The sequence below is a fragment of the Fertoeibacter niger genome, from assembly GCF_009380135.2.
In the GTDB taxonomy this organism is placed as follows: Bacteria; Pseudomonadota; Alphaproteobacteria; order Rhodobacterales; family Rhodobacteraceae; genus Fertoeibacter; species Fertoeibacter niger.
On sequence record NZ_WHUT02000001.1, the window covers coordinates 448465 to 560382 of the forward strand.

A 111918-nucleotide genomic window follows, 5' to 3' on the forward strand; every position below is an offset into this window, starting at 1 on the left:
GTTTCGTCAGCTTCGTGAAAAACCCCGCCTGGTGGGGCAAGGATCTGCCCTTCAACCGCGGCCAGCACAATCTGGACGAGGTGCGCTATGAATATTTCGGCGATGGCGGCGTGGTGTTCGAGGCATTCAAGGGCGGCACGATCACCAGCTACCGCGAAACCAACGCGGCAAAATGGGCCAGCAACTACAACTTCCCCGCCGTGCAGGCGGGCGACATCACGCTGTCGGAAATACCGCATGCCCGCCCGTCCGGCATGCAGGGGCTGGTGTTCAACACCCGCCGCCCGATGTTTGCCGACTGGCGCGTGCGCGAGGCGCTGATCCAGGCCTTCAATTTCGAGTTGATCAACACCACACTGACCGGCGGGGCCGAACCGCGCATCACATCGTATTTCTCGAACTCCTCGCTGGGGTTCGTGCCGGGCACGCCCGCCACGGGCCGCGTGGCCGAACTTCTGGCCCCGTTCACCGCCGAACTGCTGCCCGGCGCGCTGGAGGGTTACGCCCTGCCCGTGTCCGACGGGTCAGAGGCCAACCGCAAAGGCATCCGCGAGGCGACGCGGCTTCTGGCCGAGGCGGGCTGGACCATCGACGCGGGCGTGCTGAAGAACGCGGCGGGAGAGCCGTTCCGGTTCGAGATCCTGCTGACCAACGGGCAGGATGAGATGATCTCCATCGCCAACATCTATATCGAGGCGCTGAAACGGCTGGGCATCGCCGGGCGCATCACCACGGTGGATTCCGCGCAATACAAGGAACGCGCGACGGCGTTTGATTTCGACATGACCCATTTTATCCGCTCCATGTCGCTCAGCCCCGGCAACGAGCAGATCCTCTACTGGGCCGCTGCCAATGCCGATGAGCCCGGCTCGCGCAACACCATGGGCGCGAAATCGCCCGCCGCCGAGGCGATGATTTCCACCATGCTGGGCGCAAATGACCCTGCGGAATTTGCAGCGGCGACACAGGCGCTGGACCGTGTGCTGACAACGGGTAGATATGTGATCCCGTTCTGGTATTCTAAGGTTTCACGACTGGCGCATGCGAACCACCTGAAATACCCCGCGCGACTGTCGATCTATGGGGACTGGCCGGGATTCCAGCCAGAAGTCTGGTGGCACGAGGACTGAGAGCAGAAAGAGAAACGCATGAAACTACTGATGGTTCTGGCAGCACTTGCCGCACTGTCAGCCTGCAACACGGTGGATGGCGTCGGACAGGATATTTCCGGCGGCGCAAACATGGTGGCCAACTGGTTCTGACCTCCGGGCAGGCTGAAAGGGGGCCGGGCCGGAACAACGGCCCGGCCCTTTGCATTGGCCATGGCACAAGGAAAGGAAACGAAGCATGCGCTGGCGCACTGTATCGCAGAACTGGGAGGCGTTTCACGGCCTGATGCTGGAAACCTGGCCCGATCTGGATGAAAACGCCCTGATCGCGCTGGATGGCGACCGGGCGGGGCTGGTGGAACTGCTGGCCGAAACGCGCGGCTTGACCAGTGACGATGCGGCAAACGAGGTGGCCGAATGGCTGGAAGGTGCCGTGCCCGCCGATGTCCATATGGACGAGCACCACGACAATGCGGGCATCACCGAAAGCCGCCGCTATGTGCCCCCGGGCGAGGATCCGTCCGATGACGATGCCCGCTTTGGCGATGACGCCACCGCGGAACGGCAGGGCTGACGCGCAGCGGCAGGCGTGGCGGCGTGCATACCGCCGCTGCGCCGCCCGTTCTCGGCGCAGGATCACGCCGATGTGGCCCCTTCCTCGCCTTGCACACAGGCACGGGCAGGCGTAGCACGGGCTGCGGCTGCGCCCGATGCGCGCCGTGCTGCCGCTTCCGGCGGCAATGTGAATGAATGCTTTGCTACCTGCGCCCGCGCCGATGCGGAGGGCGCGGGACACGGCCTGAAAGGGAACATCTTGATCCGCCTCGACATATTCTCTGATCCGGTTTGCCCCTGGTGCTATATCGGCAAGGCGCTGCTGGACCGCGCGCTGGAAAGCCGGCCCGATCATCCCTTCGTGCTGGAATGGCACCCCTTTCAGCTGAATCCCGACATGCCACGTGAAGGTGCCGACCGGCGCAGCTATCTGGAGACCAAATTCGGCGGCAAGGCGCAGGCGGTGGCCGTCTATGCCCGGGTGGAAGAGGCGGCACAGGCGGCGGGGCTGGAGATCGACTTTGCCGCCATCCAGCGCACCCCCAACACGCTGGATGCCCACCGGCTGATCCATTGGGCGGGGCTGGAGGGGCGGCAATCGGCCATGGTCGCAACCCTGTTCCGCGCCTATTTCCGCGAAGGGCGCGACATCGGCGATGCCGCAACGCTGGCCGAACTTGCAGGCGTGGCGGGCATGGATGCGGCGCTGACCGCGCGGCTGCTGGCCACCGATGCCGACCGCGCCGATCTGGCCGCCCGCGATGCCGATGCCCGCCAGAAGGGCGTGAACGCCGTGCCCACCTTTCTGATCGACCGCCGCTATGTGCTTTCGGGTGCGCAGCCGGTGGCGCTGTGGCAGCAAGTGGCGGATGAAATCGTGGACAAGCTGGCGGCGGATCGGGCTGAAAATGGCTGAGGCACCCCCCAAAGCCCTGCACCAGACCGAATTCATCGCGCTGATCGCCATGCTGTTCGCCACCATCGCCTTTTCCATCGACGCGATGCTGCCCGCCCTGCCCCGCATCGCCGCCGAACTGTCGCCCGGCAGCCCCAACACCGCGCAGCTGATCATCACCAGTTTCGTGCTGGGCATGGGGCTGGGCACCTTCGTCGCCGGGCCATTGTCGGATGCCTTCGGGCGGCGCACGGTGATCGTGGGCGGGGCCGCGCTGTATTCGCTGGCCGCACTGGTGGCCTGGGTCGCGCCAAGCCTGGAAACACTGCTGCTGGCCCGGGTGGTGCAGGGGCTGGGGGCGGCAGGCCCACGCGTGGTGACGCTGGCGCTGGTGCGCGACCTTTATCAGGGGCGGCAGATGGCGCGGGTAGTGTCGTTTGCCATGATGATATTCACCATCGTGCCCGCCGCAGCCCCGCTGCTGGGCACCTTCATCATCGCGGATTTCGGCTGGCGCGGCATCTTTCTGGCCTTCGTGCTGTTTTCCGGCCTGTCGATGCTGTGGTTCCTGCTGCGCCAGCCCGAAACGCTGCTGCCCGCCGACCGCAGGCCCCTGCGGCTGGCCGCGCTGTGGGACGCGCTGCGCGAGGTCTTGGCGCACCGTGTCATTCAGATCTCCATCGCCGTGCAGACGCTGGTGTTTGCGGCGCTGTTTGCCATGATCTCGTCCACCCAGCAGATTTTTGACGTGACTTACGGTCGGGATGCCAGCTTTCCCTACTGGTTTGCCGCCATCGCGCTGCTGGCAGGGTCAGCCAGCCTGGTAAACGCGGCCATCGTGGTGCGGCTGGGCATGCGGCGCATCGTGACGGCCACGATGGCGCTGCAGATCGCGCTGTCAGGCGGCATGGCGCTGATGACGGGGTTTGGTCTTTGGCCTGAGGCGCTGGCCTTTCCGGCCTATCTGGTCTGGACGACGGGCGTGTTCTTCATGGCCGGGCTGACGCTGGGCAATTTGAACGCGCTGGCGCTGGAACCCGTGGGCCATATCGCCGGCATGGCGGCCTCGGTCACGGGAGCGATTGCGACGGTGGGCTCGGTAGCGCTGGCAGCCCCGCTGGGGCTGGCCTTTGACGGCACGCCGGTGCCGCTGGCCATGGGCATCGCTGTGCTGTCGGTGCTGGGCTATGTGCTGATGCGGGCGATGCCGGGGCGGTGAGGGATTGCTGGCGGCGCCGGACAGGTCTTGGCCGCCGGGGAGGGTTTCACACCCTCCCCGGACCCCTCCCGTGGGATATTTGTGGACAGAAAATGAAGAAAGGACATGGGCGCATGTGGGCATGAACCTGCGGCCTCAGCCCTTGGGCTTCACCACTTTCTCGGCCAGATCGCGGGCTATCGCAAAGGCGCCCTTGATCCGTTCGCCTTCGGTCGACCAGTCGCTGAGGAGCACGATCTTGTTGCCCGCGATCCGCGCGCCGGGCTGGGTCTTGATGAAATCCACCAGACCCGCCGGGTTGGCGAACTTGTCTTGATGGAACTGCACTGTCACGCCCTTTGGCCCGGCATCCAGCTTGGCGATGCCCGCGCGTTTGCACATCGCCTTGATCCGCACCACCAAAAGCAGGGTGTTCACCTCGCGCGGCAGTTCGCCGAAACGGTCGATCAGTTCGGCGGCGAAACCCTCCAGCTCCACCTTTGTGGTCAGGCCCGAGAGGCGCCGGTAGAGGCCAAGGCGCACGTCCAGATCGGGCACAAAGGCCTCGGGGATCAGCACCGGCACGCCAAGGTTGATCTGCGGTGCCCACTGGTCATCGGCGGCGGTCAGCCCGCCAATCTCGCCTGACCTGAGCTTGGCGATCGTTTCCTCCAGCATGGCCTGGTAAAGCTCGTAGCCGACCTCCTTGATATGGCCCGACTGTTCCTCGCCCAGAAGGTTGCCCGCGCCGCGCAGGTCAAGGTCATGGCTGGCCAGGTTGAACCCCGCGCCAAGGCTGTCGAGTGAGCCCAGCAGGCGAAGCCGCTTGGTGGCCTGCGGGGTCAGCGGGCTGCGGGGTTTGGTGGTGAGGTAGGCATAGGCGCGGGTTTTCGCCCGGCCCACCCGGCCCCGGATCTGGTAGAGCTGCGACAGGCCGAACATGTCGGCGCGGTGGATGATCATCGTGTTGGCGGTGGGGATGTCGAGCCCCGATTCCACGATGGTCGTGGCCAGCAGAACGTCATACTTGCCGTCATAGAACTGGTTCATCCGGTCATCCAGATCACCCGCCGCCAACTGTCCGTGGCCGATCACATAGCTGACCTCGGGCACATGGGTTTTCAGGAAATCCTCGATTTCCGGCAGGTCGCTGATGCGCGGCACCACATAGAACGACTGCCCGCCCCGGAAGCGTTCGCGCAGCAAGGCCTCGCGGATCGTCACCGTGTCGAATTCCGACACATAGGTGCGGATCGCCAGCCGGTCCACCGGCGGGGTGGCGATGATCGACAGATCCCGCACCCCGGTGAGGCTGAGTTGCAGCGTGCGCGGAATGGGCGTGGCGGTCAGCGTCAGCACATGCACCTCGGACCGCATTTCCTTCAGCCGTTCCTTGTGGGCCACGCCGAAATGCTGTTCCTCGTCGATCACCAAGAGGCTGAGGTTCTTGAATTTTATCCCCTTGGCCAGCAGTGCATGGGTGCCGATGCAGATATCCACCGTGCCATCGGCCAGACCGGCGCGGGTGGCATTCGCCTCTTTCAGCGGAACGAAACGCGAGAGTTGCCGCACCTGCATGGGAAAGCCCCGGAACCGCTCGGCAAAGCTGCGGAAATGCTGGCGGGCAAGCAGCGTCGTGGGGCAGATCACCGCCACCTGCATGCCCGCCATGGCTGCGACAAAGGCGGCGCGGATGGCCACTTCGGTCTTACCAAAGCCCACATCGCCCACAACCAGCCGGTCCATCGGGCGGCCCGCCTCAAGATCGGCCACCACATCGGCGATGGCCGACAATTGGTCATCGGTTTCCTGATAGGGGAAGCGGGCGGCAAACGCCTCCCACATCTGATGCGGGGCTTCCAGAACGGGGGCATGGCGCAACTGCCGTTCGGCGGCGATGCGCATCAACCGGTCGGCAATCTCGCGGATGCGTTCCTTGAGCTTGGCCTTTTTCGCCTGCCAGGCCCCACCGCCCAGCCGGTCAAGTAGGCCCTCCTCATGGCCATAACGGCTGAGAAGCTCGATATTCTCCACCGGCAGATAGAGTTTCGCCTCCTCGGCATAGTGGATCAGCAGGTAATCATGTGGCGGGCCGGGCTTGTTCGACGGCATCTGCGGCACGCGCAGCGTCTCCAGCCCCATGTAGCGGCCCACGCCATGTTCGACATGCACCACCAGATCGCCGGGTGACAGCGTGTCAACCTCGCGCAGGAAATTCTCGGCCTTGCGGCGTTTCTTGGGTTTGCTGACCAGCCGGTCGCCCAGCACGTCCTGTTCGGAAATCACCGCCAGCCCGGGGGCGACGAACCCCTGTTCCAGCGCCCAGACCAGCAGATAAAGCCCGCCACGGCCCGTGCCATTCTCAAGGCCGGGCACCTCGCGCAGATCGCGGATCGGGGTGGCGCCCAGCACGCCCTGATCCTCCATCAGCCCTTTCAGCCGTTCGCGGGCACCCTCGGACCAGCTTGCAATCACCACCTGCCGGTCGTCGCGCAACGCCTTCAGATGATCGGCCAAGGCCCCGAACAGGCTGATGTTTTCCTGCTGGCGTTCGGCGGCAAAGCTGCGGCCCATGCGCCCGCCCGCATCCAGCACCCCCGGCCCGGGCGATTGTGGGTTGGGCGATAGTTGCACGGTGCGGTGCACGGACAGTGCCGCCTCCCACGCAGCGTCATCCAGATACAAAAGATCCGGGGCCACGGGTTTATAGACCGTATCCAGCCGCCCCTTGGCCGTCAGCGCCTCGCGCCTTGCATCATACTGGTCGGCGATGCCTTCCCAGCGCGACAGGCGGGCGGCGGTCACCTGATCGTCCAGCATCACCGCCGCTTCGGGCAGGAAATCGAACAGCGTTTCCAGCCGGGCGTGGAAGAAGGGCAGCCAATGCTCCATCCCCTGATGCTTGCGGCCTGCCGTCACCGCCTCATACAAGGGGTCATCGGTGCCCGCCGTGCCGAATTCCACGCGGTAGTTCTGGCGAAACCGGCTGATCGCGGCCTCGTCCAGTATCACCTCGGACACCGGGGCAAGTTCGACCACTGTCAGCTTTTCGGTGGTGCGCTGGGTTTCGGGGTCGAACCGGCGCGCGCCGTCCAGCACGTCGCCAAAGAAATCCAGCCGCACCGGCCCACCCCGCCCCGGCGGATAAATGTCGATGATCCCGCCACGAATGGCGAAATCGCCGGGCTCCGTCACCGTGGTGACAGGCGAAAACCCCATCCGCGCCAGATAGTTGCGTAACACGCCCTCGTTCACCCGGTCACCCACGCGGGCGCTGAACGACGCCGCGCGCAACACCTCGCGCGCAGGCAGGCGCTGGGTGGCGGCATTCAGCGTGGTCAGCAGGATGAACGGCCCCGGCACGCCATGCGCCAGTGCCGCCAGCGTGGCCATGCGGCGCGCGCAGATGTCGGGGTTGGGCGAGATGCGGTCATAGGGCAGGCAATCCCAGGCCGGCAGTTCCAGCACCACCGCGCCGGGGGCCATCACCGCCAGGGCGGCGCGCATCGCCTCCAGCCGCTTGTCGTCGCGGGCCACATGCACCACCGGCACACCGCGTGCCAGTTCGCGGGCCAGAAGCCGTGCATCAAAGCCCTCGGGCGCGCCGCCCAGAATGATCCGCGAAACCTGTGTCATGCCGCCTGACTTATCCGACGCTGCGCCCGCGTCAACCCGGGCCACCGCTACAGCGCACTGACCGACAGGTTCTGATACATGCCCCAGAGCGCGGTAAAGAAGATCGCCACCATGCCGATGCCCTGCGTGGTCAGCCGGTGGTGCAACAGCAAGCGGTGCATGTCGGCCCCTTCGGGGCGCAACGCCTCTACCCGGGCAGCGGCGCGCAGCGTAAGGCCGCCCACCAGCGTCATCGGGGCCATCAGACAGAACACCGCCTGCGCGAATTCCTGCCCATAGACAAAGCCCAAGAGGAACAGCGCCGACACCAGCATGGCCACCAGCCCCACCAGCCACATTCCCGCCCGCCGCACGATATACAGCATCCGGTCAGCGTTGATGCGCACCATGCTTTCCATATCGGCCTGCACCCGCCCGCCGCTGCGTTTGGCGCGCAGGATCAGGTCATAGGGCACGCCCAGCACCCAGTGGCTTGCCGTGGACCACAACACCGCCAGCGCGATCCAGAACCACATGTTCGAGAACGACCGCGTGTCAATGAACTCGAATACCGTTTCATACCATTCCAACGCGGCCCTGCCCCTGTTTCACCGGCACCTTTGCCCCCCGGCAGCGCCTTCCCGGCATTCCTACTCTTGAGCCACGCGCTTTTCCATGGCAGGCAGGAAATATTCGCGTCCGGGCGCAGGTCTGCCACGCGGTTGCCCAACCCCGCGCCACATCTTGCGCCAGATCGACCGATCCGCCAGCCGAAAGTCCGCCATGCGCCCGATCCAAGCCGCCTATCCCGCCGCCCGTTTCCGCCGTGTCCGCCGCACCGATGCGCTGCGGCGGCTGACGCAGGAAAACCTGCTGGCCCCCGGCGATCTGATCTGGCCGCTGTTCGTGCGCGACGGGGTGGATGTGGTGGAACCCATCGCCTCCATGCCCGGGGTGGCGCGGCTGTCGGTTGACCGGGTGGTGCGCGCGGCGGAAGAGGCGGCGGAACTGGGCATTCCCGCCGTCTGCCTGTTTCCCTACACCGCCGCGGATTTGCGGACCGAGGATTGCGCCGAGGCCTGGAACCCCGACAACCTGGCCAACCGCGCCATCCGCGCCATCAAATCCGCCGTGCCACAGATTGCCGTGATGACCGATGTGGCGCTGGACCCCTACAACATCAACGGCCATGACGGGCTGGTGCGCGATGGCATCATCCTGAACGATGAAACGGTGGAGGCGCTGGTGAAGATGGCGCTGGCGCAGGCCGAGGCGGGGGCCGACATCCTTGGCCCGTCTGACATGATGGATGGCCGCATCGGCGCGATGCGTTGGGCGCTGGAGGGGGCGGGCCACAAGGATGTGGCGATCCTCAGCTATGCCGCCAAATATGCCAGCGCCTTCTACGGCCCGTTCCGCGATGCGGTGGGGGCATCCGGGCGTCTGGTGGGTGACAAGAAAACCTATCAGATGAACCCCGCCAACAGCGACGAGGCCCTGCGCCTGATCGAGCGTGACCTGATGGAAGGCGCCGACATGGTGATGGTGAAACCCGGGATGCCCTATCTCGATATCTGCCGCCGGGTGAAGGACACGTTCGGCGTGCCGACCTATGCCTATCAGGTGTCGGGCGAATATGCGATGATCCGGGGTGCGGCCGAGCGTGGCTGGATCAACGGCGAGGCCGCGATGATGGAAAGCCTGATGGGCTTCAAACGCGCGGGCTGCGACGGGATCCTCAGCTATTTTGCCCCTGCCGCCGCGCGGCTTTTGAGCGGCCTTACCTGAACGCAGGGGCAAACTCTTGCCCAGCCTGCGGCATTTTGCCGATCTCGCCGATGACAGGCGCGGCAAACTGCGGTAACATGCGCGCCAAGGGGCACAAGACCCCGGAACCGGACCGGGGCAGGCGTGTCCACCCCGGCCAGAGGCGGTAAAGGGTAGTGATATGACAGTCAACAGACGCATTCTTCTGGGCGGCATCGGGGCGTCGCTGGCGCTGGCAGCCTGCGGCAACGGCGTGGGCGGCAACGGCGCGCAGACCATCGACGCGCGGGTCGATACCACGCGCGATTTCCTGTTCAGCCGCTATCCCGGCACGCAGGAACTGTCGCGTCAGGCATTCGGCGTGCTGTATATGCCGCTGGTCACAGAGGCGGGATTCGGCATCGGCGGGGCCTATGGGCGCGGCGCGTTGCGCATCAATGACGTGACGGTGGATTATTATTCCACCACCCGCGCCACCATCGGGTTCCAGATCGGCGCACAGCAATATGCCCATGCGCTGTTCTTCATGACCGAAGGCGCGCTGGGTGATTTCCGCCGTGGCAGCGGCTGGGCCGCCGGGGCCGACGTGCGCTATGCCACGCCGGAACAGGGTGCGAGCCTTGGCAAGGAAACCACCGAGATCGAGCCGGTGATCGCGCTGGTGTTTGGCCAGTCGGGCCTGATCGCAGGGGCCACGCTGGCCGGTGTGAAATACACGCGGATCATTCCGTAAGGCTGTGCGTCAGGCCCGGGGGGTGATGTTCATCGACATCACCTTTTCGCCTTCCTCCCAGCGCCCGGTCCAGCGAAAGCCCAGGCTTTCATAAAACCCCTGCGCGCTGTGCGGCACATCGCTCACGCCGCAGGTCAGGCGCGGGCAGCCCCAGTCCTGCGCCACGGCAACAGCCATGCCGATGGCCGTCCGGCCATGGCCGTGGCCCTGATGTTCGGCGGCGATCATCAGACGCCAAAGATAGGCCGCGTCATGATCGTCATCCGGTTTGTGGAACGGGTATTCGCGGGGATGGACCATGGCCATCAGCCCGACCGGCACCGCACCCAGCCACAGCCCCCAGACCCGCGACCCCGGCTCGAACGGGGCCTCGGCAAAGGTTTTCATGTTGGACGACACAAGGTCGCGCTGGCCGGGATGAACCGACAGGTGCATCAGCGCAAACAGGGTGTCGCGAGTGACGATGCGCCGTTCCAGCACCACCGCCTCAGCGCGTCAGCCGCTTGATCAGCGACGAAGTATCCCAGCGCCCGCCGCCCATCTGCTGCACGTCCTTGTAGAACTGGTCGATCAGCGCGGTAATGGGCAGGCTTGCCCCGATGTCATCCGCCGTTGCAAGGCAAATGCCCAGATCCTTTCGCATCCAGTCCACCGCGAAACCATAGTCGAACTTGCCGTCCAGCATGGTGGCGTGGCGGTTCTGCATCTGCCAGCTGCCAGCCGCCCCCTGCGAAATCACCTCGACCACGGCGCGGCCATCAAGCCCCGCCTTCTGGCCGAAGGCCAGCGCCTCGGCCAGACCCTGCACCAGCCCGGCGATGCAGATCTGGTTCATCATCTTGGCCAGTTGGCCCGCGCCACTGTCGCCCAGACGGCGGCAGATGCGGGCGTAAGCGGCGATCACCGGCTCGGCAGCGGCATAGCTGGCCTCCGCGCCGCCGCACATCACCGAAAGCACGCCGTTTTCCGCCCCCGCCTGCCCGCCCGATACCGGCGCATCGACAAAGCCAAGGCCCAGGCCTGCCGCTTCTGCCGCCAGTTCGCGCGTCACCTGCGCCGACACGGTGGTGTGATCGACCAGCACCGCGCCCGGCGCCATGCCTGCAAAGGCCCCCTCCGGCCCGCGACAGACCGCGCGCAGGTCGTCGTCATTGCCCACGCAGGTCATCACGAATTCCGCCCCCGCCGCCGCACCGGCTGGCGTCGCCTGTGACGTGCCCCCGTGCCGGGCCACCCATTCCGCCGCCCGGGCCGGGTTGCGGTTGTAGACCGTCACCTGATGCCCCTTGGCCACCAGATGCCCCGCCATGGGAAAGCCCATGACCCCCAGCCCGATGAATGCAACTTTCGCCATTCCGCCGCCCCTGCAATTGCCCCTTGGTCCGGGATCGACTAGGTAACGATCTGTCCTTCGCCGTCAAGAACAGGCCCCACACCATGATGCTCATCTTCCGTTGGCTGTTGCGTCTGTTTTCGGGGCTGGTGGTGCTGGGCCTGCTGGCGCTGATGTTCAGCTATTACTTCCTGTCACGGTCCCTGCCCGATTATTCCGAGGATTTCGCGCTGCCGGGCATCACCGCCCCGGTGGAGATCGTGCGCAACAACGCCAATGTGCCGCATATCTTTGGCGCGAACGATGCCGATGTGTTCTATGCGCTGGGGTTCGCCCATGCGCAGGACAGGCTGTGGCAGATGACCATGCTGCGCCGCACCGCGCAGGGGCGGCTGTCAGAGGTGTTTGGTGAGCGCACGGTGAAGATCGACGAACTGCTGCGGCGGTTCGACATCTACAATCTGGCGATCCGGTCACTGGATGCGCAGGATGCGGCCACCCGCACCGCGCTGGAGGCCTATGCCAATGGCGTGAACGCCTGGATCGGCCAGGTGAATGCCGATGCGCGGGGCCGTGGTGCGCCGGAGTTCTTTTTGTTTTCCAACGAGATCGCGGTCTGGCAGCCGGCGGATTCGCTGGCGATCATCAAGCTGATGGCGCTGCAACTGTCGTCGCATCTGGAATCCGAGGTGCTGCGCGCCCGGATGTCGCTGCTGCTGCCCGACACACGGCTGCGCGACATCCTGCCGGATGATCCGGGCACTGGCGTGACCACCCTGCCCGATTACGCCAGCCTTGTGCCGGGCGTCAGGCCCAGCTTTGAACCCCTGCGCATGGCCGAAGACCCGCTGTCGCCGTTTCACCGCCGGGCCTTTGCCGGGGCGTCGAATTCCTGGGCTGCGGCCCCCACGCGGTCGGCGGCGGGCGGCACTTTGCTGGCCAATGACCCGCATCTGGGCTTTACCGCGCCGACGCTGTGGTATCTGGCGCGGCTGGAACTGCAATCGGGCGGGGTGATCGGGGCCACCATCCCCGGGATGCCGGTGGTGCTTGCGGGACGGTCCGAGGATCTTGGCTGGGCGCTGACCTCCAGCTATCTCGACGATCAGGATCTGTATATCGAAGAGGTCAACCCCGCCAACACCGAGGAATACCGCACCCCCGATGGCTGGAAGGCGTTCGAAACCCGGCGTTCCATCATCACGGTGAAGGATGCAGAACCCGTCACCATCACCCTGCGCTGGACCGACAACGGCCCGGTGCTGCCGGGTTCCCACTATGATCTGGCCTCGGTCACGCCGCCCGGCCATGTGGCGTCGCTGGCCTGGACGGCCTTCAGCCCCGCCGACACCTCGATGACCTCGGCGATGCGGCTGATGGCGGCCAAGACCACCGATCAGGCGATTGCGGCGGGCGAATTGTTCGTGGCCCCGTCGCAGAACCTGATGCTGGCCGACCGGGGCGGGATCGCGTTCCAGATGATCGGGCAGATGCCCGCGCGTGACGCCGCGCACCAGTCGCAGGGCCGCCTGCCCAGCCCCGGCTGGATTGCGGCGAACCGCTGGCAAGGCACCCTGCCCTACACCGACAACCCGCGGGTTCAGGCCCCCGAAACCGGCATTCTGGGCAACACCAACAACAAGACGGTGGATCGCCCCTTCCCGCAGCATGTGTCGTTTGACTGGGGCGATACGCAGCGCATCCAGCGCTGGCTGGGCCTGATGAAAACCCGCGAGGTGCATACCCGCGAAAGCTTCATCGAGGCGCAGCTGGATACCGTCAGCGTCATGGCGCGCGGCTTGTTGCCGCTGATCGCCGCTGATCTGTGGTTCACCGGCGAGGCGGCACCCGATGGCACACCCGAACGCCTGCGCCAGCGCGCGCTGGAGATCCTGGCAGAATGGAACGGCGAGATGAACGAACATCTGCCCGAACCCTTGATCACGATGGCCTGGCTGCGCGCGGTGCAGGACCGGCTGATCCGGGATGAACTGGGCCCGATGGCCGATGAATTCACCCATGTGGAGCCCGTGTTCATCGACCGGGTGTTCCGCAACACTGATGGCGCGGCGGTGTGGTGCGACATCATCCAGTCATCGCCGGTGGAAACCTGCACCGAGATTGCCCGGCTGGCGCTGGATGACGCGCTGCTGGCGCTGACCGAACGCTATGGCCCGAACATCGAAAGCTGGCGCTGGGGCGACGCGCATCAGGCGACCCACGACCATCCGGTTCTGGGCGAGGTGCCCCTGCTGCGCTATTTCGTCAACATCCGCCAATCCACCAGCGGCGGCGACGACACGCTGATGCGCGGTCGCACCAAGGGCAGTCTGCCAGACCCGTTCCTGAACGTGCATGGCGGCGGCTATCGCGGGGTCTATGATTTCGCCGACCCCGACAGTTCGGTGTTCATCAGCGCCACCGGCCAGTCAGGCCACCCGCTGTCGCGCTATTACGACAATCTGGGCGAGCTGTGGCGGCGCGGCGAATACATTCCCATGTCGCTGGACCCGGAGCTTGCGCGCGCGGCGGCGGTGGGCATCACCCGGCTGTCCCCTGAATGATCCTGCTGACGCCTCGATTGATGCTGCGCCGCGCAAGGCCCGATGATCTGGCGGCGCTGCACCGCGTGCTGTCGCACCCTGCCGCCATGCGCTATTGGTCCACGCCCGAACATGAGACTCTGGCGCAGACCCAGGCGTTTCTGGCCGACACGATCGCTGCGGGGGCAGCGGGCCAGTCGGATGAATTCCTGCTGGAATATGACGGCACGGTGATCGGCAAGGCCGGCGCCTGGCGGCTGCCCGAGATCGGCTACATCCTGCACCCCGACCACTGGCGCAAAGGGCTGATGGATGAGGCTTTGCGCGCCGTCATTCCGCATCTGTTCGCCCGGCACACCATGGACGCGCTGACAGCCGAGGCTGATCCGCGCAACGCCGCGTCACAGAAACTGCTGGCAAAGATGGGGTTCCATGAAACCCGCCGCGCCGAACGCACGCTGCAATGGCGCGACGAATGGTGCGATTCGGTGTATTTCGCCCTGCCGCGCACCGCTTACAGCGCGCGGTAGCGGCCTTCCTGCCGTTCTGTCCAGCGCACGGTCAGGGCATAGCCCTCATCGCCCTGCACCTCGTCCTGCACCACACCTTCGGCATGCAGCCAGGCGCGGCGGCGGCCATCGGCAAAGCCAAGGATCAGGGTTTCGTCGCGGGTCACTTCCTCGAACACGGTGGAAATGGCGGACAACAGCCCGTCCAGCCCCTCGCCCGTCAGCGCGGAAATCGCAAATATCCGGTCAGATTTCGCGGCCTGCGCCACCAGCGCGTCGCGCATCACGCCCTGCACCAGATCCAGCTTGTTCCAGATCTCGAACTGCGGCGTCGCAGCCTTCACCCCCAGCGAGGTGAGAATATCCATCACATCCGCCGCCTGTTCCGCCGATTCCGGGTGGGCGATGTCGCGCACATGCAGGATCAGGTCGGCCTCCAGAACTTCCTCCAGCGTGGCGCGAAACGCCGCAACCAGTTGCGTCGGCAGGTCGGAAATGAACCCCACGGTATCGGATGCGATGATCTTGCGGCCCGCAGCCCCATCCCTGCCCGGCAGCGTCACGCCCCGCATCGTGGGGTCCAGCGTGGCGAAAAGCATGTCCTTGGCCAGCACGTCGGCCCCGGTCATCCGGTTGAACAGCGTGGATTTTCCGGCGTTGGTGTAACCCACCAGCGCCACCAGCGGAAACGGCACCTTGCGGCGCGCCGCGCGGTGCAATTCGCGCGTCTTGCCCACCTTGTCCAGCTGCCGCTTGATGCGCAGCACCTGATCGTCAATCGCCCGCCGGTCGGATTCGATCTGGGTTTCCCCCGGCCCGCCGACAAAGCCGAAACCGCCGCGCTGGCGCTCAAGGTGGGTCCAGGCCCGCACCAGCCGCGTGCGCTGATAGCTGAGGGCAGCCAATTCCACCTGCAACACACCCTCGCGTGTGCGGGCGCGATCGGCAAAAATCTCCAGTATCAGCCCGGTCCGGTCGAGGAGTTTCACCCCCCATTCCTTTTCCAGGTTGCGCTGCTGCACCGGGCTGACCGGGCCGTCAACCAGCACCAGCCCCGCATCCAGCGCCGCCATCCGCGCTTTCAGCTCCTCCACCTTGCCCGAACCGAACAGCATGCCGGGCGTCGGTTTGCCCAGCCGCACCACCTCGGCCCCCACCACGTCCATGTCGGGCAGGGCGGCGGCCAAAGACACGGCCTCGGCCAGCCCATGTTCGGGCAGGCGGCGCGAGCGGTCGGATTTCAGATCGGGATGCAGCACATAGGCGCGCATCGGCTCCGCCTTGGTGGAGCCGTCGAATTTGTCGAACAGGGCCGCGAGTGCCCCGTCGTCACCGTCCTCGGGATCGGTCAATGTCAGTCTTCACCTTCATAAAGGTTGATCGGCGCGCCCGGCATGATGGTGGATATCGCATGCTTGTAGACCAGCTGCGACTGGCCATCCCGGCGCAAGAGCACGCAGAAATTGTCAAACCAGGTGATCACGCCCTGCAACTTCACCCCGTTGATCAGAAATATCGTCACCGGAACTTTCGCTTTTCTGACATGATTCAGAAAGGCGTCCTGCAAATTCTGTTTATCGGCAGCCATTGTTTTTTTGCCTTTTTTTGGTCCCGCGTCCTTTACCCCGTTTTTCCGGCTGTCATCCGACGGTGCAGAACCAAGTATGAAACGCAACTGCGGGAGATTCCAGCCCAAAAAACAGCCCGTTAACAGGGCTTACACCCGCGTGTCATTTGCGCCAGCCGTCGGGCGCCAGCAGCGCAAGGATGGCCAGCGTCTCCATCCGGCCCAGCACCATCGCGGCGGCCAGCACCGCCTTGGCCCATGGCCCGAGGTCCGCCCAGGCAATCGGCACTTCGGCGGCCATGTTGGCAAGCTGCCCCGTGGTGGTCAGCGCGGCAATGGCCAGCACCAGCGCGGGTTCGAAACCGATGCCCGCCAGCGCCAGTGCCGCCGTGACAATGGCGATGGAAAAGGCGAACAGCATGAAGAATATCCAGGCCACATAGGCGCCCTGCCCGCGCAGCCGCCGCGCGGTCGCCCCCTCGCCGCCGATGGAATTGGGGTGCACGATACGCTCCAGTTCCCGCTCGGCATGGCGGAACAGCGCATAGACCCGCAGCAGCTTCACCCCGCCCGCCGTGGTGGCCACCCCGCCACCCACCAACGCCAGCCCCAAAAGTATCAGCCCCGGCGTGTTCAGCCCCGACCAGCTGCGCGCGGCATCCCAGTCGGCGCTTTCATATCCGGTGGTGGTCAGGAACGACAGGGTGGTGAACAAGGCCCCCCACAGCGCGCGGCCCGCCGCCGCCAGATTCTGCACCTCTTCCGTCTCGATGGCGCCCAGCCAGTGCCGCAGGAACAGCACCAGCGGCACCGCCACCAGAAAGAATGCGGCCATCCGCACCTCGGGGTCGCGGCGGAACGGGGTCGAACGGTCTACCATCACCGCGCCGGGAAAGGCGCGGCGGCTGACGGCCACGATCAGGAACAGGAAGATCAGCGTCTCGCCCGCCAGCCCGGAGGTAGACCCGCCCGGCCCCTGCACCGGCGATATGCCACTGGTCGAAAGCGTGCCCATGGCATGACAAAGCGCGGTCAGCCCATCCTCGCCCGCCACCAGCAGCAACACCCACAAGGCCAGCGTCAATCCGCCATAGGCGGGAAACAGTGCCAGCGTATAGCGCGTGATGCGTTCCGACGGGTCGGCGATGCGGGTGATCTGGCTGGTGCCGACCGCGCCGCGCCCCGGGGCCTGCCCGGTGATCACCTCAATCCCGCCCAGGCTCATCGGGGCCAGCACCGCCACCGCCGTCACCAGCACGAAAAACCCGCCCAGCCAGCCCGCCAGCGCCCGCCACAGATGCACCGAGGGCGGCAGCCGCCCCGGGGTGTCATAAAGCGTGGCCCCGGTGGTGGTGAAGGACGACATCATCTCGAACCAGGCGTTCAGCAGCGACGTGTCGGGGACCGCCTGATGAAACGGCAGCGCCATCATTACCGGCAGCACCAGATAGGCCCCCAGCAGCGCCCCCAGATGGCTGCGCGCCACGTTGCGCGGGTGGTAATTCGCGGTGGCGATGCCGATCATCGCGGTAAAGATCAGCAGCACCGCGCCGCCGTAAAAGAACGGCCGCGCCACGGCATGCGTGCCCAGCACCAGCGCATGTGCGGCGGGCACGAACATGGCCAGCGCCGCAATCCCCATCAGGATCACCAAAAGCGGCAGATCGAGAATGCGCTGCAACACCTTGTCCGCCTTCAGAAAAAGTCGATGGAGACCTGCAACAGCCGCTCCACCTCGGGCACGTCCTTGGCCATGCTGAACAGCGCGATGATGTCACCCTCCTCGACCCGCAGGTCGCCGGTGGGTTTCAGCACCTTGTCGCCCTTCATCACCGCGCCCACCAGCACGCCTTCGGGAAATTCGATGTCGCGGATATGCCGCCCGGCCAGCGGCGAGGTGCCCAGCACCTGCGCCTCGATCACCTCGGCCTCGGCATCGCCGATGGAATAGATCTCGCGCACCCGGCCATGCCGGATATGCCGCAGGATCGAACTGACGGTGGTGGCACGCGGGTTGATATAGGCGTCGATGTCCAAAGGCCCCATCAGCGGCACAAGGGTGGGGTCGTTCACCAGCGCGATGGCCATCGGGCAGCCCGCCGATTTGGCCCGCACCGCCACCAGCAGGTTGGTCTTGTCGTCATCCGTCACCACCAGCACCGCATCGGCACGGTCGATGTTGGCCTCCATCAGCAGGTCCATGTCCATGCCGTCGCCATGCAGCACGATGGTGCGTTCCAGCGCATCGGCGGCACGTTCGGCGGTGGCGCGGTCTTTCTCGATGATCTTGGCGCGCACCCGGTCGGTGCGGGCCTCCAGCGCGCGGGCTACGCCCAGACCCACGTTGCCGCCGCCGATGATGACGATGCGTTCCTGCTTTTTCGTCGCCTTGCCAAAGATATCCAGCGTGCGGTTGATGTCTTCGGAATGGGCAAAGACATAGACCTGATCATGGGCGAACAACTGATCCGCCGAGTCGGGCACGAACAGCCGTTCCTCGCGCCGCACCCCCACCACGATGGCCCGCAGGGTGGAAAATATGTCGTTCAATTGCCGCAGTGACGTATTCAGCACCGGGCAATCGGCATCCAGTGCGATGCCCAGAAGCTGCGCCTTGCCGCCCATGAAACTTTCGGTGTCAAAGGTGGCCGGTGCCGCCAGACGTTGCAATGCCGCCTCGGCCACCTCTTTTTCCGGGCTGATCACCACGTCGATGGGCAGATGGTCGCGCCGGTAAAGATCGGCATAGATCGCGTCCAGATAGCTTTGGCTGCGCAGGCGGGCGATTTTGCGGGTGATGCCGAACACCGAATGCGCCACCTGACAGGTGACCATGTTCACCTCGTCGGAATGGGTGGCGGCGATGATCATGTCGGCATCGCGCGCGCCCGCCCGGGCCAGCACATCGGGATAGCTGGCAAAGCCCACGATGCCCTGCACATCCAGCGTATCCGTCGCCCGGCGCACCAGATCGGCGTTGTAATCCACCACCGTCACATCGTTGCGTTCCCCCGACAGGTGCCGGGCAATCTGCCAGCCCACTTGCCCCGCGCCGCAGATGATCACCTTCATGTCAGCGTCTCCGATGCCCTGTGCTGGCCTTCATTGGCAGATGCATGGGGTGGGGTCAACGCGGGGCGCGGTCACTCCTCCTCCTCGTCATCCTCCAGCCTTGCCATGCGCCCGCCCGCCTTGGCCGTTGTCACCACACCCAAGGATTTCAGCTTGCGGTGCAGGGCGCTGCGTTCCATGCCCACAAAGCTGGCGGTGCGGCTGATATTGCCGCCGAAACGGTTGATCTGCGTCAGCAGATATTCCCGTTCGAACAATTCGCGCGCCTCGCGCAGCGGCAGGGTGGCCAAAGCGCCGCCCAGCACCAGCCGCCCCTCGCCCTCGGGCGCCGCCTCGCGCCCCGGCAGTTCGCGCGCCTCGATCGGGCCATGGCCATCGCCCAGGATCAGCACCCGCTCGATCACGTTGCGCAACTGGCGCACGTTGCCGGGCCAATGCATCGTCTGCAACATCGCTTCGGCATCCGGGGTCAGTTCGCGCAGGGGCAGGCCTTGGGTGCGATGGAACATCTCGATGAAATGCCGCGTGAGTTCGGGAATATCCTCGCGCCGCTCCTCCAGGCTGGGCACGGCGATGGGCACCACGTTCAGCCGGTCATACAATTCCTGCCGGAAGCGGCCCGCGCCGATTTCCGACCGCAGATCGCGCGTGGTGGATGATATGACCCGCAGGTCAACCCGCACCTTGTCAGACCCGCCCAGCCGGGTGAACTGCTGCTCCACCAGCACCCGCAGGATTTTTGATTGCGTGCCCAAGGGCATGTCGGCCACTTCGTCGAAATAGACCACCCCGCCATGCGCCTGTTCCAGAAGGCCCGGCTCTACCCCCCGGTCGGTGGTTTCGCGGCCGAACAGCACCTCTTCCATCCGCTCCGGTTCGATCGCGGCGGAGGATACCGAGATGAAGGCCGCCGCCGCCCGGTTGGAATGCGCATGGATGAACCGCGCGGCCATTTCCTTGCCAGACCCCGCAGGCCCGGCCAGCATCACCCGCCCGTTGGATTTCGTGACCTTTTCCAGCTGCGCCTTCACCGCCTTGAACGCAGGCGATGACCCCAGCATTTCGGATGCGGTCACATCACGCCGGCGCAATTCGCTGTTTTCGCGGCGCAACCGGCTGGTTTCCATCGCGCGGCTGACCACCACCATCAACTGATCAATGTTGAACGGCTTTTCGATGAAATCGTAGGCCCCCTGCTTTATCGCGGCCACCGCGATTTCAATGTTGCCATGGCCGGAAATGATGACCACCGGCACATCGGGGTTGTCACGCTTCACGGTTTTCAGAATGTCGATGCCGTCCATCCGGCTGTCCTTCAGCCAGATGTCGAGGATCATCAGGCTGGGCGGTTCGGCATTGATCTCGGCCATGCAATCGTCGGAATTGCCCGCCAGCCGCACCGCAAAGCCCTCGTCGCGCAGGATGTCGCCAATCAGTTCCCGGATATCGCGTTCGTCATCGACGATAAGAATGCTGCTCATGTTGTCCCTCATGGGTCTGATGTCGTGCGGCCCGCTGCGGGGCCTGATGTCTTGGCTCCCCGCGCGCGGGTGGCGCGCAGGCTGCGGGGCAGACGGATTTCCGCCATCGCCCCCCGGTGGCTGTTGCCGTCAAAAGGCGGCGCATCGGCCAGAACCAATGTGCCGCCATGTTCCTCGATGATCTTTTTCACGATGGGCAGGCCCAGACCAGTGCCCTTTTCGCGCGTGGTCACATAAGGCTCGAACAATCGCGCGCGGTCGGGCGGCAGGCCGGTGCCATTGTCGGCGATGCGGATGATGGCCGCGTCGGGCGTCACCTCCAGCGAGACACGGATTTCAGGGGCGAAACCGGGTGGCGCGCCCTTTTCCATAAAGGATTCAATCGCTTCGCCCGCGTTCTTTATCAGGTTTGTCAGCGCCTGCCCGATCATCGTGGCATCCAGATCCATCAGCAGCGGCGCGTCGGGCAGATCGGCGGCCAGCCGCACATCGGGCAGGCCCACATCCTGCAACACCACCGCATCGCGCAGGATCGCCACCAGATCCTGCTCGCGCCGGTCGGGTTCGGGCATGCGCGCGAATTTGGAGAATTCATCGACGATGCGGCGCAGGTCATTGGTCTGGCGGATGATCACATCGGCATATTGATCAAGATCCGCCGGTTCGGCCACCTGCCCCCGGAACTTGCGCTTGATGCGTTCGGCCGACAGGGCGATGGGCGTCAGCGGGTTCTTGATCTCATGCGCGATGCGGCGGGCCACGTCGCCCCAGGCGGCCATGCGCTGCGCCGATACCAGATCGGTCACATCGTCGAATGCCACCACATAGCCTTCAAGCCCGCCGTCGCCCGCGCGGCGTTCCGACATGCGCACCAGCAGACTTTCCATGCGCCCCTTGCGCGTCAGGCGGATTTCCTCCTGCACCGCCTGGCCGTTGCCGCTGCGCAGCCGGTCCAGCAACGCGGCAAATTCCGGCACGGCGACCGACAGCGCCAGATCGGCCGTTCCATCGGGAATATCCAGCAGCCGTTCGGCGGCGCGGTTCACAAACCCCACGCGCCCCTCGGCATCCAGCCCGATCACCCCCGCCGTCACCGATGACAGCACAGAGTCAAACAGCCGCCGCCGCCGTTCGGTCTGGGCGTTGGTGGCCACCAAAGCCTCGCGCTGGCCCTTCAACTGCCGGGTCATCTGGTTGAACAGGCGGCCCAGCATGGCAATCTCGTCGTCGCCCTCTTCCTCGACCACCTGCACATCCAGATCGCCCGCGCCCACCCTTTGCGCCGCCCCCGCCAGCCGCCCCACGGGCCGCGACAGCCGTTCGGCAAACCACAGCCCCAGCCAGATCGCCGCCAGTATCAGGATCAGCGCAAAGCCCAGATACAGCAGGCCGAATTCGAACAGCGTGCGCCCGCGTTCCTGTTCCAGTTGCTGATACAGCCGCACGGTTTCGCGCGTTTCGTCCAGCAGGCTGAGGATGGAGCCATCGACATTGCGCGAGACGTAAAGATAGCGGTCGGGAAACGCCTCCAGATGCACCAGCGCGCGGAATTCGTTGTTGGCCCAATCTTCGATGATCACCGTTTCACCGGCGCGGGCCCGTTCAATATCGGCGGCGATGGGCTGTTCAAAATCAAAGAGATAGCTGTTTTCGCCCCGTGTGCGCAGCATGCCGCCGCCGTCGATAAGGAACGCCTCGCGCAGGCCGCGCTGCACCAGTGTCTGCCCTTGCGTCAAAAGCGGGCGCAACTGGTCGTCCTGCAGGAAGAACTGCGATTGCTTGGCCACGTTCAGATAGGCGGCCAGCGCCTGCGCGTCTTCCGTCAGGTCGCGGTGATGTTCGGCCTGATAAGCCTCGGCGGCGGCCAGCGAGGTGCCCACAACCGCGCGCACCCGGTCGGAAAACCAGCCCTCCAGCCCCACATTCACCGTCAGCACGGCAAATACGGCCACCAGAACCGTGGGGATCAGCGCCAGCAGCGCAAACACCCCCGTCAGCCGCAGATGCAGCCGTGATCCCGCCGAGGCGCTGCGCCGGTCGGCTACCATGCGCGCCACCCGCGCCAGCACCATGGCCGCCACCACCAGCACATAGATCAGGTCGGCCAGCAGGATCAGCCGCAGCAGGGGCGAGCCCGCCCCCTGGTTGAGCGGCCCCAGCGCCAGAAACGTCGCCAGCGCCAGCAAAGGCCCCAGCAGCACAAGGCCGAATGTCATCGCCGTCTGAAACCGCCGCTGGCGGCGCAGACGGGTCAGCTTTACCCAAGTGTTGCTGCGCGCAGCGCTTCGCACGAAATCCTAGCCCTTCATGCGGGCGACGATTCGCCCCCGACTGCCATATATTGTAGGCGTCGCCGGGCTAGTTCCCTGCGCGTCACGCCGCCTGTTGCTGTTTTACATCAGCTTGCGGCGACGAGTCACGCGAATATCCAGATCGGTGATCTTCTTTCGCAGCGTGTTCCGGTTGATGCCCAGAAGGTCGGCGCATTTGGCCTGATTGCCCGCCGTGGCGTCCAGCGCGATCTCGATCAGCGGGCCTTCGACCTCACGCAGGATGCGCTGATATACGCCGGGCGGGGGCAAAGCCCCGCCATGCAGGTCGAAATACCGCTTCAGATGCCGGGCGACGGAAGCCGACAATTTCTCGCCCTCGCCCCCGCCTTTCAGCGGCTCCATCGCGGGCTGGTTGCCCAGCACAGCCTCCACCTCGGCCTTGGTGATTTCCACCTCGGCTGATGTCACCATCAGGCGCCGCAGGGTGTTTTCCAGTTGGCGCACGTTGCCGGGCCAGGAATAGGCGCGCACCAGATCACGCGCCTCGTTCGACAGGCGGCGGGTTGACCCCATGTCACGCTCGCCCCGCGCCAGAAAGTGATCGGCCAGCAGGGGGATGTCGTCGACCCGTTCGCGCAGGCTGGGCACATGCAGCGTCACCCCGCCCAGCCGGTAGAACAGATCCTGCCGGAACGCGCCGCCCTCCATCCGGGCCGAAAGGTCGGTCTGGCTGGTGGCCATGATGCGCGGGGCGTTGTCGCCCATCTGGTCCAGCATGCGCACGATGCGGGCCTGTGTGTCATCGTCGTAATCGGCCACCTCGTCGAACACGAGGCTGCCGCCCTTGGCCCGCGCCATCAGGCTTGATGGCCCGTCCATCCCTTGCAGATCACCCGCCTGCGCCACCACGAAAGGCTGCGTGCGGCGGTCGGAAAAATCATGGATCGCCCGGGCGATCAGGCTTTTGCCGGTGCCCGATTCGCCAGTGATCAGCACCGCCAGATCGGTGTTCATCACCCGCGCCACCAGCCGGTAAAGCGCCTGCATCGCCGCCGTGCGGCCCACCAGCGGCAGGTCGTCGCCGCCTTCGCGCGGCACCACCACGCGGGCGGGCGCGCGGCGTTTCAGATCCAGCGCGCGGGCCGATCGTTTCATCAGGTCGGGCAGATCGAAGGGTTTGGGCAGGTAATCATAGGCCTCGGCCTCGGCGGCCTGAATCGCCGTCATGATGGTGTTCTGCGCCGAAATCACGATCACCGGCAGGCCGGGGCGCATCTTGCCGATGCGGGGCAGCGCCTCCAGCCCGTTGCCGTCGGGCATGATCACGTCGGAAATCACCAGATCGCCCTTGCCCTCTTCCACCCAGCGCATCAGCGTCATCAGGCTGGATGTCGCATGAACCTTGCAGCCCGCCCGGGTCAGGGCCTGGGTCAGCACCGTGCGTATCGTGCGGTCGTCATCCGCGACCAGAACCGTGCCATCCATCAGTTGCCCTCCATTTCGTGCAGCGCCATGTTCCGGGGCGCAACCGGCAGCGACACACGGAACACCGTGCGCCCGGGAACCGAATCGACGGCAATCCAGCCGCCGTGGTCGGAGATGATTTTCGACACCAGCGCCAAGCCCAGCCCCGTGCCATTCTCGCGCCCCGACACGAAAGGCTCGAATATCGCCCCCGCGATCTCGGGCTTTATGCCGGGGCCGTCGTCGATGATTTCCACCTGCAGGGGCAAGGGGTTGCCCGTGCCATCCTTGCGCCGCAGCCGCAGCGACAGGTCATAGAAACTGCGCAGCCGGATCGTGCCGCCCTCGGGCCCTGCCGCCTCGGATGCGTTCTTGATCAGGTTCAGGAACACCTGCATCAACTGATCCGGGTCGGCGAATGTGGCGGGCAGCGAGGGGTCGTAATCCTCGACAATCGCCATCTTGGCCGCAAAGCCCACCATCGCCGATTTGCGCGCGCGGTCCAGCGCGTCGTGGATGTTCACCGCGCGGCGTTCTGGCGGGCGCAGGTTGCCGAACTGTTCCACCTGTTCCAGCAGCTTCACGATGCGACGGGTTTCCTCGACGATCAGGTCGGCCAGCTCGCGGTCTTCCGGGCCAAGGCTCATGCTGATCAGCTGCGCGGCCCCCGAAATGCCCGCCAGCGGGTTCTTGATCTCATGCGCCAGCATTTCCGCCATGCCGATGGCCGAACGCGCCGCCGTCTTTACCGCCGTTGCCCGGCCCAGCCGGTCGGCGATTTCGCGGGGCGAGATCAGCAGCATGATGATGTCGGGGTTGTCGTTCATCGGCGCGATCTGGATGTTGCACTGCACCGGGGGCTTTTCGCCGGTGGTCACATCCACATCATTGATGAAAAGCGCCGACTGGTTGGCGCGGGCGCGGGCAAAGGCCTCGTCCATCGGGGCGTCGATCAGCAGCCGGTCGAATGCGGGCTGGCCCTTCAGGCTTTTGTCGGATGCGTTCAGGAACTGTTCCGCCGCCGGGTTCGTCTCGATGATCTTGCCCTTGATGTCGATCAGGAAGGCAGGCACCGGCAGGCTGGCCCAGATCACGCCCGGCACCGGATAGGGCGAGCGATAGGTGCTCATGCCGCCACCCTTTCCTGTTGCGCGAAGGCGGCGTGCAAGGCGCGGATCACCTGCGCGGGCGCGTCAAGCGTCACGATGCCTGCGCGCAGATGGTCCAGCCCCGCCACCGACAGATACCAGCCCAGATGCTTGCGGGCCACGCGCAGGCCCAGATCGGTGCCGTAGAACGCCAGCATCGCCTCGTAATGCGTGCAGATCATGTCGGCCAGCGCGGCCCCCTGCGGCACCACCGGCGCGGGCAGCCCGTAAACATCGGCGGCAATCTGCGCCAGCGCCCAGGGCCGCCCCTGCGCCCCGCGCCCCACCATCACGCCATCGGCACCCGACGCCGCCAGCGCCGCCCGCGCCGTCGCACTATCAACAATATCGCCATTGGCGATGACCGGAATGCCCACCGCATCCTTCACCGCGCGGATCGCCGCCCAATCGGCCTGCCCGGTGTAGAACTGGCAACGCGTGCGCCCGTGGATCGTGACCATGCGCACCCCGGCACCTTCGGCCCTGCGGGCAATCTCGGGGGCGTTCAGCAGGCTGTCATCCCAGCCCAGCCGGGTTTTCAGCGTCACCGGCACATCCACCGCATTCACCACCGCCTCGATCAGCCGCAGCGCCAGATCAGGCTCGCGCAGCAGCGCCGATCCGCAGGCACCGTTGCCGCTGGCGGATGTAACCTTTTTCGCCGGGCACCCCATGTTGATGTCGATCACCCGCGCGCCCTGCCCTGCGACATAGCGCGCGGCCTCGGCCATCCAGTGCGGATCGCGGCCCGCAAGCTGCACCGCCGTATTGGCCAGACCAAAGCCCAGCTCGGCGCGGGCACGCGCGACGGGCTTTGCCTGCACAACCTCCTGGCTGGCCACCATTTCCGACACCACCAGCCCGGCACCAAAGCTCGCCACAAGGTTGCGGAACGGCAGGTCGGTAATGCCCGCCAGCGGAGCCAGCAGAACAGGCGGGTCGAGTGAAACCGTGGCCATGCGGAGTGACACTTGCCTATTCCTTGTGCGTCAACGTCTGACCTAAGCCTGCAATCGGAGGATGACAAACAAACTCCCTCTGCAAACCGGCTGAAAAACGTGCTTTGCCTAAATTATGTGCGTTCGCGATCAAATCCTGCCCCTCTGCAAGGCACAAGCAGCGGGGCCATTGATTGTCAGCCCTTCTGCTATGGCCTACAGATGGGGGCGATGGGTGAAACGACAATGACAACCGCTGCAATCATCGTGGCCGCCGGGCGTGGAACGCGCGCCGGGGGCGACCTGCCGAAGCAATGGCAGCCGCTGGCCGGCCAGCCGGTATTGGCGCATGTGCTGGCGGTCTTTGCCGCCCATCCGGGCATTGATCGTGTGGTGCTGGTGATCCACCCCGAAGACCGCGCCCGGGCCGGCACGCTGGCCCTGCCCTGCGATCTGGTGCATGGCGGGGCCACGCGCGACGCGTCGGTGCGCAACGCGCTGGAGGCGCTGGCGGGCGCTGGCGTGGCGCGGGTGCTGATCCATGACGGCGCGCGCCCGCTGGTGACACCCCAACTGATCGACCGGTTGCTGGCGGCGCTGCACGCAGCACCCGGGGCCGCGCCTGCCCTGCCGGTCAGCGATGCGCTGTGGCGCGGCGCGATGGGCCGGGTGGCGGGCACGCAAGACCGCGCGGACCTGTTTCGCGCACAAACGCCGCAGGCCTTCCATTTTGACGCCATCCTTGCCGCGCATCGCGGCTTTCGCGGCATCGCGGCGGATGATGTCGAGGTGGCCCGTGCGGCGGGGCTTGACGTGGCGATTGTAGAGGGCGACGAGAACAATCTGAAACTCACCTACCCCGGCGATTTCGCCCGCGCCGCGCGGCTGATCACGGCGCGACAGGAGGCTGCGATGGATATCCGCACCGGCAACGGCTTTGACGTGCACCGCTTTGGCCCCGGCGATCAGGTCTGGCTGTGCGGCGTGTCCGTGCCGCATGATTTCGGGCTGGTGGGCCATTCCGATGCCGATGTGGGCATGCATTCCCTGACCGATGCGATCTATGGCGCGCTGGCCGAGGGCGACATCGGCCAGCATTTCCCGCCATCCGACCCGCAGTGGAAAGGCGCGGCCTCGCATATCTTTCTGGCGCATGCGGTGGGGCGGGCGCAGGCGCGCGGCTTTCGCCTGACGCATGCCGATGTGACCCTGATCTGCGAATACCCCAAGATCGGCCCGCATGCCGCCGCGATGCGGGCGGCGCTGGCGGGCATCATGGGGGTAGAGGTGGACCGCGTGTCGGTAAAGGCCACCACATCGGAAAAGCTGGGGTTCACCGGCCGGGGCGAGGGCATCGCGGCCATGGCCACGGCCACGTTGGTGCAGGCATGAGCCGGCTTTTGACGACATTCTTCGGCGCGGGGCTGCTGCGCCCGGCGCCCGGCACCTGGGGGTCTTTGGCGGCACTGGTGCTGGGGCTGGCGATTGACAGTTTCCTGGGCTTTCCGCTGCTGGTCATCGCCACCATCGCCGTCACGCTGCTGGGTTTCTGGGCCTGCGAGCAGGAATTGCGCGACCGTCACGGCGAAGACCCGTCAGAGATTGTCATCGATGAAGTGGCAGGCATGTGGATCGCCCTTCTGTTCCCCGCTGCGGCCTTCTGGTGGCGCGGCACCGACGACTGGGCGCTGAACGCCTGGCCGGGTTGGGTGGCGGCCTTTGTGTTCTTCCGGCTGTTCGACATATGGAAACCCTGGCTGGTGGGCCGGGCCGACCGGCGGCACGATGCGGCGGGGGTCATGCTGGATGACCTCTGGGCCGGGCTGTTCGCCGGGGTGGCCACGATTGTCACCGGCATCCTGTGGCATCTGCCGATGGTGATGGGTTGACGGCGGCCCTGCTGGCCCCCCGCCTGATTGATCTGGCCCGGACTAGGGGCGTGAAAATCGCCACCGCGGAAAGCTGCACCGGCGGGATGATCTCGGCCGCGCTGACCGATCTGGCGGGATCGTCCGACATGTTCGACCGGGGGTTCGTCACCTATTCCAACGCGGCCAAGATGGCCATGCTGGGCGTGCGGGCCGAAACGCTGAGCGCCTTTGGCGCGGTGTCGGAACAGGTGGCGGCGGAAATGGCGGCGGGCGCGCTGGCGCGGTCTGATGCGGCGCTGGCGGTATCCGTCACCGGCATTGCCGGCCCCGGCGGATCAGAATTCAAACCCGAGGGCCGGGTATGTTTCGGTCTGGTCATGACCGGGTGGAACGTGACCGGGCGGGCCACAGCCACCGAAACGGTGGAGTTCGGGCCGCTGGGCCGTGGCAAGGTGCGCATTGCCACGGTCGATCACGCGCTGACGCTGCTGCTGGCGGCGTTGGAGCGGTAGTTGGGCGGGATCGCCCGGCGCCATGGCAGAGGCCTCCGGCGGGGATGTTTTGAGACAGAAAATGTTGGGGCGCGGCATTGCCTGCACGCGCGGGGCCGAGCGGCGGGCCCGCGCCGGGTGCGCCCCTGCGATCACATCACCCCTTTGCCGCAGCCGGCCCGTAAAGCGCCGCGGCCCGCCGTTCGAACGCGCGCACGATGCGCAGCATCGCCTCGTTGAACACCACACCGATGATTCCCTGCAGAATCGCGTTGCGGAATTCGAAATCGACGAAAAACTCCACCTCGCAGCCACCTTCGGCCCGGTCGCGGAAGCCCCAGGTCGATCGCATGTGCCGGAAAGGACCATCGAGATATTCCGTCTCGATGCGCCTTGCCCCCGGCCACAGCGTCACGCGGCTGCCGAATCTCTCGCGGAACACCTTGAAGCTGATGACCAGATCGGCCTCCATCACCTCTCCGGCCTCGCCCTGCGGCCCGGTGACGGGCGTGCGCGAGCGGATGCGCGCGGCGGCATTCCACGGCAGGAACTGCGGGTAGGATGCCACATCCGCCACCAGATCATACATCTGCTGCGCGGTGTAGGGCAGAACCCTTGTTTCGTGGTGCTGTGGCATCGGCGGTCCTTGGGCGCGTGACTTGGGCTTGGGTATTGGGTAAACCGGGTCGGGAATTCAAGGGGGTGCCATGCCGCAGCGACCATATGTGATCGACCGGATGATCACGGCCAAGGCCATCGCGGCAAGGGTCGAGGCACTGGCGCGTGACATCACCGCGCATTTCGCGGGCACCGACAAGCTGGTGGTGGTGGGCCTCTTGCGCGGGTCTTTCGTGTTCATCGCCGATCTGGTGCGCGAACTGGACCTGCCGGTCGAGGTCGATTTCATGGAAGCCTCGTCCTATGGCGACACGATGACCTCCAGCCGCGAGGTGCGCATCCTGAAGGATCTGCGCGGCGAGATTGCCGGGCGCGATGTGCTGGTGGTGGAGGATATCGTGGATACCGGGTTCACCCTGTCGCATGTGCTGCACCTGTTGCGCGCGCGCGGCCCGGCAAGGATCGAGGTTTGCGCCCTGCTTGACAAGCCCACGCGGCGCGAAGTTGACATCCGCGCCACCTGGACCGGATTTGAAATTCCCGATGAATTCGTGGTGGGCTACGGCATCGACTTTGCACAGCGCAACCGCAACCTGCCCTATATCGGCAAGGTGCGCTTTACCGATGCTGGCTGACCATCTGGCCCCCGGTCTGGCCATCATCTTTTGCGGCACGGCGGTCGGCGCGGCCTCGGCCCGGGCGGGGCATTACTATGCCGGGCCGGGCAACCTGTTCTGGCCGCTGCTGGCCGAAACCGGGCTGACGCCGCGCAAGCTGGCCCCGCAGGAGGATCATCTGTTGCCCGGTTTCGGGCTGGGCCTGACCGATCTGGCCAAGGGCGTGGCCGGGCAGGATGCCGCCATTCCCCGGGCGGCCTATACGCCCGAACGGGTGCTGGCACTGGCACTGCGCTGGCAGCCCCGCGCGCTGGCCTTCACCAGTCTGGCGGCGGCGCGCATCGGTCTGGGCAACCGGCATCTGTGCGCCGGGCGGCTTGAGGCAGATGTGCGCCTGCCCGGGGTCGCTTTGTGGTCGCTGCCCTCGCCCTCGGGGCTTGCACGCGGCCATTTCCGGCGCGGGCCATGGGATGATCTGGCGGCATGGCGAAAGGAATTGCGATGAACCTGGTCTGGCTGATGCGCATGGCGCGTTGGGCGCGGCATCCACCCTCGTGGGGGCGGGTCAAGCTGGTGGCGGCGGTGGTCGCGCTCTGCCTGCTGCTGGTGGGGATCGAGGTGTTCCTGGGCTGGCCCGACTGGCTGACCACCCATGGCGGCGGGCGGCCCGTCAGACCCTGATCACGCAATCGGCGGTGGCAATCTGGCCGCGCCGGGTTATGCTCCGCCCATCCCGCCCCGTCCCCGGAACAAGGACCAGCCCGATGCGCCTTCTGCCCGCCGCCGCCCTTCTTGCCCTGCTGGGGGCCGGAGCCGCCTGGTATCTGACCGCACCCTCGCCCTTGCCCGCCGAGGCAACTGCCGGGCTGACCGGCGATGCCACCCAGGGCGAGGCAGTGTTCTGGGCCGCCGGATGCGCCTCATGCCACATGGCACCCGAGGCCACGGGCGATGCGCAACTGGTGCTGGCAGGCGGGCAACGCTTTGCCACGGCGTTTGGCACATTCATCGCCCCCAACATCTCGCCCAGCCCCGAGGCGGGCATCGGCGGCTGGACTCTGGCCGAGCTTGCCAATGCCATGACGCGCGGCGTCTCGCCCGGTGGCGCGCATTACTACCCCGCCTTCCCCTATGCCGCCTACAGCAAGGCCGACTTGCAGGATGTGGCGGATCTGAAAGCCTTTCTTGACACGCTGCCCCCCGATGCCACCCCCAGCCAGCCGCATGAGCTGGGCTTTCCCTTCACCATCCGCCGCAGCCTTGGCGGCTGGAAACTGCTGTTCCTGCGTGATGACTGGGTGGTTACAGGCGACCTGACGCCTGCCGAAACCCGGGGCCGCTATCTGGCCGAGGCTTTGGGCCATTGCGGCGAATGCCACACGCCGCGCAATGCGCTGGGCGGGCTGAAAACCGCGCAATGGCTGCAAGGCGCGCCGAACCCGTCGGGTCAAGGCAATATTCCGGGCATCAACAGCGCGTCGCTTGACTGGTCAGAGGATGAGATCGTGGAATACCTGACCTCGGGCTTCACCCCCGATTTCGACAGTGCGGGCGGCCATATGGCGCATGTGGTGGCCAACCTGGCCCGCCTGCCCGACACCGACCGCGCGGCGATTGCGGCTTACCTCAAGAAAGTTCCTTAACCAGTTGATACAATTGTCATATTAACGATCTTGCCGCGATCGTCATTTTCTGTCTCCAAATATCCCCGCCGGAGGCCTCCACCGAAAGGCCGGGTGCAAACCCCGGCGGTCAGTCACGCCTGAACCGCCACCAGCGCGCCCTTGGCCCCCAGCACCCGGGCTGCAAGAGCCGCGCCTCGCCGCACGGCGGCGGCAAGGGGCTCACCCGCCAGATGTGCGGCCAGAAAGCCCGCATTGAAGCTGTCGCCCGCCGCCGTGCTGTCAACCACCTGTGACACCTGCACCGGCGCGTGGCGGGCCTCTTGCCCCCGGTCCAGCGTCAGCATCTGGCCCGCGCCGTTCTTCACCACCACCAATGGCACGCCCGCAGCCGCATAGCGCGCCGCCGTCGCCGCCAGATCGGCATCGCCGAAATGCACCGCCTCGTCATCATGCGACGGCAGGGCAATGTCGGCCATCGCCGCGGCCTGCATCACCCTTGCGCACATCATGGCGGTATCGGGCCAAAGCCGCGGGCGCAGATTGGGGTCGAACACCACCAGCGCGCCCGCCCCGCGTGCCGCGGCCACCGCCGCCAGAAACCGCGTGCGATCTTCCGGCGGCAGGATGGCCAGCGTGATGCCCGAGAAATACACCACACCCGCCCCGTCAAACGCCGCGTCCAGCACAGCAGCATCCCCTGCCAGTTCGCGCGCCGCGCTTTGCCCGCGCCAGTAGGAAAAGCTGCGCTCGCCCTTGACCAGTTCGATCATGTAAAGCCCCGGCGTGCGCCCCGGCAGCCGCGCCACATGGCCGGTGCCGATGCCCGCATCCGCCATGAAATCCACCATCCTGCCCGACAGCGGGTCGGTGCCAAGCGCCGTCACATAATCCACCGTCCAGTCACCGGCCAGGCAGCGCCGCGCATACCATGCTGTGTTGAACGTATCGCCCGCAAAGCCCATGGCAAACTGCCCCTCGGTGGCCAGCGGGGCCAGTTCCACCATGCATTCCCCAACCGAAACGAAACGCGGCATCAATTGTCTTCCTCGGCAAAGTAATCACGGTGGTCGGCGCGGATGCGGGTGATCTGCTCCAGTATCCGCGCCAGATGCACGCGCATGCCCTGAACCGCCGCCACCTCATCCCGCGCCTTCAGCGCGTCCAGCAGCATCACATGGTCATCAAACGCCGCCTGCGAGGCGAATGACAGCGACAGATAGCGCACCCTGTCCATATGCGCCTTTGATTCGCGGATGATGTCCCAGGCAAATCCAAGGCCCGCGCGTTCGCAGATCTCGCGGTGGAACTGGTCATCCAACTGGTGAAATCCCAGCCGGTCGCCTGCCAGCATGGCGGCCCGCTGCTGGTCTATCAACACGTCCAGCGCGGCGTGGTCGGCGGGCGTCATGGCCGTGCAGGCCGCGCGCATGGTCTCCGCCTCCAGCGCGGTGCGGATGAACCGGGCCTGCATCACCGCGCGGGTGGAAATCAGCGCGATCGTGGTGGCGCGCTGCGGCCGGATCAGCAGAAACCCCAGCTTTGACAGCCGGTAGAACGCATCGCGCACCGGCTGGCGCGAGGCCCCCATGATTCGCGCCACATCCACCTCAGATATCTTGGCCCCCGGCGGCAGCTGCAACGACAGAACCTGCGCATGCAGGGCGTCAAATATCTGATCCGCAACGGAAGGCCGGTCGATCAGATCCAGACTGCGCAGGGTGGAAATTTCGGTCATCTCTGCCTCGTTGACAGGTTTGGGCTACTAGCATATTAGATTATCAGTGGCGCCAAACCAAGCGTTACATCCGCTGTTTTCGCAGGGAGAGGGAGGAAAGCAATGGGATTTCTTGACCCAGACCGGCTGTTGCCGGCCGATCCCGCCACCCGCCCGCTGGCCCGCCGCCTGTATGACGCGGTGCAGGGCCTGCCGATCATCAGCCCGCATGGCCACACCGACCCGCGCTGGTTTGCCGAAAACGCGCCCTTCCCCGACCCCGCCCAACTGTTCGTGACGCCCGACCATTACGTGTTCCGCATGCTGTGCTCGCAGGGCGTGCCGCTGGATTCCCTGGGCGTGCCGCGCATTGATGGCGGGCCGGTGGAAACCGACGGGCGCAGGATCTGGCGGCTGTTCGCGCAGCACTACCACCTGTTCCGGGGCACGCCCTCGCGCCTGTGGCTGGACCATGCCTTTGCCGAGGTGTTCGGCCTGACCGAACGGCTGTCGCCTGCCAATGCCGATGCCGTCTATGACCATATCGCGGATTGTCTTTCGCAAGACGCTTTCCGCCCCCGCGCGCTGTTTGAGCGGTTCAACATCGAGGTGATCGCCACCACCGAATCCGCGCTGGATGATCTTGGCTGGCACCGCATGATCCGCGACTCGGGCTGGTCGGGCCGCGTGATCACCGCTTACCGCCCCGATGCGGTGGTTGACCCCGAATTTCCCGGTTTCGCCGCCAATGTCGCGGCGCTGGGGGTGATGACGGGCGAGGATACCGCCACATGGGGCGGCTATCTGGCCGCGCACCGCAACCGCCGGGCCTATTTCAAGGGCTTCGGGGCCACGTCATCCGACCATGGCCACCCGACCGCCCGCACCGAAAACCTGTCTGCCGCAGATGCCGCCGCCTTGTTCGCCAAGGCTTTGGCAGGGCAATGCACGGCGGATGAGGCCGATGCATTCCGTGGCCAGATGCTGACCGAAATGGCGCGGATGAGCCTTGATGACGGGCTGGTGCTGCAAATCCACGCGGGCAGCCACCGCAACCATTCGGCGCAGGTCTTGGCCCGGTTCGGCCGCGACAAGGGCTTCGACATTCCTACGCGCACCGATTACGTCCGCGGCCTGAAACCCTTGCTGGACGCGCACGGCATGGACCCGCGCCTTTCGATCATCCTGTTTACGCTGGATGAAACCGTCTATGCCCGCGAACTGGCCCCGCTGGCCGGTGCCTACCCCGCGCTGAAACTCGGCCCCGCCTGGTGGTTTCACGACAGCCCCGAGGGCATGCGCCGGTTCCGCGAGCAAACGACCGAAACCGCCGGTTTCTACAACACCGTGGGCTTCAACGACGACACCCGCGCCTTCTGTTCCATCCCCGCCCGGCATGACGTGGCCCGGCGGGTGGACAGCGCCTTTCTTGCGACCCTCGTGACCAGCGGAAGACTGGACGAGGACGAGGCGCATGAACTGGCGCACGACCTTGCCTACCGGCTGGCAAAGCAGGCCTACCGCCTGTGAGCCGCCGCAACAGACGACCAACGGAGGAGAGAACCATGACATTCACGACATCCCTGACCGCCGCCCTGCTGGCCAGCGTGGCGCTGGCAGGCAGCGCCCTTGCCTGCGAAACCACGCTCAGATCATCCGACACCCACCCCGACGGCTACCCCACCGTGGAAGCCGTGAAGCACATGGGCAAGCTGCTGGAAGAACGCAGCGCAGGCCGCCTGTGCGTCGAGGTGTTCCACTCGGCCCAGCTGGGCGAGGAAAAGGACACGATCGAACAGACCCGTTTCGGCGTCATCGACCTGAACCGCGTCAGCATGGGCCCGTTCAACAACCTGATCGAGGAAACCAAGGTTGTGTCGCTGCCCTATATCTTCCGCTCGGTCGATCACATGCACAAGGTGATGGACGGCGACATCGGCGCCGAGATTCTGGAGGCCTTCACCGCGCATGATCTGGTGGGGCTGGCGTTCTTCGACGGTGGCTCGCGCAGCTTTTACAATGCCAAAAAACCCATTGAATCGATGGCAGATCTGGCCGGCATGAACATGCGCGTCATGCAATCCGACATCTTTGTGGACATGATGGGGGCCATGGGTGCCAACGCCACGCCGCTGCCCTACGGCGAGGTGTATTCGGCCATCCAGACCGGCGTGATCGACGGGGCCGAAAACAACTGGCCGTCCTACGAATCCTCGGGGCATTTCGAGGTGGCAGGCTATTACACGATGGACGAACACCTGATCGTCCCCGAAGTGCTGGTGATGTCGAAAGCCGCCTGGGACAAGCTGACCCCCGAAGATCAGGCGCTGGTGCAGCAGGCCGCCAAGGACAGCGTGCCCGTGATGCGTGAAATGTGGGCCGCCCGCGAAAAGGCGTCCGAGGAAAAGGTGGTGGCCGCCGGTGCCACGATCATCCGCGACATCGACAAGACCCCCTTCATCGAGGCGATGGTGCCCGTCTATGAAAAGCACGTCACCACCGACACGCTGAAAGATCTGGTCGCCCGCATCCAGGCGACCGAGTGATCTGAACACCGGCCCGCAGCGCGCTGGTGCTGCGGGCTTTTTCCTGATGTTTCGATGGGGGTGGGCATGCGGCAAGGCATGATGACAGTGGCGGTGACGCTGGGCCATGTGGCGCGGGCCGCGCTGTGGGTGGCGGGCATCTGCCTGATCCTGATGACGCTGTTCATCGCGGTGCAGGTGTTTTCGCGCTATGTGCTGGGCACCTCGCAGACATGGACGGAACCTACCGCCATCCTGCTGATGGGCTGGTTCATCTTTCTGGGGGCCGCCGTGGGCATCCGCGAGGGGTATCACCTCAGCTTTGACGTGCTGCTTTATGTGCTGCCAGAGGGCGCGGGCAAGGTGCTGCACAGCCTGTCCGACATCGCCGTCGGGGCCTTTGGCGCGGGCATGCTGTGGTATGGGGCCGAGTTGATGATCCGCACCTGGACGGCCGTGATGCCCACGCTTGGCCTGCCGGGTGGCGTGGCCTTTCTGCCTGTCACACTGGGCGGGGCCTTGGTGCTGATCTTTTCGCTTGAACGGCTGGCGCGGCGCGCGGCGGGCCTGCACACGATGCGCTTTGGCGAAGACGCACCCGTAGAATAACCCCATAAGGGACTGCATTCATGGAACTTTACATCCTTTTCGGGTCGTTCGTCTTTCTGTTGCTGATTGGCACACCCGTGGCCTTCTGCCTTGGCATCTCCAGCTTTGCCACGGTGCTGTATCTGGGCCTGCCGCCGCTGGTGGTGTTTCAGCGGCTGAATTCCGGCGTGTCGGTCTTTGCGCTGATGGCGATCCCGTTTTTCATCTATGCGGGCGACCTGATGGTGCGGGGCGACATTGCCCGCAGGCTGGTGGCACTGGCCGGTGCGCTGGTGGGGCATCTGCGGGGCGGGCTGGGGCAGGTGAACATTCTGGCCTCGGTGATGTTCGGCGGTGTGTCGGGCTCGGCCGCCGCCGATGCCTCAGCCATCGGCGGGCTGATGGTTCCGCAGATGAAGGCGCGCGGCTATGACGTTGATTATGCTGTAAACATCACGGTGGTCGGTTCGATCATCGCGCTGATGATCCCGCCCTCGCACAACATGATCATCTATTCCATCTCGGCGGGCGGGCGTCTGTCGATTGCCGATCTGTTCACCGCGGGCATCATCCCCGGCCTGCTGCTGGCGCTGTCGCTGATGGTGGCCGCCTATCTGGTCGCCCGCAAGCGCGGCTACCCGACCGAGGCGTTTCCCGGGCTGAAGATGCTGGGCGTGATCTTTGTATCGGCCATGCCCGGGCTGATCCTGGTGGCGATCATCTTTGGCGGCGTGCGTTCGGGCGTGTTCACCGCCTCGGAAAGTTCAAACATCGCGGTGGTTTACGCGCTGCTGGTGACAATCCTCGTCTATCGCTCGCTCAGCTGGGGCGAGTTCGTGCATGCCACCATTGGCGCGGTGCGCACCACCGCCATGGTGCTGCTGGTCATCGGCTGTGCGGCATCCTTTGGCTGGCTCTTGGCCTATCTTCAGGTGCCCACCGCCATCGTGGCCTTCATGCAGACGCTGTCCGACAACCCGATCATCATCCTTCTGATGATCAACGTGGCGCTGCTGGTGCTGGGCACGTTCATGGACATGTCGCCGCTGATCGTCATCACCACGCCGATCTTCCTTCCCGTGGCGCAGGCTTTTGGCGTGGATCCGGTGCATTTCGGGGTGATCCTGATCCTGAACCTGGGGATCGGGCTGTGCACGCCGCCGGTGGGGGCCGTGCTGTTCGTGGGCTGCGCGGTGGGCAAGATTTCCATCTGGCAGGCGATGCGCACCATCTGGCCGTTCTATGGCGCGGCCTTTGTCACGCTGATGCTTGTTACCTATATTCCGGCGCTGTCGCTTTGGCTGCCGGCCCAATTCCGCTGAGGTATCCGATGTTTCCCGTCAAAGCCACCGACCCCGGCGTCACCCGTCAGGTGCTGGCCGACAACCCCGACCTGATGCTGGTCGCCTTCCGGTTCGACACCGGGGCCGAGGGGCGGCTGCACAGCCATCCGCATGTGCAGGCCACTTTCGTGCAGGCTGGGCGTTTCCTGTTTGCCATCAATGGGGTAGAATCCGAAATCGGGCCGGGCGACAGCCTGATGATCCCGTCTGGCGCGCAGCACGGCTGCCGCTGTATCGAGGCTGGGGTGCTGATTGACAGCTTCACCCCGCGCCGCGACGATTTTCTGTAAAGGACCACAACATGCTGACCGTCTCAACCCGCCACGCCATTGACCCCGTTTCGGCAAAAGCCCTTGATACCAAGGGCTTGCGCGATGCCTTTCACATGGATGGCCTGTTTGCCGAAGGGCAGATCAACCTGGTCTACACCCATTATGACCGCATGATCGTGGGCGGAGCCGTGCCCGGCGGCGCGGCACTGGTGCTGGACCATGTGAAGGAATGCGGCACGGCCAGCATTCTGGACCGGCGCGAGATGGGCATCGTGAACATCGGCGCGGAAGGCACTGTTTCGGCAGGTGGATCCGACTATGCGATGGCGCGCGGCGATGTGCTGTATCTGCCGATGGGCGCGGGCCCGGTGACATTCGCGGGCGCGGGCCGGTTCTACATCCTGTCCTGCCCGGCGCATCACGCTTACCCCGCCCGGCTGGTGCCGATCGGCGAGGCGAAACAGGTGCATCTGGGCGAGGCGGCCACGTCGAACAAGCGCACGATATATCAGTTCATCCACCCCGATGTGATGCCCGCCTGCCAACTGGTTGTAGGCTATACACAATTCCACGAAGGTTCGGTCTGGAACACGATGCCCGCGCATCTGCATGACCGCCGGATGGAGGCTTATCTTTACTTCGATCTGGCCGAGAATGCCCGGGTGTTTCACTTCATGGGCGAGCCGTCGGAAACCCGGCATCTGGTGATGAAGAACGAAGAGGCGGTGGTGTCGCCACCCTGGTCGATCCATTGCGGGGCGGGCACCGGGGCCTATACGTTCATCTGGGCGATGGCGGGTGACAACGTGGATTACCGCGATGTCGAGATGGTGGGCATGGAGGATCTGCGGTGATTTCCTTTTCCCTTGCGGGCCAGCGCGCGCTGGTGACGGGTGCGAATACCGGTATCGGGCAGGCCATCGCCGTGGCGCTGGCCGGTGCCGGGGCCGAGGTGATCGCGGCGGGCCGGTCCAGTTCGGCCGAGACGGTGGCGATGATCGTGGCCAACGGTGGCACGGCGCGCGAAATGCAGCTGGATTTTGCCGACCCGATGGCCGCGCATGACAGCTTCACCGCAGAACGCATTGATATTCTTGTGAACAATGCGGGCATCATCCGCCGCGCGGATTCGGTGGATTTCACCGAGGCTGATTGGGACGCGGTGATGGATGTAAACCTGAAGGCGGTGTTCTTTACCTGTCAGTCCTTTGCGCGCGCGGCCTTGGCGCGGGGTGCCGGGGGGCGGATCATCAACGTGGCCTCGCTTTTGTCGTTTCAGGGCGGCATCCGTGTGCCATCTTATACTGCGTCAAAACATGGGGTTGCGGGGCTGACGAAACTCCTGGCCAACGAATGGGCGGCCAAGGGCATCAACGTGAATGCCATTGCCCCCGGTTATATCGAGACGAACAACACCGAGGCTTTGCGCGCAGACCCTGACCGCAGCCGGTCGATCCTTGAGCGCATTCCGGCCGGGCGTTGGGGCAAGGCCGATGACATTGCCGGCACGGCGGTGTTCCTGGCCTCTCCCGCCGCCGCCTATATCCATGGCGCGGTGCTGAACGTGGACGGAGGCTGGCTTGCCCGCTGAACGCCTGGTGAACAGCAGACCGGGCATCGGCATCGTGCATCTGGGCCTTGGCGCGTTTTTCCGTGCCCATGGCGCGGTTTACGTGGCCGAGGCGATGGCGGCCTCGGGCGGTGACTGGGGCATTCTGGGCGTGTCGCTGCAATCGCCCACGGTGCGCGACGCGCTTGCACCGCAGGGCTTTGCCTATTGGGCGGTGGAACAGGGGCCGGGCGGCGAGGTGCCGCGCCGCATCGACGTGGTGCAGAATGTGCTGGTGGCCCCCGAAGACCCTGCCGCCGTTCTGGCGGCCATGGCTGATGCAGGGGTGAAGATCGTCAGCCTGACGGTGACGGAAAAGGGCTATTGCCACAATCCGGCGGATGGCAGGATCAACCAGCAACACCCTGATATTGTGCATGATATGGCAAACCCCCTGCCCCGGTCTGCCCCCGGTTTCCTGGTGCGGGCGCTGGCGCTGCGGCGGGCGGCGGGGCTGGCCCCCTTCACCGTGATGACCTGCGACAACCTGCCGGAAAACGGCCATGTGCTGCGCGGTGTGGTGCTGGATCTGGCCCGCGCGCTGGACCCGGGCCTGGCCAACTGGATCGCCACCGAGGGCCGCTTTCCCTGCACCATGGTCGACCGGATCGTGCCCGCCACGAAACCCGAGGATATTCAGCGGCTTGCAGCGCAAGGCATCACCGATGCCGCCCCAGTCATGCACGAACCCTTCCGGCAATGGGTGGTGGAGGACAGTTTCGTGGGCGGTCTGCGCCCCGATCTGGGCGCTGTGGGGGTGCAACTGGTGGCCGATGTGACGGCCTATGAGCATATGAAGCTGCGGATGCTGAACGGCACGCATTCGGCGCTGGCCTATCTGGGCTATCTGGCCGGGCACCAGACCATTTCCGATACCGTGGCCGATCCGGTTTTTGCGCGCTTTGTCAAAGGCTTGTGGGCGGATGAGATCATCCCCGCGCTGGTGCCGCCACCGGGTGAGAACCTTGCCGCCTATGCGCAGGCGTTGTTTGAACGCTATGCCAACCCCGCGATCCGGCACCGGACATGGCAGATTGCCATGGATGGCAGCCAGAAACTGCCGCAGCGCATTCTGGGCACGCTGGCCGAGAATATCGCGGCGGGGCGGCCCTCGCCCGGGCTGATGCTGGCCGTGGCGGGATGGATGCGTTATGTCGGCGGCGTGGACGATGCGGGTGCGGCGATCGAGGTGAAAGACCCGCTGGCGCAGATGCTGAAAACGGCTGCGGATCAAGGGGTTGCCGCGCTGCTTTCACTGCGTCAGGTGTTCCCCGAAACCTTGGCGCAGGCGCTGGAGCCCGGCGTGACGGCAGCCCATGCGCGGCTGGTAGCATTGGGCGCGCGGGCCGCGGTGGAGGAACTGGCATGAGGGAAAGCTGGCGCTGGTATGGCGAGTTCGACCGCATCACCCTGCCCGAAGTGGCGCAAACCGGGGCGACCGGCATCGTCAACGCCCTGCATGAAATCCCTTATGGCGAGGTCTGGCCGCGTCAGGCGATTGCCGCGCGGCGCGACGCCATCATCCGCGCGGGGTTTGACTGGGTGGTGGTGGAAAGCCTGCCGATCCATGAGCGGATCAAGCGCGGCGCGGGCGATCTGAGCGCGCTGTTCGCCAATTACCGGCAGTCGATGGCCAATCTGGCGGCTGAAGGCATCACCACGATCTGCTATAATTTCATGCCCTTGCTGGATTGGACGCGCACCGATCTGGCCGCCCCCGTGGCGCGTGGCGGCACCTGCCTGCGGTTTTCCGCGCCCAGGATGGCGGCGTTTGAGCTGCATATGCTGGGCCGCGCGGCGGCTGAGGCTGATTACCCGCCCGGGGTGCTGGCCGAGGCTGCAGTGTGGTTTCAGCAGGCGACAGAGGCTGACCGTGACGGGTTGCTGCATGCCATCATGTCGGGCCTGCCGGGGGCCTATGACCGCTATGACATTCCGGCCCTGCGCGCGGCGCTGGCGGATTACGAGGGCATTGGCCAAGGCGAACTTCGCAGCCATTACAAGCGGTTCCTTGACGAGGTTATTCCTGCTGCCGAAGATCTGGGCATGCGGTTCTGCGTGCATCCCGATGATCCGCCGCGCGACATACTGGGTCTGCCGCGCATCGTGTCGGATGCCGAAGACATCGCATGGATCATGGCGGCGGTGGACAGCCCGGCCAACGGGCTGACGCTGTGCGCGGGGTCGCTGGGGGCCAATCCGGCCAATGACGTGCCCGCGATTGCACGGGCCCACGCGGCCCGCATTCATTTCGCGCATCTGCGCAACGTGCGCAAAGACCCGGATGGCAGTTTCGAAGAGGCGGCGCATCTGGCGGGCGATACCGACATGGTGGCGCTGATCGGCGTGCTGCTGGCCGAGGAGGCGCGGCGCCGGGCCGAGGGGCGCGCTGATGCCGACATACCCTTCCGCCCTGACCACGGGCATGAATTGCTGGACGATGCCGCGCGCGGCACGCATCCCGGCTATCCGCTGATCGGGCGGTTGCGGGGGTTGGCAGAACTGCGCGGCGTGATTGCCGCCCTGTCGCATCCGGGCGTCACGCCCGGGGGTTTCGCGGCCTGACAGGGCAAAGGGGCGGGCGGGTCTGGGCCAAACGTGGCCTGCCCGCCCCGGCAAGCCTGCGCGGCGGGGTGGGCAATGACCAGCCACGACATGGATCTGCACAGGATGCCGCTTTCGGCCTTGCAGGCACCCGGGCGCGGTCCTACCGATAGCCATGGTTCAGATGTCCGCCACAACCGACTCCGATGCCTTGGCCCGCCGCAATGTCTGGGTGCTGGTGGGCGCGCAGGCCATTCTTGGCGCGCAGATGCCGATGGTCTTTACCATCGCCGGGCTGGCGGGGCAAACATTGGCGACGAACCCCTGCTTTGCCACTTTGCCCATCTCGCTGATGGTCATCGGATCCATGCTGTCGGCCACGCCGCTGTCGGCGCTGATGCAGCGGCACGGGCGGCGCGCGGGCTTTGTGGCCGGGGCGGTGGCGGGGGCGATTGGTGCGGCGATCGGCGCGACGGGGCTGCTTTACGCGTCCTTCCCGCTGTTCTTGCTGGGGGCGTTCCTGACCGGCATCTACATGTCGGCGCAGGGGTTTTACCGCTTTGCCGCCGCCGATACCGCGTCGGATGCCTACCGGCCCAAGGCGATTTCCTATGTGATGGCCGGGGGGTTGCTGTCGGCGCTGCTGGGGCCGCAACTTGTGAAGGTCACGGCGGAAAGCATGGTGGTGCCGTTCCTTGGCACCTATCTGGCGGTGATTGCGGTGAATGTGCTGGGCGTGTTCCTGTTCGCGCTGCTGAACATCCCCAAACCCGCTGCCCCGGTGCCGGGTGCCAGCCTTGGCCGCAGCCGGCTGGAGCTGCTGAAAACCCCGCGCATCGCGGTGGCGGTGATCTGCGGCACGGTCAGCTATGCGCTGATGAATCTGGTGATGACATCCTCGCCGCTGGCGGTGGTGGGCTGCGGGTTCCAGACGGCGGATGCCGCCGATGTGGTGTCGGCGCATGTGCTGGCGATGTATGCGCCGTCGTTCTTCACCGGCCACATCATCGCGCGCTTCGGGGTGGAAAAGGTGGTGGCGCTGGGGCTGTTCATTCTGGCGGGGGCCGGGGTGGTGGCGCTGTCGGGCGTGACGCTGACGCATTTCTTCGGCGCGCTGATATTGCTGGGCATCGGGTGGAACTTTGGCTTCATCGGGGCCACCACCATGCTGGCAAGCGCGCAGCGGCCCGAGGAACGCGGCCGGTTGCAGGGCATGAACGACCTGATCGTGTTCGGCGGCGTGACCATGGCCTCGCTGTCGTCGGGCGGGCTGATGAACTGTTCGGGCGGCACGGTGCAGGCGGGCTGGAACGCGGTGAACATCGCCATGCTGCCGTTTCTGGTGCTGGCGGGTGGCGCGCTGATCTGGCAGGCGATGCGGCCAAAAGCCTGAATGGGCGCACTGTCTCTGTGCTGTGGCGAAGGGTGACAGGGCGCATCGCAGCCCCTAACTCTGCGTCAAAGGAGACTTTCGATGACAGTAGAACTTGGCCTTGGCACGTTTGGCGATGTGACGCGCGAATCTGATGGCAGCCTGCGCGACCAGCGGCTTGTGCTGCGCGATGTGGTGGAAGAGGCGGTGCTGGCCGATTCCGTGGGCGTCGATTTCATCGGGCTGGGTGAACATCACCGCGATGATTTCGCCATCACCGCGCCAGAGATCCTGCTTGCGGCGATTGCGGCGCGCACCAGCCGGATCCGGCTGGGCACGGCGGTGACCGTGCTGAGCTCGGATGATCCGGTGCGGCTGTTCCAGCGGTTTTCCACGCTGAACGCGATTTCCGGCGACCGGGGTGAGGTGATCCTGGGGCGCGGCAGCTTCACTGAAAGCTTTCCGCTGTTCGGCCACAAGCTGAACGATTATGAACTGTTGTTCAACGACAAGCTGGACCTGTTCAGCACCCTCATCCGCGAGGAGGAGGTAACATGGCAGGGCCGCACCCGCCCTGCCCTGAAGGACCAGCGCATTTACCCGCCGCTGGGGCCTGATGGTCTGGTGACATGGATCGGCGTGGGTGGCAGCCCGGAGTCTGTGGTGCGGGCGGTGCGCTATGCCATGCCGATGATGCTGGCCATCATCGGGGGCGAGCCGCGCCGGTTTCTGCCTTTTGTCGATCTGTATAAACGCGCGTGGAAACAGGCGGGGGGCGACCCGCTGCCCTTGGGCGTGCATTCGCCCGGCCATGTGGCTGACAGTGATGCGCAGGCGCGCGACGAGGCTTTTGCCGGCTACCGCGTGCTGCATGACCGCATCGGGCGGGAACGTGGCTGGCCGCCCACCACCCGCGCGAATTTCGACGCCGAGGCGGATGGTGGTTCGATGTATGTGGGATCACCCGAGACCGTGGCGCGCAAGATTGCGGCTACGGTGAAAACGCTGGGTCTGGCGCGGTTTGACATGAAATATTCGCAGGGCACGATGCGGCCGGAACAGCTTTTGCGTTCCATCGAGCTTTACGGGACCAAGGTGAAGCCGATGGTGCAGGAATTGCTGGCGAAGTAACGGTTGGCCCCGTTTCAGGGCCGCCCGGTGAAGGCCCGCCATAGCAGCCCGCCGCGTTTCTGGAACTCGGTCAGGTGCAGCGCACCGGCGGCGACCCGCCCCGGTTCGCGCTGCGCCAGTGCCAGCAGCCCGCTCGTCTGCCACCCGGCCCAAAGGGCGGGCATGGCAGAGCCGGGCAACCGGCGCAGGGCGGGCATTGCCCGCCACAACCGGGCCAGCCCGTCGCCCGCCAGCGCCGCCACAGCCTCGGCCCGGCCATCGACCAGCGGGATGCGGCCCCGCGCCTCCAACTCTGGCACGGCGCGCAGCCAGTTGGCCAGCCCCATGGCCCAGCCCGCATCACGCACCGCCGGTTCCGCCACCGCAGGGGCCCCCAGCGCCAGCGCCGCCAGCCACATCAGCCCGCCCGCCGTATCGGCCAGATGCGCGTCAAACGCCGCGCGGTCGGCAAAGGCATCGCGGTAAATGTCCCAGCGGCGCGCGGCCACGATGGCATCCAGCACCGCCACGGGCAGCGCATGGTCGCGGATCACCTGCGCCAGCGGTGTCACCACCTCATGCGCCCTGACCCTTCCCTCTGCCGCCTCGGCCACAGCGTCACGCCAGAATTGCAGCCGCATTTCGGCAATCATCGCCTCTTGCGTCATCCAGGGGGCGCGGGCGACCTCCAGATTGAAGGCATAAAGCGGGAACAGCACCGCGCGGGCGGTGGGTGGGGCCGCCATGGTGGCGGCAAAACGGTCTGGGTCGCCGCGTTCGACCATGGCGGCGCAGGCGGCAAGGCTCATGCGGCAGGCTCCGCCACCACCAGCAGATAACCGTAGTCACCGCCATGGTCACGCCACACCGCCAGTTCCGCCTCGGTCTCTGCCAATGCCTCGGCAAGGGCCGGGTCGCCTGCGGCCCGCAGGGCGCTGACCCGTGCGGCGAGGGGGGTGTAGTAGGCGGCCCAGGCTGAATCTGACAGCCACCGATCCGCGATGACGGTGTAACCCGCTGCAACCACCTGCGCGTGAATTCCCGCCCGGTCGGTCATGCCCGGATATTCCAACCAGAAGGCCCGCGCCGTGGCAGAAGGTGCGTCGTGCCGCCAGGCCGCATCCGAGAATGCCACCCGACCTTCCGGGGCCAGATGCCTGCGCCACGCAATCAGCGCCGGCGTGATGCCCATGTTGTATATGGCGCCCGCCGACCAGATCAGATCGAACAGGCCGTCGGGGGCCAGCATGTCACCCTCGCGCACCGTCACCCGCGTGTCGGCGGCATGGGCTTCGGCCACCCGTGCGACAAAGTCCGGGTGTTTGTCCAGCGCTGTCACATGGCCCTGCGGCACATGGGCCAGCAGCGACGCAATATCGGCGCCCGGGCCGCAACCGGCATCCAGCACCCGCGCATCCGGCCCGGTGCCCGCCTGCGCCACCGCCCAGTCAAGGCTGTCGCGGTCGCCCGGCCCTTCGCGGACCAGCCCCGAATGGATGGTGAAGAACGCCTCGCGCGCAGTCATTCCGCCGCCTTTCCCACAGTCCCGGGCTGGCCCACATCGCGGATCAGCTTCCAGTTTATCGCATCCAGCAGCGCCTCGAAACTGGCGTCCACGATGTTGGGCGAAACCCCCACGGTGGACCAGCGCCGCCCCTGCCGGTCTTCGCTGTCGATGATCACGCGGGTAACGGCCTCGGTTCCGCCTTGCGTGATGCGCACCTTGAAATCGACCAGCCGCATGTCGTCGATCACCGCCTGCCAGGGCCCCAGATCCTTGGCCAGCGCCTTGGCCAGCGCGTTCACCGGCCCGCGGTCCGTGCCCGCCGCATCCATGGATTCCGACACCGACAGCATCTTCTGGTCGCCGATCTTCACCACCACCACCGCCTCGGACAATGAGATCATGCGGTTATACTTGTTCTTCCGCCGCTCCACCGTCACGCGATACCGCTTTACCTCGAAGAATGTGGGGCACAGGTCCAGTTCCCGCCGCGCCAGCAGCTCAAAGCTGGCCTGTGCGCCGTCATAGGCATAGCCCTGATCCTCGCGGTCCTTGATCACCTCCAGAATCCGGCCCAGCCTTGGGTCGCCCGGGGCCACCGCAATGCCCGCCGCCGCCAGTCGCGCGCGCAGGTTCGACTGGCCCGCCTGATTGCTCATCGGGATGATGCGTTCGTTGCCCACCAGCGCGGGGGGAATGTGTTCATAGGTGCTGGGGTCTTTCAGGATGGCGCTGGCATGCAGCCCCGCCTTGTGCGCAAAGGCCGAGGCGCCAACGTAAGGCGCGGCACGCTGCGGCACCCGGTTCAGAATGTCATCCAGTGACCGGCTGAGCCGCAACAGCCCCGCCAATGCCTCATGCGTGACCCCGGTGGTGAAGCGGCTGGCATAGGGTTGCTTCAGCAACAGCGTGGGGATCAACGTTGTCAGGTTGGCATTGCCGCAGCGTTCGCCCAAGCCATTCAGCGTGCCCTGCACCTGCCGCGCACCCGCGTCGATGGCGGCCAGGGAACACGCCACCGCATTGCCGGTATCGTCATGGCAATGGATGCCAAGGCGGTCGCCGGGGATGCCCGCGTCTATGACCTCGGCGGTGATGCGCCCCACCTCGGCAGGCAGGGTGCCGCCGTTGGTGTCACACAGCACCACCCAGCGCGCGCCCTGTGCCAGTGCCGTATGCAGGCAATCCAGCGCATAGCCGGGGTTGGCGCGGTAGCCGTCAAAGAAATGCTCCGCATCGAACAGCGCCTCGCGCCCCTGCGCCGTGACATGGGCGATGGAGGCGCGGATCGCGTCAAGGTTTTCGGCCAGTGTGACGCCAAGCGCGGTGGTCACATGAAACTCATGGCTCTTGCCCACGAGGCAGACGGTGCCGGTGCCCGCGTTCAGCACAGCCGCCAGCACATCGTCATTCTCCGCCGACCGGCCTACCCGTTTGGTCATGCCAAAGGCGGTCATCCTGGCCCGGGTCTGCGGGGCATGGGCGAAGAAATCGCTGTCGGTGCGGTTGGCACCCGGCCAGCCACCCTCGATATAGTCGATGCCAAGCTGGTCAAGCGCGATGGCGATCTGCCGCTTTTCCGCGGTGGAGAATTGCACGCCCTGCGTCTGCTGCCCGTCGCGCAGGGTGGTGTCATAGAGGTGGAGGCGTTCGGGGGTCATTCGAGTATACTTTTTATTGTTGCTACAGTGGCACGACCGTTCAAATGCCCTTGCCCCCCGTTCGTGCCGTTTGCAGTGCGATAGGCACGCAAAGACAAGCCAGCAACCTCAGCTTTCTTTTTCAGATTATCCGCGCGCTCAAAGTCCTTTTCACGCCGAAGGTCTAGCCACTTTCGAACTACGTCCATAGCCGAGCTTGCTAGATTTTCGGGGAATGGACCCCAACCAATTACGCCAACGGTAGGCATATAGTCGAAGCCTTCTCGCTTCACTGTGCCATCAGGCAATTCAAACACATATGCATTGGCCCAGTCCTCATTTGCAATCTGGGCTAGATCAAACCCCAAGAACTCGGCTGTCGCCAATAACACGCTTGGGTCGCCATTCTCCGCTATTCTTCCAAGTTCCGTCAGCGCCTCAGAAGTGTTCAAGTCATCTTCTAGTTCAAACACAACATCTTCACTTACTTCGCCAGCCTTAACCCCTGCAACTAAATGCGCCCATGTTCGTAGTTTTTCCGTTGCCTGTTTCGCCTTCTCCGCCGTCCAGTCCATCGGTTTCGAGTAATGCGTCCCCAGCATCACCAGCCGGATCACTTCCCCTGGATAACCCTGATCCAGCAAATTGCGCACGGTAAAGAAATTGCCCAAGGATTTGGACATCTTCTTCCCCTCCACCTGCAACATCTCGTTGTGCAGCCAATAGCGCGCGAATTTCTTGGCCCCAGTCGGATCACCCTCATCCGCCAGCGCGCAGCAGGATTGCGCGATCTCATTCTCGTGGTGCGGAAATTGCAGGTCCATCCCGCCCGCATGAATGTCGAACGTATCGCCCAGCAGGTCCAGCGCCATGGCCGAGCATTCGATATGCCAGCCGGGGCGGCCCCGGCCCCATGGCGAATCCCAGCCCGGTTCCTCGCCTGACGAAGGTTTCCACAGCACGAAATCCATCGGGTCGCGCTTGTAGGGGGCCACCTCCACCCGTGCCCCCGCGATCATGTCATCCACTGACCGGCCCGACAGCTTGCCATAGGCGGGGTAGGACCGCACGTCAAACAGCACATGGCCCTCGGCGGCATAGGCATGGCCGCGCGCGATCAGCCCTTCGATCATCGTCACCATCTGGGGGATGTATTCCGTGGCCCTTGGCGCGTGATCGGGGCGCAGGGCCCCCAGCGCATCCATGTCGGCGTGATACCAGCCGATGGTTTGCTCGGTCCGTTCGCGGATCAGCGCCTCCAGCGGGCGGGGGTCGCCCGCCTGCTGGCGGGCCAGTGCCGCCGCGTTGATCTTGTCATCCACATCGGTGAAGTTGCGCACATATGTGACGGCACCCTCGCCGTAGACATGCCGCAGCAGACGGTAGAGCACGTCAAACACCACCACCGGCCGGGCATTGCCCAGATGCGCGCGGTCATAGACGGTGGGGCCACAGACATACATCCGCACATTGCCGGGATCCAGCGGGACAAAATCTTCCTTGCGCCGCGTGCGCGTGTTGTAAAGCCGGATGCCGGTCATGGTCGTTCCCCGCCAGAGGCAGGCCCCGCTTGCCATCCCTGCCCCCGTCCCGGCCCGGGCCCCTTCGTCATAGAGTGGAAACGAAAACAGCCGCCCGCCGGAACGATGTCAGCAGGTAATGCAGCAGATCGGGGCGATGCGTGTTTTCATGGCCCCGGGCATAGCGCAAAACCGGCCCCGCGGGCAAGGAAAAACCCGCGGGGCGCGGCGTGTCAGGCTATCATCCGCGCCTCGTGCCAGCGCACCACCATGGCCGCGACCACGGCAAACAGCACATGGCCGACAAGCGCCACCCAGGTGATGCCGGTAAAGCCCAGGAATGCCGGCTGCCCCGCGATCAGCGTGGCCATGAAATACATCGCAAACACCCACAGGCCCACACCATACAGCAGCGCCACCGGGAACCACGGCAGGCCGGGGGCAAAGCGCCGCGCCAAAGGTTCGGCGATGAACATCCAGCCAAAGGGATAGGCCAGCAGCCCCGCCATATAATGCAGGAAATGCGCGCCGGGCCCATAGGCTGCGCCGGTCAGCACCTTGATCACGTTGTTGGCCAGTGGCACAGGGGCAAGGCTGGCAAAGCCCAGCATCGGCGACAGGCTTTGCCCGAAGGCGTCAAAGGCCACGGTGGCGACCGAACCGGCCAGAATCATGGTCCAGAGGGTTGAAAGGTTTGCGCTGCGCATCGTTGTCTCCGTTTCTGCCCCGGGGGCGTTTCATGGCGCCGTGATAGGCGCTGAGCCGGGGCCAGGCCTAGGCCGTGTCAGGTTTTTCACCGCGATGTTTTTGTTTGAAATGCTGTAACATCCTGGCCGGGAGTGCTATTCTTGGCCCATGACACGCGCCCTTGTGAACCGCCATTGCGCCACCCTGCCCGGGGCCGAGATTTCGGATCCCTGGGGCGGCGGGCATGATGCCTGGAAGGTGGGCGGCAAGATGTTTGCCGTGGTGGGTGTGATGGATGATGGCGTGTCGGTGAAATGCCCCGATACCGAAACCGCCGCCCTGCTGATCGAAATGGGCCGGGCGGTGCGCGCGCCCTATTTCCATGCCAGTTGGGTGCGCCTGCCGTGGAGCGTGGAGTCCGACGAGATTGCCGAACGGCTGACGACATCCTACCGCATCATCCGCGCGGGCCTGCCGAAAAAGGTGCAGGCGGCGCTGGGGCCGTTCTGACGCCGCGCGGCGCGGCATGACGGCAACTGTCACTTGTCTTTTGTGCCCGGGCGACGGCCTGCTGCCGGTGCATCACACAAAGGATACCCCATGCGCGCCCTGCTCGTTTTCGCCCTGCTGATCGCTGCGGGGGCTGCCGAGGCCCGCAATGTGCGGGAGACCCATTTTGAAAACCCGTCGCAGCCCAGCGACCGCTGTTTCGACCGGGTCTACAGCCGCGACCATATGCGCAAGCACCCGCAGCAGACGGTCACGCGGCTGACGGTGATCCTGTCGGAAACGCCCGGGCCGAGGGGTGGTGCGGTGCTTGATCTGTTTGCCGAGCTGAAGAACGGCATGGGCGGGCAAAGCAACTTTGCCAAGGTGATCTGCGCGCCGCTTGGCAGTGTGCTGGATTGCACACCCGCAGACGGTTCCGCCGGGGGCGTGACGGTGCAGGCGGCCAAGGGCGGCGCACTGCTGGTATCACTGAAATGGCAGGGGCTGATTTTCGACAACCCCGAGGGCGGCATGTGGGTGCAGGGCGACGCGGGCGATGACCGGCAGTTTCTGGTACCCAACGTGGCGCCCGAAGCCTGCTATTGACCCCTGCTGCGGCGCGGCTTGCAGCCAGCCGGTGGCACCGCGCGCACCTGCCGCCCGGCAAACTGTCACTTGCCTTTCGCGTGCGGGCAACCTCCTGATAAATCATTCTCATCCAAAGGAAAACTGATGCGCAATCTTCTTGTTCTGGCCCTGGTGCTGACCGGCGGGGCGGCCGAGGCCCGCAATGTGCTGGACACGCATTTCAACAGCCGGGGGGCGGCCAGCGATGGCTGTTTCGTCCGCAGCTATACCCGCGCCCATCTGGCGCAGCATCCGCGCCAGACCGTGCGGCAGATGATGGTGATCCGGTCGGCCGAGCGTGCCCCGCAGGGCGGCGTGGTGGTGGATGTTCTGGTGGCAGTCAACGCCCCCGACCCGACCCATGCGATTCAGGCAAGCTGCACCGCGCGCGGCGACAGGCAGGTCTGTGTGAACACGGATGGCTCGCAGGGCGGCTTTACCCTCAGCGCCGCCAAGAATGGCGCGCTGCTGATGCAGTTGATGCCGCAGGGGCTGGTCTTTGGCGCGGCCGACAACGAGGGCGTCTGGTTGCAGGGCGATGCGGGCGACGACAGGGAATTCCTGATCCCGAATGTCGATCAGCAAAACTGCATGTGACAGTCACACGGCAGGGCGGCCTCAGCCGCCCGCCTTTTCCTCCAGCGCCAGCCATTCGGCCTCGGCTGCCGCCAGCACCTTCTGCCGTTCGGCCAGCATCTCGCCCGCCTTGCGGAACTTCACCGGCTCTTTCTGGAACAGATCGTCGGATGACAGAAGGTCGGTCAGCTTGTTGATCTCGGCTTCCAGCTTTTCGATCACGTCGGGCAGTTGTTCCAGCCGCTTGCGTTCAGTGAAACTCAGCCCCTCGCTGCGCCGCGATTCAGGCTTTGTGCTGGCCGGGGCCGTGGTGCGGCGGGCGTCGAACACCTCCTCCACCTGCGCCACACCGCGCTGCGCCTGATAATCGGACCAGCCGCCGGGATAGACCGTGGCCGAGCCCTGCCCTTCCAGCGCCACGGTGGCGGTGGCCACGCGGTCGATGAAATCGCGGTCATGGCTGACCAGCAGCACCGTGCCGTCATATTCGCCCAGAATGTCCTGCAACAGATCCAGCGTTTCCACATCCAGATCGTTGGTCGGTTCGTCCAGGATCAGCAGGTTCGATTCCTTGGCCATGATGCGGGCCAGCAAAAGCCGGGCCTTTTCACCGCCTGAAAGGCTGCGCACCGGGGCGCGGGCCTGCCGTTCGTCGAACAGGAAATCCTTCAGATAGCCCACCACATGTTTCGGAACACCCCGCACCATCACCTGATCGGAGGCACCCGAAACCGCCATCGTCGGATCATTGGTCAGGTTGTCCCACAAGGATTCGTCCGGGGCCAGTTGCGCGCGGGTCTGGTCGAACACAGCAATTTGCAGGTTGGTGCCCAGCACCACATTGCCACTGTCAGGCGCAATTTCACCGGTCAGCATTTTCAGGATCGTGGTCTTGCCGACGCCATTGGGGCCGACAAAGGCCACGCGGTCGCCACGCAGGATGCGCAGATCGAAATCGCGGGTGATCACCCGGTCGCCGAAGGCTTTGGAAATGCCCCTGGCCTCGATCACGCGCTTGCCCGATTGCGGGCCGGCCTCCAGCTCCAGCTGGGCCGTGCCCTGCCGGCGGATCTGGCTGCCGCGTTCCTCGCGCAGCGCGGCCAGCGCCCGCACCCGGCCCTGATTGCGCTTGCGCCGGGCGCTGATGCCTTCAACCGCCCATTTCGCCTCGGCCTTGATCTTGCGGTCAAGCTTGTGGCGGGCGTCATCCTCTTCGGCCCAGATGGTTTCGCGCCAGTCCTCGAAACCGTCAAAACCGGATTCGCGGCGGCGCACCTGCCCCCGGTCGATCCACAGGGTCGCCTTGGTCAGCGCCCGCAGGAACGCCCGGTCGTGGCTGATCAGCACGAAGGCGGTGCGCGTGCCTTTCAGCTCTTCCTCAAGCCACTGGATCGCCTGAATGTCCAGATGGTTGGTCGGCTCGTCCAGCAGCATCAGTTCGGGCGCATGGGCCAGCAGTTTCGCCAGCGCCGCGCGGCGTTTCTCGCCACCCGAGGCGGATGTGACCGGCGTTTCCGGCGTGAACTTCAATCCCTCGGCCACCATGGCCACGCGGTATTCCTCGCCCTCGGGCAGTTGTGCCGCGGCGAAATCGCCCAAGGTCGCAAAGCCCGACAGATCGGGATCCTGCTCCATATAGCCCACCACCACGCCGGGCGGCACCACACGCGCGCCACGGTCGGGTTCAACCAGACCGGCCATCACCTTCATCAGGGTGGATTTGCCCGAGCCATTGCGCCCCACCAGCGCCACCCGGTCACCCGGATGCACCACAAGGTCAAGGTCGTCGAATACCGGATTGCCGCCGAAAGTCAGCGAGATGCCGGAGAGTTGCAAAAGGGGTGCGCGTGCCATGCGGGCGGGGTATCCGGGGCGGAAGGCGGCGTCAACGGGGGGCGGGGCCTTGTTCAAAATCCTTGGAAGGATTTTGGCAAATTTCTTGCAAAAGAAATTTGGCGCTACCCCGCCACGCCGCGCAGCAGCCGCGCCCGGGCGGGGGGGATCGCGCGGATTTCCAGCCCGGTGAACACATGCAGCGTGTTCAGATCCCGGTCCACCACGGCGTGATCGCTGACCCAGCCGCCCATCAGCAGATAGGTGCGCAGCAGGGGCGGCATGCCCAGCATGGCGCGTTTGGCATCCGGCGTGCGGCGGCGCAGTTTCTGGGCAAAGCGGAACACATTGGGCGCCTTCACCCGTGGCAGCCAGCGTTTCGGGGCCAGATGCCGGTCTTTCAGCATGGCGAAGGCGTCGTGATACGCCTCGGCCTCGGTCCCGTGAAAGCTGGAGCAGCCGAACAGCATCTCGACCCCCTGCTCGTCCACATAGGCGGTCATCGCGCCCCAGGCCACGCGCAGGATGTCGGGGTCGCGCCAGTCGGGGTGGATGCAGAAGCGGCCCATTTCCACCATCGGCCCTTCGAACTTCTTCAGCGCCGACAATTCATAGAACTGCGCCGAATAGCTGCGGCCAATCTCGGTGCCGCCGGTCAGCGGCAGCAGCCGGAAACAGCACACCAGCGTGCCGGTCTTCACCTCTTCCACCAGGACATGCGTGCAGACCGCGTCGAAGGCATCGGCATCGCGGCCTTCGGCGCGCGGGCCGTTCTGCGGCGGAACCACGGCATCAGCGCCGATGAATGTCAGGAACCGCAGCCGCTGGGCGCGGGCCAGATCATCCTCGGTGGCCGCGATACGCGCCGCATAGCGGCCTTTGCGCAATGCCAGCACGGGTTGCCTCCTTCTTGGCTTGGCGAACCGGGAACGGCCCCCTAGATATGACTGCGAAGCACCCTGCATGCAAGCTGTGACGGCATTGCGACAGGGCATGACAACGCGGCAAGGAGTGGCCAAAATGACGATTTCGGTGCAGAAGACGGACGAGGAATGGCGCGCGCAACTGTCGGATCTGGCCTACAAGGTGACGCGCAAGCATGGCACGGAACGCGCCTTTACCCATGACAATTTCCCCAAGGAACCCGGCACCTACCGCTGTATCTGCTGCGACGCGCCACTTTTCGACCAGGCGCAGAAGTTCGACAGCGGCACCGGCTGGCCCAGCTTCTGGGCGCCGCTGGATGAAACCGCCGTGGAAACGCAAGAGGACCGCGGGTTCTTCATGCGCCGCACCGAGGTGCATTGCGCGGCCTGTGCTGCACATCTGGGCCATGTGTTTCCCGACGGGCCTGCGCCCACCGGCCTGCGCTATTGCATGAACGGCGTGGCGCTGAAGTTCGAGCCGGGCGAGTAAGGCAAAGGGCGGCCCCAGGCGGGCCGCCCGGACGGGTCACTCCAGCACGTCCTCGGCGCGGATGCGGCCCAGACCACCCAGCAATTGCGAGATCAGCGACACGCCGCGCACGTTGGTTTCGGTCACGCGGCGCGACAAGGGCACGACGCGGCCCTGTTCCAGGCCAAAGCGTTCGACATTCTGCACCACGCCCTCGGGGGTAAAGCTGATGGCGACAACCTGGCGGTCCACCTCTTGCGGTGCGCGGGCACCATAGTGGCGGTAGCGGCTTTGCACGTAATACCAGCCTTCGTCGTTCAGAAGGCCGGCAGCCGAGGGGCGGCCCACAACCTCGGCCACCGTCTCGCGCGTGTCGCGGCCCACCTCGATCTGGGCCAGATCAGTGTCTTCGGGGGCATAGCCATGGTTGCGGAACACCGGCGAACAGGCCACCGCCAGCATCACCGCAAGGCCCAGCGTCAGGTTGCGCGCCCTGCGGGCCAAGCGCCCTGCCCCCGTCCCGTTTCCCCCTGCCAGACCCATCTCGACCTCTTGCCTTGCGGGTCCAACACCCGTATCCCGAACCGATCCGGCGCAACCCTGCCGGCGGCTTTGTCTTGGCTTACAGAAGGTCGCGCTTCTGTTCAAGAAAGGAACGCGGCGGCAACGCTTTGCTGCCGTTGTCACGGCACAGCGCCGCCCGGGCGCCCCCGCCTGGACATCGCGCGCCGCCCACATGCGAACCCACAAAGGGACATGACCCATGAGTGATGCAAAACCCGTCAGCCCCGACCTGCCGCTGAGCCTGCCGTTCCGCTCGGCCGCGCTGCCCACACGAAAGCCCACCCGGTTTGATCTGGCTCCCGATGGTGCCACACAGGCGATGGTGGCCACGCTTCTGGGGATCAGCAACGTCAGGGGCCTGACCTTCAAGGGTGAGATCCGCCCGGCGGGCAAACATGATTTCGTGCTGGAGGGGCAGTTGTCGGCCACCGTGGTGCAGCCTTGCGGCATCACGCTGGCCCCGGTGACGACGCGGATCAACGAGGCGGTGCTGCGCCGCTATCTGGCCGATTACACCCCGCCCGGTGCCGAGGAGGTGGAAATGCCCGAGGATGACAGCGAGGAACCGCTGCCCGAGGTGATCGACGCGGGTGCCGTGGCGGTCGAGGCGCTGGCGCTGGCGTTGCCGCTTTACCCCCGCGCGCCGGGGGCCGAACTGGGCGAGGCGGTGTTCGCCGCACCGGGGGCCGCCCCGCTGCGCGAGGCCGATCTGAAACCCTTCGCCGGCCTCGCAGCGTTGAAAGACCGCCTGACCCCGCCCGAGGACTAGCGCCGCATGGCCAGCGCCCTGCCCCGCCTTCGCCACATGCCCTGACCCGTTCACCCCGTGCCGCAAGCCCTTGACCCGCCCGCAGAACATGGCACAGAAAGGGCTTGCACCCGCGCGGAATCGCAGTATGTTCCGCGCCTTGTTTGCAGTATGGATCAGCGGTGCCCATCCGGGGTGTCGATGCGTGATCCCCCAGAAAAATCAGGGGCTTGCCCCTCCAAAGCCCAAGGTTGAGACATGGCTGTCCCGCAGAACCGAGTCACCAAATCCAAGCGCAACATGCGCCGTGCCCATGACGCGCTGGTCGCGTCGAACCCTGCCGAATGCTCCAACTGTGGCGAGCTGAAGCGCCCGCACCACGTCTGCGGCGCCTGCGGCCATTACGATGCGCGCGAAGTCGTGGCGACGACCCGCGAAGTCGATCTGGACGAGGACGCGGCGTAAGCCGCGCCCCACGGCAGCGCAGCCCCGATGTCGCACGGCACCGATCTTCCGGCACGCGACCATGCGGCGCAGGATGTTCATGCCCCCGGGGCCGCGCGTATCGTCATTTCAGTCGATGCAATGGGCGGTGATCGCGGACCGGCAGCGGTGGTTGCCGGTCTTGTCGCATCGGCGGCCAAGAACCATGACATCGCGTTCATCCTGCATGGTGACGAGGCGCTGCTGGCCCCGCTGGTGGCCCGGCGCAAGCAACTGGCCGGGCGCTGCGAGATCCGCCATGCCCCGCGCGTGGTGACGATGAGCGACAAGCCCAGCCAGGTGATGCGCCATGGCGAGGGCACATCCATGTGGTCGTGCATCGACGCGGTGAAAAAGGGCGAGGCAACGGTGGCCGTGTCCTGCGGCAACACGGGCGCGCTTATGGCGCTCAGCATGATCCGCCTGCGCAAGTTGCCCGGCGTCAACCGGCCGGCCATTGCCTGCCTCTGGCCGTCTCGCAACCCCGGCGGGTTCAACGTGATGCTGGACGTGGGGGCCGACATCAAGGCCGATGCCGAGGACTTCCTGCAATATGCCACCATGGGCGCGTCCTATGCGCGCAACGGCCTGCATCTTGACCGGCCCCGCGTCGGCCTGCTGAATGTCGGCACCGAAGAGCACAAGGGCCGCGCCGAACTGAAACTGGCCCATGACATGATCGCGGCATCCGCCCTGACCGGGGATTTCGAGTTTGTGGGCTTTGTCGAGGGCGGCGACATTCCCGGCAACCGTTGCGATGTGATCGTGACCGACGGATTTACCGGCAACATCGCCCTGAAAACCGGCGAAGGCACGGCCAAGCTGATTTCGGATTTCCTGAAAGAGGCGTTCAACGCCACCTTCCTGTCGAAAATCGCGGCCCTGCTGGCGCTGACCAGCCTGAAGCGCCTGCAAAAGCGCATCGACCCGCGCCGGGTGAACGGCGGGGTGTTCCTGGGGCTGAACGGCACAGTGGTGAAATCGCACGGGTCCGCCGATGCGACCGGCGTGTCGGCGGCGATCAAGCTGGCGTTTCAACTGGCGAAGTCGGGCTTCAATGACCGGCTGGCCGCACGGGTTGCAACGGCGGGGCGCGCGGGGCAGGATGCACCGCGGGACGAGGCGACCCGCACAGAGGCGACCCGCATCGAGGCAAGGAACGGGACCACCGAATGACAATACGCGCCGTGGTCAGGGGCGTCGGGCATTACCTGCCCGACCGCATCGTCACCAATGCCGAGCTTGAGGCCCGGATAGACACATCGGATGAATGGATCCGCACGCGATCCGGCATCGAGCGGCGGCATGTCGCGGCAGACGGGCAGATGACCTCGGATCTGGCGACACGGGCCGCGCAGGCGGCGCTGGCAGACGCCGGAATGGTGCCTGCCGATGTCGATGCGATCATCGTCGCCACATCGACCCCGGATCTTACCTTTCCGTCGGTGGCCAGCATGGTGCAGGGCGCGCTGGGGATGACGCAGGGATTTGCCTTTGACGTGCAGGCGGTCTGCGCCGGCTATGTCTTTGCGCTGACCAATGCCGATGCGATGATCCGCACGGGCCAGGCGCGGCGCGTGCTGGTGATCGGGGCCGAAACCTTCAGCCGTCTGATGGACTGGACCGACCGCACCACCTGCGTGCTGTTCGGCGATGGTGCGGGTGCCCTGCTGCTGGAGGCGCAGGAGGCTGAGGGCCTGCCGACCGACCGGGGCATATTGTCATCCGACCTGCATTCCGACGGGCGCTACCGTGATCTTTTGTATGTCGATGGCGGCACATCCACCGGAATGACCGGGCACCTGCGCATGCAGGGCAAGGAAGTGTTCCGCCATGCCGTTGAAAAGCTGGCAGAAACTGCGCATACCGCGCTGGCCAAGGCGGGGCTGACGCCTGATGATGTGGCCTGGATAGTGCCGCATCAGGCCAATCTGCGCATCATTGTCGCCACGGCGCAGCGCATGGGTGTGGGGATGGACCGCGTGGTGGTCACGGTGCAGGATCATGGCAACACATCGGCGGCGTCGATTCCCCTGGCCCTGTCAGTTGGCAAAGCGCGCGGGCAGATCAAACAGGGCGATCTTCTGGTGACAGAGGCCATAGGTGGCGGGCTGGCCTGGGGTTCGGTCGTTCTGCGCTGGTGATTTCCTGTCTGAATGACGTGCCCCAAGTGGTTGATATTGACTCGGAAATTCAAACGCCGCATCCTGCTGAAAAATCCCAGGGGGGCGACATGAGTGAGAAGACTCTGACACGTATGGATCTGAGCGAAGCCGTGTTCCGCGAAGTGGGCCTGTCGCGCAACGAATCTGCGCAGCTGGTGGAATCGGTGCTGCAACATCTGTCCGATGCGCTGGCGGGCGGCGAGACGGTGAAAATATCGTCCTTCGGCACGTTTTCGGTGCGTGACAAATCGGCCCGTGTCGGCCGCAACCCCAAGACTGGCGACGAGGTGCCCATCAGCCCCCGCCGCGTGCTGACCTTCCGCCCCTCGCATCTGATGAAGGATCGCGTGGCGGCTGGCGGCAAGGGCTGATCGGGGACGCTGATGGAAAAATCGGCCGAAGCCTTTCGCACCATCAGCGAAGTGGCCGAATTTCTGGAAACCCCGGCCCATGTGCTGCGGTTCTGGGAAAGCCGTTTTCCGCAGATCAGGCCGGTGAAACGCGCGGGCGGACGGCGCTATTACCGCCCTGCCGATGTGGCCCTGCTGTCGGGCATACGGCGGCTCTTGCATGATGAGGGCATGACCATTCGCGGGGTGCAGAAAATCCTGCGCGAACAGGGGGTTCGCCATGTGGCCGGGCTGCATGATGCCCCGCAGGACGATGCCTATGACGCGATGACCGCCGCGGCTGAGGCACCGGAACAGACAGGCTTCGCCTTTGACGCGCCCGGCCCGCTGGGCGAGGTGATCCGCCCACAGTTTGGCGCGGTTGCCGCCCGCATTGATCCGGCCACGGATACCGGCGAATTTGCTGACGCCGAAGACGCGCGCGATTTGGACGGCGACTGGCCCGCCGCAGAACCGCCGTTGCTGGACCAGCCCTTTGCCGAAACCGGCACCGATGACCTGCCGCATTGGGGTGAGGCCGCGCCGGATGAAAGCACCGGTGATCCGGCTGATGGCTTTGCGCCCGCCGCTGCGGATATGCCGCAAACAGACGACACCTGGCAGACGGACGAGGGCCTGTGGGAAGCCACCGCCAGCCCGGTTGATCTGGCCGGCGACAGCGGCGACGAATCTGCGGCATTGCCGGACAATCCCGCGCCCGAGGCCGACCAACGCGACCAGACCGGCGACGACGCGCCAGAGGATGATGCCGCCAATCTTTGGGCCGATGTCGCAGCGGAACCGCATGGCGGGGCAGAGCCGGATTCGCAACCCGCATCTGAACCCGGCACCGGATTTGCCCCCGATGAGGATGACGAAGCCCATTTCGCAGCGGCAGAGGATTCCGCGGCGTTGCCCCAAGACAACGCCACCGCCCCCGAATCTGACCCCGAATCTGCCCCCGATTCTGCGCCTGATCCGGCCGAAGCCGCGCCGCCGGTCTGGCTTCCCTCGCTGCTGCGTGCCCTGCCGCCCGCTGCCCTGGCAGGGCGGCAAACCGCGCTTTTGCCGCTGGTGGCACGCCTTGCCGCGCTGCGCGACCGCATGGCCGAGGCTGCCCGGGCCAGCCGAAAGTAAGCGCCGCCACCATGCGCTTTCCCGCTTGCCCCCGCGCCGAATATTGGTATGTAACGCCCAGTGTCGGGCCGTGGCGCAGCCTGGTTAGCGCGTCCGTCTGGGGGGCGGAAGGCCGCGAGTTCGAATCTCGCCGGCCCGACCAACAAGAAACCGCCCGCCTTGCCCCGTGCAAGCGCGGGCGTTTTCTTTTCTGATGCCGCATCAAAAGGATAGGCCCAGATGACCACCGGCGTTCTGCCCTCGCAGACCCTGCGCGACCTGATCGCCCGGGGCGTCATCACCGCCGATCCCGCCATCCTGCCCGCGCAGGTGCAGCCCGCCAGCCTTGATCTGCGGCTGGGCCATGTGGCCTACCGGGTGCGGGCGTCGTTTCTTGCGGGCAAGGGGCGGCGCGTGGCCGACCGCATCGCCGAATTCGGCATGCATCAGGTTGATCTGACGCCCGGCGCGGTGCTGGAAAAGGGCTGCGTCTATGTCATTCCGCTGATGGAGGGGCTGGCCCTGCCCCAAGGCATCACGGCGGTGGCCAATGCCAAATCATCGACCGGGCGGCTGGATCTGCTGACGCGCACGATCACCGATGGCGGGGTGGAGTTTGACCGGATCGGCGCAGGCTATCACGGCCCGCTTTATGCCGAGGTGTGCCCGCGCAGCTTTTCGGTGCTGGTGCGCCCCGGCATGCGGCTGAACCAGATCCGGTTCCGGCAGGGGCAGGCGGTGCTGGACGATGCCGCGCTGACGGCGCTGCATGCCGACGAGCCGCTGGTGTCGGGCGATGCGGTGATTTCCGAAGGGCTGGGGTTTTCGGTCGATCTGCACCCCGGGGGCAGCGATCTGGTGGGCTACCGCGCGAAACCGCATACCGGGGTTATCGACCTTGACCGTATCGGCCACTACCGCGCGCGAGAATTCTGGGAGGAGGTCCGCACGACCGAGGGCCGCATCATCCTTGACCCCGGCGCGTTCTATATTCTGGTCAGCCGCGAGGCGGTGACGATACCGCCCGATTATGCCGCCGAAATGGCCCCCTATCTGGCGATGGTGGGTGAGTTCCGGGTGCATTACGCGGGCTTCTTCGACCCCGGTTTCGGCCATTCGGCGGCAGGCGGCGCGGGCAGCCGCGGCGTGCTGGAGGTGCGCTGCCACGAGGCGCCCTTTGTGCTGGAACATGGGCAGGTGGTGGGGCGGCTGGTCTATGAATGGATGAGCGCGCGGCCCGACATGCTTTACGGCAGCGGCATCGCATCAAACTATCAGGGTCAGGGGCTGAAACTGTCGAAGCATTTCCGCATGGGGTGACAGCGGTTGTCACTTGCCACCGGGGCCCGCGATGCGCTTGATGGGCGCATGAAACACACCCGCGCCCTTTGCCCCGCCATCGCCGCTTTCGCCTTTCTGGCCATGCCTGCCTTTGCGCAGGCAGCCCCCGCCGAGGATGTCTATCTCAGCGTCACGATGACGGCCTATGTCAGCGCCGACGCCGACCCGACCGCATTTCAGGCGGTGTCGATGCCAAGCCCCGGGCAGATCAGCATTTCCACGGCGGCCAGCCAAAGCGATGCCGTCATCACGCCGGAACAATCGGCCCTGCTGGGCAACGCCGTGCAGGCGATGGTTGACCGCATCACCCTGACCCCGGGCCCGGGGGTGGAGGGCCAGTTGCCGCTGCCCTATCTGGTGGTGGAATGGGGCGTGTCGAACGACACCAGCAGCAACGGTGGCGGGTTCAGTTTCCTGCCTGCCGATGTGCCGCCCGAAATCACCGCCCTGCAACAGGCGATGTTTGCCGATGACCTTCTGCCATGAGGTAAGACGATGCGCGCCCTGATCCTTGCCGCTGCCCTGCTGACCCAGCCTGTTCTATTTCCTGCCGTGCAGGCGCAAGACATGCCTGCCGAGGGGCCGGGGCTGAATTTCTATGTCAGCTACTGGCCCAGCGAGGGCCTGGACAACCCCGTCAGTTCACAGGCGCTGGAACTGGGCGAAGACGGCGTGATGGGCCTTTATGGCGATGGGATGGAGGACCGCGAACAGGCCGCCACCCCCGCCGACATGGCGGTGTTGCAGGCGGCGGTGGCGGCGGCGGTGGCGGCTGTCACGCCCGCTGCGGTGCCCGATGTGGCGGCCCCGCTGGTGCAGGTGGAATGGTCGGTGTCGAACGCCACCACATTCGCGCGCGGCAGCACCAGCTTTGCGCTGGATGCCTTGCCCCCCGCCGTCGCGGCAGCACAGGCGCATTTCTTTGGCGCAGGCTTTGGCGGATGAGAGGGCTGGCACTGGCCCTGCTGACGGCAGTTGCGATGCAGCCTGCTGCTGCGGGCCTGCTGGGTGGCCCGTTGCCGCCCACCGTCACGCTGACACTGGAACAGCTGGGCGATGCGGGCGCTGTGTTGGCCCGCCAGTCGCTGCTGCTGGACGGTGTGATGCTGCGCCTGACCGAAGATGAGGCCACGGCAGCCCCACGCCGCATAAGCCATGAAGAACAGGCGCTGATCGCCGGGGCGCTGGCCGCGTTGGGCGGGATGACATCGGCCAAGGCCCTGAACCCGGCGCGCGCGCCTTTTACGCTGGTCAGCTGGCATATCGCCTATTCCCGTCGCGAAATCAGCGGCCATGCGCTTTATGGCACGGCTGACCTGCCCGACAGCCTGACTACGCTAGCAAAGGCACTGTTCGGGCCGGATTGACAGGCGACGCCAGCCTGAAGGGCTGCACGATCCTGAGGGGCGGCACCAGCGCCCGCCGCTTTACCGGCCCAGACGGCGGGTGATGCTGGCGGCCTTGCGGGCGCGTTTGGTCATCTCGCGCGCCTTTTGCGCCTGCGTGCGTTCCATCGGCGTCATCTCGGCCATGGGTTTGCCCTTGCGCGCCACATGGTCGATGCCCTTGTTGACCGCGCGGCGCATGAACATGTTCACCACCTTGTTGATCAGACCGTTGATATTCATTGTCTTTCCTTCCCCCCGGTCTGCGCCGGTCAATCCTCGAACAATTCGCTCTGGCCCGTTACAGGCTCGTCCTCGTCCATGTCCAGCCCGGTCAGCGCGCCGGGCAAGGGCCGGTTGTCCAGCAGGCCCGCCGCGCGCAATTCCTGCAGGCCGGGCAGGTCGCGCGCCGATTCCAGACCGAAATGGTCCAGGAACGTCTCGGTCACCACAAAGGTCACGGGCCGCCCCGGGGTCATCCGCCGCCGCCCGAACCTGATCCATTCCAGTTCCAACAACTGGTCCACCGTGCCGCGCGACACGGCCACACCGCGGATTTCCTCGATCTCGGCCCGCGTCACCGGCTGATGATAGGCCACAATCGCCAGCGTCTCAATCGCCGCGCGGCTGAGTTTGCGGGTTTCGACGGTTTCCTTGCGCATCAGATGGCCAAGGTCGGGCGCGGTGCGGAAGGCATAGGCATCGCCCACCCGCAGCAGCGTGACACCGCGCCCGTCATATCGGCGGCGCAGATGGGCCAGCGCCTCGGCCGGGTCGCAGCCATGCGGCAGGCGCGATTGCAGTTCGGCCAAGGTCACAGGCTCGGCCGATGCAAACAGGATCGCCTCGACCATGCGTTCCTGTTCGGCCATCACCGGCGCGTCGAACAAGGATTTTTCGGCGGTATCGCGCAGGGTCATCAGGCGTCTTTCCGGCGGATCTGGATCGGGGCAAAGGTATCGGGCTGCCGCAGCGCCACCTGGCCCCGCTTGGCCATTTCCAGCACGGCGGCGAAATGCGCGGCGGTGGCAGACCGGCGGCGCATCGGATGGCTGTCCCAGCCCTCGGGCAGGAAAGACGCCAGATCAGACCAGCCGCCCATATAGCCCACCAGCCCGCGCAACCGTTCCAGCGCCTGTTCCATTGTGAACACATGGTCACGGTCCAGCACGAAGGGGCGGAATTCATCCTTGGTGCGGATGCGGGCATAGGCGCGCATCAGATCGACCAGCGTGGCCGCATAGGTGACATGGCGCTTGCGGGTCACATCTTCGGGCAGGCCACGGGCAAAGAAATCGCGCCCCTTCTGGTCGCGCGCCATCAGCCGGGCGGCGGCATCGCGCATCGCGGCCAGCCGCTCCAGTTGAAACGCCAGATGTGCCGCCAGATCCTCGGCCGAGGGCCCGTCATCGGTGGGATCGGGTGGCAGCAGAAGGCGGGACTTCAGATAGGCAAGCCAGGCCGCCATCACCAGATAATCGGCGGCAAGCTCGATACGCAGGTCTTTGGCGGTGTTGACGAAACCCAGATACTGCTCTGCCAGTTGCAGAACCGAGATGCGGCGCAGGTCAACCTTTTGCGTGCGCGAAAGTGTCAGCAGCAGGTCAAGCGGGCCTTCAAACCCCGCCACATCGACGATCAGCGCCTCGGCCGCCATGCGGTCGGCGACGCTGATGCGTTCTGCGCCCTCGGCCCAATCGTCAGACATTCAAGCTCCCGCGCCCAGAAGGCCCGAGTGTTCGGCCTCCAGTGCCGCGATGTCAACCGTATCAGGCGTGCGCCGCTGCGCCAGTGCCGCCTGCGCGCGGGCCATCGTTTCAGGCCCCATGCGGCCTGCCGCCTCTGCCACCGCCTGCATTTCCGCCAGATCGCCCTTGCAATGCAGGGCAATGTCGCAGCCCGCCGCCATCGCACGCGCGGCCCGTTCGCCCAATGTGCCCGACAGCGCCTGCATGTTCAGATCGTCAGTCATCAGCAGCCCCTGAAAGCCGATGTCCTGCCGGATCAGGTCGATCATTCGGGCCGAACAGGTGGCGGGCTGGTCATCAAAGGCGGAAAACACGATATGCGCCGTCATCGCCATGGGCAGATCGGCCAAGGCGCGAAACGGGGCAAAATCGGTGGCGTGCAGGGTGGCGGCGTCTTCGGCGACGGTGGGCAGGTCGTGATGCGTATCGGCGGTGGCGCGGCCATGGCCGGGCATGTGTTTGACCACCGGCAGCACGCCGCCCGCCAGATGGCCCTCGGCCACAGCGCGGCCCAGCCGGGCCACGGTATCGGCATCACCCGCATAGCAGCGGTTGCGCAGAAAGGCATGGGTGGCGGCATGCGGCACATCGGCCACCGGGGCGCAATTGGCATCAATCCCCACGGCGCGCAACTCGGCCGCGATCAGGCGGCTGCGCAGATACATCATGCGTTCGGCCTGCGGCCCGGCAAGCGCCACGGCATCCAGCGGCGGCAGATATTCGCGCCAGTGCGGGCTGCGCAGGCGCTGCACCCGGCCGCCCTCCTGATCGACCAGAACCGGGGCATCGCGGCCAACCGCGTCACGCAGGTCGGCGGTCAGCCGGGCGAGCTGTGCAGGCGTTTCCACATTGCGGGCAAAGATGATGAAACCGAACGGGTCGGCGTCGCGGAAGAACGCGCGTTCATCGGCAGACACGACCGGGCCGAGGCATCCGAAGATGCAAGCCCCCGACCCTACCGCCATCAGCGCACCGCGACCGGGATGCAGGCGGCGTTTTCGGCCAGCAGGGCGGAACAGAACCGGCGCGCGTCAGCCTCATCCTCGAACCCATGGGCGCGCAGGCGGTAGAAAGTGCGCCCGCCGCTTTGTGCGGCCTGCACCACGCGGGCCTTGCCTTCCAGCAAACCGGTGAAGCGGCCGTTCAGCTTGGCCCATTCGGCGCGCGCGCCTTCGGCATCGTCAAAGGCACCCAGCTGCACCAGCCGCGTGCCGGCCGTCAGTGTGGCAGGGTCAATCTCGGTCACTGGTGCCGCGGTGGCGGCAGAAAGCTCGGCCAGTTGGGTGGGCCGCTCACCTTCCGCCTGCGGGGCGGCGGCGGCAACGGTGGCCGGGCGCGGCTGCGGGCGCAGCGAGCGGGTCAGCGCGCCGGGCGGCGGGGCGGCGGGTTCCAGCACGGCAAGTTCAGTGGCATCTGCCAGCGGGGTCAAGGGTTCCGCCCCATCGGCCAGCGCCTCGGCCAAGGCAAGTTCGGTGGCCGTCGGGTCAAGCGCACCGGGCGCGGGCGCATCGTTGGCGGTATCGGCCACGGCGGTGCCTTCGCCTTCGGTCGCTTCGGTCGCCGTTACCAGCGGTTCAGCCTCGGGCGCGGGGGCGGCCACCACGGGGGCGGCCAGACCCGGCGCATCCTCCAGCGTCAGTTCCACCGGGCGCGGGGCCAGCACCAGCCGTTCGGGCGGCGGCAAAGCGGTGCCCACGGCGGCCACCGCATTCACCGACAACCCCTGATGCGCGGCGATGCTGCCACCCGGATCATCGGGCGCAATGCGCATCGGCCCTTCCAGCGCCTGCACCACCGGGATGCCGGTCACATCGCGCACCGCCACCTTGTAACCCCAGAAGGCCAGCCCCGCCACCAGCACGACCGAGGTCAGACCCCCGGCCATGTTCACAACGCGCTGCACCTTGGCCACTTTGGAAGACGAGTCGTAACCGCCTTCGAATTGATCGAATTCCACGTCCGCCATGCTCTGCCTCACTGCCCGGGGAGGGGTTGCCCCCGCCCGTCTTGCCTGTGTCACGCCGACGGACGCTTTATTCAGCGCATTTCCTCGACCGGCGTGACACCCAAGATACCCAAACCGGCAGAAATCACAACGCCTACGGCACGGGCGAGGGCGATTTTCGCCTGAGTGGTGCCAATATCCGCCTGCACAAAGCGCAAGGACGGCTCGTCATTGCCCCGGTTCCACAGGCTGTGCAGGTCGGAGGCGAGTTCGTAAAGGTAAAACGCCACCCGGTGCGGCTCATTGCCCTTGGCGGCAATTTCCACCAGACGCGGCCATTCGGCGATCTTGCGGATCAGTTCCAGTTCCGCCGGATGATCCAGCAGCGCCACGTCGGCGATCGCCAGCGTGGCATCATCCACCGCCACCTCGGCCTCCGCCGCCTTGCGCAGCACCGAATTGATCCGGGCATTGGCATATTGCACATAGAACACCGGGTTGTCTTTCGACTGTTCCAGCACCTTGTCGAAATCGAAATCCAGCGCCGCGTCATTCTTGCGGGTCAGCATGACGAAGCGGGTCACGTCCGCCCCCACCTGTTCCACCACATCGCGCAGGGTCACGAAAGTGCCCGCGCGTTTCGACATCTTGAAGGGTTCGCCGTTCTTCCACAGCTTCACCAGCTGGATCAGCTTGATATCCAGCGGCACGCGGCCACCTGACAGGGCCGCAACGGCGGCCTTCATCCGTTTTACATAGCCACCGTGATCAGCGCCAAAAATGTCGATCAGCTGATCGAACCCGCGCTGCACCTTGTCATAGTGATAGGCGATGTCGGGGGCAAAATACGTCCATCCGCCATCGGATTTCTGCACCGGGCGGTCCACGTCATCGCCATGCGCGGTTGACCGGAACAGCGTTTGCTGGCGCGGCTCCCAGTCTTCCAGCGTCTTGCCTTTCGGCGGTTCCAGCACGCCTTCATAGATCAGGCCCATGCCGCGCAGGGTTTCAATCGCCTCTTCGATCTTGCCCGTGCCATACAGCGCCTTTTCGGATGAATAGACATCCATCGTCACGCCCAGGGACGCCAGATCCTCGCGGATCATCTGCATCATGCGGTGGCTGGCAAAATTGCGGAAGGTGATCAGCCATTCGGATTCCGGCTTGTCGAGGAAAGCCGCGCCATAGGTTTCCTTCAGCGCCTCGCCCACCGGAATCAGGTAATCGCCGGGATAAAGGCCTTCGCGGATCTCCGGCTCCAGCCCATGCGCCTCGCGGTAGCGTTCATAGGCCGACCGCGCCAGCACATCCACCTGCGCGCCGCCGTCGTTGATGTAATATTCGCGCGTCACGTCCCAGCCTGCAAAGGCCAGCAGACGCGCCAGCGCATCACCCACCACGGCGCCGCGCACATGGCCCACGTGCATCGGGCCGGTGGGGTTGGCCGAAACAAACTCCACGTTCACCTTCGACCCCGCCCCGATGGCAGAGCGGCCATAGTCGGCCCCCTGCCCCAGCACGGCAGGCACCAGCGCCTGCCAGACACCGGGTTGCAGGCGGATGTTCAGAAATCCCGGCCCCGCAGCCTCTACCCCCGCGATGCGCGGATCGGCGGCCAGACGCGCCGCCAGCAGATCGGCAATCGCACGCGGCGGCATGCCTGCGGGTTTCGCCAGCACCATGGCGGCATTGGTCGCCATGTCGCCATGTGCGGCATCGCGCGGCGGTTCCACCGTGATGGCGGCGGTATCAAGGCCTGCGGGCAATTCGCCCGCGTCGGTCATGGCGGCCACGGCCCCGGTCACAAGGCTGCGGATCTCGGAAAAGAGGTTCATCATTCACGTCCTGTCGTTCGCCCCCGGGATGCCAGAGGCGACGCGGCAGGTCAATGGCGGCAGGATGCGCCGGGCCCGCGCCGAAAATTTTCGCAGAAAATTTGTTGCCGGTCAGCCCTGGCTCTGCCGCCAGTCGGCCAATGCCGGGTTGTCGGCTTCGGCGGCATCGGCGGGCGCCGGGGCGGGGGCGGGTGCCGCCACCGCGCGCAGCCGGAAATGATGCGCCTCGCGCGCGCCAAAGTAAAAGCCCACCACCGCGCCCAACAGCCACCACAAAGGCTCCGGCACCAGGTTGAGGCCCAGCATCCGCTCGCCAAACCCCGCCGGATCCAGCATCGCATAGCCAAACAGCGCCAGCGTGCCAAAGGCCAGCAAGGGGCGCGGCAGCCGGTTCAGCCCGTTCACCGCCCGGTCAAACCAGCCCTGCCCTGCATGGGCAAATTCTGCCCCCATCTGCGCCAGTGCCGCCGTCTGCGCCGCCGCCCCCAGCTCCATCTGCCGGGTGGCCGACGGGGTGAACACCTCGGCCACGCCCTGCGCCGCCTGCCCCAGCGCCGTCACCGCCCCGCCATTGCCCAGTATCCGCCCGATCACGCCCATTTCGCCACCCGTGCCCTGTGCTGCGCCTCGGTCAGCCGATAGCGCGCCGCCATGAATTCTTCCGCCCGGGTGATCCAGCCGCCTTTGCCGCCATCGCGCCTGCGGGCGTATTTGCGGCTGGCGGGGCGGGCATCGGCCAAAGCGTAGTAATAATTGCGCCGCGCGATGGCATAGGCATCGGCCAGATGCCCCGGTGCCGCATCAAACGCCTGTTGCACCGCCCGCATGGTCAGCGGCCCGATCACCCCATCCGCCGTGCAGGCAAAGCCCATGTCGCTGACCAGCCGCTGCAAGATTTTCACCGCCGACGACCCGGCATTCACATACATGTCAAACACGCCGGGTTGCAGCGGTTCGGGCAGCCGCCCGATGCCGGGGCGGGTGTGGTAATGCTCGATGAAGATCGCCTCGGCCTGCGCGCGGCTCAGCCGCTGCACATCGGCCACCGTCACCCGCCCGTCGCCGGTCAGATCCAGCCCCAGCCTGCGCATGGTGTGGATGGTGACGCCATATTTTGTGGCCCCGCCCGGATCATCCGGGTCATTCACGAAACCACCCTCGCGGGCGACGATTTCACGGGCAAGGTCGGGCACGGATTTCATGGGGGCCTCCGATACATATCGGGGCCAAACCTGCGGTCAGGCGGTCAATATCCGGTAAATCAGCCGTTCGGATCCTGATACACGCCCTGTTCCTTCAGCGCGTCCACCACTTCCTTGGGCATGTAGCTTTCATCATGCTTGGCCAGAATGTCGGATGCCACAAACACCCCGTCCACCAGCCGCCCCGTGCCCACCATGCCCGCGTTTTCGGCGAACAGATCCGGCAGCACGCCGGTAAAGTTCACCTGCACCGTGGCATTGGTGTCGGTCACGCGGAATGTCACCGTCTCGCCCTGGCCACGGATGATGCTGCCCTCCTCCACCAGCCCGCCGATGCGGAAGGTTTCCGTGGGTGCGGGCGGTTCGGCGATCACCTGGCTGGGCGAGCGGAAAAAGTTGATCCCGTCGCGCATGGCGTAGCCGATCAGCGCGGTGGATAGCGTCAGCGCCACCGCCGCCAAGGCGATGATCTGGATACGACGTTGCTTTTTCAGCCCTTTCATCGGCCCTCCTCAGGGAAAAACAGGCGCCATCAGCAGCCCGGCCGTTTCCTCCAGCCCCAGCATCAGGTTGGCGTTCTGCATGGCCTGGCCGGACGACCCTTTGCACAGGTTGTCCAGCGCCGCCACCACCAGCACGCGCCCCGGAATGCGGTCGCCCGTCACCCCGACATGCACGTAATTGGACCCTCTGATGTCATGTGTCGAGGGGAGTGCGCCAAAGGGTAGCACATGAAGGAAAGGCTCCGCCGCATAGCGCGCGGCCAGCGTCGCATGCACCTGCGCCGCATCGCCGCGCACATAGACCGAGGCGAGGATGCCCCGGTTCATCGGCAACAGATGCGGGGTGAACTGCACAAGCACCGGGCGGCCGGCGGCCTTGGTGAACTCCTGATCGAATTCGCCCAGATGCCGGTGTTTGCCACCGGCGGAATAGGCCTGCGTGCCCTCGGACAATTCGGCATGCAGCAGGTTTTCCTTCAGGCTGCGCCCGGCCCCGCTGACGCCCGCCTTCAGGTCGATCAGGATCTCGTCCAGATCAATCACCCCCGCCTCGATCAGCGGGCGCAGCGCATATTGCCCGGTTGCGGCGTTGCAGCCCGTGCCCGCCACCAGCCGCGCGGCGCGAATCTCGTCACGGTAGAATTCGGTCAGGCCATAGACCGCTTCCTTTTGCAGTTCCGGCTGGCTGTGCGGCTGGCCATACCATTTCGCATATTCCGCAGGGTCACGCAGCCGGAAATCGGCCGACAGATCCACCACCTTCAGATCGCGCGGCAATTCCCCGATCACGGCCTGCGACGTGGCATGCGGCAAGGCGCAGAACGCCAGATCGACTTGCGAAAAATCAATCTCCTCAATCCGTTGCAGGGTTGGCAGGGCCATATGCCGCAAAAACGGAAACACCTCGGCCATGCCCTGCCCCGCCTTGCGGTCGGCAGAAAGCGCCACAATCTCCATCCCCGGATGGGTGGCGATCAGCCTGACAAGCTCTGCCCCGGTATAACCCGAAGCCCCGAGGATGGCGATGCGATGCGTCATGGGTGCCCCCTGAATATGGATGGCGGTGTTGTGCGGCGGATGGGGGAAGGATGCAAGCCCGCCTCACGCCGCCTCGAACACCACCTTCTTGCGCATGAACTGCGTCGCGCGGTCCGACACTGCCCGCGCATCGCCCGTGGTCAAAAACCGCGAGACAGTGCCCGCGCCCAGCATCTCGGGCCGCCGCGCCAGATAGTCGGCCAGGGATTCCGCCACCAGATTGGCCTGGCTGAACACCCGCACACCCGGCCCCAGCGCCTCGGCGAACACGCCCTCCATCAGCGGGTAATGCGTGCAGCCCAGCACGGCGGCCTGCGGGTGGGGCATGCGGCGCAGCAGCGCCTGCACATGTGACCGCACCAACGCCTCGGCCAATATCTCGTCGCCTTGCTCGATGGCATCCACAACGCCGCCGCAGGGCTGCGCTTCCACATCCACGCCAATGGCGCGGAAGGCCAATTCGCGCTGAAACGCGCGGGATGCCACCGTGGCGGGGGTGGCGAAAAGCGCCACATGTTTCACATCAACCTCGCGCGGGGGGGAATTGTCGCCCCATTGCCGTTCGGTCAGCGCCTCGATCAGCGGCACGAACACGCCCAGCACGCGCTTTTCCGGCGGCAGCCAGGTTTCCTGCATGCGTTTCAACGCGGCCGCCGAGGCGGTGTTGCAGGCCAGGATCACCAGATCGCAGCCCTCGGCCCACAGCCGTTCCACCGCCGCGCAGGTCAGCGCGAAAATGTCATCCGCCGTGCGCACGCCGTAGGGCGCATGGGCATTGTCGCCCAGATAGACAAAAGGCACATCCGGCAGGCGCCTGCGCACCGCATCCAGCACCGTAAGGCCGCCCAGCCCCGAATCGAACACACCCACCGCCATGCCTGCCCCCCGCCTGTGCGCGACTGCCCTGCGAGGCCGTCCCTGATCAGGACTTGTATTTCGCCTCGAACTCGTAACCATGATCATAGGATTTCAGCGGCACGGGCGAAAGCGCATAGGTGGCCTTGCGCAGGAATTCCATCATAGCCTTGGGGTCGGTCTTCAAGGGCTGCAACTGGGTGGAGGCGATGGGCTCTCCCACCACCATGCGCACAGGCTCATCGACGCGGGCCTTGAATTCCTTGATCAACAGGCCCAGCCGCAGGGTGGAATGCATGTGGGATGCCAGCTGGAACATGCGGCTGTTGTGCCCCTCAAAGAAGATCGGCACCACAGTGGCATCAGATTTGGCGATCATCTTGGCGGTGAAATTGCGCCAACCCGGGTCCATGGGCCGCGAAAACGGCTTGGCGCTGGTCGAAACCGTGCCGCCCGGAAACACGCCGATCGCCCCGCCATTGCCCAGATAACGCAGGCATTCGGCGCGGGTCTGCAGGTTCAGCTTTACCGCTTCCTTGGTTTCATCGAATGAAATCGGCAGGATGACGCGGTTCAGTTCCTCCGCGCGGCGGAACACCGAATTGGCCAGAATGCGGAAGTCGCCGCGCACCTTGTCCAGCAGATGCCCCATCATCAGCCCGTCAAGAATGCCGTAAGGATGGTTGGCGATCAGCACCAGCGGGCCGTTGGCCGGGATGTTCGTCAGACTGCCGCCCACCACCTCAAGGCTGAGGCCATAACGTTCGGCGATGACTTCCCAGAAGCTGCGGCCACCGGCCACGTCATTCTCATATCCCGCGGCGCGGCGGATCAAGGACAGGCGGCCTGTCACATTCTCCAGCACGCGGATCAGTGCCCGCCCTCCGCGCGTCTGCGCCGAAGAGGCATAGCTGATGTCGCGGGACACGTCACTTTTGGTCATCGGTGCAGCCTTCATGGAACCCCGTCGTCGGTTTACATTTAAACGGGTATTCTGGCCAGCAAAGATCACAAATCTGCGACACACTGGTTACTCTGCCGCATGCAACTGTGGCGCACCGCCCGCGCGGAAGGCTGTCAGCAGCGCCTTTCGCGTGGCGGCGGCCTTGGCGGCATTGGCGGCCTTCACCGGGCCAAAGCCGCGGATGGTCAGCGGCAGTTCGGCCAGTTCGCGGGCGATACCGGCGGTTGCGGGGGTGACGCGGGGCAGAACCTCGGCCATGTCCGCCTCATATTCGGCGATCAGCGCACGTTCGTGACGGCGCTCGGCGGTATGGCCAAACGGGTCCAGCGCGGTGCCGCGCAGCGGTTTCAGCCGTGCCAGCAGGCGAAAGGCGGGCATCATCCATGGCCCGAAGGCACGTTTGCGGGGCCGCCCGTCGCTGCCCATGCGGCTGATCAGCGGCGGGGCCAGGTGAAATGTGGGGCGCAGGTCGCCCTCAAACTCCGCAGCCGCCTTGGCCATGGTTGTCAGATGCAGCCGGGCCACCTCGTATTCATCCTTGTAGGCCAAGAGCTTGTGATAGCCCTTTGCCACGCTTTCGCGCAGGTCTTTCGGTGCCTGTTCCACCAGAGCACGGAAACGCGCGGCATAGGTGGCGTTCTGATATGCGGCCAGATGGTCGGCGCGAAACGCCACCGGATCGGGCGGCAGCACCGCCTGCGGCAGAATCGCCCGCGCCGCCTGTTCCGGGTGCAGCACCGCCCAACGGCCATAGGTGAAGGCCTGCCGGTTCCGCTCCACCGCAGCACCGTTCAGGGCAATGGCGCGGCTGATCGCATCCTCGGACAGCGGAATCAGCCCCATCTGCCAGGCCGCGCCGAACACCATCATGTTGGAATAGATGCTGTCGCCCATCAGCACGCGGGCCAGATCGGTCGCGTCGAAAAACGCCAGCCGCCCCTGCAACCGCGCCTGAAGCGAAAGCTGCAAGCGGTCGGCAGGCAAGCGAAATTCGGTATTGCGGGTAAACTCACCCGTCACGATGTCATGGCTGTTCACCACCGCGCCCGTGCGGCCCGTGGTCATCAGGCCCAGCGTTTTCGCCCCCGCCGTCACCACCAGATCGCCGCCGATCACGGCATCCGCCTCGCCCACCGCCACGCGGATGGCGGAAATATCCTCGGGCCGGTTGGCGATGCGGCAATGGATATGCACCGCGCCCCCCTTTTGCGCGAGGCCCGCCATTTCCATCATGCCGGCACCCTTGCCGTCCAGATGCGCGGCCATGGCCAGAATCGCGCCCACGGTCACAACGCCGGTGCCGCCGACACCTGTGATCACAATGTTATGCGTGCCTGTGATCACGGGCAGCACGGGGATGGGCAGATCAGGGATCTGCACCGCCGCCGTCGCGGATTTGCGCGGCTTCGCCCCCTCAATCGTGACAAAAGACGGGCAGAAGCCATTGATGCAGCTGAAATCCTTGTTGCAGGACGACTGGTCGATGGCGCGTTTGCGGCCCAGTTCGGTGTCCACCGGCACCAGCGACACGCAGTTCGACTGCACGCCGCAATCGCCGCAGCCCTCGCAGACATCGGTGTTGATGAACACGCGGCGGTCGGGGTCGGGGAAAGCGCCCTTCTTGCGGCGGCGGCGTTTCTCAGCGGCGCAGGTCTGCACATAGACTATGGCCGATACGCCCTTGATCGTGCTGAATTTCTGCTGCACGGCCATCAGATCGGCCCGTTCATGGCGCGGCACATCGGTAGGAAACAGCGACCAGTCGATTTCCTCTTTCTTGTCATAGACAAGCGCGAGGTTTTTCACACCCATCGCCTGCAACTCCCGCAGGATACGGTCGGCGGTCAGCCCGCCCTCATTGCCCTGCCCGCCGGTCATGGCCACGGCGTCGTTGAACAGGATCTTGTAGGTGATGTTGGTGCCCGCAGCCAAGGCCGCCCGGATCGCCAGCGACCCGGAGTGGTTGTAAGTTCCATCGCCAAGGTTCTGGAATACATGGGAAGTCCTGGAAAACGGCGCTTCGCCCACCCAGTTCGCGCCCTCGCCGCCCATCTGGGTGAATCCGGTCGTCGCGCGGTCCATCCACTGCACCATGTAGTGACAGCCGATCCCGGCATAGGCGCGCGAGCCTTCGGGCACCTTGGTGCTGGAATTGTGCGGGCAGCCGGAACAGAAATAAGGCAGCCGCGCCGCAAGATCGGTGGCATTGTCGGCCCGGCGCGCCTCGGCCAGCCGTGCCAGCGCCGCCTTTACATGGTCAGTCGCGCGCCCCTCCTCCAGCAGAATCGCGCCCAGTTTTTCGGCAATGCCAATCGGATCAAGTGCATAGCGGGTGGGAAACAGCTCCTCCCCCCGGTCATTCTGCCAGCCATAGATGCGGCGGCCCCGGCGGTCGTTGAAAATCGCCTCCTTCGCCTGCACCTCGATCAGCTTGCGTTTTTCCTCGACCACAACGATCAGGTCCAACCCCTCGGCCCAGTCACGGAAGCCCTTGAAATCCATCGGCCAGACCTGCCCCACCTTGTAGGTGGTCAGCCCCAGACGCGCAGCCTCGGCCGCATCAATGCCCAGAAGCGCCAGCGCATGCACCAGATCCAGCCAGTTCTTGCCCGCCGCGACAAAGCCGATTTTCGCCCCAGGGCGGCCCCAAACCCGGCGGTCCATCCTATTGGCATGTGAGAACGCCTCGGCGGCAAAGCGTTTGTGGTCGATCATCCGCGCCTCTTGTGCGACGGGGGTGTCGCCAAGACGGATGTTCAGCCCGCCGGGGGGCAACGCAAATTCCGGTGCCACAAAGGCCAGCCGGTGCGGGTTGCCATCCACCACGGCGGTCGCCTCGACCGTGTCCTTCATGGTTTTCAGCCCGACCCAGACGCCCGCAAACCGCGACAGCGCCCAGCCATACAGGCCGTAATCCATCACCTCCTGCACCCCGGCAGGCGACACGACGGGCATATAGGCATCGACCATCGCCCAGTCGGACTGGTGCAGCGTGGTGGAGGATTCGCCGGTATGGTCATCGCCCATCGCCATCAGCACACCGCCAAGGCGCGACGATCCGGCCATATTGGCGTGCCGCATCACGTCGCCCGAACGGTCCACCCCCGGGCCCTTGCCATACCACAGCGCGAAAACGCCATCGAAACGCCCCTCGCCGCGCAGTTCGGCCTGCTGGCTGCCCCAGACGGCGGTGGCGGCAAGATCCTCGTTCAGCCCCGGCTGGAACAGCACATCTGCGGCGGAAAGTTCGGCCTTGGCGCGCGCCATCATCATGTCCACCGCGCCCAGGGGCGAGCCGCGATAGCCGGTCACATAGCCTGCGGTGTTCAGCCCCGCCGCCCGGTCACGCGCCTTCTGCATCAGCATCAGCCGCACCAGCGCCTGCGTTCCGTTCAGCAAAACCGGCGACTTCGCCAGATCATACCGATCCGTCAAGGCTACATCCTGCCTGCTCATTGGGCACCTCCCGTTGCTTGCCGAGCCGTAATCGGATGATAGGTCAAAATTGCTGACCTACAAAGCGAAATTTCCACCCATGTTTTTCTTGCAACTCTGCTATGCACTACCTAGGTGAACGTTGCGGAAGCAGCCGCCAAAAACACAAAGAGTTGCGCGATGGATTGGGACAAGCTCAGAATATTTCATGCTGTGGCCGATGCGGGCAGCCTGACGCATGCGGGCGATGTGCTGCACCTGTCGCAATCGGCGGTCAGCCGCCAGATCCGCGCGCTGGAGGAAAGCCTGAGTGTCACCCTGTTTCACCGCCATGCGCGCGGGCTGATTCTGACTGAACAGGGGGAACTCCTGTTCGATGCCACCACCGCCATGGTAAAACGGCTGGACGCCACCGCCGCCCGGATCCGCGATTCAGAGGATGAGGTATTCGGCGAGCTGCGCGTGACCACGACCACCGGCTTTGGCACGCTGTGGCTGGCCCCGCGCCTGACCGCGCTTTACAAGAAATACCCGGCGCTGAAGATCGACCTGATGCTGGAAGAGCGGGTGCTGGATCTGCCGATGCGCGAGGCCGATGTGGCGATCCGCATGAAAGAGCCGTCGCAGGCCGATCTGATCCGCAAGCGGCTGATGAACATCCGCATGCGGCTTTATGCGACGCCCGACTATCTGGCCGAACATGGCACGCCCGAAACCATGGCCGACTTTTCGGCGCACCGGCTGATCTGCCAGCATGTGGGTGCGGCGCAAGTGGCGGCGGGGGCCACGCTGGTGCAGCAGCTGATCGCCAACGACATCCCGTCGATGCTGACGGTGAACAATTATTTTGGTGTCTTGCAGGGCGTGCTGAACCATATCGGCATCGGCGTGCTGCCCGATTACCTGACCGAAGATTTCCCCAATCTGGTGCGCGTGCTGGACGATGTCGAATCGTCGGAAGTGCCGGTGTTTCTGGCCTATCCCGAGGAACTGCGGCATTCAAAGCGGGTGGCGGCGTTCCGCGAATTCGTGACCGAAGAGATTTTCAATTATCGCAAGCGCCAGCAGAGCTGAGACGGCTGGGCCAAAGGCTTGGATTTACTCAACTTTCCGGGCGCTTGACGGTCAGAATTTTACGCGCGCCAACGATATGCGCCAGACGCATGCCTGCCATGCTGCGCATGCAGCCTGTTTCCCCTTGTAGGACAGCAGCGCGCAACCTAAATCACACCTCGAAGGCGGTGATTGAGTTTCTCTTGCAGCCTTCATACCTCCCTGTTGGACTTGGGCCGAGCTTATGCTCGGCCTTTTTTTTGCTTTACGGGGTGGTTTTGTCATTTGCACGCAAAGTAGCCGCTGCATCGCGGCGTATGCCCAGAAAGCTGGCGTCAGCGGCAGAGCCCGCAAGCGCGATGGCCTGGTCATAGGCGGTCAGGGCGGCGGCGATTCGACCCGCGCGGGCCAGCAGATCGGCCCGGGCCGCGTGGAAGGGCTGGTAATCGTCGAGTTCGCGGGCCAGAGGCTCCAGCAGCAGCAGCGCGGGCTCCAGCGCCCCGGCCTCGGCCAAAGCCACTGCGCGGTGCAGGCGGATCACCGGCGTCGGCTCCATCCGCAGCAGGCTGTCATAAAGCAGTGCGATCTGCGGCCAGTCCGTCACCCCCGGCGCGGCATGCAGCGCGCCGATCGCCGCCTTGATCTGGAACGGCCCCGGGGCGCGGCGCTCCATCGCGCGGTCCAGCAGGGCCAGCCCCTCGGCGATCATCGGCGCATCCCACAGGGCGCGGTCCTGCTGGGCCAACGGCACGCTGACACCGGCCATGTGGCGCGCGGCATGGCGCGAATGGGTCAGCAGCAGCAGCGCCAGCAGGCCCTCGGTTTCGGCCTCGCCGGGCCGCAGGGCATCCAGCATGCGGGCCAGAAAGATCGCCTCTTCGCACAGGTCGCGGCGCAGCGGTTGCGGGCCGGGATTGGCCGAATAGCCCTGGTTGAAGATCAGGTAAACCACCACCAGCACCGATTGCAGCCGTTCGGCCCAATCCTCGGGTGCGGGGATGGCAAAGGGAATGCCCGCCGCCGCGATCTTGGCCTTGGCACGGCTCAGGCGCTGGCCCATGGCCGTAGGGTCATCCAGAAAGGCGCCGGCAATCTCGACCGTCGTCAGCCCGCCCAGCGTGCGCAGCGTCAGCGCGACCCGGGTTTTCGGCTCCAGCGCCGGATGGCAGCAGGTGAAGATCAGGCGCAGGCGGTCATCGGCGATCATGTGGGGTTCGGTGTCATCAGCCTCGTCCGCCGCCAGCACGGCCAGATCCGCCGCGCGGCGCGCATCGCGCTGGCCGCTGCGCAGCCGGTCGATGGCGCGGCGCAGCGCCACGCGCAAAAGCCAGCCCTGCGGCGAGGATGGCAGCCCGCTGCGGCCCCAATGCGTCAGGGCCGAAACGGCGGCCTCTTGCAGCACCTCTTCGGCCAACTGGAAATCACGCAGCCGCGCGATCAGAGCGGCGGTCAGCCGCCCCCGGTCATTGCGCATCACCGCCTCTAGGGTCCGGGTGACGGCGATGGCCTGCGAGGCGGCTGTCATGGCTTCAGTTCCCTGCGGGGTTATAGTTCATCAGCGGCCGCACCTCGATGGTGCCGAATTCCGCCGCGGGCAGCAGGGCCGCATATTTCAGCGCGGCGTCAAGATCGGCAACATCCACCACATAATAACCGCCCAGATGCTCCTTTGTGGTGGCAAAGGGGCCATCCATGGTTTCGGCCTTGCCGCCCCGGATGCGCAGCGATGTGGCGGTTTCCACCCCTTGCAGGCCCTCACCCGACACCAGCACGCCATCGGCGGCCATGGTCTGATTGGCGGCAAAGAACCCGGCCATCATCGCGTCGAACGCGGGCGTGCCATAAGCCGGTTCCAGTGCGGGATCATTGTAGATCAGGATCATGTATTTCATTTTCGCAGTCCTTTGTGCTTGGGTTTCCGAGGGATGCAGCAGGTTCACAGGCCGATGATGTTGACGGCCAGACAGACAATCAGGTTCAGCGTGGCCAGAATGTTGGTGCCGTTGCCGACATAGCGCAGCGGATGCGCCGCCGTGTCGGTCTTCAGGCCAAAGGGATGGGCAATCCGCCCGATCAGCAGCAACGCGCCCGAAATGTGCAGATACAGCGCAGGCGCACCCATGCCTTCGGCAAGGATCATCAGGATCAGCACAAAGCAGGTCCATTCCACGAAATTGCCATGCTGGCGGATGCGTTGCAGCAGCAGCACATTGCCGCCGTCACCGAACGACAAGTTCATGGCACCGCGCACAGAGGTCACGCGGAACCACAAAATCAGGAAAATCACCGCCAGCGGCAGGGCATACAGCGGGGTCACGGCAAATGTCATCATCATTCCTTTGTCAGTGTCAGGGTTTCGATAACCCAAGGACGCCGGACCATTGCCGATTTCGACATGGCTGCAAAAATAATTTTGTGCGCGCCGTCGGAAAAATTTGGCCGGACCAGATTTTGTCATTGCAAAGGCACAGTTACCCGTTTCTTGCCCTGCAATCCTTCTTTTCAGGCCGGCCCGGCCCTGCGGCCTGTCCGCTTCCCCTCGCGCGGTCCTTGCCGTAAGACGCAGACGTTCGCATTGACAGGGAAACCCCATGACCGAACCCGCCATCACCCCTGACCTGATCGCAGCCCATGGCCTGAAGCCCGACGAATACCAGCGCCTGCTGGGCATCATCGGGCGCGAACCCACGTTCACCGAACTGGGCATATTCTCGGCGATGTGGAACGAGCATTGCTCCTACAAATCATCGAAGAAATGGCTGCGCACCCTGCCCACCACCGGGCCGCAGGTGATCTGCGGGCCGGGTGAAAACGCGGGCGTGGTCGATATCGGCGACGGGCAGGCGGTTATCTTCAAGATGGAAAGCCACAACCACCCCTCCTATATCGAGCCCCATCAGGGCGCTGCCACCGGCGTGGGCGGCATCCTGCGCGACGTGTTCACCATGGGCGCGCGCCCCATCGCGGCGATGAACGCGCTCAGCTTCGGCCTGCCCTCGCATCCGAAAACCGCGCATCTGGTCAAGGGTGTGGTCGAGGGTGTGGGCAGCTATGGCAACGCGTTCGGCGTGCCGACCGTGGGCGGCGAGGTGCGCTTTCACCGCAGCTACAACGGCAATTGTCTGGTCAACGCCTTTGCGGCCGGTCTGGCCGATGCCGACAAGATCTTCTACTCGGTCGCCTCGGGCGTCGGCATGCCGGTGGTTTACCTCGGTGCCAAGACCGGCCGTGACGGCGTCGGCGGCGCCACCATGGCCTCGGCCGAATTCGACGACACGATCGAGGATAAACGCCCCACGGTGCAGGTCGGCGATCCCTTCACCGAAAAGCGCCTGCTGGAGGCCTGTCTGGAACTGATGGCCTCCGGTGCCGTGATCTCCATTCAGGACATGGGGGCGGCGGGCCTGACCTGTTCCGCCGTGGAAATGGGCGACAAGGGGGGCTTGGGCATCAAGCTGCAACTCGATGACGTGCCGCAGCGCGAAACCAACATGACCGCCTATGAAATGATGCTGTCCGAAAGCCAGGAACGCATGCTGATGGTGCTGAAGCCCGCGATGGAGGCCGAGGCGCGGGCGATCTTCGTGAAATGGGATCTGGATTTCGCGATTGTGGGCGAAACCATCCCCGAAGACCGCTTCCTGATCCTGCATGGCAACGAGGTGAAAGCCGACCTGCCGCTGTCGAAACTGTCATCCTCCGCCCCGGAATATGACCGGCCGTGGGTGGAAACCCCGCCTGCCGCCCCCTTGGGCGACATTCCCGCCATTGGCCTGATCGACGGCCTGCGCGCACTGATCGGCAGCCCGTCCTATGCCCACAAGGCCTGGGTGTGGGAGCAGTATGACAGCATGGTGATGGGCGACACGGTGCGCAGCCCCGGCCTTGGCGCGGGTGTGGTGCGGGTGCACGGCACGCCCAAGGCGCTGGCCTTTACGTCGGACGTGACGCCGCGCTATGTCATGGCCAACCCGTTCGAGGGCGGCAAACAGGCGGTGGCCGAGGCTTACCGCAACCTCACCGCCGTCGGCGCGCGGCCCCTTGCCACCACCGACAACCTGAACTTCGGAAACCCCGAAAAGCCTGAAATCATGGGGCAATTCGTAGGTGCGATCAAAGGCATCGGTGCCGCCTGTCTCGCGCTCGACATGCCCATCGTCTCGGGCAACGTATCGCTTTACAACGAAACCGACGGCGCAGGCATCCTGCCCACCCCCACCATCGGCGCGGTGGGCCTGCTGGCCAGCCTTGACGAGCTGATCGCAGGCCAGCCGGCCAGTGGCGATCTGGCCTTCGTCATCGGCGACACGGCGGGCCATCTGGGCCAGTCGGCGCTGCTGGCCGAGGCTTTCGGCATGGAAAGCGGCGATGCGCCCCCGGTCGATCTGGCAGCCGAGCGCCGGCACGGCGAATTCCTGCGGGCCAACCGGCATCTGGTGCAGGCGGCCACCGATCTTGGCGATGGCGGGCTGGCACTGGCAGCGTTTGAAATGGCCGAAGGCGCGGGGCTTGGGGTCACGCTGACGGCGGCCACCCTGCCCGCGCTGTTCGGCGAGGACCAGGCCCGTTATCTGCTGGCCGTCACCCCGAAGCAGGGCCCGGCCCTGCAAGCCGCAGCCTCGGCGGCGGGTGTTCCGCTGCATGTGGCAGGCCGTTTCGGTGGCGATGCCGTGACCCTTGGCAGCGACAGCGCCCCGCTGGCCGCCCTGTCCACCCTCTACCGCAGCGCCTTTGCCGCGGCCGTGGCCTGACCGCCACCTTGCACAGCACCTGCCCCGGCGTTACATCTGGGGCAGGCCGCAGCTAAGGACGCAACCCACCATGCCCATGGAAGCCCGCGACATCGAAAATCTGATCCGGGAAAGCTTCCCGCAGGCGCGCATCACCATCACCGACCTTGCGGGCGATGGCAACCACTGGGCCGCCGAGGTGATCGACCCCAGCTTCAAGGGCATGAACCGGGTGCAACAACAGCGCGCGGTCTATGCCAGCCTGAAAGGCAAGATGGACGGCGCGCATGGCGAACTCCACGCGCTGGCGCTGACCACCAAAGCCCCCGATTGACCCGTCTCGCGCCGCCAGCCCCCCGCGCGGCCGCTACCCGAGGATGACACGATGACCGCTTCCGACACGATCCGCGACACGATCACCAAGAACGATGTCGTTCTGTTCATGAAGGGCACCAAGATGATGCCGCAATGCGGCTTTTCCAGCCGCGTGGCCGGGGTGTTGAATTTCATGGGCGTGGAATTCGCCGATGTGAACGTGCTGGCCGATGCCGAGATCCGCCAGGGCATCAAGGATTTCTCCGACTGGCCCACCATCCCCCAGCTATATGTGAAGGGCGAATTCGTGGGCGGCTGCGACATCATCACCGAAATGACACTGTCGGGCGAGTTGGATGCGCTGTTCGAGGCCAAAGGCGTGACCTATGACAAGGACGCCGCCGAAAAGATCCGCGCCGCCAACGCCTGATGGCGACAGGCGATGAAGGCCGCGACCAGTCTTCGCCACGCAGGTCATCACCACCCGCGTCATCGCCACGACAGCCGCAGGCATTGCGACGCCCCATTCTCATTGGCGCAAATATCCTCGGGGGCGGCCCCCGCTGGGGGACGTGGGGGCAGACAGCCCCCATTCCTCGCCAGCATCCAGAGCCGCGCTCCGGGAGAGGCGCCAAAATTTTTAAGCAAAAATTTTAGCCCGCCCGACAAGACAACCGTCGCAACCCTCAGCCTGCCGCGCGCTCTTCCACCGCTGCGGCCAGCGCCTCGGCCCGGGCCGCAATCTCGGCCAGGCTTTCGGTCACGCGCGCGGGGATCACCGGCACTTCCACCCTTGCGGGTTCCGGCACCGGGCGGGCGGTCAGCTCGTCCACCTGCGCCTTGAGGCTGCGCAACTGGTCCTCCAGCGCCGCCGTCTTGTCGGCCAGCATCAGCCCGGCCATCAACAGCATGCGCACTTCGGGCAGGCGGCCCATCTGGCTCAGCAGCGGCTGCGCCTCGTTGTCCAGCATCAGGGCGGCGGCGCGCAGGAAATGCTCCTCGCCCGGCTGGCAGGCCACGCGAAAGCTGCGCCCGCCGATCATCACATCCAGATCAGGCATCGGCACGCTCCTCCTGCGGCGATGTGGCGGCTGACAGCAATGGCGTCAGTTCGGCCAGTATCGCATCCATTTCGGCCAGTTCGCTGCTGCGCGCGGCGCGCAGCGCCTCCAGCTCGGCCTGCATGGCCTTGTTCAACTGCCCCGGTTCGGCCAGGCCCGATTCCTGCGCCTCGCGCAGCGCGCGCAGGTGTTCGCGCAGCTGGATCGTGCTTTGCCGCAGGCGCTGCATTTCCAGCCCCTGCACATCCAGTTGCCCGGTCAGCCGCGCCACCTCGGCCTCCAGCCCGGCGATCCGCGCGCCGTCGCGTTCCTTCACCGCGCGCAGCCGTTCGGCCAGCTGCGCATTGGCGGTGCGCTCCTCGTCCAGTGCTGCGGCCAGCGGACCGGCCTCGGCGGGGGCCTCGGACAGCGCCTCCACCCCTTTGCCGATCCGGTCAAGGGCGGCGGTGATCCGCCCTTCCAGTTCCGCTATGTCCTGCATGCTGCCAGCCTTTCGGTCATTCTGCCCCTGCGGGTCGTTCTGCCCCCGGTTTCCGTCCCCCCTTGCCGCAAGCGGCGGGCGAATCGGGAACAATCCGGTGTTGAACGATCTTATCGCAAAGCAAAAGCCAATTGTGCCCCCCTTTCGCCCGCCAGGTCTGCGGCCTTGGCTTGATCTTGCCACAGGCGATGTTAAGCACGGGGCCGTAACAGGTGCGGCCCCCGGGCCTGCGCTGCCCGGAGGGAGAGGACCGAACCTTGGATATTGCCAGCCTGCGCAACGCGCACCCGGACCATTGGAACAAAGCCTGCGCGATCCGCACGCTGACGCTGGATGCGGTGGCCGCCGCCAATTCCGGGCATTCCGGCATGCCGATGGGTATGGCCGATGTCGCCACCGTTCTTTATGAAAAGCACCTCAGCTTTGATGCCGCCAACCCCGAATGGCCCAACCGTGACCGGTTCATCCTGTCGGCGGGCCATGGCTCGATGCTGATCTATGCGCTGCTTTACCTCACAGGCGATGCCGAAATCACGCTGGACGAGGTGAAGAACTTCCGCCAATGGGGTGCCCGCACCGCAGGCCACCCCGAGAATTTCCTGGCCAAGGCCATTGAAACCACCACCGGCCCGCTGGGCCAGGGCATCGCGAATGCCGTGGGTTTCGCCATGGCCGAAGAAACCCTGCGCGCCCGCTGGGGGGCCAAGGTGATCGACCACTACACCTATGTCATCGCCGGTGACGGCTGCCTGATGGAAGGTGTCAGCCACGAGGCCATCGGCATCGCCGGGCGGCACGCGCTGTCGCGGCTGATCGTGCTGTGGGACAACAACGGCATCACCATCGACGGCAAGGTTGCGCTGTCCGACCGCACCGACCAGGTGGCGCGGTTCAAGGCTGCGGGCTGGGATGTTTTCGAATGTGACGGCCATGACCCGGTGGCGATTGACGCCGCCATCACCGCAGCCAAGGCCAGCCCCGCCCCGGCGATGATCGCCTGCAAGACGCATATCGCGCTGGGGTCTTCGGCGCAGGACACGTCGAAAGGCCATGGCGCGCTGACCGATGCCAAAGTGGTGGCCGATACCAAGGCCGCCTATGGCTGGGATCATCCGGCCTTCACCATCCCCGCCGATGTGAAAGCGGCGTGGGAGGCGATCGGTGCGCGCGGGGCCTCTGCCCGTGCCGCGTGGGAGGGCCGTCTGGCCGCTCTTTCGTCGCAGAAACAGGCCGAATTCGCCCGCCAGTTCGCCGGTGACGTTCCGGCCAAACTGGCCAACACGATCCGCGCGCTGAAAAAAACCGCGTCAGAGGGCCTGCCCAAACTCGCCACCCGCGCGGCGTCGGAAAAGGTGCTGGCGGCGGTGAACCCGGTGCTGCCGGAAACCTTTGGCGGCTCGGCGGATCTCACCGGCTCGAACAACACGAAAACCGCCGATCTGGGTGTGTTCGACACCGAAAACCGCGCGGGCCGCTACATGTATTGGGGCATCCGCGAACATGGCATGGCGGCTGCGATGAACGGCATGGCGCTGCACGGCGGCCTGCGCCCCTATGGCGGCACGTTCATGTGTTTCACCGATTACGCCCGCCCGTCGATGCGCCTGTCGGCGCTGATGCAGGTGCCGGTGGTCTATGTCATGACGCATGACAGCATCGGTCTGGGCGAGGATGGCCCGACGCACCAGCCGGTCGAGCATCTGGCGATCAGCCGCGCCACGCCGAACACATGGGTGTTCCGCCCCGCCGATCTGGTGGAAACCGCCGAGGCCTGGGAACTGGCGCTGACCAGCAAGGGCACGCCTTCGGTGCTGGCGCTGTCGCGCCAGAACCTGCCCACCGTGCGCAAAAGCCATACCGCCAAGAACCTGACCGCACAGGGCGCCTATGTGCTGGCCGAAGCCACCGGCAAGCGTCAGGCCATCCTGATGGCCACCGGGTCGGAAGTGGAGATTGCGCTGAAAGCCCGCGATCTGCTGGAGTCCGACGGCATCGGCACGCGCGTTGTCTCCATGCCCTGTATGGAGCTGTTTGCGGCGCAGGACGCCGCCTACCGCCGCAAGGTGCTGCCCGCAGGGTCGGTGCGCGTGGCCATCGAGGCGGGCGTGCGGCAGGGCTGGGACCGCTGGTTGCTGGGCGAGCGCGGGCGTGAGGGCAAAGAGGCCTTCGTGGGCATGAACGGCTTTGGCGCTTCGGCCCCGGCGGAACGGCTTTACGCTGAATTCGGCATCACCGCCGAGGCGACGGCAGCCAAGGTGAAGGAACTGCTGTAAGCAGTTCTGGTGCAATGAAAAAACCGCCGCAGGAAACTGCGGCGGTTTTTGTTTGGCGCGGGCGCGCTCATCTGCGCGGGCAAAAGCGAAGTCGCCCGTCAGGGCCGATGGGCGGCGGGTCAGAACCCCGCCAGCCGCACACCATCTGCGCCAAAGGCATGCACCATGGCCGGATCGACATCAAAGCCCACCACATCGCCGCGCGCCAGCGCCGGTTGGCCCGGCAGCACGGCCAGCAGCTTGGCCCCCTCGTTCAGCGTGGCATGCACCACGGTTTCAGACCCCAGCGCCTCGATCAGATCGACTTTCGCCGTCAGATCCGCCTCCACCCCTTCGGACAGCAGCAGATGCTGCGGGCGGATGCCCAGCGTCACTGCGCCGGATGGGGGCAGCGGCAGGCCGCCAAGGTCAATCTCGGGCCCGCCTTCCAGCCGCGCGACGCCCCGCGCCATGGTAGCCCCGAACATGTTCATCCCCGGCGCGCCGATAAAGCCCGCAACAAACAGGTTCGCGGGGCGGTTATACAGGTTCAAGGGCGTGTCCACCTGTTCGATCCGCCCGGCGCGCAGCACGACAATGCGGTCGGCCATGGTCATCGCCTCGACCTGGTCATGGGTCACATGCACCATCGTGGCCCCCAGCCGCGCATGCAGCGCCGACAGTTCGGCGCGCATCGATACGCGCAGCTCGGCATCCAGGTTCGACAGCGGCTCGTCCAGCAGAAACGCCGTGGGCCGGCGCACGATGGCGCGGCCGATGGCCACCCGCTGCCGTTGCCCGCCCGAGAGTTGCCCGGGGCGGCGTTCCAGCAGCGGCTCGATCTCCAGCAGCCGTGCCGCATCGGCGATGCGGGCGTCAATCTCGGCCCGGGCCATGCGGGTGTTCTGCAAGCCGAAGGCCATGTTCTGCCGCACCGACATATGCGGATACAAGGCATAGCTCTGGAACACCATCGCCAGCCCCCGGTCAGCGGCAGAGCGCGGCGTCACATCGGTGCCGTTGATGGCGATGGTGCCTGCGGTCGGCTGGTCCAGCCCCGCGATCATCCGCAGCAGGGTGGATTTGCCGCAACCCGAAGGCCCGACGAACACCACCAACTCGCCATCGCCCACCTCCAGGTCGATGCCCTTCAGCACATCCACCGCGCCAAAGGATTTCTTGATGCCTTTCAGACTGATCTGGCCCATGTCGGCCCCCCTATTTCAAACCGGAGCCGGCAATGCCGGTGGTGATGAAGCGTTGCAGGAACAGGAAAACGATCACCACGGGGATCATCGTCACCACCGTCATCGCCAGGATAAAGTGCCATTGCACGTTCAGCTCACCCGCATAGGTGTTCAGCCCGACTTGCAGGGTATAAACCTCTTTGCGGCTGAGAACGATCAGCGGCCACAGGAAATCGTTCCAGCGCCACACGACCGAAAAGATGCCCAGCACCGCCAGCGCCGGTGCCGTCAAGGGCAGCACGATGCGCCAGTAGATCTGCCATTCGGATGCATGGTCCATCCGTGCCGCCTCCAGCAACTCATCCGGGATGGTCAGCATGTATTGCCGCAGCAGGAAGATGCCGGTGGGCGTGGCGACCGTGGGCAGGATCACCCCCCACAGGCTGTTGAACAGGCCGACCGCCGAGATGATCGAATACAGCGGCACAAGGATGACCGACAGCGGGATCATCAGCGTGGCCAGCACCGTCAGCATCACCGCATTGCGTCCGCGGAACTCGTATTTCGACAGGGCAAAGGCGGCCATCGAGTTGGTCAGAAGCGTGATCAGCGTGGCCACCACCGTGACGAACACCGAGTTTTTCAGATACAGCATGAAGTCGAAGGCCAGGAACGGCTGCACGTAATTGTCCCAGGCAAAGCCCACCTGCCGGTCAGGCACGCGGTTGGCGATGTTCACGCGCTGAATCTCGCCGGAGTTTGCCGGATCCACCATCTGCGCGGTTGTGCCCACCCGGCGCACTTCGGCCAGGGTGCGGGTGCCCGCCTCGTCGGTCACGATGAACAGCGGCAAGGGCTTGTCATAGCCTTCGACCACCACCGTGCGGGATTCGTAAGGCAGCGCGGTGGGCGGAAATTCCGCCAGCTGCGCGGGCGATTTGAAGGATGACATGATCAGCCACAGGGCCGGGCCGAACATCACGATCACGCCGAAGAACAGCCAGCCGAACGTGACCACATCGGTCCAGTGCCAGCCCTTTCCGCCACGGCGGCGGAACAGGAATGCGGAAACCCGGCTCATTTCAGCTTTCCCTTCTTCTCGTTCCGGCGGCTGATCGCCAATTGGATCAGCGTCAGCACCACCAGCACCGCCCCCATCAGGATCGAGGCCGCAGCCGCCAGCCCGGGGTTTTTCAACAGCGAGGCAAAGCCCACCTCGTAGATATATTGCGTCAGGAACAGCGTGGCCGTGCCCGGCCCGCCGCCGGTCAGCACGAACGCCTCGTCAAACACCTGCACCGCGCGGATAAGCGCCAGCACGATGACAACCAGCAGGTTGGGCATCAGCAAAGGCAGGGTGATGCGCCAGAACACGCGGCCCGGCTTGGTGCCGTCCATCTCGGCGGCCTCATACAGATCTTTCGGTATCGCCTGCAATCCGGCCAGCAGGATCAGCGCGTAAAAGCCCAGATGCGCCCAGATCGTCACGCCGATGGCGGCTGCAAAGGCCCAGTTGCGCTCGATCAGCCAGTTCACCGGGTCAAGGCCCATGGGGATGATCATGGCGTTCAGCAGGCCGTCACGCTGCAGGATCCAGCGCCAGATCAGGCCCACCACCACCGGCGACAACAGCACGGGGAAAAAGAACACCGCCCGCCAGAAACTGCGCGCCCGCAACTCGCGGTTCAGGATCAGCGCGGTAATGGTGGCGGTGACGATCAGCAGCGACACCTGCAACACCACGAACAGCGCGGTGTTGGCCAGCGCGGTCCAGAACTGGTCCTGCGCGCAGGTCGAAGGGTCGGTGTAATCGTCGCAATCCAGAAGCTGCGCATATTGCGCGGCACCCACATATTCACGGTCCGACAGGAACAGCGCCCCGCCGGTCGTCATCGAATAGGCAAAGTTGATCACCAGCGGCAGCAGCACGAAGACGCCGAAGATCGCCATGTTCGGCAGCAGGAAAAAGGCCGCCATGCCCCCTGTGCCTGTCAGCCGCTGCCAAAGGCGCAGCGGCGGGTCAATCGCCCGGGCAGCCCAGCCCAGGGGGGCCGTGACCACGGCCCCCGCCATCTGTTTCAACTGTGCCACGATGCCCTCAGTTTCCGCCGGCGGCAGCCACGGCCTCGGCCACATCGGCATCGATGCGGGCATAGGCGTCATCCAGCGTCAGTTCGCCCGCCATCACCTGGCTGATGCGGTTGGCCAGCGCGCCGTAATAGGCCGAACCCCATTTCCATGCGGGCAAGGCGGCGGCAGCCGGAACGATATCACCCGAGGCTTCGACGAACTTGTCCAGCGCCGGGCCCACGTTCGGGTCTTCCGACGCCCAGGCCAGCCCACCGGCCGAGGCCACGCCCTTGTGCGCGGGCAGGAACAGGGTGCGTTCGCTGAACTCCTTCACCACGGCGGCAGAGCCCAGATATTCCATCACCTTGGCCACGTCTTCGGGGTTCTGGGTATATTTGATCGCCACCAGACCCGCGCCGCCACCCAGACCAGAACAGCCCGCCGTGCCACAGGGCGAGCCCGTGGCCACCCAGTCGAACCCGTCACCGATCTTGGTGGACAGGTTCGCCACCTGCCACGAGCCGGAATAGTAGAACGGGATGGCTGCGTTGATGAAATCATCCGCCGCCGCGCGGTAGGTGGAACCCGAGGCCGAAACCCAGGTATCCTTCAGCATCTTGCCATCATTGGTCCAGGCCACCAGCTTTTCCGCAAAGGCCTTGGTGCCCGCATCCACCGGCAGGGGGGCGCGGTCGGGGCCGATGTAGTTGGCGCCGTAGGAAGCATTCGGCCCCGAGATGCGGTGGCCCGAACGGTCGATGGCAAAGGCGGCTGCGGTCTGCTGGCTGGCCTGCACCTCGGAGGCGGCGGCGATCCAGTCATCCCAGGTGGCATCGTCGCCCGGAATGGCCACGCCCGCCTGTTCGAACAGCGTCTTGTTGGCGAAGCCGCCGGTCAGCGTCAGCTGGGTCAGGAAACCGTTGATGGCGGTGCTGCCGTCTTCGCGCATCCAGTCGGCGTAATCGCCGAAATTCGCCTCCCAATAGGCCGGGTCTTGCAGGTGGGGGGTCAGGTCAAGCCAGTGGCTCGCCAGCGCCTTGAGGTTGGTGACGCGGGCGATGTCCGGCCCGGTGCCGGCCTCAAGCTGAATCTGCAGTTGTTCCTGCACCACCTTGTAGGCCACGTTGTCGAGGATCACGTTGATGTCGGGGTTCTGTTCCATGAAGCGGTTCAGGAGATCGGCGATCACCTCGCCCTCCACACCGTCGGAATACCACATCACGCGCACATCCCCGGCCCAGGCGGCCGAGGTCATCATGCCAAAGCCAAGCGCGGCCAGGGCGGTCATGGTCCGTTTCATTGTCGGTATCACAGGTCGTCTCCTCCTCTGTGCCGCGCCGGTCTGGTCCGGTCGCGGCGGTTGTCTGTCGTGTTGTGCCTTCGGCTCTGACGGCCGGTTACAGCACCTGGCGGTGTCCCTCCACCGACCATTGCGCGGGGTCGATCACCCGGCCCTCGGCCTCGATCCGGCCATCGGGATGGAACAGCACCGTGCCATAATCCGCATCCTCCACCCGCAGCACATCCTGCGGGCCACCGGCCAATGTCAGGCCCTGATGCCGGGCCGCAAAGCCCGTCAGATCAACTGTGGCCCCAAGCCGCAGTATCCACCAGTTTTTCTGCCCGGCAAGCCGCAATTCGCAACCTGCCGTCGGGCCCTCGGCCACAAGTTCCAGCGGGCCGGAGGTGCGCAGCATCATGCCGCCACCCCCGGACCGGGCCGCCGCCAGCGCACCATTCACAAGGCACTCGTCAAACACCGGCTGCGGAAACCAGGCATGGGTAAAGGCGGGCTGTTCCGGCACGCCGTCAAACAGCACAACCGCCAGCCCGCGATACTGCTGCACCCGCGGCACCGAGGCGCAGCCGCCCCAATAGGACGGGCGGCCATAGCCGGAATGGATCACCTCACCCGGGTGGTTGATCCAGGTCTGGGCATCGGGGTTGGTGCCGATGCGGGCGTGGATCACGGTTTCCTGATAGCCCCAATCATACCAGCGGTAATGCGCCGCCGTGCCCATGGCCCAGTCTTTCGTCTTGGCATGTTGCAGGGTGGCAAAGCAGTTTTCACCCTGGGCAAAGCCCCATTCCTGTTCGCCATCCGTCAAGTTCGCCCGTTCCGGCAGGCCTTCGGTCAGCACCAGCCCGTGATCGCGCAGGCACAGCGCCAGCCCCGGCAGCGCATGGAAACGCGCACCATAATTGCCCGCCCCCCAGATCAGCCGCCCGATGGCCGACAGTTCCAGCGACCGACCGGCCCGCAGCGTGTGTTCATACGACCGGCCCTGCGCCGCCGTCAGCACGCCGTGGTGCGCGGAATTCGCCACCAGTTGCAGCAGGCGGATGATGCCCTTGCCCGCCCGCTCGGAAATATCGGCATCGGGGGCCAGCGCATGCAAGGCGGTCAGGCCCTTGAGATCAATCGGGAAATAGGGGGCCGAATTGAACTCGGCCATCTCCCAGGCCTCGAAATGATCCAGCCAGTCACGCACTCGCTGCGCGCCCACCGCCGATTGTTCGGCCCCCGTGCGGCCTGACCGTTTGAAGGTAGCGTCGGGCAGGAAAGCCCCAGCCAGATAGGCCGATGTGTGGAACAGCAGCGCGTGGTTCTCAGAGAAATACCACTGCACGTCATTGCCCGGCTCGTCCATCCAGTAGCGGTAGCCCAGCATGGCGGCGTCGATGCGGTTGCGCGTCGCCTCGGGCAGCAGATGGCCAAAACGGGTGCGGCCCCAGATCAGCGGCACCAGCGCGAAATCTGCGCAATCCCAGCAATCCTCGATGGTGGGCAGCGTCGCCTCGATCATCGCCGCCGTGCGCTCGTCGCCAAGGCCAAGGCCCAGCCGGGCCAGTGCGGCCACGGTATCGGGTTCGGAATGTTCGGCCACCTCGGTCAACGCCTCGGTGATGCGGGTCGCAAGGTCGGGCGCGGCGGTGCCCTGCCGCCCGGCGTGGCAGATCTCCACCCCGAACACCCGGGTTGCGGTAAATCCGCCCGCCGTCAGCGCGATGGTGAAATGGCGGAAATCGCCCGGCAGATCCTCGGCCCGGTCGATCAGCAGGCGCGTGGCCCCGGCGGGCAAGGCCCGTTCCATGCCCATGCTTTGATGCGACATGAAATCGCCCTCGACGGTGATCTTTGCCACCGTATCGGCAGGGATCGGGCGCGGCAGGGTCAGCGCCACCTCGCCCGTGGTATAGGCGGGAAGCTCGAAATGCATCGTCGCCAGCGCGGTTTCCACAGCCCGGGCGGTCTCGGCAGATCCTGCCAGCGGAATGCCCGCCACGCCCGCAGGCCCGCTGAGGTAATCAAGCTGGATGTAATAGCGCGCGTCCCGCTCGGCCAGATCGTCGAACCAGACGGCGATGGTGTTGTCGCCCGCGTTCAGCACCACGTCAAATTCGGCGGCGCTTTCGCTGTTGCGCTTGTAGGGCGCCAAGAAGCCCGCCTCGGCCCCGTTCACCAGCAGCACCGCGCCGCCGCAGGTGCGCAGGCGCAGCCGGGCCGCGCCAGCAGTATCGGCGCGCAGCACGGTCTGCGCCCAGGTGGCGATATGGGTGGGGCGAAACCAGAAACCCGACAGGTCAAGCCGGGGCGAATCGAACGGCAGCCACAGGCGCGCGAGTTCATCCATTGCCGCAGCTTCGGGGCGCAGGCCCCTGCGCTGCTTGGCAAATTCGGTGCGGCAAGGGTATTCGTGCGGGATGAAGTTCTTGTCCTTGGTCAGGAAAAAGAACGGGTCCATCTCGCCCGCCATCGGCATGTCGGGCAGGTCATAGCGGGCCTCAACGGTGGCCCCCATCTGCCAATAGGTCAGCGGTGCGCCATGGGTCAGCGGGTGGGACAGCAGGTTTTGCACGGGAATTCCTTAGCGCAGGTCGGCAATGTTAACGGGGCTCACGTCGGTATAGGCCTGGTTCTCGCCGGTCATGCCCCAGACAAAGGCATAAGGCCCGGTGCCCGCGCCCATATGGATGGACCAGGCGGGTGACAGAACGATGTCACCCGAGGCGACGATCAGGTGCCGCGTCTGGTCGGGGCGGCCCATCAGATGCACCACGCGGTCCTGTGCCGCCATGTCGAAATAGCAATAGGCCTCCATCCGGCGTTCGTGCAGATGCGGGGGCATCGTGTTCCAGATGCTGCCGGGGGCCGGATCGGTGATGCCCATCAACAGCAGGCAGGAAGGTGCCACCTCGGGGTGGATGTACATCGCCAAGGACCGCACGTTGGCGCGGGCGGCGTCGCCCATGGTGATGACCTTGGCCTGGGCCTTTGTGATGAGCCGCGTCGGATGGTCGGCCCCGGCGGGAACCGAATTCATGTAGAACCATGCAGGCGCGGCGGGATCATCCGATTCCAGCGTGACGCTGCCTGTGCCGCGCCCGACATACAGGATGTCGCGGTTGGCCATGGCAAAACGCTGGCCGTCCACCGTCACCACGCCCGGCCCGCCCAGATTGGCGATGCCCATTTCCCGCGCGTCAAAGAACAACGGTGTGCCTACATCGGCCCCGTCGCCGAAGGTCAGCGGCGCTGTGGGGCAGGCCCCGCCCACAATCATCCGGTCAACATGGGTATAGGTGAAACGCTGAGCGCCCGGCGCAAAATGCCCCTCGACCAGATATTCGGCGCGCAGGCGCTCGGTATCATAGCCGGGAATATCGGCGGGGTTGCCGCCATAGCGGATGTCCATCGTCATGCGGTTTTCCTTTGCGCATCCGCCTGCCCCACCTGCCCCGCTGCCTCGACCAGACACAGCATCGCCAGCGCCTGACCATAGCCGGTGGGCTGGATCGGGATGTCACGGTAAAATTGCAGGTCATGGCCCATGCGGGTGCCGTAAGACACGTTCAGCACGGTGCCGCTATCGTCAATATTGGCCAGCACCGCCGCCACCCCGCGCCAGCCGGCATCGGCCCAAGCCGCGTCGCCCAGCCCCAGCCGCACGGCTTTCAATATGCCATAGGCAAACCCGGCGGTGGCCGAGATTTCCTCGTAGGCGTAGGGATCATCCAGCAGCGTGCGCCATGCGCCTGACGGGGCCTGCAAGGGGAGCAACGCCTGCACCTGCGCCGTCAACACGCCAGTCAGATAGGCGCGGATGGCGGGCGGCACATCGCAAAGCTCATACAGATCAAGGATGCAGGCCGTGACCCAGGCATTGCCGCGCGCCCAGCGGGCCCGGGCAAAGTTGTGGCGGCCCTCGAATGTCCAGCCATGAAACCACAGGCCCGTCGCCGGATCGGACAGATAGCGCGTATGCACCAGAAATTGCCGCAAAGCCTCGTCCACCAGTTCGGTGCGGCCCGATGCCTGCCCATAGCTGGCCAGAAACAGCGCCGCCATGAACAGCGTGTCATCCCAGAGTTCGCCGGGGTTCACCTTGTCGGAGACGTCATGCTGCAAGCCGCCCTCTGCGGTGCGCGGCGCTTCCGCCATCAGGCGGTTCGCCCAGTCGTCCAGCACCGCCTGCCAGCGCGGATCGCGGGTTTCGCGCCATAGCACCGACAAAGCCAGCATCGGCCCGGTTGTGTTGATATTCAGCCCCGGCAGCCCTTCGGCGATGCGCTCGGCATACCAGCCCTCCAGCAGGGCGCGCAGGGCGGGGTCGCGGTGCCGCAGCCACAGTTGCACAAGGCCATAAAGCCCCACGCCCTGTGGCCATTCCCACGAAGTAAAGCTGATGTAATCGCCCGCCGTGCCATCCAGATTAGGCTCGTCAAAGGTGCCGTCATGGCGCAGGGCCGTCAGGCCGTTGACCAGCAAATCCAGCCGTGCATGCAGCATCGTGGCATCCGGCAGCATCGCGTCTCCCCCCGCTTTGTTCGTTGATGAAAATGCCGTGAGAAAATGATTTGCACAATCTGAAAATTTTTTGCAGATTGATCCATAAAGGAGCCAATCGTGGACATCACCGGAAAGAAGGGCAAGATCAGCCGCCGCGTGCGTTTGCAGGATATTGCAACGATCTGCGGGGTGTCGGTTTCCACCGTGTCGCGCGCGCTTGCCGACGGGTCGGGCGTGCGGCCCGATCTGGTGGCCAGGATACAAAAGGCGGCGCAGGATTTCAGCTATGCCATGCCCTCGTCGCTGGCGGGGCAGAAGGTGATGGTGCTGGCCTCGGCGGCGGCCATGGTAGATTACACGCGCAGCCAGTTCACGCTTCAGGTGATGCAGGGTCTGGGCGACCGGGCGGCCCTGCTGCGCTTGCAGGTCATCACCCGCGCCGTGGCCGACAGCGAGGATGAGCGGCGGATTTTGCAAGAGGTCGAGGCGGATGATAGCATCGCGGGCCTGCTGTTCCTGACGTTGGATGACGAGGCGATGCTGGCCCCCACGCGCGGCTTTTCCAAGCCCATCGTGCTGGTCAACGGCGATGACCCCACGATGCGGCTGTCATCCATCGCGCCCAGCAACCGGGCTGCGGCGGCGCTGGCCACCGGGCATCTGCTGACGCTGGGGCACCGGCGGATATTGTTCCTGATGCGGCGCGGGCGGCGCACGATCGAACGGCGGTTCGAGGGCTGGCGCGACCGGATGGTGGCGGCAGGCGTGCATGACCCGGCGCTGGTGGTCGAGGTGGCCGACTGGCTGCCCGAGCTGGCCGCCGATGCGGTGCGGGCACGGCTGCGGCAGGGGCGCGACTTCACGGCGATTCTGGCGGCGGGGGATTCGCTGGCCATCGGGGCCTTGCAGGCGTTGGCGGCCGAGGGCGTGGCGGTGCCCGGCGAAGTATCGGTCATGGGGATGGACAGCCTGCCGCAAGGCGCGTTCCAGACGCCGCCCCTCAGCGCGATCCAGATGCCGATGCGCGAGATCGGGGCGGCAGCGGTGGATCTATTGCGCGAGATCCTCACCGGCCTGCCCCTGCCCGCGCGGCGGATCGAACTGGCCTGCGGCTTGCAGGAGCGCGGATCGACGGGGCCCGCGCCGCGCTGATCGGGGAAAGGTGGTCGGTGCGTCACAGGTTTACACCGCCGCGCCGCGCGATTATCTGGCCTGCCCTGCCCTTGCATCCCCGAGGCCCGCCATGACAGCCCCCTTTTGCGGTATCGACTTTGGCACGTCGAATTCCACCGTGGCGCTTGCCGATGCCACAGGCGCGCGGCTGATAGCGCTGGAGGGCGCGCACCGCACCCTGCCCTCGGCGGTGTTCTGGGATGCTGATGGTGCTCCGCCGCAGTTTGGCCGCGCCGCCATGGCGGCCTATACCGGCGGCGAGGACGGGCGGCTGATGCGCGGGCTGAAAAGCACGCTGGGGTCATCGCTGATCCACGAGAAAACCCGCGTGGGCAACAAGGCGCTGGCCTTTACCCAGATCGTCGGCAGCTTTTTTGCCCATCTGCGCGCGCGTGTGGTGGCCGAGGCGGGTGAAGTCACGCGCGCCGTGCTGGGCCGGCCGGTGCATTTCGTTGATGATGACGCATCAGGTGACGCGGCGGCGCAGGATGTGCTGGAAGGCATCGCGCGGGCGCAGGGCTTCACCGAGGTGGCGTTTCAATATGAACCCATCGCGGCGGCGCTGCATTACGAACAGGGTGTGGCGGCCGAGGAACTGGTGCTGATCGTCGATATCGGCGGCGGCACGTCGGATTTTTCCATCGTGCGGGTGTCGCCCGAACGCGCGCGGGCGGCAGACCGGCAGGCCGACATTCTGGCCAATGACGGCATCCGCGTGGGGGGCACCGATTTTGACCGGCTGCTCAGCCTGGCACAGGTGATGCCGCATCTGGGCTTTGGTGCTGCCACAGCCGATGGCAAGGGGCTGATGCCACGGCATTATTTCATTGATCTGGCAACATGGCACCGGATCAACGCGCTTTATACCGCGCGCACCATGGCAGACCTCAAGGCGCTGCGCCATCTGATCGCCCGCCCCGTGCTGATGGACCGGATGATGCGGGTGGTGGGGCAGCGCCACGGGCATGCGCTGGCCTTGGCGACGGAAGAGGCCAAGATCGCCCTGTCGGTGGCCAGCGATGCCCCGATCCGCATCGGGGCCTTTACCGGCGGGCCTGACGCCAGCGCCAGCCGCGCGGGGTTTGAGGCGGCGGTGGAGGCCCCGTTGCTGCGCATCCGCGCGGCGCTGGAAAACATTCTGGCGCAGGCCGGGCTGGCACCGGGCGACATCGGCACGGTGTTCATGACCGGCGGCTCCAGCAGCCTGCCGGTGCTGCATGCCGCCGTCGCCGCCGTTCTGCCCGGCGTGCCGGTGGCGACGGGTGATCTGCTGGGCAGCGTGGGCACCGGGCTGGCGCTGGACGCACGGCGCAAGTTCGGCTGACGCCGGGCCGCATTGTCCGGCAATGCGCCGGGGCTGCGTTCAGGCCTGCTCGGCAAAGCGCACGGTGGCGCGCAGGCCACGGCCACCAGCGCCATCGGCCAGATCCAGCACCCCGCCGAACAGCGCCGCGATCTCGGCCACGATGGCCAGCCCCAGCCCCATGCCCTCTCCGCCGCTGGGGGTGAACCGCTGGCCGATCAGGGCGCGCCGGGCCGGGGGAATGCCGGGGCCATCATCCTCGACCGCAAGCACTGCCGCGCCGCCGGCACCCGCCACGCGCACCGTCACCTCGGCCCCGTGACCGGCATAAAGCAGCGCGTTCTGGATCAGGTTGCGCAAAAGCTCGCGCAGCAGCACGGGTTCGGCGCGCAGCCAGACAGTGCCCTGCCCGTCAAACCCCAGATCAAGCCCGGCCTCGGCGGCATCGGGCACCAGTTCCGCCGTCAGGTCGCGGGCCAGTGCTGTCAGGTTCACCGGCTCCATCCCCCTTCCCGCCGCATCCACCCGCGCCAGCAGCAAGAGTTGCGCCAGCACGCGTTCAGCCTCGGCCAGGGCGGCATCGGCGCGGGCATTGGCGCGGCGTGATTCGTCCAATGTGGCGGCCCTTGTGGCCAGCGCCAGTTCGGTGCGCACTACGGCCATGGGGGTGCGCAGCTGGTGGCTGGCATTGCCGGTGAAATTGCGCAGGCCCGCCAGCGCCGTGCCCAGCCGCGTCATGAAGCTGTTGACCGCCTCGACCAGCCCCTCGACCTCGGACGGGGTGGCGGCGCGGATCGGGCGCAGGTCGTCGGGCGAGCGTTCGGCAATCGCCTCGCCCAGCCGGTTCAGCGGCCGCAGCGCCAGCGTGACCGCCACCCAGACCGCGACGGATGCCCCAAGGATCATGCCCGCCAGCCGCAGCCCCGCCCGCCACAGGATCGCGCGGGCCAGTTCGCGCCGCGCCAACGTGGTTTCGGCCACGGTGACGGTGAAGGCGATGCTGTCAAACCCCGTGGTGGCCTGCCGGTGCAGGGTGGCGACACGGATGGGCTCATCGCCGAACATTGCATCGGCAAACACCGTGCCGTCACCGTCGGCGGGCACGATGCCCAGATCCTCATAGCCGGTCAGAAACGCGCCGGGCGGGCCATCGACGCGGTAAAACACCCGATCCTGTGCGGTGGAGGTCAGCATTTCAAGGGCGGAATAGGGGATGTCCACCTCCAGCCCGCCATCCTCGTCCACCGAGACCCGTTCGGCGATGGCCAGCGCCGATCCGGCCAGCACCCGGTCAGAAACCGATGTGGCCGTGCGGATCGCCTCGCGCCAGGTGTCGGCCAGCGCCAGCATGCCCAGCACGGCGGTCGAGACCAGCAGCCAGCCCAGCAGGCGGCGGCGCAGCGAATAGCGCGTCATTCGGCGGCGGCCTGTTCAAGGTAGTATCCGATACCCCGCGCGGTGCGCAGGCTGAGCCCATGCGGGGCCAGACGCTTGCGCAACCGGCTGGCGTATTGTTCGATCGCATTGTCGCTGAGCGCGTCATCCAGTGCGGTCAGCGACTGGATGATGCGCTCTTTGGCCACCACCTTGCCCGCGCGCATGAACAAAAGTTCCAGCAAGGCGCGTTCACGGGCGGGCAGATCCAGCGGCTGGCCTGCCACGGCAAACTGGCGCGACACCAGATCCAGCGTGACCGGCCCAAGGCTGACGGTTGAGGCGCGCAGCCCCGCCTGACGGCGCAGCAAGGATCGCACCCGCGCCTCGAATTCGCCGATGTCGAAGGGCTTGGTCATGTAGTCATCGGCCCCCAGATCAAGGCCCTTCACCCGTTCCTCGGGGGTGCCGCGCGCGGTCAGGATCAGCACCGCCGCCGGGTTGGCCCGCGCCCGCATGGCGCGCAGCACGGCCAGACCATCCATTTGCGGCAGATTCAGATCAAGGATCACCAGATCAAAAGCTTCGGCTGCGGCAAAAGCCTCGGCCGATGCGCCATCGTGCACCGTATCCACGGCATAGCCCGCCCCGGCCAGCAGGGTGGCCAGCGCCTCGGCCAGCGGCAGGTTGTCTTCGACCAGCAGGATGCGCATCGGTCCTCCGCCCACCAGTATAGGGGCGCCGCGGGCGTTGTGAACCATGCAAAACCGGGGCATGCTGGGGGGATGCTGCGCCTGATCGCCCTTTTGCTGCTGCTGCCCGCCGTGTTGCGGGCCGAAGTCTATCTGTTCGATGCGCCATCCGGTGCGGTGACGGATGAGCTTGTGATCTATTCCACGCTGGATCAGCGGCTGGCAGAGCCGCTGATTGCCGGCTTTCAGGCGGAAAACCCCGGCATTGCCGTGCGTTACGAGGATCTGCTGACAGGCGACATCAACGCGCGGGTCACGGCGGAAACCGATGCGGGCGGGGTGACGGCGGATTTCGTGTTTTCATCGGGCATGGATTTGCAGGTGAAACTGGCCAACGACGGCTATGCCCGCCCTGTGCGGGTGCCGCAAGCGGCGGGCTGGCCGCGCTGGGCCAACTGGCGTGACACGGCCTATGCCATGACGTTCGAGCCTGCGGTGCTGGTCTATCACAAGCCCAGTTTCCCCGATGGCCCGCCGCTGACCCGCATCGCCCTGCTGGATTACCTGACAGCGGCGGGCGATGCGATGCGGGGCCGCATCGGCACCTATGACATCGAGCGCGCGGCGGTCGGCTATCTGTTTCTGGCGCGGGATCAGGAACATTTTGCCGATATCTGGTCACTGGTCAGGGCCATGGGTGCCGCCAATGTGCAGCAGTTCCCAACAAGCCAGCAGATACTGGAGCGTGTGTCGGACGGGCGGCTGACCCTGGGCTACAACATACTGGGCTCCTACGCCGCCGACTGGGCGCGCAGCCATCCCGATCTGGGGCTGGTGCTGCTGCGTGACTTTACGGTGGTGATCTCACGCGTGGCGCTGGTGCCGCGGGCGGCGCGCAGGCCCGATCTGGGCGAGGCGTTCCTGTCGTTCTTCATGTCACGCGCGGGGCAGACCATTCTGGCCGAAAAGCTGCGCCTGCCCGCGGTCAGCCTGGAGGTGTCGGGCAGCAATTCGGCGCAGGCGATGCAGGCGGCGCTGGGGCCGCAACTGCGCCCCGTGGCGGTCAGCCCCGGGTTGCTGGTCTATCTGGATCAGGCCAAGCGGCAGCGGCTGATCACCCGCTGGCACCGCACGCTGGAGGGGCGCTGAGCGGCGAAAATCTGCGGGCCGGATGATTTTTCCGGCCCCCGCGTCAGGTTGATGACAGCTTGCTGTGTTCTGGATCGGGCTGGCGACGCGGTGGAGGCCGCTGGCCGAACGGGCAAGGACGGGCATGGCGAACGCCGCCCCCTGACCCCACGAAACCTTTCCCGCAACAGCGGGTGATCTGGGAGGATCATATGAAGATGACATTCCTCGCCTGCCTGATGGCAGGCGTCATGGCTGTGCCCGCGCTGGCCGCCGATTACACCATCATGGCCCCGGCAGGCCCGGGCGGCGGCTGGGACCAGACCGCGCGCACCATGCAGGAAGTGATGCAGGCCGAGGGCATTTCGGGCAACGTGCAGGTGCAGAACGTGCCAGGTGCCGGTGGCACCGTGGGTCTGGCGCAGTTCGCGTCCTCGGCGGCGGGCGACCCGTCGCAGCTGATCGTCGGCGGCTATGTGATGGTGGGCGCGATCCTGACCAACGCCTCGCCGGTGTCGCTGGCCGATGTGACGCCGATCGCCCGCCTGACGGGTGAATATGAGGCGATCGTGGTGCCCGCCGCCTCGCCCATCATGTCGATCGCGGAACTGGTGGATGCGCTGAAGGCCGATCCGGGCGCGGTATCCTGGGCAGGCGGTTCGGCTGGCGGCGCTGACCATATCACCGTGGGCCTGCTGGCCAAGGCGGCGGGCGTGGACCCGACCAAGATCAACTACATCGCCTATTCCGGCGGTGGCGAGGCGCTGGCCGCCATCCTGGGCAACCAGGTGACGGCGGGCGTGTCATCGCTGGGCGAATTCCTGCCGCAGGTGCAGGCGGGAACGATGCGCCTGCTGGCCGTGACCTCGGACGCGCGGATCGACGGTGTGGATGCGCCGACGCTGGTGGAATCGGGTCTTGACGTGGTGTTGCAGAACTGGCGCATGGTGGCAGCCGCCCCGGGGCTGGACGACGCACAGAAGGCCGCCATTGCCGCCGACATCGAAAAGCTGAACGCCTCGGCCGGATGGAACGCGGCGCTGGCGACGAAGGGCTGGGCCAACACCTATCTGGCTGGCGCCGATTTTGACGCGCAGCTGGCCAGGGATATCGAGACGACCGGCGGTATCCTCAAGGACATCGGCCTGGTGAAATGAGCCAGACCGGCTTTTCTGGAAAGCGCCGCCCTGATCGGGCGGCGCTGATCATCGCGGCGGCGCTGGCCGTCCTGGGGATCATCGTGATCTGGGATGCGGCCCGCCTGCCCGCCGATACCGGCTATTCCGGCATCGGCCCTGCGGATGTGCCGGGCCTGATCGGTTATGGCCTGATCGCGCTTGGTGCCTGGACCGCCATCGCCGCCTTTCGCGAAGAACAGGACAGCCCGCCCGCGCAGGAACCCGCCCCGGTGCTGTGGATCATCGGTGGTCTGGGTGCGCAGCTGGTGCTGATCGGCTTTGCCGGGTTCAGCATCGCCACGGGCATATTGTTTGCCTGCACCGCCCGCGCCTTCGGCTATCGCCGTATGCTGGTGTCGCTGCCCGTGGGTATTCTGTTCGCTACCGTGGTCTATGGGCTGTTTGACCGGATGCTGCAGTTGAACCTTCCGGCAGGGCCGCTGGAACTGCTGATTTACGGGGGGTGAGATGACCACATTCGATTACCTGATGCAGGGCTTTGCCGTCGCTGCCGACCCGATGATCATGCTTTACGCCTTTATCGGCGTGCTGTTGGGCACAGCGGTGGGCGTGCTGCCCGGCATCGGCCCGGCGCTTACTGTGGCGCTGCTGCTGCCCGTCACCTACGGGCTTGACCCCGCCGGTTCGCTGATCATGTTCGCGGGCATCTATTACGGCGGGATGTATGGTGGTTCGACCACCTCGATCCTGCTGAACACGCCCGGCGAAAGCGCATCCATCGTCACGGCGCTGGAGGGCAACAAGATGGCCCGCAAGGGGCGCGGCGGGCCTGCGCTGGCCACCGCCGCCATCGGGTCTTTCGTGGCCGGGCTGATCGCCACGCTGCTGCTGGCCTTCCTTGCGCCGCATGTGGTGAAGCTGGCGCTGGTGTTCGGGCCGCGTGAATATTTCGCGCTGATGGTGCTGGCCTTTGTGACGGTATCCGCAGCCTTTGGCGATTCCACCCGCAAGGGGCTGACCTCGCTGTTTCTGGGGCTGGGGCTGGCCATCGTGGGCATCGACGGGCTGACCGGGCAGGCGCGGCTTTCCTTCGGCGTGCCGCAACTGCTGGACGGGATCGAGGTGACGACGCTGGCCGTGGCCATGTTCGCCATCGGCGAGGCCTTGTTCATCGCAGCCCAGGGCCGCCGCCCGGATGACGAGGTGATCGCGGTCAAGGGCTCGATCTGGATGACCGCCGCCGATTACGGACGGTCGTGGAAAAGCTGGCTGCGCGGCACGTTCATCGGCTTTCCCATCGGGGCGATGCCGGCGGGGGGCGCGGATATCGCCAGCTTCCTCAGCTATGCCACTGAAAAGAAGATGTCGAAACACCCCGAGGAATTCGGCCATGGCGCCATCGAGGGCGTGGCCGGGCCGGAGGCTGCCAACAACGCCGCCGCCGCGGGCACGCTGGTGCCTCTGCTGACGCTGGGCCTGCCCACCACGGCCACGGCGGCCATCATGCTGGCGGGGTTCCAGCAGTTCGGCCTGCAACCGGGGCCGCTGCTGTTCGCCACCAACCCGCAGCTTGTGTGGGGGCTGATCGCCAGCCTGCTGATTGCCAACGTGATGCTGGTGATCCTGAACCTGCCGCTGATCGGGCTGTGGGTGAAACTGCTGACCATCCCGCGCCATTGGCTTTACGCGGGCATCCTGCTGTTTGCCACGCTGGGCACCATCGGGGCCAACCCGTCATCGGTGGAACTGGGGATGCTGCTGATCTTCGGCGTGCTGGGCTACGGCATGCGGCTTTATGGCTATCCCATCGCGCCCATCGTGGTGGGCCTGATCCTGGGGCCGATGGCCGAACAGCAGTTGCGCCGGGCGCTGGCCATTGCGCAGGGCGATGTGACGACGCTGGTGCAATCGCCGGTGGCGGCATGTCTGCTGGCGCTGGCGGCGCTGGCGGTGATCGTGCCGCTGATCCTGCGGGCGCGGGGCAAGGGTGCGGTGCTGTCGCAAATCGCGGGCGACGAGGACTGAGTGGGTAACACGGCGTTTCCGGGCCCGTCATGCACGCGCTGCATGGCGGGCCTTCGCATATGCAGCATACTCCTCTGCCGATTGATCCCCATCTTTCAGTCATCGCAACAGAAACCTGAAAGACAAGATCATGACCTTCCTGAGCCGTATCGCCGAAGCTTTCGAAACCTTCGGAGCCGCCGCGCGCACTTCGGCCGCCCTGCGCGCCCACCAACGCCCGTCCGACACCGATCTGGCCCAGCTCGGCATCGACAAAAGCCATTTCACGGTGCGCGTCTGACCCCATGGCGCGACCTGACGCGGCGTAAGGCGGGCCGCGCGCCCAATGGCCGCACGCGGCGGGATCGGATGCAAAAACCCTGTGCAAGTGCCTAATATCATGGCATTTTCCTGCATTCGTCCCGGCTTGCTTCCCAAGACGCTGCGCCGGGGCGGCTGACGGGCGAAACGACATAGGTTTATCCCTGCTGTGGTGCTGGACAGACGGGCAAAGCCGTGCAACCGTCCCTGCATCCGGCGAACAGACGCGGCAACGCGAATCTGTTTCGTCAAGGACTTAGCAAGGGAGGAACTGCATGGATCGTCGATCATTCATCACCAAAGCGGCCATTGGCGGCGTGGGCGCTGCGGCTGCCACGACGCTGGCCGCACCGGCCTTGGCGCAGGCGCTGCCCAAGGTTACCTGGCGCCTGACCTCGTCTTTCCCGAAATCGCTGGACACGATCTATGGCGGCGCGGAAGTGCTGTCGAAATACCTGTCCGAAGCGACCGACGGCAATTTCCAGATCCAGGTGTTTTCGGCGGGTGAACTGGTGCCCGGCCTGCAGGCGGCGGATGCCGTGACGGCAGCGACCGTCGAGGCCTGCCACACGGTCGGATACTATTACTGGGGCAAGGATCCGACATGGGCGGTGGCTGCGGCTGTGCCCTTCTCGCTGTCGGCACGCGGCATCAACGCCTGGCACTACCATGGCGGCGGCATCGGGCTGTACAACGAATTCCTGGCGCAGCACAACATCGTGGCGCTGCCGGGTGGCAACACCGGCGTGCAGATGGGTGGCTGGTTCCGCAAGGAAATCAACACCGTGGCCGACCTTCAGGGCCTGAAGATGCGCATCGGCGGCTTTGCCGGCAAGATCGTGGAAAAGCTGGGCGTCGTGCCGCAGCAGATCGCGGGCGGCGACATCTATCCGGCGCTGGAAAAGGGCACCATCGACGCATCGGAATGGGTTGGCCCCTATGACGATGAAAAACTGGGGTTCTTCAAGGTGGCACCCTACTACTACTATCCCGGCTGGTGGGAAGGTGGCCCGACCGTCCACTTCATGTTCAACAAGGCCGCCTATGACGGGCTGCCCCCGGCTTACCGTTCGCTGCTGCACACCGCAGCGCAGGCGGCTGACGCGAACATGCTGCAGCTTTACGACTACAAGAACCCGGCGGCCATCAAATCGCTGGTAGCCCAGGGCACGCAGCTGCGCCCGTTCTCGCCCGAGATCCTTGAAGCCTGTTTCAACGCAGCCAACGAGGTTTACGCCGAGATGGAAGCCTCGAACCCGGCCTTCAAGAAGATCTGGGAGTCGATCAAGGCCTTCCGCTCGGAAAACTACACCTGGGCGCAGATTGCCGAATACAACTACGACACCTTCATGATGGTCAAGCAGAACGAAGGCAAACTGTGATCTGATCCGTCAGACCGCAGGAAAAGCCCCGGGCCCGGCATGGGTTCCGGGGCTTTTTCATGGCCGGGTGCTGCGGTTGGCCCCGTCCCTGCCCCGCAATGCAAAACGGCGGCGCAGGGTTGCGCCGCCGTTTGTCCGTTTCAGAGCCTGATCAGGGCGTGGCGGGTGCCGGTGTGACAGCGGGCGCGCCAAGCGTGGGTGCCCCCAGTGTCGGTGCACCCAGTGACGGTGCCCCCAGCGAAGGCGCGCCAAGGCCCGGGGTGCCCTCCGGCGCCGCGCTGCCACCCAGACCACCACCCAGGCCACCGGCACCAAGGCTGGGCATCTGCGGCAGGGTGATGGTGACATTCGACGTATCCACCGCCGGACCCTTGTAGTGCATCACCATCTGCGGGAAGGCGATGACCGCGATGACCATGATGATCTGGATCGCGATAAAGGGCAGCGCACCGGTATAGATCTGGTCGGTGCGCACCGGATCCATGTATTTGCCCGTCACCTTGTCACGGTAACGCGACTTCGGCGCAACGGAGCGGAAGTAGAACAGCGCAAAGCCGAAAGGCGGCGTCAGGAATGACGTCTGCATGTTCATGCCCAGGATCACCCCCAGCCAGATCAGGTCAATACCAAGCGCATCGGCAGCAGGCACGATCAGCGGCACGATGATGAACACCAGCTCGAAGAAATCGAGGAAGAAGCCCAGCACGAACAGCACCAGGTTCACCACGAACAAAAAGCCGTATTCGCCGCCGGGAACCGATGTCAGCAGATGCTCTACCCAGATATGCCCGTTGACCCCGTAGAAGGTCAGCGAGAACACCCGCGCCCCGATGAGGATGAACATGACGAAGGCCGACAGCCGGGTGGTGGAGGTCAGCGCCTGGCTGACCACCCCAAGGCTGAGCCGGCCCTTCATCAGCGCCAGCACCAGCGCGCCGACCGCACCCATGGCCCCGGCCTCGGTCGGGGTGGCGATGCCCAGAAAGATCGTGCCCAGCACCAGAAAGATCAGCGCCAGCGGCGGGATCAGCACCATGATCACCTGCTGCGCCAGCCGTGACATGGTGTTCAGGCCCAGCAACTTGTCGAGCAGCGTATAGGCATAGATCACCGACACACCGACCACGGCACCCAGAATGTCGGCATTGCTGCCCTGGGTCGGCGACAGCCAGACATGCGCGCCATAGCCAATGGCCATCAGCGCCGCCGCCGCCGCCAGCAGCGATTTGACACCGCGGCCCAGCGTGCGCGCCTCGGGCGGCAAGGCTGGCACCGCCGAGGGGCGGAAGATCGACAACAGGAAGATATAGAGCATGTAAAGCCCGGTCAGGATCAACGCCGGGATGATCGCACCCGTATACATGTCACCTACCGAGCGGCCCAGCTGGTCTGCCAGCACGATCAGCACAAGGCTGGGCGGCACGATCTGCGCAAGCGTGCCGCTGGCCGCAATCGCCCCCGCCGCCACCCGCGTGTCATAGCCATAGCGCAGCATGATCGGCAGCGAGATCAGGCCCATGGCAATGACCGACGCGGCCACCACGCCGGTCGTCGCCGCCAGCAATGCGCCCACGATGATGACGGCATAGGCCAGCCCGCCACGGATCGGGCCGAACAACTGGCCGATCGTATCCAGCAGATCCTCGGCCATGCCCGAGCGTTCCAGCAGGATGCCCATGAAGGTGAAGAAGGGGATGGCCAGCAATGTCTCGTTCGACATGACACCCCAGAACCGGTCGGGCAAGGTGCCCAGCAGGTTCCAGCTCAGCGTGATGGTGCCTTCTGACAGCGGTGCAAGCTCTACCCCGATGAAAAAGAAGAACAACCCGTTGGCCGCCAGCGCAAAGGCCACCGGATAGCCCACCAGCAGAAAGATCACCAGCGAGGCGAACATGATCGGCGCCATGTTGATGGCGATGAATTCCATCATTTGCGGATCTCCTCGGCCAGCGCCGCCGCTTCCATTTCGGCGGCCTGCTGGGCGGTGATGAAGGGGGTGGGGTCTGGAATGTCACCGCGCATCACGGCGATCTTCTTGATGATCTCGGAAACGCCCTGAAACGCCAGCAGGGTGAACCCCGCCAGCAACAGCGCCTTGGCGGGCCAGATGATCAGCCCGCCGGAATTGGTCGAAACCTCGCCGCTGCGGAGGGACAGCGACACATAGGGCACAAGGTAGTAGATCATCAGCGCCACGAACGGCATCAGGAACAGCAGGTGGCCCAGCAGGTCGATCCAGTGCTGGATGCGCCGGCTGAACATGCCGTAAACAATGTCGATGCGGACATGTTCATTCTGTTTCAGTGTATAGGCCGCCGCCAGCAGAAATGCGGCACCGAACAGATACCATTGCAATTCCAGCCACGAATTCGATGACACGCTGAAAACCTTGCGCACGACCGCATTGGTCGCGCTGACCAGAACCGCGACAAGAATCAGCCAGGCCATGGCCTTGCCGATGATCTCGTTCACGCGGTCGATGACGTTCGACAGGCCCAACAGACCGCCCATTGTCTTCCTCCCCTTGTTGCATGCCTTCTGGCCCCCGACGGGAACCGAGCATTTGCTAGTGGTATGTCGGACGCGCCCGCACCCGTCAACGCTGAAAGCCGTTTACGTGGCAGGTGGTTAGCTTTGCCCCGTTCACCCGATCATAACCGCATCGTGATTCATCGGTCAGGGTGGAATGCGGTAGCTTGCCGTAAGGGAACGGGGGGATAATGCGATGGCGCGATACAGATGTGGCAGCCTGCTGGCAGGGGCGGTTCTGGCGGCGGTTCTGGCGGCGGGCGGGCCTGGCCTGGCCGCGACGGATGGCCAGCGGATCACCGTCACGGGTGAGTTCATTGATACCTGGTGCTACTTTTCCGGGGTGATGGGTGGCACGGATGCGGTGGTGGGCTCGGCCCATCACACCTGCGCCATGTGGTGTTCGGCGGGCGGCATTCCGGTGGGCCTGCTGGCCGAGGACGGGCAGATTTACATGGTGCTGAAGGTCGAGGGCGACGATGCGAATGCGGGCGGCGACACGCTGCTGACGCTGGCCAGCGACACGATCACCGCCGATGGCATCGCCTACAGCCGCGACGGGTTGAATTACATCGTGGTGGAAAAGGTCGTGTCGAACGCGGGCATCGTGAACCAGAATCATGCCGATTACGGCGTGGTCCCCGATTTCGCCATACCGGAGCCGAAGAAATGATGCGCGCCGCTTTTGCACTGGCCCTGTTTGCCCTGCCTGCACAGGCGCAGCAGGCTGATTTTTCGGTGGGTTCCGAGGCGGCACCCTGGAACCTTTACGCCGAATCACCCGCGCTGTTCACCGCCAAGGTGGTCGATCTGACCTGCGAGATCACCGGCGATTGCCCGGCCGATTGCGGCGCGGGGCGGCGGCAGCTGGCCCTGCTGCGCACAGCCGATCAGGCGCTGGTCTATCCGATGAAGAACGCGCAGCCGGTGTTTTCGGGCGCGGCCAGCGAACTTGCCCCCTATTGCGGCCAGATGGTCGAGGTGGATGGCCTGATGATCACCGACCCCGACATCGGCGCGCAGAATGTCTATCTGGTGCAGCGCATCCGCGCCGAAGGCGCGGCGGATTGGGTGAAGGCAACGCAATGGACAAAGGACTGGGCGGCGAAAAACCCCGATGCTGCCGGTGATGGCCCATGGTTCCGCCGCGACCCGCGGGTGAACGCGCTGATCGCCGAAAACGGCTATTTCGGGCTGGGGGCGGAAACTGACGCGCAACTGGTGAAGGAATTGTTTGAATGAGGCGGGCCGCACTGGTGTTGCTGCTTGCGGCGCTGGCCCCGGGGGCTTTGGCGCATGACGGCGTGGTGCATGCCACACCCGAGGAGGCCAGGGCCCATGCCGCTGCCACGGCGCAGGGCCTGCCGCTGCCGCTGAACCTGGGCGGGCCATTCCGTCTGACCGACCAGCACGGCATGGCGCGGACCGAGGCCGATCCGCAGGGGCATATGCAGATCCTGTTCTTTGGTTATGCCACCTGTCAGGAGATCTGCTCGGCCGCCCTGCCGCAGATGGCGGATGTGGCCGCAGGGCTGGCCACGCGCGGCGTGCCGGTGACACCGCTGATGATCACCGTTGACCCGGCGCGCGACACATTGCCCGCGATGAAGGCCAGCCTAGCGAAATTCGGCCCCGGCTTTCTGGGCCTGACGGGTGATGCGGCGGCATTGGAGGCGGCCTATGACCTGTTCCAGATCGAGACGGTCAAGGTATTTGACGACCCCGAAAGCGGCCCGGTCTATGCCCATGGCAGTTTTCTGTATCTGCTGGACGGTCAGGGCAGATTTCTGACCGTCATTCCGCCGATCCTGCCCGATGACCGGGTGATTGACATGATTTCAGCCTATGCTCCCGCCGGTTGACCCGGCTTTCCCCAAGGTGCCCCGATGCTGACCCGCCGTTCCCTGATCATTCTGCCTCTGGCCCTGGCCGCTGTGGGCGCCGCCGGTTATGGCTGGCGTGCGCTGAACACCGCCCCGCAGCAGGCCGTCTATGCCGAGGAGGGGCTGGCGATCCGGGGCACCGATCCGGTGGCCTATTTCACCGATGCCGCCCCGGTGCCGGGCGATCCGGCCATCACCGCCGACTGGAACGGCGCGACCTGGCGTTTTGCCACCGCCGCCAACCGCGATGCCTTTGTGGCCGATCCTGACGCCTATGCGCCGCAGTATGGCGGCTGGTGCGCCTGGGCAGTGGCGGAAAAGGGCCAGCTTTTCACCACCCAGCCGGAAAACTGGAAGATCGTGGATGGCAAGCTTTACCTGAATTTCTCGGATCAGGTGCAAGCCGACTGGAACAAGGACATTCCCGGCTTCATCGCCGAGGGTGACAGGCGCTGGCCCATGATATTGGCCGCAGCGCAATGAGTGTTGTGGGATTGACCCGCCGCCGTGCCCTGCTTCTGGGGCTTGCCGCCTTGCCCGTGGGCTATCTGGCATGGTCGCGCATTCTTGCCGGCGATTTTGGCGGCCCGGCGCTGAACCCCGCGCAAGCACATGCGATGGCACAAGCGGGCGGTCTGGCGCTGATCGACATCCGGCGGCCCGATGAATGGGCGCTGACCGGCATCGGCCAGGGGGCCACGCCGCTGGACATGCGCCGCAAGGATTTTGATGATGCGCTGGCGGCGCGGGTGGCGGGCGACCGAACCGCCCCGATTGCCTTGATCTGCGCGCGTGGCGTGCGGTCGGCCCGGCTGGGCAACCGCCTGCTGGCTGCCGGATTTTCCAACATCCGCGACGTGCCCGAAGGCATGCTGGGCTCGGGCGCGGGTCCGGGCTGGATCGCGCGCGGCCTTCCCCTTGTCACAGGATGATCTGATGCCCCTGCCCCGTTTTCTTGCCGCCGCCATGGCGCTGGCCGCTGCGACCGGCGCGGCCCATGCCGGTTGCGGCCCCGATCCCGACCCCTGCGAAACCGCGATGGGCAGCTATCAGATTTCCCTGCCCCAAGGGGCCACGGGCATGCCCGCCGTGGTGTTCCTGCATGGCTATGGCGGGTCGGCCAAGGGCACGATGGCGAACAAGGCGATGGTGGAACTGATGATGACGCGCGGCTATGCCTTCATCGCGCCCGACGGGCTGGTTGACCCCGGCGACCGGGGCGGAAGCTGGTCGTTCCACCCGGACTTTCCCAAAAGCCGTGACGAGATGGCCTATCTGAAGGGGGTGGTCGCCGACGCGGCCGCGCGCTTTGGCGTCGATCCGGCGCGGGTGCTGATGACCGGGTTTTCGGTGGGCGGGTCGATGACCACCTATCTGGCCTGTCAGGATCCCACGGCCTTTGCCGCCTTCGCCCCGGTGGCGGGCAGTTTCTGGCGGCCGCATCCCACGGAATGCGCAGGCCCGGTGCGGCTGCTGCACACCCATGGCTGGCGCGATACCACCGTGCCACTGGAGGGGCGGTCGCTGGGCGGCGGGCGGATCGTGCAGGGTGATGTGTTTCACG

At 65.6% G+C, this 111918-nt stretch carries 113 protein-coding genes and 1 tRNA gene (2 of these 114 cut by a window edge); 61 read left to right on the forward strand and 53 right to left on the reverse strand.

What is annotated here, in order from left to right:
• From GEU84_RS02185 to GEU84_RS02205, 5 genes are all read left to right on the forward strand, one after another.
• Positions 1–1130, forward strand: partial view of an extracellular solute-binding protein gene (locus GEU84_RS02185; RefSeq protein WP_152823848.1) — the 3' portion only. Its footprint begins 685 nt before the window's first position; only the last 1130 of its 1815 coding nucleotides appear in the window; its start codon lies beyond the left edge, outside the window; its stop codon occupies positions 1128–1130.
• An 18-nt stretch (positions 1131–1148) separates the two neighbouring features.
• A complete protein-coding gene (locus GEU84_RS02190) occupies positions 1149–1262 on the forward strand; it encodes an entericidin EcnA/B family protein (protein ID WP_152823849.1) in 114 nt (37 codons plus the stop codon).
• Between the two features lie 85 nt (positions 1263–1347).
• Positions 1348–1683 (forward strand): CsbD family protein, encoded by a 336-nt coding sequence (locus GEU84_RS02195; RefSeq protein ID WP_152823850.1) that lies wholly within the window; start codon positions 1348–1350, stop codon positions 1681–1683.
• 240 nt (positions 1684–1923) lie between these two features.
• A complete protein-coding gene (locus GEU84_RS02200; RefSeq protein WP_152823851.1) occupies positions 1924–2580 on the forward strand; it encodes a DsbA family oxidoreductase in 657 nt (218 codons plus the stop codon).
• Complete coding sequence (locus GEU84_RS02205; protein WP_152823852.1) at positions 2573–3778, forward strand: multidrug effflux MFS transporter; 1206 nt, start codon at positions 2573–2575, stop codon at positions 3776–3778. The genes GEU84_RS02200 and GEU84_RS02205 overlap by 8 nt, the downstream gene beginning before the upstream one ends.
• A gap of 135 nt (positions 3779–3913) precedes the next feature.
• Here GEU84_RS02205 and mfd read toward each other — a convergent pair whose 3' ends face one another.
• Together mfd and GEU84_RS02215 are read right to left on the reverse strand one after the other, a co-directional pair.
• Positions 3914–7393 (reverse strand): transcription-repair coupling factor, encoded by a 3480-nt coding sequence (gene mfd / locus GEU84_RS02210; protein WP_152823853.1) that lies wholly within the window; start codon positions 7391–7393, stop codon positions 3914–3916.
• Positions 7394–7440: 47 nt separating this feature from the next.
• Complete coding sequence (locus GEU84_RS02215) at positions 7441–7962, reverse strand: component of SufBCD complex (RefSeq protein WP_152823854.1); 522 nt, start codon at positions 7960–7962, stop codon at positions 7441–7443.
• 193 nt (positions 7963–8155) lie between these two features.
• On the opposite strand from GEU84_RS02215, the gene hemB reads away from it, so the two are divergent.
• Both hemB and GEU84_RS02225 read left to right on the forward strand, forming a co-directional pair.
• On the forward strand, positions 8156–9160 hold the full coding sequence (hemB, locus tag GEU84_RS02220; RefSeq protein ID WP_152823855.1) for a porphobilinogen synthase: 1005 nt from the start codon (positions 8156–8158) through the stop codon (positions 9158–9160).
• Between the two features lie 160 nt (positions 9161–9320).
• Positions 9321–9872, forward strand: coding sequence for a lipid-binding SYLF domain-containing protein (locus GEU84_RS02225; RefSeq protein ID WP_152823856.1), 552 nt, complete (start codon positions 9321–9323; stop codon positions 9870–9872).
• 9 nt (positions 9873–9881) lie between these two features.
• Here GEU84_RS02225 and GEU84_RS02230 read toward each other — a convergent pair whose 3' ends face one another.
• Both GEU84_RS02230 and GEU84_RS02235 read right to left on the reverse strand, forming a co-directional pair.
• Positions 9882–10352, reverse strand: coding sequence for a GNAT family N-acetyltransferase (locus GEU84_RS02230; protein ID WP_152823857.1), 471 nt, complete (start codon positions 10350–10352; stop codon positions 9882–9884).
• A 7-nt stretch (positions 10353–10359) separates the two neighbouring features.
• Positions 10360–11226, reverse strand: coding sequence for an NAD(P)-dependent oxidoreductase (locus GEU84_RS02235; RefSeq protein ID WP_152823858.1), 867 nt, complete (start codon positions 11224–11226; stop codon positions 10360–10362).
• Positions 11227–11309: 83 nt separating this feature from the next.
• Between GEU84_RS02235 and GEU84_RS02240 the strand changes: the two genes are divergently transcribed.
• Entirely contained in the window at positions 11310–13769 is a 2460-nt protein-coding gene (locus GEU84_RS02240) for a penicillin acylase family protein (protein WP_152823859.1), read from the forward strand.
• 20 nt (positions 13770–13789) lie between these two features.
• On the forward strand, positions 13790–14278 hold the full coding sequence (locus tag GEU84_RS02245; protein WP_217438496.1) for a GNAT family N-acetyltransferase: 489 nt from the start codon (positions 13790–13792) through the stop codon (positions 14276–14278).
• Here the strand turns inward: GEU84_RS02245 and hflX are convergent.
• The 9 genes from hflX to dusB form a co-directional block, all read right to left on the reverse strand.
• Complete coding sequence (gene hflX / locus GEU84_RS02250; protein WP_420899258.1) at positions 14263–15609, reverse strand: GTPase HflX; 1347 nt, start codon at positions 15607–15609, stop codon at positions 14263–14265. The two genes, GEU84_RS02245 and hflX, sit on opposite strands and share 16 nt — an antisense overlap.
• A 2-nt stretch (positions 15610–15611) precedes the next feature.
• Positions 15612–15845, reverse strand: coding sequence for an RNA chaperone Hfq (hfq, locus tag GEU84_RS02255; protein WP_054303569.1), 234 nt, complete (start codon positions 15843–15845; stop codon positions 15612–15614).
• A gap of 142 nt (positions 15846–15987) precedes the next feature.
• On the reverse strand, positions 15988–17466 hold the full coding sequence (locus GEU84_RS02260) for a TrkH family potassium uptake protein (protein WP_420899262.1): 1479 nt from the start codon (positions 17464–17466) through the stop codon (positions 15988–15990).
• Between the two features lie 53 nt (positions 17467–17519).
• Positions 17520–18896, reverse strand: a complete 1377-nt coding sequence (trkA, locus tag GEU84_RS02265; RefSeq protein WP_152823861.1) for a Trk system potassium transporter TrkA — start codon at positions 18894–18896, stop codon at positions 17520–17522.
• Positions 18897–18967: 71 nt separating this feature from the next.
• Complete coding sequence (gene ntrX / locus GEU84_RS02270; protein WP_152823862.1) at positions 18968–20377, reverse strand: nitrogen assimilation response regulator NtrX; 1410 nt, start codon at positions 20375–20377, stop codon at positions 18968–18970.
• Between the two features lie 8 nt (positions 20378–20385).
• Complete coding sequence (locus GEU84_RS02275; protein WP_174539267.1) at positions 20386–22668, reverse strand: ATP-binding protein; 2283 nt, start codon at positions 22666–22668, stop codon at positions 20386–20388.
• A 102-nt stretch (positions 22669–22770) separates the two neighbouring features.
• A complete protein-coding gene (locus tag GEU84_RS02280) occupies positions 22771–24135 on the reverse strand; it encodes a response regulator (RefSeq protein ID WP_152823863.1) in 1365 nt (454 codons plus the stop codon).
• Positions 24135–25244, reverse strand: a complete 1110-nt coding sequence (locus GEU84_RS02285; protein WP_152823864.1) for a two-component system sensor histidine kinase NtrB — start codon at positions 25242–25244, stop codon at positions 24135–24137. Before GEU84_RS02285 ends, GEU84_RS02280 begins: the two co-directional genes overlap by 1 nt.
• Positions 25241–26233 (reverse strand): tRNA dihydrouridine synthase DusB, encoded by a 993-nt coding sequence (gene dusB / locus GEU84_RS02290; protein WP_174539268.1) that lies wholly within the window; start codon positions 26231–26233, stop codon positions 25241–25243. The genes GEU84_RS02285 and dusB overlap by 4 nt, the downstream gene beginning before the upstream one ends.
• A gap of 213 nt (positions 26234–26446) precedes the next feature.
• On the opposite strand from dusB, the gene GEU84_RS02295 reads away from it, so the two are divergent.
• The 3 genes from GEU84_RS02295 to GEU84_RS02305 are packed head-to-tail and all read left to right on the forward strand — an operon-like array spanning position 26447 to position 28583.
• Complete coding sequence (locus GEU84_RS02295; protein ID WP_152823866.1) at positions 26447–27592, forward strand: bifunctional 2-C-methyl-D-erythritol 4-phosphate cytidylyltransferase/2-C-methyl-D-erythritol 2,4-cyclodiphosphate synthase; 1146 nt, start codon at positions 26447–26449, stop codon at positions 27590–27592.
• Positions 27589–28089, forward strand: coding sequence for a phosphatidylglycerophosphatase A family protein (locus tag GEU84_RS02300; RefSeq protein WP_152823867.1), 501 nt, complete (start codon positions 27589–27591; stop codon positions 28087–28089). Before GEU84_RS02295 ends, GEU84_RS02300 begins: the two co-directional genes overlap by 4 nt.
• Before the next feature lie 8 nt (positions 28090–28097).
• On the forward strand, positions 28098–28583 hold the full coding sequence (locus GEU84_RS02305; protein WP_174539295.1) for a CinA family protein: 486 nt from the start codon (positions 28098–28100) through the stop codon (positions 28581–28583).
• Between the two features lie 136 nt (positions 28584–28719).
• Here the strand turns inward: GEU84_RS02305 and GEU84_RS02310 are convergent, their stop codons facing one another.
• Positions 28720–29199 carry a type II toxin-antitoxin system RatA family toxin gene (locus tag GEU84_RS02310; RefSeq protein WP_152823868.1) on the reverse strand — a complete coding sequence of 160 codons (480 nt, stop codon included), beginning with the start codon at positions 29197–29199 and terminating at the stop codon, positions 28720–28722.
• A gap of 70 nt (positions 29200–29269) precedes the next feature.
• Between GEU84_RS02310 and hpt the strand changes: the two genes are divergently transcribed.
• The 4 genes from hpt to GEU84_RS02330 all read left to right on the forward strand — a co-directional run bounded on the left by hpt (position 29270) and on the right by GEU84_RS02330 (position 31440).
• Entirely contained in the window at positions 29270–29815 is a 546-nt protein-coding gene (hpt, locus tag GEU84_RS02315; RefSeq protein ID WP_152823869.1) for a hypoxanthine phosphoribosyltransferase, read from the forward strand.
• Positions 29805–30302 carry a mismatch-specific DNA-glycosylase gene (locus GEU84_RS02320; protein WP_217438497.1) on the forward strand — a complete coding sequence of 166 codons (498 nt, stop codon included), beginning with the start codon at positions 29805–29807 and terminating at the stop codon, positions 30300–30302. Before hpt ends, GEU84_RS02320 begins: the two co-directional genes overlap by 11 nt.
• Positions 30299–30478, forward strand: a complete 180-nt coding sequence (locus GEU84_RS02325) for a hypothetical protein (protein ID WP_152823871.1) — start codon at positions 30299–30301, stop codon at positions 30476–30478. The genes GEU84_RS02320 and GEU84_RS02325 overlap by 4 nt, the downstream gene beginning before the upstream one ends.
• Positions 30479–30561: 83 nt before the next feature.
• A complete protein-coding gene (locus GEU84_RS02330; protein WP_152823872.1) occupies positions 30562–31440 on the forward strand; it encodes a cytochrome c in 879 nt (292 codons plus the stop codon).
• A gap of 113 nt (positions 31441–31553) precedes the next feature.
• Here the strand turns inward: GEU84_RS02330 and GEU84_RS02335 are convergent, their stop codons facing one another.
• Positions 31554–32456 carry a sugar kinase gene (locus tag GEU84_RS02335; RefSeq protein ID WP_174539269.1) on the reverse strand — a complete coding sequence of 301 codons (903 nt, stop codon included), beginning with the start codon at positions 32454–32456 and terminating at the stop codon, positions 31554–31556.
• Positions 32456–33157 (reverse strand): GntR family transcriptional regulator, encoded by a 702-nt coding sequence (locus GEU84_RS02340; RefSeq protein ID WP_152823874.1) that lies wholly within the window; start codon positions 33155–33157, stop codon positions 32456–32458. The genes GEU84_RS02335 and GEU84_RS02340 overlap by 1 nt, the downstream gene beginning before the upstream one ends.
• Before the next feature lie 102 nt (positions 33158–33259).
• Between GEU84_RS02340 and uxaC the strand changes: the two genes are divergently transcribed.
• The 11 genes from uxaC (at position 33260) to GEU84_RS02395 (ending at position 44520) form a co-directional block, all read left to right on the forward strand.
• The gene (gene uxaC / locus GEU84_RS02345) at positions 33260–34666 is read left to right on the forward strand and encodes a glucuronate isomerase (RefSeq protein WP_152823875.1); all 1407 of its coding nucleotides are present in this window, start codon (positions 33260–33262) and stop codon (positions 34664–34666) included.
• A gap of 35 nt (positions 34667–34701) precedes the next feature.
• Complete coding sequence (locus GEU84_RS02350) at positions 34702–35682, forward strand: TRAP transporter substrate-binding protein (RefSeq protein WP_152823876.1); 981 nt, start codon at positions 34702–34704, stop codon at positions 35680–35682.
• Positions 35683–35748: 66 nt separating this feature from the next.
• Positions 35749–36270: a TRAP transporter small permease gene (locus tag GEU84_RS02355; RefSeq protein ID WP_152823877.1), complete on the forward strand. Its 522-nt coding sequence runs from the start codon at positions 35749–35751 to the stop codon at positions 36268–36270.
• Between the two features lie 20 nt (positions 36271–36290).
• Positions 36291–37571, forward strand: coding sequence for a TRAP transporter large permease (locus tag GEU84_RS02360; protein ID WP_152823878.1), 1281 nt, complete (start codon positions 36291–36293; stop codon positions 37569–37571).
• A gap of 8 nt (positions 37572–37579) precedes the next feature.
• Positions 37580–37882, forward strand: a complete 303-nt coding sequence (locus GEU84_RS02365) for a cupin domain-containing protein (RefSeq protein WP_152823879.1) — start codon at positions 37580–37582, stop codon at positions 37880–37882.
• Between the two features lie 11 nt (positions 37883–37893).
• A complete protein-coding gene (gene kduI / locus GEU84_RS02370; RefSeq protein WP_152823880.1) occupies positions 37894–38718 on the forward strand; it encodes a 5-dehydro-4-deoxy-D-glucuronate isomerase in 825 nt (274 codons plus the stop codon).
• Complete coding sequence (kduD, locus tag GEU84_RS02375) at positions 38715–39455, forward strand: 2-dehydro-3-deoxy-D-gluconate 5-dehydrogenase KduD (RefSeq protein ID WP_174539270.1); 741 nt, start codon at positions 38715–38717, stop codon at positions 39453–39455. The genes kduI (GEU84_RS02370) and kduD overlap by 4 nt, the downstream gene beginning before the upstream one ends.
• Positions 39456–39462: 7 nt before the next feature.
• Positions 39463–40842, forward strand: coding sequence for a mannitol dehydrogenase family protein (locus GEU84_RS02380; RefSeq protein WP_338144743.1), 1380 nt, complete (start codon positions 39463–39465; stop codon positions 40840–40842).
• On the forward strand, positions 40839–42038 hold the full coding sequence (gene uxuA, locus GEU84_RS02385) for a mannonate dehydratase (protein WP_152823882.1): 1200 nt from the start codon (positions 40839–40841) through the stop codon (positions 42036–42038). The genes GEU84_RS02380 and uxuA overlap by 4 nt, the downstream gene beginning before the upstream one ends.
• A 154-nt stretch (positions 42039–42192) precedes the next feature.
• Positions 42193–43410 (forward strand): MFS transporter, encoded by a 1218-nt coding sequence (locus GEU84_RS02390; protein ID WP_152823883.1) that lies wholly within the window; start codon positions 42193–42195, stop codon positions 43408–43410.
• Positions 43411–43491: 81 nt separating this feature from the next.
• A complete protein-coding gene (locus GEU84_RS02395; RefSeq protein ID WP_152823884.1) occupies positions 43492–44520 on the forward strand; it encodes an LLM class flavin-dependent oxidoreductase in 1029 nt (342 codons plus the stop codon).
• Positions 44521–44534: 14 nt separating this feature from the next.
• On the opposite strand, the gene GEU84_RS02400 is transcribed toward GEU84_RS02395, so the two are convergent.
• The 5 genes from GEU84_RS02400 to GEU84_RS02420 all read right to left on the reverse strand — a co-directional run bounded on the left by GEU84_RS02400 (position 44535) and on the right by GEU84_RS02420 (position 49870).
• Entirely contained in the window at positions 44535–45308 is a 774-nt protein-coding gene (locus GEU84_RS02400; protein ID WP_152823885.1) for a squalene/phytoene synthase family protein, read from the reverse strand.
• Positions 45305–46024: a class I SAM-dependent methyltransferase gene (locus GEU84_RS02405; protein ID WP_152823886.1), complete on the reverse strand. Its 720-nt coding sequence runs from the start codon at positions 46022–46024 to the stop codon at positions 45305–45307. The genes GEU84_RS02400 and GEU84_RS02405 overlap by 4 nt, the downstream gene beginning before the upstream one ends.
• Positions 46021–47664 (reverse strand): citramalate synthase, encoded by a 1644-nt coding sequence (gene cimA, locus GEU84_RS02410; protein ID WP_152823887.1) that lies wholly within the window; start codon positions 47662–47664, stop codon positions 46021–46023. The genes GEU84_RS02405 and cimA overlap by 4 nt, the downstream gene beginning before the upstream one ends.
• Positions 47661–49184: a cysteine--tRNA ligase gene (cysS, locus tag GEU84_RS02415; protein ID WP_152823888.1), complete on the reverse strand. Its 1524-nt coding sequence runs from the start codon at positions 49182–49184 to the stop codon at positions 47661–47663. The genes cimA and cysS overlap by 4 nt, the downstream gene beginning before the upstream one ends.
• 212 nt (positions 49185–49396) lie before the next feature.
• Positions 49397–49870 (reverse strand): hypothetical protein, encoded by a 474-nt coding sequence (locus tag GEU84_RS02420; protein ID WP_152823889.1) that lies wholly within the window; start codon positions 49868–49870, stop codon positions 49397–49399.
• 148 nt (positions 49871–50018) lie between these two features.
• On the opposite strand from GEU84_RS02420, the gene GEU84_RS02425 reads away from it, so the two are divergent.
• The 3 genes from GEU84_RS02425 to GEU84_RS02435 all read left to right on the forward strand — a co-directional run bounded on the left by GEU84_RS02425 (position 50019) and on the right by GEU84_RS02435 (position 51563).
• Entirely contained in the window at positions 50019–50360 is a 342-nt protein-coding gene (locus GEU84_RS02425; RefSeq protein WP_152823890.1) for an MmcQ/YjbR family DNA-binding protein, read from the forward strand.
• A 90-nt stretch (positions 50361–50450) separates the two neighbouring features.
• Entirely contained in the window at positions 50451–50945 is a 495-nt protein-coding gene (locus GEU84_RS02430; protein ID WP_152823891.1) for a hypothetical protein, read from the forward strand.
• Positions 50946–51071: 126 nt separating this feature from the next.
• A complete protein-coding gene (locus GEU84_RS02435) occupies positions 51072–51563 on the forward strand; it encodes a hypothetical protein (protein ID WP_152823892.1) in 492 nt (163 codons plus the stop codon).
• A gap of 21 nt (positions 51564–51584) precedes the next feature.
• Here the strand turns inward: GEU84_RS02435 and GEU84_RS02440 are convergent, their stop codons facing one another.
• Entirely contained in the window at positions 51585–53396 is a 1812-nt protein-coding gene (locus GEU84_RS02440; protein WP_152823893.1) for an ABC-F family ATP-binding cassette domain-containing protein, read from the reverse strand.
• Between the two features lie 104 nt (positions 53397–53500).
• On the reverse strand, positions 53501–54271 hold the full coding sequence (locus tag GEU84_RS02445) for a GNAT family N-acyltransferase (protein ID WP_174539271.1): 771 nt from the start codon (positions 54269–54271) through the stop codon (positions 53501–53503).
• 124 nt (positions 54272–54395) lie between these two features.
• On the opposite strand from GEU84_RS02445, the gene msrB reads away from it, so the two are divergent.
• Complete coding sequence (gene msrB, locus GEU84_RS02450) at positions 54396–54791, forward strand: peptide-methionine (R)-S-oxide reductase MsrB (RefSeq protein ID WP_152823895.1); 396 nt, start codon at positions 54396–54398, stop codon at positions 54789–54791.
• A 36-nt stretch (positions 54792–54827) separates the two neighbouring features.
• On the opposite strand, the gene GEU84_RS02455 is transcribed toward msrB, so the two are convergent.
• Positions 54828–55313, reverse strand: coding sequence for an outer membrane protein assembly factor BamE (locus tag GEU84_RS02455; protein WP_152823896.1), 486 nt, complete (start codon positions 55311–55313; stop codon positions 54828–54830).
• Positions 55314–55533: 220 nt separating this feature from the next.
• On the opposite strand from GEU84_RS02455, the gene GEU84_RS02460 reads away from it, so the two are divergent.
• From GEU84_RS02460 to GEU84_RS02510, 11 genes are all read left to right on the forward strand, one after another.
• The gene (locus GEU84_RS02460) at positions 55534–56103 is read left to right on the forward strand and encodes a YceD family protein (RefSeq protein WP_152823897.1); all 570 of its coding nucleotides are present in this window, start codon (positions 55534–55536) and stop codon (positions 56101–56103) included.
• A gap of 237 nt (positions 56104–56340) precedes the next feature.
• Positions 56341–56547 (forward strand): 50S ribosomal protein L32, encoded by a 207-nt coding sequence (gene rpmF, locus GEU84_RS02465; RefSeq protein WP_152823898.1) that lies wholly within the window; start codon positions 56341–56343, stop codon positions 56545–56547.
• 27 nt (positions 56548–56574) lie between these two features.
• Entirely contained in the window at positions 56575–57741 is a 1167-nt protein-coding gene (gene plsX, locus GEU84_RS02470; RefSeq protein ID WP_152823899.1) for a phosphate acyltransferase PlsX, read from the forward strand.
• On the forward strand, positions 57738–58709 hold the full coding sequence (locus GEU84_RS02475) for a beta-ketoacyl-ACP synthase III (protein ID WP_152823900.1): 972 nt from the start codon (positions 57738–57740) through the stop codon (positions 58707–58709). The genes plsX and GEU84_RS02475 overlap by 4 nt, the downstream gene beginning before the upstream one ends.
• An 89-nt stretch (positions 58710–58798) precedes the next feature.
• On the forward strand, positions 58799–59101 hold the full coding sequence (ihfA, locus tag GEU84_RS02480; protein WP_152823901.1) for an integration host factor subunit alpha: 303 nt from the start codon (positions 58799–58801) through the stop codon (positions 59099–59101).
• 12 nt (positions 59102–59113) lie between these two features.
• A complete protein-coding gene (locus GEU84_RS21010) occupies positions 59114–60256 on the forward strand; it encodes a MerR family transcriptional regulator (protein WP_241427545.1) in 1143 nt (380 codons plus the stop codon).
• A 64-nt stretch (positions 60257–60320) separates the two neighbouring features.
• Positions 60321–60398 (forward strand) — tRNA-Pro (locus GEU84_RS02490).
• A gap of 77 nt (positions 60399–60475) precedes the next feature.
• Positions 60476–61555: a 2'-deoxycytidine 5'-triphosphate deaminase gene (locus GEU84_RS02495; protein WP_152823902.1), complete on the forward strand. Its 1080-nt coding sequence runs from the start codon at positions 60476–60478 to the stop codon at positions 61553–61555.
• Positions 61556–61603: 48 nt separating this feature from the next.
• Complete coding sequence (locus GEU84_RS02500) at positions 61604–62062, forward strand: hypothetical protein (RefSeq protein WP_152823903.1); 459 nt, start codon at positions 61604–61606, stop codon at positions 62060–62062.
• A gap of 9 nt (positions 62063–62071) precedes the next feature.
• Positions 62072–62521 carry a hypothetical protein gene (locus tag GEU84_RS02505; protein ID WP_152823904.1) on the forward strand — a complete coding sequence of 150 codons (450 nt, stop codon included), beginning with the start codon at positions 62072–62074 and terminating at the stop codon, positions 62519–62521.
• On the forward strand, positions 62518–62943 hold the full coding sequence (locus tag GEU84_RS02510) for a hypothetical protein (RefSeq protein ID WP_152823905.1): 426 nt from the start codon (positions 62518–62520) through the stop codon (positions 62941–62943). The genes GEU84_RS02505 and GEU84_RS02510 overlap by 4 nt, the downstream gene beginning before the upstream one ends.
• A 60-nt stretch (positions 62944–63003) precedes the next feature.
• Here GEU84_RS02510 and GEU84_RS02515 read toward each other — a convergent pair whose 3' ends face one another.
• The 13 genes from GEU84_RS02515 to GEU84_RS02575 all read right to left on the reverse strand — a co-directional run bounded on the left by GEU84_RS02515 (position 63004) and on the right by GEU84_RS02575 (position 76507).
• The gene (locus tag GEU84_RS02515; protein WP_152823906.1) at positions 63004–63204 is read right to left on the reverse strand and encodes a hypothetical protein; all 201 of its coding nucleotides are present in this window, start codon (positions 63202–63204) and stop codon (positions 63004–63006) included.
• A gap of 29 nt (positions 63205–63233) precedes the next feature.
• Positions 63234–63881, reverse strand: coding sequence for an SMC-Scp complex subunit ScpB (gene scpB, locus GEU84_RS02520; RefSeq protein ID WP_420899259.1), 648 nt, complete (start codon positions 63879–63881; stop codon positions 63234–63236).
• Positions 63881–64669 (reverse strand): segregation and condensation protein A, encoded by a 789-nt coding sequence (locus GEU84_RS02525; RefSeq protein WP_152823907.1) that lies wholly within the window; start codon positions 64667–64669, stop codon positions 63881–63883. The genes scpB and GEU84_RS02525 overlap by 1 nt, the downstream gene beginning before the upstream one ends.
• A complete protein-coding gene (gene nagZ, locus GEU84_RS02530) occupies positions 64670–65677 on the reverse strand; it encodes a beta-N-acetylhexosaminidase (protein ID WP_420899263.1) in 1008 nt (335 codons plus the stop codon).
• A complete protein-coding gene (locus GEU84_RS02535; protein ID WP_152823909.1) occupies positions 65674–66675 on the reverse strand; it encodes an SPOR domain-containing protein in 1002 nt (333 codons plus the stop codon). Before GEU84_RS02535 ends, nagZ begins: the two co-directional genes overlap by 4 nt.
• A 71-nt stretch (positions 66676–66746) precedes the next feature.
• The gene (gene argS / locus GEU84_RS02540; RefSeq protein ID WP_152823910.1) at positions 66747–68489 is read right to left on the reverse strand and encodes an arginine--tRNA ligase; all 1743 of its coding nucleotides are present in this window, start codon (positions 68487–68489) and stop codon (positions 66747–66749) included.
• 111 nt (positions 68490–68600) lie between these two features.
• On the reverse strand, positions 68601–69089 hold the full coding sequence (locus GEU84_RS02545) for a holin family protein (protein WP_152823911.1): 489 nt from the start codon (positions 69087–69089) through the stop codon (positions 68601–68603).
• The gene (locus GEU84_RS02550) at positions 69080–69691 is read right to left on the reverse strand and encodes a holin-associated N-acetylmuramidase (protein WP_152823912.1); all 612 of its coding nucleotides are present in this window, start codon (positions 69689–69691) and stop codon (positions 69080–69082) included. Before GEU84_RS02550 ends, GEU84_RS02545 begins: the two co-directional genes overlap by 10 nt.
• Before the next feature lie 59 nt (positions 69692–69750).
• Positions 69751–70194: a cytochrome c maturation protein CcmE gene (gene ccmE / locus GEU84_RS02555; protein ID WP_152823913.1), complete on the reverse strand. Its 444-nt coding sequence runs from the start codon at positions 70192–70194 to the stop codon at positions 69751–69753.
• 9 nt (positions 70195–70203) lie between these two features.
• Positions 70204–71232 (reverse strand): N-acetyl-gamma-glutamyl-phosphate reductase, encoded by a 1029-nt coding sequence (argC, locus tag GEU84_RS02560; protein WP_152823914.1) that lies wholly within the window; start codon positions 71230–71232, stop codon positions 70204–70206.
• A 63-nt stretch (positions 71233–71295) separates the two neighbouring features.
• Positions 71296–72108 carry a glutamate racemase gene (locus GEU84_RS02565; RefSeq protein WP_152823915.1) on the reverse strand — a complete coding sequence of 271 codons (813 nt, stop codon included), beginning with the start codon at positions 72106–72108 and terminating at the stop codon, positions 71296–71298.
• A 46-nt stretch (positions 72109–72154) separates the two neighbouring features.
• The gene (locus tag GEU84_RS02570) at positions 72155–73030 is read right to left on the reverse strand and encodes a lysophospholipid acyltransferase family protein (RefSeq protein ID WP_152823916.1); all 876 of its coding nucleotides are present in this window, start codon (positions 73028–73030) and stop codon (positions 72155–72157) included.
• Between the two features lie 87 nt (positions 73031–73117).
• Positions 73118–76507, reverse strand: coding sequence for an indolepyruvate ferredoxin oxidoreductase family protein (locus GEU84_RS02575; protein ID WP_152823917.1), 3390 nt, complete (start codon positions 76505–76507; stop codon positions 73118–73120).
• Positions 76508–76666: 159 nt separating this feature from the next.
• Here GEU84_RS02575 and GEU84_RS02580 point away from each other — a divergent pair, with 159 nt between their 5' ends.
• Entirely contained in the window at positions 76667–77560 is an 894-nt protein-coding gene (locus GEU84_RS02580) for a LysR family transcriptional regulator (RefSeq protein ID WP_152823918.1), read from the forward strand.
• Between the two features lie 244 nt (positions 77561–77804).
• On the opposite strand, the gene GEU84_RS02585 is transcribed toward GEU84_RS02580, so the two are convergent.
• Genes GEU84_RS02585 through GEU84_RS02595 form a run of 3 tightly spaced genes read right to left on the reverse strand, consistent with a single transcriptional unit; the run spans position 77805 to position 79868 of the window.
• Positions 77805–79064, reverse strand: coding sequence for an RNA polymerase sigma factor (locus GEU84_RS02585; protein WP_152823919.1), 1260 nt, complete (start codon positions 79062–79064; stop codon positions 77805–77807).
• A 4-nt stretch (positions 79065–79068) separates the two neighbouring features.
• On the reverse strand, positions 79069–79431 hold the full coding sequence (locus GEU84_RS02590; protein ID WP_152823920.1) for a YciI family protein: 363 nt from the start codon (positions 79429–79431) through the stop codon (positions 79069–79071).
• A gap of 44 nt (positions 79432–79475) precedes the next feature.
• Entirely contained in the window at positions 79476–79868 is a 393-nt protein-coding gene (locus tag GEU84_RS02595; RefSeq protein ID WP_152823921.1) for an MAPEG family protein, read from the reverse strand.
• Positions 79869–80130: 262 nt separating this feature from the next.
• Here GEU84_RS02595 and purL point away from each other — a divergent pair, with 262 nt between their 5' ends.
• The 3 genes from purL (at position 80131) to grxD (ending at position 83014) form a co-directional block, all read left to right on the forward strand.
• Positions 80131–82290: a phosphoribosylformylglycinamidine synthase subunit PurL gene (purL, locus tag GEU84_RS02600; protein ID WP_152823922.1), complete on the forward strand. Its 2160-nt coding sequence runs from the start codon at positions 80131–80133 to the stop codon at positions 82288–82290.
• 70 nt (positions 82291–82360) lie between these two features.
• A complete protein-coding gene (locus tag GEU84_RS02605) occupies positions 82361–82603 on the forward strand; it encodes a BolA/IbaG family iron-sulfur metabolism protein (RefSeq protein ID WP_152823923.1) in 243 nt (80 codons plus the stop codon).
• A gap of 51 nt (positions 82604–82654) precedes the next feature.
• On the forward strand, positions 82655–83014 hold the full coding sequence (gene grxD / locus GEU84_RS02610; RefSeq protein WP_152823924.1) for a Grx4 family monothiol glutaredoxin: 360 nt from the start codon (positions 82655–82657) through the stop codon (positions 83012–83014).
• A 256-nt stretch (positions 83015–83270) separates the two neighbouring features.
• Here grxD and GEU84_RS02615 read toward each other — a convergent pair whose 3' ends face one another.
• Positions 83271–83645 carry a cell division protein ZapA gene (locus GEU84_RS02615; protein ID WP_152823925.1) on the reverse strand — a complete coding sequence of 125 codons (375 nt, stop codon included), beginning with the start codon at positions 83643–83645 and terminating at the stop codon, positions 83271–83273.
• Complete coding sequence (locus GEU84_RS02620; RefSeq protein WP_152823926.1) at positions 83638–84126, reverse strand: hypothetical protein; 489 nt, start codon at positions 84124–84126, stop codon at positions 83638–83640. Before GEU84_RS02620 ends, GEU84_RS02615 begins: the two co-directional genes overlap by 8 nt.
• 257 nt (positions 84127–84383) lie before the next feature.
• On the opposite strand from GEU84_RS02620, the gene tkt reads away from it, so the two are divergent.
• The gene (gene tkt, locus GEU84_RS02625; RefSeq protein ID WP_152823927.1) at positions 84384–86399 is read left to right on the forward strand and encodes a transketolase; all 2016 of its coding nucleotides are present in this window, start codon (positions 84384–84386) and stop codon (positions 86397–86399) included.
• Between the two features lie 119 nt (positions 86400–86518).
• On the opposite strand, the gene GEU84_RS02630 is transcribed toward tkt, so the two are convergent.
• From GEU84_RS02630 to bglB, 7 genes are all read right to left on the reverse strand, one after another.
• Positions 86519–87586, reverse strand: a complete 1068-nt coding sequence (locus GEU84_RS02630) for an ABC transporter ATP-binding protein (protein WP_152823928.1) — start codon at positions 87584–87586, stop codon at positions 86519–86521.
• A gap of 10 nt (positions 87587–87596) precedes the next feature.
• Positions 87597–88646, reverse strand: coding sequence for a carbohydrate ABC transporter permease (locus GEU84_RS02635; RefSeq protein WP_152823929.1), 1050 nt, complete (start codon positions 88644–88646; stop codon positions 87597–87599).
• Positions 88643–89656: a carbohydrate ABC transporter permease gene (locus GEU84_RS02640; RefSeq protein ID WP_338144744.1), complete on the reverse strand. Its 1014-nt coding sequence runs from the start codon at positions 89654–89656 to the stop codon at positions 88643–88645. Before GEU84_RS02640 ends, GEU84_RS02635 begins: the two co-directional genes overlap by 4 nt.
• Positions 89657–89663: 7 nt before the next feature.
• A complete protein-coding gene (locus GEU84_RS02645) occupies positions 89664–90923 on the reverse strand; it encodes an ABC transporter substrate-binding protein (protein ID WP_241427546.1) in 1260 nt (419 codons plus the stop codon).
• 109 nt (positions 90924–91032) lie between these two features.
• Entirely contained in the window at positions 91033–93495 is a 2463-nt protein-coding gene (locus GEU84_RS02650; RefSeq protein WP_217438498.1) for a hypothetical protein, read from the reverse strand.
• Between the two features lie 9 nt (positions 93496–93504).
• On the reverse strand, positions 93505–94338 hold the full coding sequence (gene kduI, locus GEU84_RS02655; protein WP_152823931.1) for a 5-dehydro-4-deoxy-D-glucuronate isomerase: 834 nt from the start codon (positions 94336–94338) through the stop codon (positions 93505–93507).
• Positions 94335–95444 (reverse strand): beta-galactosidase BglB, encoded by a 1110-nt coding sequence (gene bglB, locus GEU84_RS02660; RefSeq protein WP_174539272.1) that lies wholly within the window; start codon positions 95442–95444, stop codon positions 94335–94337. The genes kduI (GEU84_RS02655) and bglB overlap by 4 nt, the downstream gene beginning before the upstream one ends.
• 99 nt (positions 95445–95543) lie before the next feature.
• Between bglB and GEU84_RS02665 the strand changes: the two genes are divergently transcribed.
• Both GEU84_RS02665 and GEU84_RS02670 read left to right on the forward strand, forming a co-directional pair.
• Positions 95544–96578 carry a LacI family DNA-binding transcriptional regulator gene (locus GEU84_RS02665; RefSeq protein WP_217438499.1) on the forward strand — a complete coding sequence of 345 codons (1035 nt, stop codon included), beginning with the start codon at positions 95544–95546 and terminating at the stop codon, positions 96576–96578.
• 91 nt (positions 96579–96669) lie between these two features.
• Positions 96670–97923: an Hsp70 family protein gene (locus GEU84_RS02670; protein ID WP_152823932.1), complete on the forward strand. Its 1254-nt coding sequence runs from the start codon at positions 96670–96672 to the stop codon at positions 97921–97923.
• 39 nt (positions 97924–97962) lie between these two features.
• On the opposite strand, the gene GEU84_RS02675 is transcribed toward GEU84_RS02670, so the two are convergent.
• Positions 97963–99318 (reverse strand): sensor histidine kinase, encoded by a 1356-nt coding sequence (locus tag GEU84_RS02675; protein WP_152823933.1) that lies wholly within the window; start codon positions 99316–99318, stop codon positions 97963–97965.
• Complete coding sequence (locus GEU84_RS02680) at positions 99315–100037, reverse strand: response regulator (RefSeq protein WP_241427547.1); 723 nt, start codon at positions 100035–100037, stop codon at positions 99315–99317. The genes GEU84_RS02675 and GEU84_RS02680 overlap by 4 nt, the downstream gene beginning before the upstream one ends.
• Positions 100038–100061: 24 nt before the next feature.
• Between GEU84_RS02680 and GEU84_RS02685 the strand changes: the two genes are divergently transcribed.
• From GEU84_RS02685 to GEU84_RS02710, 6 genes are all read left to right on the forward strand, one after another.
• On the forward strand, positions 100062–101117 hold the full coding sequence (locus GEU84_RS02685) for an ABC transporter substrate-binding protein (protein WP_152823934.1): 1056 nt from the start codon (positions 100062–100064) through the stop codon (positions 101115–101117).
• Positions 101118–101308: 191 nt separating this feature from the next.
• A complete protein-coding gene (locus tag GEU84_RS02690; RefSeq protein WP_152823935.1) occupies positions 101309–102253 on the forward strand; it encodes a Bug family tripartite tricarboxylate transporter substrate binding protein in 945 nt (314 codons plus the stop codon).
• The gene (locus GEU84_RS02695; protein WP_152823936.1) at positions 102250–102741 is read left to right on the forward strand and encodes a tripartite tricarboxylate transporter TctB family protein; all 492 of its coding nucleotides are present in this window, start codon (positions 102250–102252) and stop codon (positions 102739–102741) included. The genes GEU84_RS02690 and GEU84_RS02695 overlap by 4 nt, the downstream gene beginning before the upstream one ends.
• Position 102742: 1 nt before the next feature.
• Positions 102743–104260 (forward strand): tripartite tricarboxylate transporter permease, encoded by a 1518-nt coding sequence (locus GEU84_RS02700; RefSeq protein ID WP_152823937.1) that lies wholly within the window; start codon positions 102743–102745, stop codon positions 104258–104260.
• Positions 104261–104390: 130 nt separating this feature from the next.
• On the forward strand, positions 104391–104540 hold the full coding sequence (locus GEU84_RS02705; protein WP_174539273.1) for a hypothetical protein: 150 nt from the start codon (positions 104391–104393) through the stop codon (positions 104538–104540).
• A 295-nt stretch (positions 104541–104835) separates the two neighbouring features.
• Complete coding sequence (locus GEU84_RS02710; protein ID WP_152823938.1) at positions 104836–105942, forward strand: TRAP transporter substrate-binding protein; 1107 nt, start codon at positions 104836–104838, stop codon at positions 105940–105942.
• 151 nt (positions 105943–106093) lie between these two features.
• Here GEU84_RS02710 and GEU84_RS02715 read toward each other — a convergent pair whose 3' ends face one another.
• On the reverse strand, positions 106094–107872 hold the full coding sequence (locus GEU84_RS02715) for a TRAP transporter large permease (RefSeq protein ID WP_152823939.1): 1779 nt from the start codon (positions 107870–107872) through the stop codon (positions 106094–106096).
• Entirely contained in the window at positions 107869–108453 is a 585-nt protein-coding gene (locus GEU84_RS02720) for a TRAP transporter small permease subunit (RefSeq protein ID WP_152823940.1), read from the reverse strand. Before GEU84_RS02720 ends, GEU84_RS02715 begins: the two co-directional genes overlap by 4 nt.
• A 214-nt stretch (positions 108454–108667) precedes the next feature.
• Here GEU84_RS02720 and GEU84_RS02725 point away from each other — a divergent pair, with 214 nt between their 5' ends.
• The 6 genes in view from GEU84_RS02725 to GEU84_RS02750 are tightly spaced (at most 24 nt apart) and all read left to right on the forward strand, a layout consistent with a single transcriptional unit that may run on beyond the window.
• The gene (locus tag GEU84_RS02725; RefSeq protein WP_174539274.1) at positions 108668–109144 is read left to right on the forward strand and encodes a hypothetical protein; all 477 of its coding nucleotides are present in this window, start codon (positions 108668–108670) and stop codon (positions 109142–109144) included.
• Positions 109141–109713, forward strand: coding sequence for a hypothetical protein (locus GEU84_RS02730; RefSeq protein WP_152823941.1), 573 nt, complete (start codon positions 109141–109143; stop codon positions 109711–109713). The genes GEU84_RS02725 and GEU84_RS02730 overlap by 4 nt, the downstream gene beginning before the upstream one ends.
• On the forward strand, positions 109710–110333 hold the full coding sequence (locus GEU84_RS02735) for an SCO family protein (protein WP_152823942.1): 624 nt from the start codon (positions 109710–109712) through the stop codon (positions 110331–110333). The genes GEU84_RS02730 and GEU84_RS02735 overlap by 4 nt, the downstream gene beginning before the upstream one ends.
• Before the next feature lie 24 nt (positions 110334–110357).
• Complete coding sequence (locus tag GEU84_RS02740) at positions 110358–110837, forward strand: YHS domain-containing (seleno)protein (RefSeq protein WP_152823943.1); 480 nt, start codon at positions 110358–110360, stop codon at positions 110835–110837.
• A 5-nt stretch (positions 110838–110842) separates the two neighbouring features.
• Complete coding sequence (locus tag GEU84_RS02745; RefSeq protein ID WP_338144749.1) at positions 110843–111286, forward strand: rhodanese-like domain-containing protein; 444 nt, start codon at positions 110843–110845, stop codon at positions 111284–111286.
• A gap of 4 nt (positions 111287–111290) precedes the next feature.
• Positions 111291–111918, forward strand: partial view of a CE1 family esterase gene (locus GEU84_RS02750; RefSeq protein ID WP_174539275.1) — the 5' portion only. It continues 206 nt past the right edge of the window; the window shows 628 of its 834 coding nt (coding positions 1–628); the start codon lies at positions 111291–111293; its stop codon lies beyond the right edge, outside the window.

Excerpts from the sequence above, each read along its gene's own strand:
- GEU84_RS21010 (WP_241427545.1), top strand. The coding sequence starts at position 59,114 with ATGGAAAAATCGGCCGAAGCCTTTCGCACCATCAGCGAAGTGGCCGAA.
- GEU84_RS02240 (WP_152823859.1), top strand. The coding sequence starts at position 11,310 with ATGATGCTCATCTTCCGTTGGCTGTTGCGTCTGTTTTCGGGGCTGGTG.
- GEU84_RS02365 (WP_152823879.1), top strand. The coding sequence starts at position 37,580 with ATGTTTCCCGTCAAAGCCACCGACCCCGGCGTCACCCGTCAGGTGCTG.
- GEU84_RS02690 (WP_152823935.1), top strand. The coding sequence starts at position 101,309 with ATGAAGATGACATTCCTCGCCTGCCTGATGGCAGGCGTCATGGCTGTG.
- GEU84_RS02460 (WP_152823897.1), top strand. The coding sequence starts at position 55,534 with ATGAGTGATGCAAAACCCGTCAGCCCCGACCTGCCGCTGAGCCTGCCG.
- kduI (WP_152823880.1), top strand. The coding sequence starts at position 37,894 with ATGCTGACCGTCTCAACCCGCCACGCCATTGACCCCGTTTCGGCAAAA.
- GEU84_RS02190 (WP_152823849.1), top strand. The coding sequence starts at position 1,149 with ATGAAACTACTGATGGTTCTGGCAGCACTTGCCGCACTGTCAGCCTGC.
- GEU84_RS02390 (WP_152823883.1), top strand. The coding sequence starts at position 42,193 with ATGGTTCAGATGTCCGCCACAACCGACTCCGATGCCTTGGCCCGCCGC.
- GEU84_RS02550 (WP_152823912.1), bottom strand. The coding sequence starts at position 69,691 with ATGAAATCCGTGCCCGACCTTGCCCGTGAAATCGTCGCCCGCGAGGGT.
- GEU84_RS02355 (WP_152823877.1), top strand. The coding sequence starts at position 35,749 with ATGCGGCAAGGCATGATGACAGTGGCGGTGACGCTGGGCCATGTGGCG.
- GEU84_RS02205 (WP_152823852.1), top strand. The coding sequence starts at position 2,573 with ATGGCTGAGGCACCCCCCAAAGCCCTGCACCAGACCGAATTCATCGCG.
- GEU84_RS02335 (WP_174539269.1), bottom strand. The coding sequence starts at position 32,456 with ATGCCGCGTTTCGTTTCGGTTGGGGAATGCATGGTGGAACTGGCCCCG.
- GEU84_RS02325 (WP_152823871.1), top strand. The coding sequence starts at position 30,299 with ATGAACCTGGTCTGGCTGATGCGCATGGCGCGTTGGGCGCGGCATCCA.
- GEU84_RS02440 (WP_152823893.1), bottom strand. The coding sequence starts at position 53,396 with ATGGCACGCGCACCCCTTTTGCAACTCTCCGGCATCTCGCTGACTTTC.
- GEU84_RS02695 (WP_152823936.1), top strand. The coding sequence starts at position 102,250 with ATGAGCCAGACCGGCTTTTCTGGAAAGCGCCGCCCTGATCGGGCGGCG.
- GEU84_RS02425 (WP_152823890.1), top strand. The coding sequence starts at position 50,019 with ATGACACGCGCCCTTGTGAACCGCCATTGCGCCACCCTGCCCGGGGCC.
- cimA (WP_152823887.1), bottom strand. The coding sequence starts at position 47,664 with ATGACCCCCGAACGCCTCCACCTCTATGACACCACCCTGCGCGACGGG.
- GEU84_RS02635 (WP_152823929.1), bottom strand. The coding sequence starts at position 88,646 with ATGAGCCGGGTTTCCGCATTCCTGTTCCGCCGCCGTGGCGGAAAGGGC.
- hfq (WP_054303569.1), bottom strand. The coding sequence starts at position 15,845 with ATGGCTGCCGATAAACAGAATTTGCAGGACGCCTTTCTGAATCATGTC.
- mfd (WP_152823853.1), bottom strand. The coding sequence starts at position 7,393 with ATGACACAGGTTTCGCGGATCATTCTGGGCGGCGCGCCCGAGGGCTTT.
- GEU84_RS02430 (WP_152823891.1), top strand. The coding sequence starts at position 50,451 with ATGCGCGCCCTGCTCGTTTTCGCCCTGCTGATCGCTGCGGGGGCTGCC.
- GEU84_RS02310 (WP_152823868.1), bottom strand. The coding sequence starts at position 29,199 with ATGCCACAGCACCACGAAACAAGGGTTCTGCCCTACACCGCGCAGCAG.
- GEU84_RS02680 (WP_241427547.1), bottom strand. The coding sequence starts at position 100,037 with ATGGTTCACAACGCCCGCGGCGCCCCTATACTGGTGGGCGGAGGACCG.
- GEU84_RS02395 (WP_152823884.1), top strand. The coding sequence starts at position 43,492 with ATGACAGTAGAACTTGGCCTTGGCACGTTTGGCGATGTGACGCGCGAA.
- GEU84_RS02580 (WP_152823918.1), top strand. The coding sequence starts at position 76,667 with ATGGATTGGGACAAGCTCAGAATATTTCATGCTGTGGCCGATGCGGGC.
- trkA (WP_152823861.1), bottom strand. The coding sequence starts at position 18,896 with ATGAAGGTGATCATCTGCGGCGCGGGGCAAGTGGGCTGGCAGATTGCC.
- GEU84_RS02725 (WP_174539274.1), top strand. The coding sequence starts at position 108,668 with ATGGCGCGATACAGATGTGGCAGCCTGCTGGCAGGGGCGGTTCTGGCG.
- ccmE (WP_152823913.1), bottom strand. The coding sequence starts at position 70,194 with ATGAAAGGGCTGAAAAAGCAACGTCGTATCCAGATCATCGCCTTGGCG.
- GEU84_RS02705 (WP_174539273.1), top strand. The coding sequence starts at position 104,391 with ATGACCTTCCTGAGCCGTATCGCCGAAGCTTTCGAAACCTTCGGAGCC.
- GEU84_RS02590 (WP_152823920.1), bottom strand. The coding sequence starts at position 79,431 with ATGAAATACATGATCCTGATCTACAATGATCCCGCACTGGAACCGGCT.
- GEU84_RS02300 (WP_152823867.1), top strand. The coding sequence starts at position 27,589 with ATGAGCCGGCTTTTGACGACATTCTTCGGCGCGGGGCTGCTGCGCCCG.
- GEU84_RS02615 (WP_152823925.1), bottom strand. The coding sequence starts at position 83,645 with ATGCCTGATCTGGATGTGATGATCGGCGGGCGCAGCTTTCGCGTGGCC.
- GEU84_RS02285 (WP_152823864.1), bottom strand. The coding sequence starts at position 25,244 with ATGAGCACCTATCGCTCGCCCTATCCGGTGCCGGGCGTGATCTGGGCC.
- GEU84_RS02420 (WP_152823889.1), bottom strand. The coding sequence starts at position 49,870 with ATGCGCAGCGCAAACCTTTCAACCCTCTGGACCATGATTCTGGCCGGT.
- GEU84_RS02320 (WP_217438497.1), top strand. The coding sequence starts at position 29,805 with ATGCTGGCTGACCATCTGGCCCCCGGTCTGGCCATCATCTTTTGCGGC.
- GEU84_RS02740 (WP_152823943.1), top strand. The coding sequence starts at position 110,358 with ATGCTGACCCGCCGTTCCCTGATCATTCTGCCTCTGGCCCTGGCCGCT.
- GEU84_RS02400 (WP_152823885.1), bottom strand. The coding sequence starts at position 45,308 with ATGAGCCTTGCCGCCTGCGCCGCCATGGTCGAACGCGGCGACCCAGAC.
- plsX (WP_152823899.1), top strand. The coding sequence starts at position 56,575 with ATGTCGCACGGCACCGATCTTCCGGCACGCGACCATGCGGCGCAGGAT.
- argS (WP_152823910.1), bottom strand. The coding sequence starts at position 68,489 with ATGAACCTCTTTTCCGAGATCCGCAGCCTTGTGACCGGGGCCGTGGCC.
- GEU84_RS02515 (WP_152823906.1), bottom strand. The coding sequence starts at position 63,204 with ATGAATATCAACGGTCTGATCAACAAGGTGGTGAACATGTTCATGCGC.
- scpB (WP_420899259.1), bottom strand. The coding sequence starts at position 63,881 with ATGACCCTGCGCGATACCGCCGAAAAATCCTTGTTCGACGCGCCGGTG.
- GEU84_RS02730 (WP_152823941.1), top strand. The coding sequence starts at position 109,141 with ATGATGCGCGCCGCTTTTGCACTGGCCCTGTTTGCCCTGCCTGCACAG.
- GEU84_RS02645 (WP_241427546.1), bottom strand. The coding sequence starts at position 90,923 with ATGACCGCCCTGGCCGCGCTTGGCTTTGGCATGATGACCTCGGCCGCC.
- grxD (WP_152823924.1), top strand. The coding sequence starts at position 82,655 with ATGACCGCTTCCGACACGATCCGCGACACGATCACCAAGAACGATGTC.
- cysS (WP_152823888.1), bottom strand. The coding sequence starts at position 49,184 with ATGACCGGCATCCGGCTTTACAACACGCGCACGCGGCGCAAGGAAGAT.
- GEU84_RS02510 (WP_152823905.1), top strand. The coding sequence starts at position 62,518 with ATGAGAGGGCTGGCACTGGCCCTGCTGACGGCAGTTGCGATGCAGCCT.
- GEU84_RS02715 (WP_152823939.1), bottom strand. The coding sequence starts at position 107,872 with ATGATGGAATTCATCGCCATCAACATGGCGCCGATCATGTTCGCCTCG.
- GEU84_RS02495 (WP_152823902.1), top strand. The coding sequence starts at position 60,476 with ATGACCACCGGCGTTCTGCCCTCGCAGACCCTGCGCGACCTGATCGCC.
- bglB (WP_174539272.1), bottom strand. The coding sequence starts at position 95,444 with ATGCTGCCGGATGCCACGATGCTGCATGCACGGCTGGATTTGCTGGTC.
- GEU84_RS02525 (WP_152823907.1), bottom strand. The coding sequence starts at position 64,669 with ATGTCTGACGATTGGGCCGAGGGCGCAGAACGCATCAGCGTCGCCGAC.
- GEU84_RS02505 (WP_152823904.1), top strand. The coding sequence starts at position 62,072 with ATGCGCGCCCTGATCCTTGCCGCTGCCCTGCTGACCCAGCCTGTTCTA.
- GEU84_RS02280 (WP_152823863.1), bottom strand. The coding sequence starts at position 24,135 with ATGGATGGCACGGTTCTGGTCGCGGATGACGACCGCACGATACGCACG.
- uxuA (WP_152823882.1), top strand. The coding sequence starts at position 40,839 with ATGAGGGAAAGCTGGCGCTGGTATGGCGAGTTCGACCGCATCACCCTG.
- GEU84_RS02700 (WP_152823937.1), top strand. The coding sequence starts at position 102,743 with ATGACCACATTCGATTACCTGATGCAGGGCTTTGCCGTCGCTGCCGAC.
- GEU84_RS02570 (WP_152823916.1), bottom strand. The coding sequence starts at position 73,030 with ATGACCAAAAGTGACGTGTCCCGCGACATCAGCTATGCCTCTTCGGCG.
- GEU84_RS02575 (WP_152823917.1), bottom strand. The coding sequence starts at position 76,507 with ATGAGCAGGCAGGATGTAGCCTTGACGGATCGGTATGATCTGGCGAAG.
- hpt (WP_152823869.1), top strand. The coding sequence starts at position 29,270 with ATGCCGCAGCGACCATATGTGATCGACCGGATGATCACGGCCAAGGCC.
- GEU84_RS02605 (WP_152823923.1), top strand. The coding sequence starts at position 82,361 with ATGCCCATGGAAGCCCGCGACATCGAAAATCTGATCCGGGAAAGCTTC.
- GEU84_RS02245 (WP_217438496.1), top strand. The coding sequence starts at position 13,790 with ATGCTGCGCCGCGCAAGGCCCGATGATCTGGCGGCGCTGCACCGCGTG.
- GEU84_RS02295 (WP_152823866.1), top strand. The coding sequence starts at position 26,447 with ATGACAACCGCTGCAATCATCGTGGCCGCCGGGCGTGGAACGCGCGCC.
- GEU84_RS02595 (WP_152823921.1), bottom strand. The coding sequence starts at position 79,868 with ATGACATTTGCCGTGACCCCGCTGTATGCCCTGCCGCTGGCGGTGATT.
- purL (WP_152823922.1), top strand. The coding sequence starts at position 80,131 with ATGACCGAACCCGCCATCACCCCTGACCTGATCGCAGCCCATGGCCTG.
- GEU84_RS02675 (WP_152823933.1), bottom strand. The coding sequence starts at position 99,318 with ATGACGCGCTATTCGCTGCGCCGCCGCCTGCTGGGCTGGCTGCTGGTC.
- uxaC (WP_152823875.1), top strand. The coding sequence starts at position 33,260 with ATGGGATTTCTTGACCCAGACCGGCTGTTGCCGGCCGATCCCGCCACC.
- GEU84_RS02535 (WP_152823909.1), bottom strand. The coding sequence starts at position 66,675 with ATGGCGGACGTGGAATTCGATCAATTCGAAGGCGGTTACGACTCGTCT.
- hemB (WP_152823855.1), top strand. The coding sequence starts at position 8,156 with ATGCGCCCGATCCAAGCCGCCTATCCCGCCGCCCGTTTCCGCCGTGTC.
- GEU84_RS02405 (WP_152823886.1), bottom strand. The coding sequence starts at position 46,024 with ATGACTGCGCGCGAGGCGTTCTTCACCATCCATTCGGGGCTGGTCCGC.
- GEU84_RS02435 (WP_152823892.1), top strand. The coding sequence starts at position 51,072 with ATGCGCAATCTTCTTGTTCTGGCCCTGGTGCTGACCGGCGGGGCGGCC.
- GEU84_RS02500 (WP_152823903.1), top strand. The coding sequence starts at position 61,604 with ATGAAACACACCCGCGCCCTTTGCCCCGCCATCGCCGCTTTCGCCTTT.
- GEU84_RS02350 (WP_152823876.1), top strand. The coding sequence starts at position 34,702 with ATGACATTCACGACATCCCTGACCGCCGCCCTGCTGGCCAGCGTGGCG.
- ntrX (WP_152823862.1), bottom strand. The coding sequence starts at position 20,377 with ATGAGCAGCATTCTTATCGTCGATGACGAACGCGATATCCGGGAACTG.
- rpmF (WP_152823898.1), top strand. The coding sequence starts at position 56,341 with ATGGCTGTCCCGCAGAACCGAGTCACCAAATCCAAGCGCAACATGCGC.
- argC (WP_152823914.1), bottom strand. The coding sequence starts at position 71,232 with ATGACGCATCGCATCGCCATCCTCGGGGCTTCGGGTTATACCGGGGCA.
- GEU84_RS02225 (WP_152823856.1), top strand. The coding sequence starts at position 9,321 with ATGACAGTCAACAGACGCATTCTTCTGGGCGGCATCGGGGCGTCGCTG.
- GEU84_RS02620 (WP_152823926.1), bottom strand. The coding sequence starts at position 84,126 with ATGCAGGACATAGCGGAACTGGAAGGGCGGATCACCGCCGCCCTTGAC.
- GEU84_RS02360 (WP_152823878.1), top strand. The coding sequence starts at position 36,291 with ATGGAACTTTACATCCTTTTCGGGTCGTTCGTCTTTCTGTTGCTGATT.
- GEU84_RS02330 (WP_152823872.1), top strand. The coding sequence starts at position 30,562 with ATGCGCCTTCTGCCCGCCGCCGCCCTTCTTGCCCTGCTGGGGGCCGGA.
- GEU84_RS02545 (WP_152823911.1), bottom strand. The coding sequence starts at position 69,089 with ATGGGCGTGATCGGGCGGATACTGGGCAATGGCGGGGCGGTGACGGCG.
- ihfA (WP_152823901.1), top strand. The coding sequence starts at position 58,799 with ATGAGTGAGAAGACTCTGACACGTATGGATCTGAGCGAAGCCGTGTTC.
- msrB (WP_152823895.1), top strand. The coding sequence starts at position 54,396 with ATGACGATTTCGGTGCAGAAGACGGACGAGGAATGGCGCGCGCAACTG.
- GEU84_RS02710 (WP_152823938.1), top strand. The coding sequence starts at position 104,836 with ATGGATCGTCGATCATTCATCACCAAAGCGGCCATTGGCGGCGTGGGC.
- GEU84_RS02340 (WP_152823874.1), bottom strand. The coding sequence starts at position 33,157 with ATGACCGAAATTTCCACCCTGCGCAGTCTGGATCTGATCGACCGGCCT.
- GEU84_RS02685 (WP_152823934.1), top strand. The coding sequence starts at position 100,062 with ATGCTGCGCCTGATCGCCCTTTTGCTGCTGCTGCCCGCCGTGTTGCGG.
- GEU84_RS02475 (WP_152823900.1), top strand. The coding sequence starts at position 57,738 with ATGACAATACGCGCCGTGGTCAGGGGCGTCGGGCATTACCTGCCCGAC.
- GEU84_RS02195 (WP_152823850.1), top strand. The coding sequence starts at position 1,348 with ATGCGCTGGCGCACTGTATCGCAGAACTGGGAGGCGTTTCACGGCCTG.
- GEU84_RS02565 (WP_152823915.1), bottom strand. The coding sequence starts at position 72,108 with ATGGCGGTGGGTGTGTTCGATTCGGGGCTGGGCGGCCTTACGGTGCTG.
- GEU84_RS02235 (WP_152823858.1), bottom strand. The coding sequence starts at position 11,226 with ATGGCGAAAGTTGCATTCATCGGGCTGGGGGTCATGGGCTTTCCCATG.
- GEU84_RS02630 (WP_152823928.1), bottom strand. The coding sequence starts at position 87,586 with ATGGGCCAGATCAGTCTGAAAGGCATCAAGAAATCCTTTGGCGCGGTG.
- GEU84_RS02585 (WP_152823919.1), bottom strand. The coding sequence starts at position 79,064 with ATGACAGCCGCCTCGCAGGCCATCGCCGTCACCCGGACCCTAGAGGCG.
- GEU84_RS02670 (WP_152823932.1), top strand. The coding sequence starts at position 96,670 with ATGACAGCCCCCTTTTGCGGTATCGACTTTGGCACGTCGAATTCCACC.
- kduI (WP_152823931.1), bottom strand. The coding sequence starts at position 94,338 with ATGACGATGGACATCCGCTATGGCGGCAACCCCGCCGATATTCCCGGC.
- GEU84_RS02720 (WP_152823940.1), bottom strand. The coding sequence starts at position 108,453 with ATGGGCGGTCTGTTGGGCCTGTCGAACGTCATCGACCGCGTGAACGAG.
- GEU84_RS02455 (WP_152823896.1), bottom strand. The coding sequence starts at position 55,313 with ATGGGTCTGGCAGGGGGAAACGGGACGGGGGCAGGGCGCTTGGCCCGC.
- GEU84_RS02260 (WP_420899262.1), bottom strand. The coding sequence starts at position 17,466 with ATGGGGATTGCGGCGCTGGCCATGTTCGTGCCCGCCGCACATGCGCTG.
- GEU84_RS02735 (WP_152823942.1), top strand. The coding sequence starts at position 109,710 with ATGAGGCGGGCCGCACTGGTGTTGCTGCTTGCGGCGCTGGCCCCGGGG.